This is a genomic window from Pseudomonas sp. EYE_354, assembly GCF_023148575.1.
Taxonomy (GTDB): Bacteria; Pseudomonadota; Gammaproteobacteria; order Pseudomonadales; family Pseudomonadaceae; genus Aquipseudomonas.
This window is the reverse complement of sequence record NZ_JAHXNQ010000006.1, coordinates 114797-230139: the sequence shown is the minus strand read 5'-3', so window position 1 is coordinate 230139 and position 115343 is coordinate 114797. Positions and strand designations below refer to the sequence as shown.

Annotated in this window: 98 protein-coding genes and 3 pseudogenes (2 of these 101 running past the window's edge); 44 read left to right on the top strand and 57 right to left on the bottom strand. The window is 60.6% G+C overall.

What is annotated here, in order from left to right:
• Positions 1–226 carry the final stretch of an oxaloacetate decarboxylase gene (locus KZX66_RS10830; RefSeq protein WP_248079235.1) on the top strand. The gene continues 644 nt to the left of window position 1, outside the view, so 226 of the gene's 870 nt are visible here — the last part of the coding sequence; the start codon falls outside the window, past its left edge; it ends in the stop codon at positions 224–226.
• Positions 227–281: 55 nt separating this feature from the next.
• Here KZX66_RS10830 and KZX66_RS26385 read toward each other — a convergent pair whose 3' ends face one another.
• A complete protein-coding gene (locus tag KZX66_RS26385; RefSeq protein ID WP_282445893.1) occupies positions 282–1637 on the bottom strand; it encodes a PAS domain-containing methyl-accepting chemotaxis protein in 1356 nt (451 codons plus the stop codon).
• A 181-nt stretch (positions 1638–1818) separates the two neighbouring features.
• On the opposite strand from KZX66_RS26385, the gene KZX66_RS10815 reads away from it, so the two are divergent.
• Together KZX66_RS10815 and KZX66_RS10810 are read left to right on the top strand one after the other, a co-directional pair.
• Positions 1819–2199 carry a RidA family protein gene (locus tag KZX66_RS10815; protein ID WP_248079233.1) on the top strand — a complete coding sequence of 127 codons (381 nt, stop codon included), beginning with the start codon at positions 1819–1821 and terminating at the stop codon, positions 2197–2199.
• A 70-nt stretch (positions 2200–2269) separates the two neighbouring features.
• On the top strand, positions 2270–4249 hold the full coding sequence (locus KZX66_RS10810) for a U32 family peptidase (RefSeq protein WP_248079231.1): 1980 nt from the start codon (positions 2270–2272) through the stop codon (positions 4247–4249).
• Here KZX66_RS10810 and KZX66_RS10805 read toward each other — a convergent pair.
• Complete coding sequence (locus tag KZX66_RS10805) at positions 4227–5132, bottom strand: DMT family transporter (protein WP_248079229.1); 906 nt, start codon at positions 5130–5132, stop codon at positions 4227–4229. The two genes, KZX66_RS10810 and KZX66_RS10805, sit on opposite strands and share 23 nt — an antisense overlap.
• Positions 5133–5241: 109 nt before the next feature.
• On the opposite strand from KZX66_RS10805, the gene KZX66_RS10800 reads away from it, so the two are divergent.
• Positions 5242–5685, top strand: coding sequence for an Lrp/AsnC family transcriptional regulator (locus tag KZX66_RS10800; protein ID WP_248079227.1), 444 nt, complete (start codon positions 5242–5244; stop codon positions 5683–5685).
• 117 nt (positions 5686–5802) lie between these two features.
• Here the strand turns inward: KZX66_RS10800 and xylB are convergent, their stop codons facing one another.
• From xylB to KZX66_RS10770, 6 genes are all read right to left on the bottom strand, one after another.
• Positions 5803–7263, bottom strand: coding sequence for a xylulokinase (gene xylB, locus KZX66_RS10795; protein WP_248079225.1), 1461 nt, complete (start codon positions 7261–7263; stop codon positions 5803–5805).
• Between the two features lie 16 nt (positions 7264–7279).
• Positions 7280–8272 carry a LacI family DNA-binding transcriptional regulator gene (locus KZX66_RS10790; RefSeq protein WP_248079223.1) on the bottom strand — a complete coding sequence of 331 codons (993 nt, stop codon included), beginning with the start codon at positions 8270–8272 and terminating at the stop codon, positions 7280–7282.
• A 21-nt stretch (positions 8273–8293) separates the two neighbouring features.
• Positions 8294–9226, bottom strand: a complete 933-nt coding sequence (locus KZX66_RS10785) for an ABC transporter substrate-binding protein (RefSeq protein ID WP_248079221.1) — start codon at positions 9224–9226, stop codon at positions 8294–8296.
• A gap of 34 nt (positions 9227–9260) precedes the next feature.
• Entirely contained in the window at positions 9261–10238 is a 978-nt protein-coding gene (locus KZX66_RS10780; protein ID WP_248079219.1) for a ribose ABC transporter permease, read from the bottom strand.
• Entirely contained in the window at positions 10231–11763 is a 1533-nt protein-coding gene (locus KZX66_RS10775) for a sugar ABC transporter ATP-binding protein (RefSeq protein WP_248079217.1), read from the bottom strand. The genes KZX66_RS10780 and KZX66_RS10775 overlap by 8 nt, the downstream gene beginning before the upstream one ends.
• Before the next feature lie 163 nt (positions 11764–11926).
• A complete protein-coding gene (locus tag KZX66_RS10770) occupies positions 11927–12469 on the bottom strand; it encodes a cytochrome b (RefSeq protein WP_065879092.1) in 543 nt (180 codons plus the stop codon).
• A gap of 182 nt (positions 12470–12651) precedes the next feature.
• Between KZX66_RS10770 and KZX66_RS10765 the strand changes: the two genes are divergently transcribed.
• The 7 genes from KZX66_RS10765 to KZX66_RS10735 are packed head-to-tail and all read left to right on the top strand — an operon-like array spanning position 12652 to position 18949.
• Positions 12652–13329 (top strand): thermostable hemolysin, encoded by a 678-nt coding sequence (locus tag KZX66_RS10765; protein ID WP_248079215.1) that lies wholly within the window; start codon positions 12652–12654, stop codon positions 13327–13329.
• On the top strand, positions 13319–14797 hold the full coding sequence (locus KZX66_RS10760; protein WP_248079214.1) for an AMP-binding protein: 1479 nt from the start codon (positions 13319–13321) through the stop codon (positions 14795–14797). The genes KZX66_RS10765 and KZX66_RS10760 overlap by 11 nt, the downstream gene beginning before the upstream one ends.
• The gene (locus KZX66_RS10755; protein WP_248079212.1) at positions 14794–15468 is read left to right on the top strand and encodes an iron-containing redox enzyme family protein; all 675 of its coding nucleotides are present in this window, start codon (positions 14794–14796) and stop codon (positions 15466–15468) included. The genes KZX66_RS10760 and KZX66_RS10755 overlap by 4 nt, the downstream gene beginning before the upstream one ends.
• The gene (locus KZX66_RS10750) at positions 15455–16264 is read left to right on the top strand and encodes an SDR family oxidoreductase (protein ID WP_248079210.1); all 810 of its coding nucleotides are present in this window, start codon (positions 15455–15457) and stop codon (positions 16262–16264) included. The genes KZX66_RS10755 and KZX66_RS10750 overlap by 14 nt, the downstream gene beginning before the upstream one ends.
• Positions 16261–16905: a tetratricopeptide repeat protein gene (locus tag KZX66_RS10745; protein WP_017530656.1), complete on the top strand. Its 645-nt coding sequence runs from the start codon at positions 16261–16263 to the stop codon at positions 16903–16905. The genes KZX66_RS10750 and KZX66_RS10745 overlap by 4 nt, the downstream gene beginning before the upstream one ends.
• An 11-nt stretch (positions 16906–16916) precedes the next feature.
• Positions 16917–17579, top strand: a complete 663-nt coding sequence (locus tag KZX66_RS10740; RefSeq protein WP_248079208.1) for a response regulator — start codon at positions 16917–16919, stop codon at positions 17577–17579.
• On the top strand, positions 17576–18949 hold the full coding sequence (locus KZX66_RS10735) for an ATP-binding protein (protein WP_248079206.1): 1374 nt from the start codon (positions 17576–17578) through the stop codon (positions 18947–18949). Before KZX66_RS10740 ends, KZX66_RS10735 begins: the two co-directional genes overlap by 4 nt.
• A gap of 9 nt (positions 18950–18958) precedes the next feature.
• On the opposite strand, the gene KZX66_RS10730 is transcribed toward KZX66_RS10735, so the two are convergent.
• Entirely contained in the window at positions 18959–20197 is a 1239-nt protein-coding gene (locus KZX66_RS10730) for an MgtC/SapB family protein (protein WP_017530653.1), read from the bottom strand.
• A gap of 229 nt (positions 20198–20426) precedes the next feature.
• Here KZX66_RS10730 and KZX66_RS10725 point away from each other — a divergent pair, with 229 nt between their 5' ends.
• The 4 genes from KZX66_RS10725 (at position 20427) to KZX66_RS10710 (ending at position 24496) form a co-directional block, all read left to right on the top strand.
• The gene (locus KZX66_RS10725) at positions 20427–21350 is read left to right on the top strand and encodes a universal stress protein (RefSeq protein ID WP_248079205.1); all 924 of its coding nucleotides are present in this window, start codon (positions 20427–20429) and stop codon (positions 21348–21350) included.
• Between the two features lie 213 nt (positions 21351–21563).
• The gene (locus tag KZX66_RS10720) at positions 21564–22907 is read left to right on the top strand and encodes a PAS domain-containing sensor histidine kinase (RefSeq protein WP_248079202.1); all 1344 of its coding nucleotides are present in this window, start codon (positions 21564–21566) and stop codon (positions 22905–22907) included.
• Positions 22892–23275, top strand: coding sequence for a response regulator (locus tag KZX66_RS10715; protein WP_248079199.1), 384 nt, complete (start codon positions 22892–22894; stop codon positions 23273–23275). The genes KZX66_RS10720 and KZX66_RS10715 overlap by 16 nt, the downstream gene beginning before the upstream one ends.
• 9 nt (positions 23276–23284) lie before the next feature.
• Positions 23285–24496 (top strand): EAL domain-containing response regulator, encoded by a 1212-nt coding sequence (locus tag KZX66_RS10710; RefSeq protein WP_248079196.1) that lies wholly within the window; start codon positions 23285–23287, stop codon positions 24494–24496.
• Between the two features lie 3 nt (positions 24497–24499).
• On the opposite strand, the gene KZX66_RS26380 is transcribed toward KZX66_RS10710, so the two are convergent.
• The 3 genes from KZX66_RS26380 to KZX66_RS10700 all read right to left on the bottom strand — a co-directional run bounded on the left by KZX66_RS26380 (position 24500) and on the right by KZX66_RS10700 (position 25474).
• The gene (locus KZX66_RS26380; protein ID WP_282445891.1) at positions 24500–24634 is read right to left on the bottom strand and encodes a hypothetical protein; all 135 of its coding nucleotides are present in this window, start codon (positions 24632–24634) and stop codon (positions 24500–24502) included.
• An 11-nt stretch (positions 24635–24645) separates the two neighbouring features.
• Complete coding sequence (locus KZX66_RS10705) at positions 24646–24858, bottom strand: hypothetical protein (protein WP_248079193.1); 213 nt, start codon at positions 24856–24858, stop codon at positions 24646–24648.
• 70 nt (positions 24859–24928) lie between these two features.
• Positions 24929–25474 (bottom strand): hypothetical protein, encoded by a 546-nt coding sequence (locus KZX66_RS10700; RefSeq protein WP_248079191.1) that lies wholly within the window; start codon positions 25472–25474, stop codon positions 24929–24931.
• Positions 25475–25848: 374 nt separating this feature from the next.
• On the opposite strand from KZX66_RS10700, the gene KZX66_RS10695 reads away from it, so the two are divergent.
• Both KZX66_RS10695 and KZX66_RS10690 read left to right on the top strand, forming a co-directional pair.
• Entirely contained in the window at positions 25849–27258 is a 1410-nt protein-coding gene (locus KZX66_RS10695; RefSeq protein WP_248079189.1) for a circularly permuted type 2 ATP-grasp protein, read from the top strand.
• A 3-nt stretch (positions 27259–27261) separates the two neighbouring features.
• On the top strand, positions 27262–28212 hold the full coding sequence (locus KZX66_RS10690) for an alpha-E domain-containing protein (RefSeq protein WP_248079187.1): 951 nt from the start codon (positions 27262–27264) through the stop codon (positions 28210–28212).
• Here the strand turns inward: KZX66_RS10690 and KZX66_RS10685 are convergent.
• The 3 genes from KZX66_RS10685 to KZX66_RS10675 all read right to left on the bottom strand — a co-directional run bounded on the left by KZX66_RS10685 (position 28209) and on the right by KZX66_RS10675 (position 33129).
• On the bottom strand, positions 28209–29150 hold the full coding sequence (locus KZX66_RS10685) for an alpha/beta hydrolase (RefSeq protein ID WP_248079185.1): 942 nt from the start codon (positions 29148–29150) through the stop codon (positions 28209–28211). The genes KZX66_RS10690 and KZX66_RS10685 overlap by 4 nt on opposite strands.
• A gap of 77 nt (positions 29151–29227) precedes the next feature.
• Positions 29228–31483: an ATP-dependent DNA helicase gene (locus KZX66_RS10680; RefSeq protein WP_248079182.1), complete on the bottom strand. Its 2256-nt coding sequence runs from the start codon at positions 31481–31483 to the stop codon at positions 29228–29230.
• The gene (locus KZX66_RS10675) at positions 31480–33129 is read right to left on the bottom strand and encodes a VRR-NUC domain-containing protein (protein ID WP_248079179.1); all 1650 of its coding nucleotides are present in this window, start codon (positions 33127–33129) and stop codon (positions 31480–31482) included. The genes KZX66_RS10680 and KZX66_RS10675 overlap by 4 nt, the downstream gene beginning before the upstream one ends.
• Positions 33130–33315: 186 nt before the next feature.
• Between KZX66_RS10675 and KZX66_RS10670 the strand changes: the two genes are divergently transcribed.
• A complete protein-coding gene (locus tag KZX66_RS10670; RefSeq protein WP_248079176.1) occupies positions 33316–33540 on the top strand; it encodes a YgdI/YgdR family lipoprotein in 225 nt (74 codons plus the stop codon).
• 57 nt (positions 33541–33597) lie between these two features.
• On the opposite strand, the gene KZX66_RS10665 is transcribed toward KZX66_RS10670, so the two are convergent.
• From KZX66_RS10665 to KZX66_RS10620, 10 genes are all read right to left on the bottom strand, one after another.
• Entirely contained in the window at positions 33598–35022 is a 1425-nt protein-coding gene (locus KZX66_RS10665) for a lipase (RefSeq protein ID WP_248079174.1), read from the bottom strand.
• A 41-nt stretch (positions 35023–35063) separates the two neighbouring features.
• On the bottom strand, positions 35064–36404 hold the full coding sequence (locus tag KZX66_RS10660) for a TolC family outer membrane protein (RefSeq protein ID WP_248079172.1): 1341 nt from the start codon (positions 36402–36404) through the stop codon (positions 35064–35066).
• A gap of 2 nt (positions 36405–36406) precedes the next feature.
• Positions 36407–37708 carry an HlyD family type I secretion periplasmic adaptor subunit gene (locus KZX66_RS10655; RefSeq protein WP_248079170.1) on the bottom strand — a complete coding sequence of 434 codons (1302 nt, stop codon included), beginning with the start codon at positions 37706–37708 and terminating at the stop codon, positions 36407–36409.
• Positions 37705–39456: a type I secretion system permease/ATPase gene (locus KZX66_RS10650; protein WP_248079168.1), complete on the bottom strand. Its 1752-nt coding sequence runs from the start codon at positions 39454–39456 to the stop codon at positions 37705–37707. The genes KZX66_RS10655 and KZX66_RS10650 overlap by 4 nt, the downstream gene beginning before the upstream one ends.
• Positions 39457–39559: 103 nt before the next feature.
• Complete coding sequence (locus KZX66_RS10645) at positions 39560–39928, bottom strand: protease inhibitor Inh/omp19 family protein (RefSeq protein ID WP_248079166.1); 369 nt, start codon at positions 39926–39928, stop codon at positions 39560–39562.
• A 49-nt stretch (positions 39929–39977) separates the two neighbouring features.
• Positions 39978–41411: a serralysin family metalloprotease gene (locus KZX66_RS10640; RefSeq protein WP_248079164.1), complete on the bottom strand. Its 1434-nt coding sequence runs from the start codon at positions 41409–41411 to the stop codon at positions 39978–39980.
• Positions 41412–41912: 501 nt separating this feature from the next.
• Entirely contained in the window at positions 41913–42992 is a 1080-nt protein-coding gene (locus KZX66_RS10635; RefSeq protein ID WP_248079161.1) for a polyamine ABC transporter substrate-binding protein, read from the bottom strand.
• Positions 42993–43052: 60 nt separating this feature from the next.
• Positions 43053–43394, bottom strand: a complete 342-nt coding sequence (locus tag KZX66_RS10630; protein WP_248079159.1) for a cupin domain-containing protein — start codon at positions 43392–43394, stop codon at positions 43053–43055.
• 27 nt (positions 43395–43421) lie between these two features.
• Complete coding sequence (locus KZX66_RS10625) at positions 43422–44828, bottom strand: FAD-binding oxidoreductase (RefSeq protein WP_248079156.1); 1407 nt, start codon at positions 44826–44828, stop codon at positions 43422–43424.
• A 49-nt stretch (positions 44829–44877) separates the two neighbouring features.
• Complete coding sequence (locus tag KZX66_RS10620; protein WP_248079154.1) at positions 44878–45687, bottom strand: helix-turn-helix domain-containing protein; 810 nt, start codon at positions 45685–45687, stop codon at positions 44878–44880.
• 254 nt (positions 45688–45941) lie between these two features.
• Between KZX66_RS10620 and KZX66_RS10615 the strand changes: the two genes are divergently transcribed.
• On the top strand, positions 45942–46214 hold the full coding sequence (locus tag KZX66_RS10615) for a DUF1652 domain-containing protein (protein WP_248079151.1): 273 nt from the start codon (positions 45942–45944) through the stop codon (positions 46212–46214).
• 11 nt (positions 46215–46225) lie between these two features.
• Here KZX66_RS10615 and KZX66_RS10610 read toward each other — a convergent pair whose 3' ends face one another.
• Positions 46226–48673 (bottom strand): UvrD-helicase domain-containing protein, encoded by a 2448-nt coding sequence (locus tag KZX66_RS10610; RefSeq protein ID WP_248079148.1) that lies wholly within the window; start codon positions 48671–48673, stop codon positions 46226–46228.
• A gap of 219 nt (positions 48674–48892) precedes the next feature.
• Between KZX66_RS10610 and KZX66_RS10605 the strand changes: the two genes are divergently transcribed.
• Entirely contained in the window at positions 48893–49588 is a 696-nt protein-coding gene (locus tag KZX66_RS10605) for a pirin family protein (RefSeq protein WP_248079145.1), read from the top strand.
• Positions 49589–49656: 68 nt separating this feature from the next.
• Here the strand turns inward: KZX66_RS10605 and pgm are convergent, their stop codons facing one another.
• The 4 genes from pgm to KZX66_RS10585 form a co-directional block, all read right to left on the bottom strand.
• Positions 49657–51300, bottom strand: coding sequence for a phosphoglucomutase (alpha-D-glucose-1,6-bisphosphate-dependent) (pgm, locus tag KZX66_RS10600; RefSeq protein WP_248079143.1), 1644 nt, complete (start codon positions 51298–51300; stop codon positions 49657–49659).
• Positions 51301–51395: 95 nt separating this feature from the next.
• Positions 51396–52802 carry a PLP-dependent aminotransferase family protein gene (locus tag KZX66_RS10595; RefSeq protein WP_248079141.1) on the bottom strand — a complete coding sequence of 469 codons (1407 nt, stop codon included), beginning with the start codon at positions 52800–52802 and terminating at the stop codon, positions 51396–51398.
• A complete protein-coding gene (locus KZX66_RS10590) occupies positions 52799–54208 on the bottom strand; it encodes a hypothetical protein (RefSeq protein ID WP_248079138.1) in 1410 nt (469 codons plus the stop codon). The genes KZX66_RS10595 and KZX66_RS10590 overlap by 4 nt, the downstream gene beginning before the upstream one ends.
• A 707-nt stretch (positions 54209–54915) precedes the next feature.
• Complete coding sequence (locus tag KZX66_RS10585) at positions 54916–55938, bottom strand: zinc-dependent alcohol dehydrogenase family protein (RefSeq protein WP_248079135.1); 1023 nt, start codon at positions 55936–55938, stop codon at positions 54916–54918.
• A gap of 268 nt (positions 55939–56206) precedes the next feature.
• Here KZX66_RS10585 and KZX66_RS10580 point away from each other — a divergent pair, with 268 nt between their 5' ends.
• Positions 56207–57115: a LysR family transcriptional regulator gene (locus KZX66_RS10580; protein WP_248079132.1), complete on the top strand. Its 909-nt coding sequence runs from the start codon at positions 56207–56209 to the stop codon at positions 57113–57115.
• Positions 57116–57376: 261 nt separating this feature from the next.
• Here KZX66_RS10580 and KZX66_RS10575 read toward each other — a convergent pair whose 3' ends face one another.
• From KZX66_RS10575 to hpaA, 15 genes and pseudogenes are all read right to left on the bottom strand, one after another.
• A complete protein-coding gene (locus KZX66_RS10575) occupies positions 57377–57985 on the bottom strand; it encodes a hypothetical protein (RefSeq protein WP_248079130.1) in 609 nt (202 codons plus the stop codon).
• A 50-nt stretch (positions 57986–58035) separates the two neighbouring features.
• Complete coding sequence (locus tag KZX66_RS10570) at positions 58036–58446, bottom strand: hypothetical protein (protein ID WP_248079127.1); 411 nt, start codon at positions 58444–58446, stop codon at positions 58036–58038.
• Positions 58447–59146: 700 nt separating this feature from the next.
• On the bottom strand, positions 59147–59566 hold the full coding sequence (locus KZX66_RS10565) for a hypothetical protein (protein ID WP_248079124.1): 420 nt from the start codon (positions 59564–59566) through the stop codon (positions 59147–59149).
• 25 nt (positions 59567–59591) lie between these two features.
• Positions 59592–59885, bottom strand: coding sequence for a hypothetical protein (locus KZX66_RS10560; RefSeq protein ID WP_024651179.1), 294 nt, complete (start codon positions 59883–59885; stop codon positions 59592–59594).
• Positions 59886–59892: 7 nt separating this feature from the next.
• Positions 59893–67941: a DUF637 domain-containing protein gene (locus KZX66_RS10555; protein WP_248079121.1), complete on the bottom strand. Its 8049-nt coding sequence runs from the start codon at positions 67939–67941 to the stop codon at positions 59893–59895.
• A gap of 33 nt (positions 67942–67974) precedes the next feature.
• Positions 67975–69695, bottom strand: a pseudogene (locus KZX66_RS10550) (ShlB/FhaC/HecB family hemolysin secretion/activation protein).
• A gap of 473 nt (positions 69696–70168) precedes the next feature.
• Positions 70169–70309: a hypothetical protein gene (locus tag KZX66_RS10545; protein ID WP_248079118.1), complete on the bottom strand. Its 141-nt coding sequence runs from the start codon at positions 70307–70309 to the stop codon at positions 70169–70171.
• Positions 70310–70314: 5 nt separating this feature from the next.
• Positions 70315–71775 (bottom strand): annotated as a pseudogene (locus KZX66_RS10540) (pyruvate dehydrogenase (acetyl-transferring), homodimeric type); the annotation flags it as partial.
• Positions 71711–72055: pseudogene (locus tag KZX66_RS10535) on the bottom strand (DUF637 domain-containing protein); the annotation flags it as partial. The pseudogenes KZX66_RS10535 and KZX66_RS10540, both read right to left, overlap by 65 nt.
• 97 nt (positions 72056–72152) lie before the next feature.
• Positions 72153–73607 carry an amidase family protein gene (locus KZX66_RS10530; protein WP_248079114.1) on the bottom strand — a complete coding sequence of 485 codons (1455 nt, stop codon included), beginning with the start codon at positions 73605–73607 and terminating at the stop codon, positions 72153–72155.
• Positions 73608–73623: 16 nt separating this feature from the next.
• Positions 73624–74856, bottom strand: a complete 1233-nt coding sequence (locus tag KZX66_RS10525; protein ID WP_248079111.1) for an MFS transporter — start codon at positions 74854–74856, stop codon at positions 73624–73626.
• 10 nt (positions 74857–74866) lie between these two features.
• Complete coding sequence (locus KZX66_RS10520; protein ID WP_248079108.1) at positions 74867–75799, bottom strand: transporter; 933 nt, start codon at positions 75797–75799, stop codon at positions 74867–74869.
• A gap of 68 nt (positions 75800–75867) precedes the next feature.
• The gene (locus tag KZX66_RS10515; RefSeq protein WP_248079105.1) at positions 75868–76860 is read right to left on the bottom strand and encodes a helix-turn-helix domain-containing protein; all 993 of its coding nucleotides are present in this window, start codon (positions 76858–76860) and stop codon (positions 75868–75870) included.
• A gap of 168 nt (positions 76861–77028) precedes the next feature.
• Positions 77029–77451 carry a homoprotocatechuate degradation operon regulator HpaR gene (gene hpaR, locus KZX66_RS10510; RefSeq protein WP_248079101.1) on the bottom strand — a complete coding sequence of 141 codons (423 nt, stop codon included), beginning with the start codon at positions 77449–77451 and terminating at the stop codon, positions 77029–77031.
• Between the two features lie 183 nt (positions 77452–77634).
• A complete protein-coding gene (gene hpaA / locus KZX66_RS10505) occupies positions 77635–78540 on the bottom strand; it encodes a 4-hydroxyphenylacetate catabolism regulatory protein HpaA (RefSeq protein ID WP_248079098.1) in 906 nt (301 codons plus the stop codon).
• A 179-nt stretch (positions 78541–78719) separates the two neighbouring features.
• Here hpaA and KZX66_RS10500 point away from each other — a divergent pair, with 179 nt between their 5' ends.
• From KZX66_RS10500 to hpaI, 8 genes are read left to right on the top strand one after another with little or no spacing between them, the layout of a single operon-like run.
• The gene (locus KZX66_RS10500) at positions 78720–79394 is read left to right on the top strand and encodes a fumarylacetoacetate hydrolase family protein (RefSeq protein WP_248079095.1); all 675 of its coding nucleotides are present in this window, start codon (positions 78720–78722) and stop codon (positions 79392–79394) included.
• Positions 79391–80161, top strand: coding sequence for a fumarylacetoacetate hydrolase family protein (locus KZX66_RS10495; RefSeq protein ID WP_248079091.1), 771 nt, complete (start codon positions 79391–79393; stop codon positions 80159–80161). The genes KZX66_RS10500 and KZX66_RS10495 overlap by 4 nt, the downstream gene beginning before the upstream one ends.
• Positions 80162–80166: 5 nt before the next feature.
• Complete coding sequence (hpaE, locus tag KZX66_RS10490; RefSeq protein ID WP_248079088.1) at positions 80167–81627, top strand: 5-carboxymethyl-2-hydroxymuconate semialdehyde dehydrogenase; 1461 nt, start codon at positions 80167–80169, stop codon at positions 81625–81627.
• Between the two features lie 47 nt (positions 81628–81674).
• On the top strand, positions 81675–82532 hold the full coding sequence (gene hpaD, locus KZX66_RS10485; RefSeq protein ID WP_248079085.1) for a 3,4-dihydroxyphenylacetate 2,3-dioxygenase: 858 nt from the start codon (positions 81675–81677) through the stop codon (positions 82530–82532).
• Between the two features lie 45 nt (positions 82533–82577).
• Positions 82578–82970, top strand: a complete 393-nt coding sequence (locus KZX66_RS10480) for a 5-carboxymethyl-2-hydroxymuconate Delta-isomerase (protein ID WP_248079082.1) — start codon at positions 82578–82580, stop codon at positions 82968–82970.
• Positions 82971–83021: 51 nt separating this feature from the next.
• Positions 83022–84326 carry an MFS transporter gene (locus tag KZX66_RS10475; protein ID WP_248079079.1) on the top strand — a complete coding sequence of 435 codons (1305 nt, stop codon included), beginning with the start codon at positions 83022–83024 and terminating at the stop codon, positions 84324–84326.
• A gap of 12 nt (positions 84327–84338) precedes the next feature.
• Positions 84339–85142 carry a 2-oxo-hept-4-ene-1,7-dioate hydratase gene (gene hpaH, locus KZX66_RS10470; protein WP_248079078.1) on the top strand — a complete coding sequence of 268 codons (804 nt, stop codon included), beginning with the start codon at positions 84339–84341 and terminating at the stop codon, positions 85140–85142.
• A gap of 13 nt (positions 85143–85155) precedes the next feature.
• A complete protein-coding gene (hpaI, locus tag KZX66_RS10465) occupies positions 85156–85959 on the top strand; it encodes a 4-hydroxy-2-oxoheptanedioate aldolase (protein WP_248079074.1) in 804 nt (267 codons plus the stop codon).
• Between the two features lie 95 nt (positions 85960–86054).
• Here hpaI and hpaR (KZX66_RS10460) read toward each other — a convergent pair whose 3' ends face one another.
• Positions 86055–86477, bottom strand: coding sequence for a homoprotocatechuate degradation operon regulator HpaR (gene hpaR / locus KZX66_RS10460; RefSeq protein WP_248079071.1), 423 nt, complete (start codon positions 86475–86477; stop codon positions 86055–86057).
• Between the two features lie 239 nt (positions 86478–86716).
• On the opposite strand from hpaR (KZX66_RS10460), the gene KZX66_RS10455 reads away from it, so the two are divergent.
• From KZX66_RS10455 to KZX66_RS10430, 6 genes are all read left to right on the top strand, one after another.
• Positions 86717–88015, top strand: coding sequence for an FAD-binding oxidoreductase (locus tag KZX66_RS10455; protein WP_248079068.1), 1299 nt, complete (start codon positions 86717–86719; stop codon positions 88013–88015).
• 31 nt (positions 88016–88046) lie between these two features.
• Entirely contained in the window at positions 88047–88412 is a 366-nt protein-coding gene (locus tag KZX66_RS10450; protein WP_248079065.1) for a cupin domain-containing protein, read from the top strand.
• Positions 88413–88469: 57 nt separating this feature from the next.
• On the top strand, positions 88470–89129 hold the full coding sequence (locus KZX66_RS10445; protein ID WP_248079063.1) for a LuxR C-terminal-related transcriptional regulator: 660 nt from the start codon (positions 88470–88472) through the stop codon (positions 89127–89129).
• Between the two features lie 85 nt (positions 89130–89214).
• The gene (locus KZX66_RS10440) at positions 89215–90036 is read left to right on the top strand and encodes a molybdenum cofactor biosynthesis F family protein (RefSeq protein WP_248079060.1); all 822 of its coding nucleotides are present in this window, start codon (positions 89215–89217) and stop codon (positions 90034–90036) included.
• Entirely contained in the window at positions 90029–90829 is an 801-nt protein-coding gene (locus tag KZX66_RS10435; RefSeq protein WP_248079058.1) for an SDR family oxidoreductase, read from the top strand. The genes KZX66_RS10440 and KZX66_RS10435 overlap by 8 nt, the downstream gene beginning before the upstream one ends.
• Positions 90822–91592 (top strand): SDR family oxidoreductase, encoded by a 771-nt coding sequence (locus KZX66_RS10430; RefSeq protein WP_248079055.1) that lies wholly within the window; start codon positions 90822–90824, stop codon positions 91590–91592. The genes KZX66_RS10435 and KZX66_RS10430 overlap by 8 nt, the downstream gene beginning before the upstream one ends.
• 76 nt (positions 91593–91668) lie before the next feature.
• Here KZX66_RS10430 and KZX66_RS10425 read toward each other — a convergent pair whose 3' ends face one another.
• The 4 genes from KZX66_RS10425 to KZX66_RS10410 form a co-directional block, all read right to left on the bottom strand.
• Positions 91669–92271 (bottom strand): TetR/AcrR family transcriptional regulator, encoded by a 603-nt coding sequence (locus KZX66_RS10425; protein ID WP_248079052.1) that lies wholly within the window; start codon positions 92269–92271, stop codon positions 91669–91671.
• Positions 92272–92286: 15 nt separating this feature from the next.
• Positions 92287–93249: a transcriptional regulator FeaR gene (feaR, locus tag KZX66_RS10420; protein WP_248079050.1), complete on the bottom strand. Its 963-nt coding sequence runs from the start codon at positions 93247–93249 to the stop codon at positions 92287–92289.
• Between the two features lie 116 nt (positions 93250–93365).
• Positions 93366–93986: a DUF3156 family protein gene (locus tag KZX66_RS10415; RefSeq protein ID WP_248079048.1), complete on the bottom strand. Its 621-nt coding sequence runs from the start codon at positions 93984–93986 to the stop codon at positions 93366–93368.
• Positions 93931–95430, bottom strand: coding sequence for an APC family permease (locus KZX66_RS10410; protein WP_248079046.1), 1500 nt, complete (start codon positions 95428–95430; stop codon positions 93931–93933). The genes KZX66_RS10415 and KZX66_RS10410 overlap by 56 nt, the downstream gene beginning before the upstream one ends.
• Positions 95431–95720: 290 nt before the next feature.
• Between KZX66_RS10410 and KZX66_RS10405 the strand changes: the two genes are divergently transcribed.
• Positions 95721–97049 (top strand): alginate export family protein, encoded by a 1329-nt coding sequence (locus tag KZX66_RS10405; protein WP_248079043.1) that lies wholly within the window; start codon positions 95721–95723, stop codon positions 97047–97049.
• A 33-nt stretch (positions 97050–97082) separates the two neighbouring features.
• On the opposite strand, the gene KZX66_RS26375 is transcribed toward KZX66_RS10405, so the two are convergent.
• From KZX66_RS26375 to KZX66_RS10385, 3 genes are all read right to left on the bottom strand, one after another.
• Positions 97083–98054, bottom strand: a complete 972-nt coding sequence (locus KZX66_RS26375) for a methyl-accepting chemotaxis protein (protein WP_282445890.1) — start codon at positions 98052–98054, stop codon at positions 97083–97085.
• A gap of 228 nt (positions 98055–98282) precedes the next feature.
• On the bottom strand, positions 98283–99215 hold the full coding sequence (locus KZX66_RS10390) for a p-hydroxyphenylacetate 3-hydroxylase reductase component (protein ID WP_248079041.1): 933 nt from the start codon (positions 99213–99215) through the stop codon (positions 98283–98285).
• Positions 99216–99272: 57 nt separating this feature from the next.
• Positions 99273–100442 carry a p-hydroxyphenylacetate 3-hydroxylase oxygenase component gene (locus KZX66_RS10385; RefSeq protein WP_248079038.1) on the bottom strand — a complete coding sequence of 390 codons (1170 nt, stop codon included), beginning with the start codon at positions 100440–100442 and terminating at the stop codon, positions 99273–99275.
• A 263-nt stretch (positions 100443–100705) separates the two neighbouring features.
• Here KZX66_RS10385 and KZX66_RS10380 point away from each other — a divergent pair, with 263 nt between their 5' ends.
• Complete coding sequence (locus KZX66_RS10380; RefSeq protein WP_248079035.1) at positions 100706–102193, top strand: aldehyde dehydrogenase family protein; 1488 nt, start codon at positions 100706–100708, stop codon at positions 102191–102193.
• Positions 102194–102350: 157 nt separating this feature from the next.
• Here the strand turns inward: KZX66_RS10380 and KZX66_RS10375 are convergent, their stop codons facing one another.
• From KZX66_RS10375 to KZX66_RS10360, 4 genes are all read right to left on the bottom strand, one after another.
• Positions 102351–102728, bottom strand: a complete 378-nt coding sequence (locus KZX66_RS10375) for a fe2+ zn2+ uptake regulation protein (protein WP_248079034.1) — start codon at positions 102726–102728, stop codon at positions 102351–102353.
• 68 nt (positions 102729–102796) lie between these two features.
• A complete protein-coding gene (locus KZX66_RS10370; RefSeq protein ID WP_248079031.1) occupies positions 102797–105031 on the bottom strand; it encodes a TonB-dependent siderophore receptor in 2235 nt (744 codons plus the stop codon).
• A 110-nt stretch (positions 105032–105141) separates the two neighbouring features.
• Positions 105142–105543, bottom strand: a complete 402-nt coding sequence (locus tag KZX66_RS10365) for a ParB N-terminal domain-containing protein (protein ID WP_248079028.1) — start codon at positions 105541–105543, stop codon at positions 105142–105144.
• 26 nt (positions 105544–105569) lie between these two features.
• Positions 105570–106460, bottom strand: a complete 891-nt coding sequence (locus KZX66_RS10360) for a CoA ester lyase (protein ID WP_248079025.1) — start codon at positions 106458–106460, stop codon at positions 105570–105572.
• A gap of 612 nt (positions 106461–107072) precedes the next feature.
• Between KZX66_RS10360 and KZX66_RS10355 the strand changes: the two genes are divergently transcribed.
• The 7 genes from KZX66_RS10355 to KZX66_RS10325 form a co-directional block, all read left to right on the top strand.
• Entirely contained in the window at positions 107073–108467 is a 1395-nt protein-coding gene (locus KZX66_RS10355; RefSeq protein ID WP_248079023.1) for a Y4yA family PLP-dependent enzyme, read from the top strand.
• 14 nt (positions 108468–108481) lie between these two features.
• A complete protein-coding gene (locus KZX66_RS10350) occupies positions 108482–109525 on the top strand; it encodes a cysteine synthase family protein (protein ID WP_248079020.1) in 1044 nt (347 codons plus the stop codon).
• A 28-nt stretch (positions 109526–109553) separates the two neighbouring features.
• Positions 109554–110714: an NAD/NADP-dependent octopine/nopaline dehydrogenase family protein gene (locus KZX66_RS10345; protein ID WP_248079017.1), complete on the top strand. Its 1161-nt coding sequence runs from the start codon at positions 109554–109556 to the stop codon at positions 110712–110714.
• A 35-nt stretch (positions 110715–110749) separates the two neighbouring features.
• A complete protein-coding gene (locus KZX66_RS10340) occupies positions 110750–112600 on the top strand; it encodes an IucA/IucC family protein (RefSeq protein WP_248079015.1) in 1851 nt (616 codons plus the stop codon).
• Between the two features lie 13 nt (positions 112601–112613).
• Entirely contained in the window at positions 112614–113858 is a 1245-nt protein-coding gene (locus tag KZX66_RS10335) for an MFS transporter (RefSeq protein WP_248079014.1), read from the top strand.
• A 15-nt stretch (positions 113859–113873) separates the two neighbouring features.
• A complete protein-coding gene (locus tag KZX66_RS10330) occupies positions 113874–115058 on the top strand; it encodes an aminotransferase class V-fold PLP-dependent enzyme (RefSeq protein WP_248079012.1) in 1185 nt (394 codons plus the stop codon).
• Positions 115059–115143: 85 nt separating this feature from the next.
• On the top strand, positions 115144–115343 hold the beginning of the coding sequence (locus tag KZX66_RS10325) for a sigma-70 family RNA polymerase sigma factor (protein ID WP_248079011.1). The gene runs 316 nt beyond the window's last position; only the first 200 of its 516 coding nucleotides appear in the window; the start codon lies at positions 115144–115146; its stop codon lies off the right edge, out of view.

The window sequence follows — 115343 nt, the reverse complement described above, 5'->3', positions numbered from 1 at the left end:
CAAGCTCAACGACGCTCAGCGTCTGGCCGAGTTGGGTGTGCGCGTGGTAGTGGCCGGTCATGGCGCCTACTTTGCGGCGATCAAGGCCACCTACGATAGCCTGCGCGCCCAGCGCCAGTTGACCCACAGCACTTCGAACCTCAGCGCGACCGAGTTGACCCACACCTACACGCTGCCGGAGAGCTACGTGGCATGGGCCAAGGAATTCATGGACGTGGAAGAGTAAGGCCCGCTGGGATCGTAGGGGTGCCCCTCGATCCCAACGGACGGTCAACCGCGGGCTACCCCACCCAGCCTACCGCGGTCTTGGGAATCACCTCGGATTCATCCAGCTTGGACGCAAACATACTCACCGCCTGCACCGCATCACTGGTGCTGGTGCGGATTTGCAGGATCACTGAACCGGCCTGATCCGCCAGGTTCACGCCGCGCTGCGCGCCTTCCTGAGTGGCGCTCATGCTTGCCACCGCGTCCCGCGTCTCCGACAGGATCATGCTGATCATCTCGGCAATTTCCGCCGTCGAGCGGCTGGTGCGTCCCGCCAACTGGCGCACTTCGTCGGCCACGACCGCAAACCCACGCCCTTGATCACCCGCCCGCGCCGCTTCGATGGCCGCATTGAGCGCCAGCAGGTTGGTCTGGTCGGCGATGCCGCGAATGGTGTTGACGATGGCGGTGATTTGTTCGGAACGATCACCCAACTGCCCGACCAGGCGCGCCGAAGCGCCGATGTTCTCGGCAATCCGGCGCATCTCTGTGGCGGTTTCCTGGATCACTTGGGTGCCGTGCTCGGCAAACCGTTCTGTCTCGGAAGAAATATGGTAGGCCCGCGATGCGCCGCGTGAGTCTTCCTCGAACTTCTCCACGCGTTCAGTGATGTCGCTGGCGAATTTGACGATTTTGACCAGCTTGCCGTCGCCGTCGTACACCGGGTTGTAACTGGCTTCGAGCCACACCACCCGACCGTGTTTACCAAGGCGCTTGAATTGGCCGGTAAAGAACTCGCCATTGTTCAAGCGCCGCCAGAAGTCGGCGTATTCACTGCTGTTGATCAGCGCCGGTTCACAAAACAGACGGTGGTGCTTGCCTTTGAGCTCGGCCAGCGAATAGCCCATCACGTTCTGGAAGTTGGGGTTGGCATCGAGTACCTGGCCGCTCAAATCGAACTCGATCACTGCCATCGCGCGATCCAGGGCCACGAGTTTGCTGTGGATCGCGGCTTCCTGCTCGACTTTACGGGTGATGTCCAGCGCGTATTTCACCACTTTCAGCACCTGGCCGCGCTCATCCAGCACCGGGTTGTAGCTGGCCTCCAGCCAGATGGTGCGGCCTTGTGAGTCCACGCGTTTGAAAGTACCCGACACAAACTTGCCGGATTTGAGTTCGCTCCAGAACTCGCCATAGGCCGGGCTGCTGGTCAGCGAGGGCAAGCAAAACTCGCGATGGGATTTGCCGAGCAGTTGCTCACGACTGTAACCCAGGGTTTTCAGGAAATTATCGTTGGCACGCAGTACTTTGCCGTTCAGGTCAAATTCAACCACCGCCATTGAGCGTTCGAGTGCTGAAATCAGTCCTTTATATTCGGTGGCTTCGGCCGTCCTGGCCGCCAGTTCTGTTTTGAGTGTGGTGTTGAACATGACGTACCCTCAGCCGAGCGGAGAACCTAGTGTTAACCTAGCTGTCGGCTGCGCAATGCGCGACTTTACGCGGCAAAAATAATTATTTTCTGGCGTCAAAAAATGCCATGCGTGTTTGCCCCTGCCGAAGTTTTCGTGGACCATGGCCGCCTTTGCGATCCAGCCCATTCGAGAGGCGCCCATGGCCAACCACGACCTGCACTACACCCCTGATCCGGATGCCGATTCCATCTCCTCCGATGTGATCGGTTTCAACGGCATCCTGGTCTCCACCCAGATCCCCACCCGCGCCGACGGCAGCCTGGAACTGGGCGACATCACCGCGCAAAGCGAGTGCACCCTGCAAGCGCTGAAAGTCGCCTTGGAAAAAGCTGGCAGCAGCATGGACCGGGTGATGCACCTGACCATTTATCTGACCGATATGGCTGATCGAGCGGCGTTCAACGAGGTTTACAAACGCTTCTTTGCCAAGCCGTGGCCCGTGCGTGCGGCGGTTGGCGTGGCGGCGTTGGCCGTAGAGGGGATGCGGGTGGAAGTTACCGCGATGGCCGCCCAGGCCTGAGAAGGTGCCGGTCAGGCAATTCACGGCTACAATGCGCGCCTCGAGCGTGACAAGCCTGACTAAAAAAACTATGTCCTTGCCCAAGCATCACCTGGAATTGCTCAGCCCTGCCCGCGATGTCGCCATCGCGCGCGAGGCTATCCTGCATGGCGCCGACGCCGTGTACATTGGCGGCCCAAGCTTCGGCGCGCGCCATAACGCCTGTAACGAGGTGAGCGATATCGCGCAATTGGTCGAATTCGCCCGCCGGTACCATGCGCGCGTTTTCACCACGATCAACACCATCCTGCACGACAACGAGCTGGAACCTGCGCGCAAGCTGATCCATCAGCTCTACGACGCCGGTGTCGATGCGTTGATCGTGCAAGACCTGGGCGTGATGGAGCTGGATATTCCGCCCATCGAGCTGCACGCCAGCACCCAGACCGACATTCGTACCCTGGGCCGCGCCAAGTTCCTCGACCAGGCCGGCTTCTCCCAACTGGTATTGGCCCGTGAGCTGAACCTGCAAGAGATCCGCGCCATCGCCGACGAGACCGATGCCGCCATCGAGTTCTTTATTCACGGCGCCCTGTGCGTGGCGTTCTCCGGGCAGTGCAATATCTCCCACGCGCAAAATGGCCGCAGCGCCAACCGTGGCGACTGCTCCCAGGCCTGTCGCCTGCCGTACACCTTGAAAGATGACCAGGGCCGCGTCGTGGCCTTTGAGAAACACCTGCTGTCGATGAAGGACAACAACCAGAGCGCCAACATCCGCGCCTTGGTCGAAGCCGGCGTGCGTTCATTCAAGATCGAAGGCCGCTACAAGGACATGGGCTATGTGAAAAACATCACCGCCTATTACCGCCAGCGCCTCGACGACGTCCTCGAAGACCGCCCGGACCTGGCCCGTGCGTCCAGCGGCCGTACCGCGCATTTCTTCCTGCCCGATCCGGAAAAAACCTTCCACCGGGGCAGCACCGACTACTTCGTCACCGACCGCAAGATCGACATCGGCGCCTTCGACACCCCAACGTTCACCGGTTTGCCGGTGGGTACCGTGGAAAAAGCCGGCAAGCGCGACTTGCTGGTGGTCACCCATGAGCCGCTGTCCAACGGCGATGGCCTCAATGTGCTGATCAAGCGCGAAGTCGTGGGGTTCCGCGCCAACATCGCCGAGCCCAAGGGCGAATTCGAAGAAGACGGACAGAAGCGCTACCGTTATCGCGTCGAGCCGAATGAAATGCCGGCCGGCCTGCACCAACTGCGACCGCATCACCCGCTGAACCGCAACCTGGACCATAACTGGCAACAGGCACTGCTCAAGACTTCCTCCGAGCGGCGTATTGGCCTGTCGTGGATCGCGCGCCTGCGTGAAGACCGGCTCGAAATCACCGCGACCAGCGAAGAAGGCATCAGTGCCGGCACCACCCTGCCTGGCCCGTTCGGCGTGGCCAACAAGCCGGAACAGGCGCTCGATACCTTGCGTGACCTGCTGGGCCAGTTGGGTACCACCGAGTACCACGCCACCCACATCGAGCTGGATGCACCGCAAGCGTTCTTCGTGCCTAATTCGCAGCTCAAGGCATTGCGCCGCGAAGTGATCGACGCACTGACTGCCGCCCGTGTTGCCGCGCACCCACGCGGCGGGCGCAAGGCCGAGACCACGCCGCCGCCGGTGTACCCGGACGCGCACCTGTCGTTCCTGGCCAACGTCTACAACCAGAAGGCCCGGGATTTTTACCACCGTCACGGCGTCAAGCTGATCGACGCGGCGTTCGAAGCCCATGAAGAAACCGGCGAAGTGCCGGTGATGATCACCAAGCACTGCCTGCGATTCTCCTTCAACCTTTGCCCTAAACAGGCCAAGGGTGTGACCGGGGTGAAAACCAAGGTGGCGCCGATGCAGTTGATCCACGGCGATGAAGTGCTCACGCTGAAATTCGACTGCAAACCGTGCGAAATGCACGTGGTGGGCAAGATCAAGGGGCACATCCTTGGCCTGCCGCAACCGGGCAGCGCCGTGGAGCACTTCAACCCGGAGAACATCATCTTTCAGGGCACGCACTGACGCTGCGCGGGCGGGGCCACCACCAGCCCCGCTGTAACCCTGCTGCCGCCAGCAGAATCGCCGCCACCCCCAACCATTGCAGCCAGCCCAGGCGATGCCCGAAGGCAATCCAGTCGACGAAGATCGCCGCAATCGGGTAGATAAACGACAACGCGCCGGTCAACGCCGTCGGCAGTTTCTGGATCGCGCCGTACAGCAACACATACATCAGTCCGGTATGCACCACACCCAGCGTGGCCAGCGCCGCCCAGGCGTTGGTGGTGACCGGCAAGCTATTCCAGGGCACCAGCGGCGCCAATAGCAACGCGCCTGTCGTCACTTGGATCAACGCCATCAAATGCGGCGGTACGTCCTTCAAACGCTTGATGATCAGCGCCGCAACCGCATACAAAAATGCCGCACCCAAGGCCAGCGCGATGCCCGTCAGGTAATCGTCGCCACCGCTTTGTTGCCCGCCATGGGCAGTGACGATCGCCAACATTCCAAGAAACGCCACGCTCAGCCACACCAGCTTTTGCACGGTGATCTTTTCGCCCAGAAACAGCGCCGCCAGCATCACCAGGATGAACGGCTGCACGTTGTACACCGCGGTGCTGATGGCGATGGATGCGCGTGAATAGGCTTCAAACAGCAGCAGCCAGTTACCGACAATCGCCACGCCGCTGAGCATCGCCAACCCCAGTCGGGTCCAACTGAGCAGGTCCAGGCGCAGGTAACCCAGCGCCGCGCACACCAGCAACAACGTCAGGCCGCCGATCACACAGCGCCAGAACACCACTTCGATCACTGACACGCCCGACACCCATACAAACCAGCCAATGGTGCCCGAGATCAGCATGGCGGCGATCATTTCCCACGACCCGCGACGGATGGATGTGTCCATGATTGAAACTCCTCAAGTGAGGCGCAATTATGGCAATCTGCTCGGACGCGGCTCCAGCGACTAAATAAGGCCAGAAGCGCAAACCACCTTTAGTTATTAGGCGAAAAACATGATCGACACTATCGACCAACAATTGATCGCCGCCCTGATGGACGACTCGCGCCTGTCTCTCAAGGCATTGGCGGGTATTACCGGGCTGTCTTCGCCCAGCGTGTCGGAGCGTCTGCGGCGCCTGGAAGAGCGCGGCGTGCTGACCCACTACACCGTCGATATCGACCCCAGGCATTTTGGCTACCTGTTACAAGCCATCGTGCGCATCCGCCCTCTGCCCGGCCAGTTGCAGGAGGTGGAACGTCAGATCCAGGCGATCCCTGAATTCACCGAATGCGACAAGGTCACCGGCGACGATTGCTTTATCGCGCGCCTGCATGTGCGCACCATGGACCACCTCGACAGCCTGCTGGACCGGATCAATGCGTATGCCGAAACCAACACCGCCATCGTCAAGAAAACCCCGGTGAAGCGACGCTTGCCACCGCTGACCAACGACTGAACCGTAACAAACCGATTCCTGTGACGATCGCGCCTGTTGTGGCGAGCCCGCTCGCCACAGGAAGCGGGCTTTCCACAACAAGCCTGCTCACCACAACAGGCCCCTTGCCACAGGAGCCTAGTCGTGAAGGGCCTTTGCGGCAGGCAGCAAACGCTGAAACTTGCGATAACGCGCCTCCAACACCGGCTGCTGCGTCAGGTCAGGTTTGTACAGGGCCTTGACCGGCATCCCCGCCGCCAGCAAATCGGCGCCCAGCCCCAGCGCCACAAACCCCAACTTTGCCGCGCCAATGCACGCGCTCAATTCACTGCCGTGCAAGGTGACGATTTCCCGCTGCAGGATGTTCGCCAGCAACTGCGCCCAATACGCACTGCGCGCACCGCCGCCCACCAGGGCACAGGCTCCCACGTCGGCACCGGTCGATTGCACCGCACGCAACGCATCGAGCAAACCGAAACCCACCCCTTCCATCACCGCGTAACCGAGCATCGCCGGTGTGCAGTCGTGGCCCAGGTTCATGAAGCCGCCGCGCAGTAGAGGATCGTTATGAGGGGTGCGCTCACCTGCGAGGTACGGCAAAAACAACGGCGTTTCCAAAGGTACTGGCTGGCCGATAGGCAACTGCACCTGTACCTGATTCAACAACGTCTGCTCATCCGCCATCCCCGTCAGCCGTGTGACCCAGCGCAGGCAACTGGCGCCGGCGAGCATGGCGCCCATGGTGTACCAGCGGTTGGGTAGTGCATGGCAGAAACTATGAACCGCACTGCCCGGGTTGCCGGCGGCGTGGTCGGTAATCGCGACAATCGCCGCGCTGGTGCCCAAGGTAATAAAGCCGTCACCAACGTTTATCGCGCCGATACCGACGGCCGCTACCGGGTTGTCACCGCCGCCACCGGCAATCACCACCTGCGTCGACAAACCCAGCCCGCTCGCGGTCACGCGGGCACTGGCCGCGCCGCCTTCCACCAGCCGGGGCATCTGCGCAGGCGTGAGGCCCGTGGCGTGCAGCATCGGGGTGAACCACTCACGCTGCGCCACGTCCAGCCACAGGGTGCCGGCGGCGTCCGACATGTCGCTGATACGTTCGCCACTGAGCTGCAAGCGCAGGTAGTCCTTGGGCGACAGCACGCAGTCGATCGCATTGAACACCAACGGCTCATGCTGTTTCAGCCACAGCAACTTGGGCGCGGTGAGCCCGGCCATGGGCAGGCTGCCGGTGACCTCGGCAAAGCCTGGACCGAGCTGTTCGGCCTCGGCCACCGCGCGTGAGTCGTCCCACAGGATCGCCGGGTACAACACGCGGTTGTCATCGCCCAATAACACCGCGCCGTGCATTTGCCCGGACAAGCCGATGCAGGCCACACGGGCGAACGCTTCATGGGCGCGCAGGGTTTCAAGTGCCTGCAAACAAGCTTGCCACCACTCTTGCGGCGCCTGTTCGGACCAGCCGCTATGGCGGCGAGCCACGCTCAAGCGCACCCCGGTATGGGCCAGCACGCGGCCATGGGTGTCCATCAGGATGGCTTTGAGTTCCGAGGTGCCCAGGTCAATGCCCAGGGAAACAGGACTGTTCATGCGTGTGTGATTCCAATCAATGACAGCCACAGGAGTTACGTAACTGCAGGGTCGGCGCGAGGCGCACGCTCTGGGGCGGTGCGTTGGGCGACGCCATACGTTGCAGCAACAGGTCAACCGCGCGGGCGCCGAGCGCCTTGACCGGCTGGGCGATCAGGCTCAGGCGCGGCACGAAAAAATCCGCCCAGTCAAAATCATCAAAGCCCACCAGTGCCATTTGTCTCGGCACGTCAAGCTGCGCGTCACGCAAGGCGTGCATCGCGCCGAGGGTCATGAGGTTATTGCCGGCCATGATCGCCGTGGGTGGCGAAGCCAGGCCCAGCAACTGCACCGTGGCCTGGCGCGCAGGCTCGGTGTTGGAGCCGCCGTTGACCAGCAACTGCGGATCGAAGGCGAGCCCCGCCGCGTGCAACGCCGCGCAGTAACCCGCCACCCGCTCATCCGTGGTACTGAACCCCGTGCGCCCGGCAATAAAGCCGATGCGACGGTGCCCGTGCACGACCAGGTGTTCAATCAGCGCCTGGGTGGCCTGGGCATTCTCCACTCCGACCTGATCAAACTGCTCACTCATCATCCGATCCACCAGCACCGCTGGAATCTCGTTGGCGCGCAGATACTCCAGGGCCAACGAACCGTTGGAGGGGGCCAGCACAATTCCGTCGACCCGCCGGTGATGCAGCGCCGTGACCACCCGCAGTTCCTGCTCCGGGTCGTCGTGGGTGTCGACAAACAGCATCATGTAGCCGTGTTTGGCGCACTCGGTTTCAATCGCGTGCACGGTTTCGCTGAAATAGTGGTTGGACAGCGCCGAGATCGCTACGCCGATGGTGTTGGTGCTCGAACGGGCCAGCGAGCGCGCCAGGGTGTTGGGGATGTACCCCAACGCCTGGATCGCCTGCTGTACCGCCAGCACCGTGGCCGGGCTGACTTTGCGGGTACCGTTCAACACGTGGGACACGGTCGACGTCGATACCCCCGCCCTGCTTGCCACGTCGTCCATGGTCACCACGGCGCTGTTCCTCTTTTCAGATCAGTGTTTACTCGACCAGCCGCTGTAGGTACCGACGTTGTCGCGGGTGATCAGTTTTGGCGTGAGCAGGGTAACGGCTTCGGCCGGGGCTTTGTCATTGAGAATGTCATTGCCCACATCCACTGCGGTCTGGGCCATGGACCAAGGGTCCTGGCTGGCGGAGGCCTGGATTTGTGTGTCGGTTTTCAGCGCGTTCTCGATATCCGGCGCGCCGTCCACCGAGGTGATGATGATGCCGCTGCGTTTGAGTTGCTTGGCCGCCAGGTCACTGCCGATGGCTTGCGGGTCGTTGATTGCGAACAGGCCGTCGATTTTCGGGAAGCGCGTGAGGTAACCCTGCATCACGTTCAGGCCGCCTTCGCGCGAGCCCTTGCCATCCTGATCATCGGACAGCACCTTGATATCCGGGGCGCCGGCCAGCGCGGCCTTGCAGCCTTTGACGCGGTCGGTCACGGCGGTCACCTGCGGGCCGTTCTGGATAATCACATTGCCCTTGCCCGAGAGTTTGTCCACCAGGTACTGACAGGCCAGTTTGCCGGCTTCGACATTGTCGGTCTGTACCGTGGCGTTCACGCCCTTGGCGTCCACATCCACCGCCACCACCACAATACCGGCGTCACGGGCTTTCTTGATCGCCGAGGCCATGGCGGACGGGTCGACAGCGTTGATCAGAATCAAGTCGACCTTGGACGAGATGAAGTTATCGATCTGTGAGAACTGCTTGCTCAGGTCATAGTCGGCCGACACCGACGTGACCTTGACGTTGGGGTTCAGCGCTTTGGCGCGTGCGGTGGCGCCGTCGGCCAGGGTCACGAAGTAAGGGTTGCCCAGCGAGCCCATGCTGATGCCCAGGGCTTTGAGCTCACGGGCCTCAACCGCTTGGGACATGAGGGCAGCCAGAGCGATGACGGGAACGATTCGTTTGAAGTTCATGCGGGTCTCTCTTGTGATTGTTGTAGGAGTGAACTCAGGTGCGCGCACCGGACTGGCGATACCGATCCAGCGCCACCGCGCCAATGATCACGATGCCCTTGATGATGTACTGCCAGATATCCGACACCCCCAGCAGCACCAGGCCATTGGTGAGCACCGCGATAATCAGCGCGCCGATCAGCGTGCCGCCGATGGTGCCGACGCCGCCGGTAAAACTGGTACCGCCGAGGATCACCGCGGCGATCGCATCCAGCTCATAGGATTGGCCCAGTTGCAGGCCATTGGCGGCAAACAGGCGCGAGGCGCTCATCACCGCGCCCAGCCCGGCCAAGGCACCGGACATGGCGTAGACGAACAGCAGCACCTTCCACACCTTGATCCCCGACAGCCGCGCCGCTTCCGGGTTGCCGCCCACCGAATAGATCTGCACGCCCATCACCGTGCGCCGCAGGATGAACCACGACAGCGCCACCACCGCCACGGCGATCACCACCAGCCATGGCACCCCCAGAATCGAGTCGTTGCCGATAAAGGCGAACGGCAGGTCAGGGTTGAACACGGTCTTGTCGTCGGCCAGCAGGCGCGCCAGGCCGCGCATGGCGGTCAGCGCACCGAGGGTGACGATAAACGGCGGCAGGCGCATGAAGGCGATCAGGCCGCCGTTGACCAGCCCCAGCAACAGGCCAAAGCCAATCCCGGCGGCGATCCCGAACATGCCGAACTGCGGCGACATCGACGCCTGCAACGCGACCACCGCGGACGCCGCCAGGATGGCCCCCACCGACAGGTCGATGCCCGCCGTGAGAATCACAAAGGTCATGCCCGCCGCCAGCACCACGTTGACCGAAGCCTGCTGGGTAATGATCGACAGGTTCTGCACCGTCAGGAAGTTCTCGCTGGCCAGGGCAAAGCCCACCAGCAACAACACCAACACCGGCAACATGCCCACGGTGCGCATCAGCGCCCGCGCACGCTCAGCCTTGCCCACTGTTGCAATCATCGAATCAGCCATTGGCAACCACCTGATCGCCACCGGTGGCGAGGTCAATAATACGTTCCTGGGAAATAGCGTGGCCCGAGGCCCCGCCGACTTCGGCCACCAACTGGCCTTCACGCATGATCAGCACGCGGTCGCACGTGCCGATGATCTCCGGCAGCTCGCTGGAGATCACCACGATCCCCACCCCCGCTTGCGCCAGTTGATTGATGATGCGGTAGATCTCGGACTTGGAACCGATGTCGACGCCCCGCGTGGGTTCATCGAGGATCAGCACGTGGGGCTTGACCTCCAGCAGCCGCGCCAGCAGCACCTTTTGTTGATTGCCGCCGGACAGCGCACCGACATTGACCTTGCCCGACGCGACGCGAATCGACAGTGACTTGATCGCGTCATTCGCGCGTTGCGCACCATGGCCGCGATCGAGCACGCCGCCGGCATGGGCGTCCGGCACACAGGCACAGACATTGATGTTGTCGGCGACGCTCATGTCCAGGAACAGGCCCTGAGCCTTGCGGTCTTCGGTGAGGTACACCACGCCGGCGCGAATCGCGTCCGCCGGGGTGCGCAGTTGGGTGACGGTCTTGCCCACCACTTCCAGGGTGCCGCTGGTGCGCGGGTCGGCGGCGAAGATCAGCCGCGCCAGCTCGGTGCGGCCTGCCCCCACCAGCCCGGCAATGCCCAGTACTTCACCGGCGTGCAGATCAAAGCTGCAGTGGCGCACGCGCTTGCCGTCGGCCATGTCGCGTACGCGCATCACCACCGCGCCGGGGTCATAGGCGGCGTGTTCCTTTTTGTAGAAACCGGACAGGTCGCGGCCGACCATCATTTTCACCAGCACCTCGGCCGACAGTGCGTCGCGGGTCAGTTCGCCGATGTATTGACCATCGCGCAGCACCGACACCCGGTCCGACAGCTCGTAGATCTCGGCCATGCGGTGACTGATATAGATGATCGCCAGGCCCTGGGCGCGCAGTTGCTTGATCAGCGCGAACAGGCGGTCGGTCTCGCGGGACGACAACGGTGTGGTGGGCTCGTCCATCACCAGGATTTTGGCGTGGGCATGCAAGGCGCGGGCGATTTCCACCAGTTGGCGCTCGGCAATCGACAGGCTGCTGACCTGTGTCGCCGGGGTGAATTCGGCGCCCAGGCGCTGCAGCACCTCCACGCAACCGTCCCTCATGCCTTGACGGTCGATGGTCCAGCCACGGCGTAACTCACGGCCCAGGTAGATGTTCTCGGCCACACTCAGGTTCGGGCACAGGCTCAGCTCCTGGTAGATCACGGCAATACCGAGGGCTTTGGCGGTGGCGGGGTTGAAGGTGGGAACGGTTTGACCGTCGATGCGGATTTCGCCGCCGGGGTCGGCCTGGTAGGCGCCGGAGAGGATTTTCATCAAGGTGGATTTGCCGGCACCGTTCTCCCCCATCAAGGCGTGGATTTCGCCGGGGTAGACCTTAAGGCCGACACTTTTAAGCACGCGCAACCCGTTAAAGGTTTTGCTGATGCCCTGCATCTCAAGCAAGGGTTCAAGGCTCATGGCTGAGCTCCTGGTTTTATTATTTTTGTATTCGCCCCCTTTGAAAAAGAGCCGATTGCCACCGACTCTAATCAGATACATTTGCTTACGCAAGCGCTTGCGTCGCCCGTTTGTCGCTAGAAGAAACGTTTCACCCAGCGCTATAAGCGTAACTTTCGCATTTCTAACGTTTTGGCAGCATTCGCGTCAGGGTGTTATCCCGCACCCAGTAATGGTGGAACAACCCAGCGGCCGCGTGCAGGCCAATCAGCCAGTAGCCGGTACTGCCCAGCCACTCATGCCAGTGCTTGAGTTGCTTGGCGTGGTCCGGGTCTACCGCCACCAGCGACGGCAGCGCCCATTCGAAATACGGCACCGGCTTGCCCGCGGCGTTGAGCATCAGCCACGCCAGCAACGGCGTGCCGATCATCAGTGCGTACAGCGCCAGGTGCATCAGGTGCGCCACGACGGTCTGCCAGGCCGGTGGGCGCGGCAAAATGGCCGGGCGCGGCGCGAGGCGGCCCAGCAGACGCAGCCATACCAGCGCGAAGATGCCGAGACCAAACAGCGCATGGCCGCCCAGCAACAGCCCCTTGAGCGCGTGCCCGCGAGGCAACAGGCCCTTGAGTTCGATACAGGCGTAGACGCCGACAAACAGCGCCAGCATCAGCCAGTGCAGGGTCATCGACAGACGTGTGTAGCGCTGGGTCAGCAGATGTTCGCTCATGAAAGGGCAACCTTGTGCGGAAGTAGAGGCCGTTTCCGGCCTGGGAAAGTCGGCGCCAACCTGCCTGCACAGTCTTAAGGCAGTCTGAAGATCGACAATAACGCCGACTTTTCCCACCTTCAGACTTCGTTAAGAAACGCCGCTGATACTCCTCCCAACTTCACTTGGGAGGCACACCACCCATGCCCCGGATCGATTGGAACATCCCCTTGCCGCTGCTGTTCGGCCAGCCCGACAGCACCACCCTGCAACTTGCCCGCGCCCTGCCCCATGACCGTGAACGACCGGCCTTCGAGGCGTTTATCCAGCAACGTTTTCGCCTGGCCCACGGCGCCGATATCCGGCACTTCATGCCGCAATTGTTCGGCGTCAGCCAGGTCGACGGCGAGCTGTGCGCCGTCGCCGGGGTCCGCCTGGCGGGGGCCGAACCGCTGTTTCTGGAGCGCTACCTGGATCATTCGATCGAGCCACTGATCAGCGCTGCCGCCGAACGCGCGGTGGAGCGCAGCGCCATTGCCGAAGTGGGAAATCTGGCGGCCAGCGATACCGGCAGCGCGCGCCTGAGCATCATCGCCATTACCTGGCTGCTGGCCATGGCGGGCCTGGAGTGGGTGGCGTTTACCGGCAACGTCGGTCTGGTCAATAGCTTCCACCGTCTGGGTTTGAAGCCCGTCACCCTGTGCGCCGCCGACCCGCAGCGCCTGGGCGACGAGCGCCATCACTGGGGCAGTTATTACGAGAGCCAGCCCTGGGTGCACGTCGGCAATATCCGCGCCGGCTTCGTTCATTTGCGCAACATGGGCCTGTTTTCACGCCTGGGGTTGCCCACGCTTCTAGAGGACACTAGCCATGTCGCCTGAAACCCGTCGTTTCCATGCTGTACTGCGTGGCTATGCCGAACGCAACGACGGCGCTGTCGCCCTGTGGGGCGACACGCTGAAAATCAATTACACCGCGCTGTTTGCCGAAGTTACCTACCGCCAGGAACGCCTTCGCGATGAGGGGGTAAAGGTGGTAGCCCTGGCCCTGGACAACGGCGTCGACGCCATCTTGTGGGACTTGGCGATTTTGTTTGAAGGCCTGACCTGCCTGACCTTGCCACCGTTCTTCAGCCCTGCCCAGCGTGCCCATTGCCTGGAACAAAGCCACGCCGAGCGGGTGATCGCCGAGCCTCATTTGGACGCTGAGTTGCACGCTGGCGGGTATCGCAAAACCGGCGAGTTCTGGTGCCGCGCGTTTGAAGGTCGGCCGTCAATGCCGTCTGGCACCGCCAAGCTGACCTTTACCTCCGGCACCACCGGCACGCCCAAAGGGGTGTGCCTGAGCGCCGACAGCGTGCTGCGGGTCGCGCGTGAGTTGCACCAGGCCAGTCATGCCAGTGATCCACGCCATCACCTGGCGCTGCTGCCCATCGCCATCCTCCTGGAAAACCTGGGGTGTTACGCCGCGCTGTATGCCGGTGCCACCTTGAGTGTGCCGAGTCAAAAAAGCCTGGGCATCCAGGGCGCCAGTGCGGTGGACGCTGCACAGTTGCTCGGTTGCCTGGCGCTGCGCCAGCCCCACAGCCTGATTCTGGTCCCGCAATTGCTGCTGATGCTGGTGATTGCCGCCGAACAGAAGGCGTTCAGCCCCCACGGCCTGCGCTTTGCTGCGGTTGGCGGCGCGCGGGTGTCCAAGGCGTTGCTGCACCGCGCCGGACAACTCGGCTTGCCGGTCTACGAAGGCTACGGGCTGTCGGAATGCGCCTCGGTGGTGAGCCTCAATCGTCCCGAGGCGCAGCGCCCGGGCAGCGTCGGCAAACCCTTGCCCCACGTTGAGATCTGCCTGGCCGAGGACGGTGAAGTGCTGATCAAGGGCTCAACCCTGCTCGGCTACCTGGGTCAGGCCGAAGCGCCCGGAGAGTGGTGGCCCAGCGGCGACCTCGGCGCCTTTGATGCCGATGGGTTTCTTTACCTCAAGGGCCGCAAAAAGCATCAATTCGTCACCAGTTACGGGCGCAACGTCAACCCGGACTGGATCGAAGCCGAACTGACCCAGAGCGGCGTGATTGCCCAGGCCTTTGTCTACGGCGAGGCCCAGCCGCACAACCACGCCCTGCTTTGGCCACTGCGCGCCGATTGCACCGAGGCACAGCTGCAGGCGGCCGTGGACGCGGCCAACAGCGGCCTGCCCGACTACGCGCACGTGCACCGGTGGACGCGTCTGGATCAACCCTTCAGCGCCGCCAACGGCTTGCTCACCGCCAATGGCCGCCCACGGCGCGACGCCATCGTCGCCCGCTACCAAACCCTGCTTGCCCCTGCCTTGAACGAGGAAATGTCATCGTGAACTTTTTCGATACGCTCCAAGATGCCACCCAGCACGAACGCCAGGCCCTGTTCAGCCTGCCCATCATCCGCGATGCGCTGGAGGGCAAGGTCAGCCTGGAAAGCTACCGCGCCTTCCTGGCCCAGGCCTATTACCACGTTCGCCATACCGTGCCCCTGATGATGGCCTGCGGCGCTCGCCTGCCGTCGCGCCTGGAGTGGCTGCGCAAGGCGGTCTGCGAATACATTGAGGAGGAGTACGGCCACGAGCAGTGGGTGCTCAATGACATTGCCGCCTGCGGTGGCGACGCCCACGCGGTGCGTGAGGGCCGCCCCGCTTTGCCCATCGAGCTGATGGTCAGCTACCTGTATGACCTGATCTCCCGCGACAACCCGGTCGGTCTGTTCGGCATGGTCAATGTGCTGGAAGGCACCAGCATCGCCCTGGCCACCCATGCGGCCGGTAGCATTCGCGAGCGCCTGCATCTGCCGGAAACGGCGTTCAGCTACCTCAGCTCCCACGGTTCGCTGGACATTGGCCATATGCAGACCTACCGCGGCTTGATGAACCGCCTGGATGACCCGGCCGACCAGGCCGCCGTGATCCACGCGTCAAGGGTGGTCTATGCGCTCTACACCGACATGTTCCGCACCCTGCCGCGCATCACGGAGACGCAACATGCGCCTGTCTGATGCGCGCGTGGTGCTGACCGGCGCCAGTGGCGGGATCGGCCTGGCGATTGCCGCCGTGCTGTGTGCCAGTGGCGCCCAGGTGCTGGCGGTGGCACGTCATCGCGCCCCGTTGGAGGTGTTGCTCGCGCAGTATCCGCAGCAGCTGTGCTGGGTGAGTGCCGACCTGACCTTCCTCGCCGACCGGCGCAAGGTGCTGGCGGCGGCCGATGCCATCGGTGGCGTCAACCTGCTGATCAACACCGCCGGGATCAACCACTTCGCGATGCTTGAGCAACTGGACGACAGCGAAATCAGCGGCATGCTGGCGTTGAACATCACCGCGCCGATCTGCCTGACCAAGCTGTTGCTGCCGCAACTCAAGCTCGCGCCGAGCGCCATGGTGGTCAATGTGGGCTCCACCTACGGCTCCATCGGTTACCCCGGCTACGCCACCTACTGCGCCACCAAGTTTGCACTGCGCGGGTTTTCCGAAGCCCTGCGCCGCGAGCTGGCCGACACCCGCGTGGGCGTGTTGTACGTAGCGCCACGGGCAACGCGTACGCACATGAACAGCCCGGCGGCGCAGGCATTGAACGACGCGCTCAAGTCCAACGTCGACGACCCGCACACCGTCGCCTCGGCGGTGATCCAGGCCATCCTCAAGGATCGTCGCGACCTCTACCTGGGCTGGCCGGAGCGCTTCTTTGTGCGCCTCAACAGCCTGCTGCCAAACCTGGTGGACCGTAGTTTGAGCAAACAACTGCCACTGATTCGGCGCTTGAGTCACACACCTATCGATAAGGACCCCATCCCATGAAACGACTTTTTGCCGCCCTGCTGTTCACCCTGTTGAGCCCTCTGACCTGGGCAATGGACGCCGCCGACCAGCAACGCCTGACCGAAATCCAGACCCGTTGGGCACACATCCAATACAACCTGCCTGAGGAACAACGTTCCAAAGCCTTCGAACAGCTCGCCAGCCAGACCACGGCGCTTACCACGCAGCGCCCCCAGGCCGCCGAAGCGTGGATCTGGTCCGGTATCGTCACCAGCAGTTGGGCCGGCGCCCAGGGCGGGCTTGGGGCATTGAGCAAGGTCAAGGCGGCCAAGGCCGACCTCGAAACAGCGCTGGCCCTGGATCCCAAGGCCCTGCAGGGTTCGGCGTATACCAGCCTGGCGGCGCTGTACGACCGCGTGCCCGGCTGGCCCATCGGCTTTGGCGATGCGGACAAGGCCGATGCGTTGCTCAAACAGGCCTTGCAACTCAACCCGACGGGCATTGATAGTCTGTACTTCTGGGGCGATCACCTGTACCGGCAAAAGCGCTACGCCGAAGCGCGTGACGCCCTGCAAAAGGCCCTGCTCGCCGCACCACGGCCGGGGCGCGAAACTGCCGATGCCGGGCGCCGCAAAGAGATCACCGACCTGTTGGCCCAGGTCAATCAAAAACTCAACTGACAGGAGTCCATGTGCGCCTATTACTGATCGAGGATGATGTGGCGCTGGGGGAAGGCATCCAGCAGGCGCTGGTGCGTGAGGGCTACACCGTCGACTGGCTGCAGGACGGCAGCAGTGCCTTGCACGCCTTGCTCAGCGAAACCTTCGATGTGGTGGTGCTCGACCTGGGCCTGCCACGCATGGACGGACTGGAGGTATTGCGCCGCCTGCGCGACAGCGGCGCCGTTGTGCCGGTGTTGATCCTCACTGCACGGGACGCCACCGAAGACCGCATCGCCGGGCTGGATGCCGGCGCCGACGATTACCTGATCAAACCCTTCGACCTGTCGGAACTCAAAGCCCGCCTGCGCGCGCTGCTGCGGCGCAGCGCCGGGCGCGCGCGGGTGCTGATCGAACACGCCGGCATCTGCCTGGACCCCAGCACGCAACAGGTCACCTACCACAACCAACCCGTGGTGCTGACCCCTAAGGAATACCAGTTGCTGCACGAACTGCTCTCCCCGCCCGGCCGCGTGATGACCCGCGATCAGTTGATGCAGTTGCTTTACGGCTGGAACGAAGAGGCGGAAAGCAACACCCTGGAGGTGCATATTCACCACCTGCGCAAGAAATTTTCCAGCGAGTTGATCCGCACCGTGCGCGGGGTGGGCTACCTGGTGGAGGAGCGTGGATGACCTCGATCCGGCGGCGCACCCTGACCCTGATCATCGGCCTGATGCTGACCGGCCTGCTGGTGATCAGTTGGCTCAACCTGCACGACAGCAACCACGAAATCGCCGAAGTCTACGACGCGCAATTGGCGCAGAACGCGCGGCTGTTGCAGGGCGTGATGAGCATGCCGCTGGGCGGCAAAGACCAGGCCGAGCTGTATCGCGCGTTTAACAAGGCCTTGGGCAACGCCGTGCCTAAGCTGGACGGGCATCCTTACGAAAGCAAAATTGCCTTCCAGGTATGGAACCCCCAGGGCGAGCGCCTGGTGTTTACCAGCAGCGCGCCAGCGCTTGCGGCGCCTCCCGAGACTGCCGGGTTCGGCAACGTCGAGGATGTCAGCGGTCGCCAATGGCGCGGTTTCGTGCTCAAGGACAAGGACAATGGCCTGCGTATCTGGGTGGGTGAACGTGACGACGTGCGCTCTGATCTGGTGGGCCGCATCGTGCGCCATACCCTGTGGCCCAACGTGTTGGGCAGCCTGATCCTGGCCGCATTGGTGTGGCTGGCCATCGGCTGGGGCCTCAAGCCTCTGGCCGATATGGCCGCCACCCTGCGCGCCCGCCACTCCGGCTCGCTGGAGCCGATGCAACTCACGCCCCTGCCCACGGAGCTGGAGCCGATGCAGGCGGCGTTGAACCGCATGCTGGCGCAAATCCAGGACATGGTCGGCCGTGAACGGCGCTTTATCGCCGACGCCGCCCATGAAATGCGCACGCCCCTGGCGGTGCTGCGGGTGCATGCGCAAAACCTGCTGGAAGCCGGTACCGAGACCGAACGGCGTGAATCCCTGGCCTTTTTGATCAGCGGCGTCGACCGCACCAGCCGCCTGGTCAATCAGTTGCTGACCATGGCGCGCCTGGAGCCCAGCGACGAGCATCTGCCTGTGCAGGCCATCGACCTGGCGGCGGCAGTGCGCGAAACGCTGATTCAACTGACACCCTGGCTGCTGAGCAAAGGCCTTGAACTGGTGTTCGACGTGGACGACGCCGCCTATGCCGTGAGTACCGATGCGGTGGCGATCAATATCGCCCTGACTAACCTTGTGACCAACGCGGCCAACTTTTCACCGGAGCACGGCGTAATCACGGTGGGCTTGCGCAAACACGCCAACCGCTTCGCGCTGACCGTGGACGACCAGGGCCCCGGCATTGACGAGAACGAGCGCGACCGGCTGTTCGAACGGTTCTACAGCCGCGGCAATGCCCAGGGCGCCGGCCTGGGCCTGACCATCGTGCAAACCATCGCCCAACGTCTGGGGGGCCGGATACACCTGGAAAATCAGGCATCCGGAGGCTGCAGGGCCACCCTGGATATCCCCGGTGATGCGCCGTAGGCGCAGCCGTCACGCGGCCACGGTTCCCAGCCACATCGCCCCGGTCAGCAGCAACTGTCCAGGGATCACGTAGGCCGCAAAACGCCGGCCGCCGGTGACCCAGGCCACCAAGCATTTGCTCAACGCGTTGCAACTGATGGCCAGCAACACGGGGGTGGACGCGGCAACCAGCGTCAACTGGCCGCTGCTGGCCAGCGCTGCAATCGAGGCGGTCGAGGCATGGGCATCGGCGAAGCCAGCCAGGGTGGCGCTGACAATGACCCCCATTTGGCCGAAGTGATAGAGCATCACCGACGACACAACGCCAATGCCCGTCAGTGTCAACACCATGATCAAGGCCAACTTGAGGTCGAACGCGCCGCCAACCTGAACCGGCTGGCCGGTGGGCGCGGTGCGCGCTCGCAGCATCACACCCAGCGCATACAGTGCGGTGGCAGCCAGGCCCGCCAGCAGCGGCCAGGCCAATTGGCGCAGTAATGCAGGCTCCACGGCGCCCAGAATCAAAGCGGCCTGGGTCATCGTTGCCAGGTTCGACAGAATGGCGGCTGCCGCCAGGGTTCGCAGGTGGTCCGGCTCTTTGAGCGCCCTATGCCCCATGGCGGCGATGGTCACGGTACTGGACGCAAACCCCGAAGCGATGGCCCCGATGGCATACCCGTAACGGGGGCCCAGAATGCGTTCCGCCACGTGCCCCACCGCGCCTACTGCCATCAACATCACCGTCAACGTGCAGATGGTGCGCGGGTTCACCGCCTCGTAAGGGCCGATAAATCGATCCGGTGCCAATGGCAGCACCACCAACGCCACAACCAGCAGCAACAGGCCGTCGCGCATTTCTGCATCGGTCAATTGGCTGCGGGCGAAATCGTGCAGTTTCTGGCGGTAGACCAGCAAACCGGCCATCACCACGCCAATCGCCGTCGCCAGCGCAGGCGACGCGGCACACAGAGCGCCCAGCACCAGGACAGTCAACAAGGCGACTTCACTGGTGATGCCTGGGTCTTTGTCCTGACGCTTCCAGTAAGCCGTACTCACCAGCACGGCCAGGCACAGCGCGATCAGCCCAAGCAACAGCGCACCGCCGACTTGTTGGGTGACATAGCCCAGCAAACCGGTGATGGAATAGGTACGCAAACCGGCAAACGCGCGGTGTTCGCCCTCGCCTTTATGGCGCTCACGCTCCAGCCCCACCAGCATGCCGATGCCCAGCGCCGCGGCGGCGCCGGCAATGCCCAGGGTTTGCGTCATGCTGTGCCCCTATTACGCGCAAGTGTGCGGTGGGTTACCAGACTGCACCGCAACGGCGCGATACGTGTTGATCATGGTCAACGACGCGCCGCACCGCTCGACCGACCGTCGCCCGGCGGCTCCCCCCCCGCGCGCCCCTTGATGCAGGTCAATTCCGGCAAGGCGCCTGGGGCGATGATCAACCAGAGGCGTCACGGCCCAAACCCCTTCGTCGCCACGGGAGATCAGCATGTCTGCTCAAGCACGTTTCCTTTTATTGGTTTCACCGTTGATGGAACACAGCCCCGCCCTGGAAAGAGCCGCCGCCCTGGCGAAAGCCGAAGGCGCCGCGCTGCATATCCTGGCCTTCGACTACCTCGATGGCCTGGCAACCGCGGGCCTGGTGAACGAGCAGGCATTGGAGCAGATGCGCCTGGGGTACGTGGAGCGCCACCACCAATGGCTGGAGGACCAGGCCAGGCCGTTGCGCAAGCTCGGGCTGACGGTCACCACCGAAGTCGCGTGGGTCGAACACCCGCTCAAGGAGTTGCTGCTGCGCCTCAAGGAAGAACCCATGGACCTGGTGATCAAGGCCCTGGAGCAGGAATCGTGGCTGTCGCGCCTGGTATTTACGCCGCTGGACGTGCACCTGTTGCGCGAATGCCCGGTGCCGCTGCATTTTGTGCGTCAGGTCAAACATGCGTTGCCGCGCAAAATCGTCGCGGCGGTCGACCCGTTTCATCGCGACGGCCGCTACGAGGGGTTGAACGACCGTATCCTGCATGAAGCGACAAAACTGGCCATCGCGTGCGATGCCGAAGTAGAAGTGGTGTATGCCCACGACTTGTCCGACCTGAGCGCCAAGGAGTATGGCTTAGGCAGTGGTGCGGGGTTTTTCTCTTCACAGGCCGCCAAGCTGCTGTTCGACGAGCAAGGCAAGACTTTCGACGACCTCGCGGCGCGCAACGGCATCCCGCCCGAACAGCGTCACATGATCCTCGGCAGCCCGGCCCGTGTGCTGTCCAGCTATGCCGATGCTTACAACGTCGACGTTATCGTCATGGGCCGCGTCGGCCATCACGGCCTCGAGCGCATGCTGGGCAGCACCGCCGAATCGCTGCTGTACAAGATGCCGTGCAGCGTCTGGATGGTCTCCCCCGAAGTTATCGATTGAGTACCTGACGCACCTGTCAAGGGCGGCGCTCTGCCGCCCTGTTGAATTTCTGCCCATCCAATTGAGTGCAGCGACACCGCACCGTGCGTGGTATCTGCTATTGTCAGGGCACTTCATGTCCTCCCCGTCGCCTTCGAGCGACTTTGTGTGAGCATGCTCTGCGCCCTCGCCTGACGACGACGGCGGGCCTGAACCCCATGGAACGCACAAGCGATGGACACTCCCCCGCCCTTACTGCCGCAGTCACGCGCGGAAAAAATCGTCGAGTTCAAACGCCAGAAAACCCTGCTCAAGACCGGTGCGCTGCAAGACGCCATCTTTAACAGTGCGTACTTTTCCAGCATTGCCACCGACGAAAAAGGCGTGATTCAGATCTTCAATGTCGGCGCCGAACGCATGCTTGGTTACGCCGCCGCCGACGTGGTCAACCGCATCACGCCCGCCGACATTTCCGACCCCGCCGAGCTGATCACCCGCGCCGCCGCCCTCAGCCAGGAACTCGACACCCCCATCACCCCCGGTTTCGAAGCGCTGGTATTCAAAGCCTCGCGCGGGATCGAAGACATCTACGAGCTGACCTACATCCGTAAGGACGGCAGTCGCCTGTCGGCCATGGTCTCGGTGACTGCGCTGCGCAACCGCAATGACACCATCATCGGCTACCTGCTGATCGGCACCGACAACACCGCACGCAAGCAGGAAGAGGCCGAACGCAAAGGCTTCGAGCGAGCCCTGGAAGAAAAAAACCTGGAGCTCGAACACGCCAACCATATGAAGTCCGAGTTCCTCGCCACCATGTCCCACGAACTGCGCACACCACTGAATGCAGTGATCGGCTTTTCCGAGGCATTGAAAGACGGGCTGGTGGGCGACATGAGCGACACTCAGCGCGAATACATCGGTGACATCTTCACCAGCGGCCAGCACCTGCTGTCGCTGATCAACGACATCCTTGACCTGTCCAAGGTCGAGGCCGGGATGATGGACCTGGAGCTGGAACCCGTGGAACTGGCCGGGTTATTGGCCAACAGCCTGCTGATCGTGCGCGAAAAAGCGGCCCTGCAGCGCATCCAGCTCAAGCTGGACAGCCCGGTCGACCTGGGGACGCTGGTGCTGGATCTGCGCAAGACCAAGCAGATCGTCTACAACCTGCTGGCCAACGCGGTGAAGTTCAGCGAGCACGGCAGCGACGTCAGCCTGGCGGTGCGCGAGGTCGGCCGCGATCAGGTCGGCCAGATCGCCGGTGACTGGCCGGTGCATCGCTTTGTCCTGCAACCCAGCGCGCACCAGCAATTTCTTGAACTGAGCGTCAGCGACACCGGCATCGGGATTGCCCCGGATGACATGGGCAAGCTGTTCAAGGCCTTCAGCCAGATCGACAGCAGCCTGGCACGCAAATTCGAAGGCACCGGCCTGGGCCTGGCGATGGTCAAGCAGCTTGTCGACCTGCACGGCGGCAGTGTTGCCGTGGCGAGTCGCGAAGGACTGGGCGCGCGTTTTGTGGTGTGGTTACCCCTGCATCGCGCGAATGTGGAGGCCCCATGGCCAACATCCTGATCGTCGAAGACAACGAAGCGAACATGCGCCTGGCGCGCCTGCTGCTGGTCAACGCCGGCCACAGCGTGGTCTGGGCGGCGGATGCCGAAAGCGGCCTGACCCTGGCCCGTGAACAGCAGCCGGCGTTGATCCTGATGGATATCCAATTGCCAGGCATGGACGGCCTGGCTGCCACCCGCCTGCTCAAGCAAGACCCGCACACCGCGCAGATCCCGGTGATTGCCCTCACCGCCATGGCCATGAAGGAGGACCGGGAAAAAGCCCGGCTCGCCGGGTGCGACGCGTATGTGAGCAAACCCCTGCGCTACAAAGAGTTGTACCAGGTGATCGATACCCTGCTGAACCCGCCCAACACACCTCTATCATGAGTCCTCTCCATGGCCAGCCCACCCGCAACGCTATTGATCGTTGATGACGAACCCCAGGTTCGCAAGCTGTTGGAAACCCTGTTGCAGCACGAGGGCTACCTGACCCTGAGCGCCGGCTGCGGTGAAGAGGCCTTGCGGTTGGTGGCCGAGCAACCGCCGGACCTGATCCTGCTGGACATCATGATGCCCGGCATGGACGGCTATGAAGTGGCCAGCCAGCTCAAGGGCAATCCGGTCACGGCGAGCATTCCGATCATCATGCTTTCAGCATTGAGCGAGCCGACCGCGCGGGTCAGCGGCCTGGAAACCGGCGCCGAAGAGTTCATCAGCAAACCGGTGGAGCGGGTTGAATTATGGCTGCGGGTGCGCAACCTGCTGCGGCTCAAGGCCCATGGCGATCAGTTGAAAAAGCCCAGCGACAATCCTCAATTGACGGTGCACGACCTGGCCCGCCTCGACTTGGAGAACGACCTGCGCGACGCCATTAAACACCAGGCATTCACCCTGCATTACCAGCCCAAGGTCGAAGTGGCCAACGGCAAGGTATGTGCTGTGGAAGCCCTGTTGCGCTGGGACCGACCCGGTTATGGCGCGGTCTCGCCCGCGGTGTTCGTGCCGGTGTTGGAAAACCTGGGGTTGATCGTGCCCGTGGGGCGCTGGGTCATCGAGCGGGTTTGCCAGCAAATCGCCGCCTGGCAGCGCAGTGATGTCGGTGCAGTGGAGGTGGCGGTCAACGTCTCCGGCCAGCAACTGATCGAGGGCGACTTGATTGCCGATATTGCGCGCATCCTCGCCAAAACCGGGGTCGAGGCGCATTGGCTGGAGGTGGAGCTGACCGAAGGCTCACTGATGGACAACACCCAGCGCACCATTGCCAGCCTGCAACGCCTGCGGGCCATGGGCGTGAAGATCGCCATCGACGACTTTGGCACGGGCTATTCAAGCCTGGCCTACCTGCGCCGCTTTCCCCTGGATACGCTGAAAATCGATATCGCGTTTATCCGCGAAGTCACCACCAACCCTCAGGATGCGGCGATCACCCGCACAATCATTGAGCTGGCCCATAGCTTGAAGTTGCGAGCGGTGGCCGAGGGCGTCGAAACGCAGGCGCAACTGGCCTTTCTGAAAGAGGCCGGCTGCGACCAGATGCAAGGGTATCTGTTCAGCCGGCCGTTGCCCGTGGCGAACCTGGAGCGATTGCTGACCGCGCAGCCACGCTGAAGATCAGTCTTGTTTGTCGGTGTGACCGACGTCTGCCGCTTCATCAGCATCGTTGAGCGGCACTTGCGCATCGTCCATCAACGAGCCGGGGTCTTCGTTGCCCGGATCGTTGAGTTCTTCCTCCATTTCTTTTGACATGAGCGTCTCCTCTAACCGCCTTGGGTGTCGATATCGGCATCGGTGTCAGGCTTGGGCTCGCGCTCAGGCTTGAAGTCTGGACTGTAGTCGTTTTCCGACGCCTTGGGATCACTGCCGGCCTTGGGGTCTTTTGGCGCATCGGCACCGGTGGCCGGTGCTGAATTGCCGTCGTCGATCGCCGGATCGTTGCGGTCACTGACTTGCGGATCGCTTGGGGTGCTCATGGCGCTTACCTCTGCTTGGCCTCAGTCCTGTTTTGGCGCTGGCGAACGCCTTGAAGTTCCGCCTGATCGATCATCGGATTGGATTGTCGACCTGGATATAGAACGCATAAATGCCCAGCAGCAGCCAGAAGACCATGAACAGCCACGGCGCGCGCATCGAGAACAGCAGCGACTTGCGATAGCCCTTGTGGGTGGATTCCATTTCGGAAAACAACGGTGACTCGTCATAGGCCATGCCCATCACCGGTTCGCTGCGCAGCAGTTCGCTCTGCTTGTAGTGCCAGTGATCAATGATCTCGTACGCGGCACGGATGCCCGGCCAGGCGTTAAGGGAGCTGAGAATGCCCAGTGCCACCAGAAACACCGGCACTACCAGGGTGAACAGCTTGCCCCATTCCGGGTTGAGGTTGCCCATGCCCGACACGAAGGCAATCACCAGGAATGACTGCGCAGTGAGGTAGGCATCGGTGCGGTTGGCGAGGATCGTGGTTTCGTACTGGATCTCGCGGCGGTAGAAGTCGAGGCGGTCTTTGGGCGAGCCGAAAATCTTCGCGTTGTGTTCGCTGTGGTCGGTGGCGGCCGCTTCCGGGGTGTGAGGGGTGATGATTCTGGGCACGGCGGTGCTCCATAAGGTTACGAACCTCGTTAGAAGAATCGGGCACGGGTGAAGTTCAAGTTTGTTGACGCACCAATCCAGTGCAAGCGGTGCACCGTTCTCGTATCAATAGGACGCCGATTCTCTGTGGCGGGCGGGATCAGGGCTCGCCAGCGGTTACCGGTCTGCCAATAACGGGTTTCGGCACAGGCATTGCTTAACCCATTCATCTGCCCGAATACAGGAACATTCGTTACCCCCCGACCCAGAGCCGACCCTCATAAGAAAGTAAGGACCAGGCCTGCTGGCACCCTCAGCCACAGGCTCATAAAAACATGCGTTTTTTTAAGCGGCAGTGCCACCCAAGCAACCCTGGGCACTGACAAGGTACTGGAATGGCTCGATCTTTCTTTGATGAAATGAATGACGCAAACGGCGTGTGCCGTGCGCACTATCAGGACTTCTCCCGCTGGCTGGCCAACACGCCACCGGAACTGCTGGCCCAGCGTCGCCGCGAAGCCGATTTGCTGTTTCACCGTGCCGGGATCACCTTCACCCTCTATGGCGACGAGCAGGACACCGAGCGTCTGATCCCCTTCGACATCATCCCGCGCAGCATCCCCGCCAGTGAATGGAGCGTGATCGAACGCGGCTGTATCCAGCGGGTCAATGCGTTGAACATGTTCCTCGCCGACATTTACCACGACCAGCGCATCATCAAGGCAGGGATCATTCCCGCCGACCAGGTGCTGGGCAACGAGGGTTATCAGAAGGCCATGGTCGGCCTGGACCTGCACCGCGATATCTATTCGCACATATCCGGCGTCGACCTGGTACGCGACGGCGACGGCACCTACTACGTGCTCGAAGACAACCTGCGCACTCCCAGCGGCGTGAGCTACATGCTCGAAGACCGCAAGATGATGATGCGCCTGTTCCCGGAAGTGTTCGCCAGGCAGCGCATCGCGCCGGTGGACCACTACCCCAACCTGCTGCTCAAGACCCTGAAAAGCTCAAGCCGCCTGGACAACCCCAATGTGGTGGTGCTGACGCCGGGGCGCTTTAACAGTGCATTCTTCGAACACGCGTTCCTCGCCCGGGAAATGGGCGTGGAACTGGTGGAAGGCGCCGACCTGTTCGTGCACGACCTCAAGGTCTTCATGCGCACCACCGACGGGCCCAAGGCCGTCGACGTGATCTACCGCCGCATCGACGACGCCTTCCTCGACCCGCAGGCCTTCAACCCCGACTCGATGCTCGGCGTGCCCGGCCTGGTGGCCGCCTATTGCGCCGGCAACGTGGTGTTGGCCAATGCCATCGGCACCGGCGTGGCCGACGACAAGTCGATCTACCCTTACGTGCCGGAAATGATCCGTTTCTACCTGGACGAAGAGCCGGTGCTGCAAAACGTGCCGACCTTCCAGTGCCGCAAGCCCGATGAGCTGTCCCATGTGCTGGCCCACTTGCCCGAACTGGTGGTCAAGGAAACCCAGGGCTCCGGCGGCTACGGCATGCTGGTGGGCCCGGCCTCGACGGCGGCCGAAATCGAGGACTTCCGTCAACGCATCAAGGCGCGTCCTCACGCCTACATTGCCCAACCGACCCTGAGCCTGTCCACCTGCCCCACCTTCGTTGAAAACGGCATCGCCCCAAGGCATATCGATCTGCGCCCCTTCGTGCTCTCGGGCAAAGAAACCCGTCTGGTGCCCGGCGGCCTCACGCGTGTGGCCTTGCGTGAAGGCTCGTTGATCGTCAACTCGTCGCAAGGCGGTGGAACCAAAGACACCTGGGTGGTGGAGGGCTGAATCATGTTGAGTAGAACCGCCGCAGATCTGTACTGGATGTCCCGCTACCTGGAGCGCGCAGAAAACCTGGCGCGCATGCTGGAAGTCAGTTATTCGCTGTCGCTGATGCCCCAGGCGGGTCACACCGACGGCCTCGACGAACTGGCCATGTCGTTGCTCAGCAGCGGCACCCTGGACAGTTACCTTGAACGCCACCAGACCCTGGACGCCGAACGCATGCTGCACTTCTTCGCCCTCGACGAAGAAAACCCGGCCAGCATCTACAACTGCCTGCGCGCAGCGCGAGGCAATGCCCACGCGGTACGCGGGCGCATCACCGCCGATATGTGGGAAAACCTCAACGCTACCTGGCTGGAAATGCGCAGCATCGCCGCCGGCGGCCTGGCGCGGCATGGCATCAGCCACTTCTGTGACTGGGTCAAGCAGCGTTCGCATCTGTTCCGTGGCGCCACCTCGGGCACCATCATGCGCAATGACGCCTACCGGTTTATCCGTCTGGGGACCTTTGTCGAGCGCGCGGACAACACCCTGCGCCTGCTGGACGCCCGCTATGAAATGTTCGGCGAAGAGTCCGAAGAAGTCAGCGACCTGTCGGCCCGCGGGTATTACCAGTGGAGCGCCCTGCTGCGTGCGTTGTCGTCGTTCGAGGCCTACACCGAGCTGTACCCCAACGCGCTGAATGCGCGCTCGGTGTCGGAATTGCTGCTGTTGCGCAGCGACGTGCCGCGCTCGCTGCATGCGTGTATCGAAGAGTTGAGCCATATCCTCGCCGACTTGCCTGGCAGTTATGGACGTTCAGCGCAGCGCCTGGCCGCCGAGTTCGAAGCGCGGCTGCGCTACACCGGCATCGATGAGATTCTGGAGGATGGGCTGCATGCCCGCCTGACGGAGTTCATCGACAACGTGCGCGAGTTGGCGCGGGCGATTCAAAGCTCCTATCTGGAGATGGTCTAAGGTCGCTTCAGAAACTCGAGCAGCCGCTCGTTCACCTGTGCGGCCTGCTCGTTCTGGATCCAGTGGCCGCAGTTGGCCAGGACGTGTTGTTCTAGGTCAGGCACTGACTCCGGCATGCGCTTGAGCGTGTGGGCTTCAAACACCCCGACCGGGTCGCGGTCGCCAATCAGGAACAGCGTCGGCTGCAGCACCTGGCGCCCGGCCAGGTGCTCGGTGCGTTGCCAGTTGCGTTCGAAGTTGCGATACCAGTTCAGCGGCCCGCGAAAGCCGTGTTCGGCGAAGGTCTGCACGTACACGTCCAGGTCCTCCTGGCGGCACCAGTGCGGCAATGCGCCGGGGCTGCCAACACCGTCGAGCAACCGCGCATCGGCGGGCTTATGTTGCAGGAACACGTCCTGGTCCTGCATGAACAGCCGTAGCGTGCGTTCGATATCGGCGTTCAATTCCTGCTCGGCCACACCGGGCGTCTGGAAATACAGGATGTAGTTGAAGCGGTCGGCGTACAGCTCACGCATGATGTCGATCACCGGCCGGCGGGCCCGCCCGGCGAACGGCACAGACATGGTCACCAAGCGGCTGACGCGCTCGGGCTCGAGCAACGCCAGGTGCCAGGCCACCACTGCCCCCCAGTCATGCCCGACCATCACCACCTGCGTGTGACCAAAATGGTCCATGGCCTTCTGGATATCGCCGCACAGGGTCAACAGGTCGTAATCGCTGATATCCGCCGGCGCGCCTGATGCGCCATAACCGCGCATTTGCGGGGCAAACACCCGGAACCCGGCCGTGGCCAGGGCGGGCATCTGCTCACGCCAGGAGTACCAGCACTCGGGAAAACCATGCAGCAGCCAGATTGGCTGACCGTGCTCGGGGCCGCAGCTGTGAACGTTCAGGTGAATACCGTTGACGGCGATTGTCTGTTCGGTCAGGGAAGTCATGGGCTTGGCCTGTGTGCTGTTTCGGCCAGGGTGCAAGATTGTGCTTCACGCGGCCAGCAATATTGATGCGGCAAATATCAGCCAACGGCCCACCAGCGTGGCAGCAACTGACGGACCCGTGCCTCGCCAAAGCGGTCATCGATCAACATCACCACGCCCTGATCCTGCTGGCTGCGAATCACCCTGCCCGCCGCCTGCACGACTTTTTGCAGGCCGGGATACAAATAGGTGTAGTCATACCCGGCGCCGAAGATCGCCGCCATGCGCTGCTTCATCTGCTCGTTGACCGGGTTCAGTTGCGGCAGGCCCAACGTGGCGATGAACGCACCGATCAAGCGGGCACCGGGCAGGTCGATGCCTTCGCCGAATGCACCGCCGAGCACGGCAAAGCCGATGCCCTGGCTGTGCTCGGTAAACTGATCGAGAAAAGCCTGGCGCTCGGCCTCGGCCATGCCCCGCGATTGCTGCCACAGCGGCAGGTGCGGATGCCGCTCGGCCAGCAGTTGCGCCACTTGTTGCAAGTAATCGAAACTCGAAAAAAACGCCAGGTAGTTGCCCGGTTGCCGGCTGAACTGCGCGGCAATCAGCTCGACGATCGGCCCCAGCGACGCGTGACGATGCACGTAGCGGGTGGAGATCTCATCAACGATACGCACCTGCAATTGCTCGGCCTTGAACGGCGACTCGACGTCGATCCACGCAGTGTCCGCGGGCAGGCCAAGCAGGTCGGCGTAATAGTGCCGGGGGCTCAATGTGGCGGAAAACAACACGCTGCTGCGGGCGGCAGTCAGCCTGGGACGGATGAACTCGGCGGGCACCACGTTGCGCAGGCACAGGCTGGAACTGCTGCGTTTGCCACTGAGCTGGCGTTTGGTGATGTCGAAAATGAACTGCTCGTTGAACAGCTCGGCCACCTTGGCAAAGTGCAGGGCCTCGAAGTAGAAGGCTTGCAGGTCGCCCGCCAGGGCCTCGGGGCGGTCGTTGAAGTAGTCGCCCATGGCGCTGCTGCACAGGCTCAGGGCCTGCAACAGTTTGTCGGGCCTGCCGGCATAGGCTTGGTACGGCGCGACCTGCTCTTTGTGCAGCGCATTCCACTCACGGTTCAGGCGCTGCAAAGGTTTCTTCAACGGTTCGGGGGCCATGTCGCGCAGGGTTTTGAGGCTGTACTGGTCGAGGCTGGCGCTGTACATCGAGCGTGCGCGCTCGACCAGATTATGGGCTTCGTCCACCAATACGGCGGCGCGCCATTGGTTGAGTTGGGCCAGGCCAAAGAGCATGGCGCCAAAGTCGAAATAGTAGTTGTAGTCGGCAACCACCAGGTCGGCCCAGCGCGCCATTTCCTGGCTCAGGTAGTACGGGCAGACATCATGGGCCAGGGCCACGTCGCGCAGGTTGCGCTGATCAAGCAAGCGAATGTCAGACGCGGCGATCCGCGCGGCGGGCAGACGGTCGTAGAAACCTTTGGCCAAAGGGCAGGAATCGCCGTGACAGGCTTTGTCAGGGTGCTCGCAGGCTTTGTCCCTTGCCACCAATTCCAGCACGCGCAACGGCAGATCGGGGGTGCTGGTCTGCAACACCTGCGCGGCATCCAGCGCGAGCTTTCGGCCAGGCGTCTTGGCGGTAAGGAAAAACACCTTGTCCAGTTGTTGGGGCGCCAGCGCCTTGAGCAACGGGAAGATCGTGCCGATGGTCTTGCCGATACCCGTCGGCGCCTGGGCCATCAGGCAACGCCCGGTGCTCACGGCCTTGTACACCGACTCGGCCAGCGAGCGCTGCCCGGGACGAAAGTCGGCATGGGGGAAGCTCAAGGCTTGCGCCGCCCCGTCGCGGGCTTCGCGGTGCTGCATCTCTTGCCGGGCCCACCCGAGGAACAGCTCACACTGGCGATTGAAGAACGCTTGCAGCTCATCGGCCTGCAAGCGTTGGTTAAGCACGGTCTCACCCTCGCCGACGATATCGAAGTACACCAATGCCAGTTCGATCTCGGCCAGCCCCAGCTTCTGGCACATCAACCAGCCGTACACTTTGACCTGCGCCCAGTGCAGCTGGCGGTGGTTGGCCGGCTGGGCGTCGAGGTCGCCACGGTAGGTTTTGACTTCTTCCAGGCGGTTGGCGTCCGGGTCGTAGCCATCCGCCCTGCCCCGTACGCTGAGCTGCTGGTATTGGCCTTCGAGCGCCACTTCGTGCTGGTAGTGCGCGTTGCGCCGTGACGCCACGGTGCGGTGCCCGACCATGCCTTCCTGGGCGCTGGGCGATGGGGTAAAGCGCAGGTCCAGGTCGCCGACCTTGGCCGTGAACTCACACAGTGCCCGCACGGCCACGCGGTAGCTCAAGCCGCTTGCTCCGCCCAGCGCACGTAGCAGACGGTGACCGGCATCTGGTTTTCACCGCAGAACGCCAGCCAACGCAATTGGTTGTCTTGCAGGCGGTCGCCGGGGCCTTTGACTTCGATCATGCGGTAGCGCTTTTGCGCCGGCCAGAACTGGATCAGGTCGGGCATACCGGTCCGGTTGGCACGGATATCCAGCAACAGTCGCTCAAACCAGTAGCGCAGATGCTCGGCGGGCAAACAGTCCAACGCCTGTTCCAACAGCGCTTCACTCAGCAGGTTCCAGAATACGAACGGCGACTGGATCCCCCATTTCTCTGCATAGCGTTGGCGGATGACCGCTTTGTAGCGGTCATCGCGCAGTTGCTCGAAACACGCGGCGAACAGCGGCGCGCGGCGTTGATGGAAGTCCTCGCTGTGCAGGTCTGCCGGCCCGCGCTGGAACGGGTGAAAGAACGCGCCGGGCAGTGGCGCGAAGATTACGTCCCAGCACAACAGGCCGAAGAGTGAGTTGATCAGGCCGTTTTCGACGTAATGCACCGGCCCATCCGGCTCACTCAGGTGCGCCAGCACGCAATGCTCCACCGACATCAGCGGCTGTGGCAGTACCAGTTCAAGGTCCAGCCGCGTGACTTCACGGGGCTTGAGCGCAGGCAGCCTGGGTTCACCAAGCTTGCGTCGCAGACGCGGGATCACCCGCAGCAGGTGTTGCGCCTCGGCAGCACTTTCCGGCGCCTGTTGTGCCGCGCTTGCCAGCGCCATGGCCTGTGCGTAGTCCTCCTGACGCTCCAGCACGCGGATCAGCCGGGCGCGGGCGCCTGGGTAGGCGCAGGTGCGGTAGATCTGCTCGGCCAGGGCCAGTTCGGCGCTGCGCTCACAGTACTGCCCGATCTGGAACAGCAATTTTGCGCGGCGTTTTTCCAGCCACGGGTTGTCGGTGTGCAGTGCGGCGACCTGCGCCAGCACCTCTTCAAGGGCCGCGCCGCTTTCGAAGGCTTGCTGGCACTGGTGCAGGAACAGATAACCCTGCACGTCGGCACGCGTGCGCAAACCGCGGGATTCGCTGCAAATGTCGACTTTTTCGTAGGTGTAGATGCCCAGATCCGCCAGCACGAACTCTGACCAGTCCTGATGCAGGTTGCCGAAGAACATCAGGCGCAGGCGGTCGCACAGGTCCATCACGGTAAGGCTGTACAGCGTGTCGCTCAGGTCCGGGCACCAGCTGGCAAAACTGCGCGGCTCACTGAACTGCGCGGCCAACCCTTCGAGCCAGTCGGCCTTCTTGCCTTTGGGTTGGCTGATCCAGGGTGTGAACGCGGCGAGCAGTTCGCCTTTTTGCAGCAAGGCGAACAGTTCTTCAAACGCCAATGGGCACTGCCCATCGACCCAGCCCAAGGCGCGCAACGGCACAGTGGCGGCGTGAGGACAGCCGATTTCCAGGTAATTGAGTTTGGACGCGCGAAAATGCATGCCTTTGCGCATGACCATTCGCACCAATAACGCCTGGGAGGCCTGGGGCAAGCTGTCAAATTGCTGAATGAACTGCGTTTCGTCGGGTGCGAGCAGGTCGGCATAACGTTGCCCCAGCCAATGCAGGACTTGGCGGAAGTTATGCAGGTAATAGAGCGGATCTTCGAGGGTGCTGGCCATGGAGGGGGTCAATCAAATACTGGTTATGCATACAGAGTGCCGTCGTCAGCAGCGTGTTGCAATCGGTAATAGATAAATGGCGCACGCAACTTTTTGTATAAAAGTGATCAGATGGGGGAGTCGATGACGTAACATTTACGGCCCGCAGCCCTGGCGCGGGACTTTTCAAGGTTAAAGGTAAGGGTTATGAACATGAAGAATTTGGGTCTTCCGATGGTTGCACTCACTTTTCTGCTACTGGGCGGTTGCGCGACGCAAACCGTGGTGACGCTGCAAAATGGCACGCAATATTTGACCAAAGACACGCCCAACGCCAAAACCGCCGATGGCTTCTATGAATTCACCGATATTGCCGGCAAGCGCATACGCGTCAAGGCCGATGATGTGGCGACGGTGCGCAAGGAAGACTGATCTTCAAACGTCAACGCCGATCAAAAGTGCGAGGGAGCATGCTCCCTCGCCACCGCGTTAGCTGATCACAATCCCCTCCCCCGACACACCGCTCACCCCCACCAACGTCACCGAATCCCCACCGAAGCTGATCACCGTGTCCGCGCCCACCCTCTGAATGTGATCACGGATGTCCGCACTGCCTGACACCTGGGTGAACACCAGCTTATCCGTGGGCTGGCAGCCAATGATCCGGTCCTGACCAAACTGCCCGCTGAACACAAAGGTGTTGTGCCCGCTGTTATCACGGATCGTGTCATTGCCCTTGCCGCCCTCGATAAAGTCCGCGCCCTTGCCGCCCTGGATCAGGTCATTGCCGTCGCTGCCAATGATGAAGGTGTTGCCCTGGTGCGGCTCGGCGTTGCGGTTGAGGTCCTGTACCCAGGTGGTGGCGCGGGCCGGGTCGGACAGGTTGGCGACGATGATCGTCGAATCGCGTGTCATCTGCTCATAGAAACCGGATTGCAGGATACGCGTCATGCCGTCGCCATACGCCGTGGGCAAATGGGACACCCACGTCGGCAGTTGGGTGATGGAGAACGGCAGCACATTCCACAGCGTCGAGGCGTAATGGTCGTTGAAGCTGACGATATTGTCGGTGGTCGAGCCATGGGGTTTGTCATGCACGCCCAATGACGACCAGTTGAAGGAGGAGCCGTCCAGTGCGCGAAACACCGGATCGTTTTCGTAGCCGATATTAAGCACGTTGTCGCTGCTGCTCTGGGTCGGCGAAGCATAGGCGATGTAATTGGCATCCCGGCAGAACCCGGCCCATTTGCCGCTGCTCAGGTCCGCCAGGCTGTTGACCGCCAACCCGCCCAGGCTATGGCCGCTGACCAGCACATCCTGGCCGCTCAGGCCGCGGGCACTGGCGTAATCGGCGACGTGTTTGAGCAAGGTGCCAAAGGCTTCGCCTGCGTAGTTTTTTGCGTAGTCCCTGGGGCCCAGGGCCGCGAGTACGTCGCTGACCAGGTCGCCAATCGAATCGCTGATCAGGCTTTCCCTGGGGCCCGAGGTGCCGCGAAATCCGATGCCGATTTGCAACAGCTTGCCGGCGTCGTCGTATTTGCCGAGCACCTCAACCTGCGCCGTGGTGTAGCCGGGCTTCTCGCCGAAGAACGTGCCCCTGGCGTCGACCTTGCCGGCATAGCCCAGGGTACTGGCGCTGATGGGCGTCCAACCGGCCTGTTGTACGGCGTCCAGCGCGGCTTTTTCCGCGTCCGGGTTCCAAGGGATGCCGGGAATCACACCCTGAGAGTCGCTGCTGCCGAGCACTGCCCCGACCAACGTGGCCGGCAAGCCCAAGCCCAAGCCGTTGAGCTGGTAGCCCACGGCAAAACCGTTATCCAGGTTGTGATAGGTATACAGCGTGATCGCCATGGCATCGGCGAACAGCGCCTTGGAGCCCTCGGTGCCGAGGTTTTTGTAGTCGAACACACCCATGGTATTGCCTCTCTTTTTGTTGGCGTTATCGAGAAAGCGCTTTAATGCGGTGTCGGACCGAAGGCCTCGTCCACTTTGGCCAGGTCGGTGTCGCGCAGGTTACCGGCGTAGTAATGCAGCTTGGTCCAGGCCATCAGGTAGTCGTAACGGGCCTGGGCCAGGTCGCGACGGGTGCTGTAGAGCTGCTGTTCGGCGTTCAGCGCATCCAGGTTGACCCGCTCGCCGCCGAGAATGCTCTGCCGGGTCGAGACCACCAGCGCTTCGGCCGAGGCGAGGGCCTTCTGGTACGCACGCAGCTTGCTCACGCCGGACAGGCAGGCGCTGAACTGGCGGCGCAGTTCAATCAGGGTTTCGCGGGTCTTGCCTTCCAGTTCGTACTCGGCCTGCTCCATGGCGCGGCTGGCCTGGCGGGTGGACGCCGAGATGCCGCCGCCGGCATACAGCGGCAGGCTCACTTCTACGCCGATGGTGTTGGTGTCGTAGCGCTGGTTGTAGGTATTGCCACTGTCAGACTCCTGCTGGCGCGAGCTGGCGTAGGCCGTGACTTTGGGCAGATGCCCGGCGCGGTTGCGCTCCACTTCATAGCGCGCCACTTCCAGGGCCTGGCGCTGGGACGCGAGCGTCGGGTTGCTGCTGATTGCCAGCGCATGCCAGGCGTCGTAGTTGGCCGGGGCCAGGGCGAACGCAGCAAACGCCTGGTTAAGCGGCGCAAGATCCTGAATGTTGACGCTCTGCACGCCAATCAGCGCACCCAACTCCCTTAGCGAGGCGTCCTGTTCGTCCAGCGCTTCGATCTCTTCGGCGCTGGCCAGCTCATAGCGGGATTCGGCCTCGAGAATATCGGTACGCGTGCCCTCGCCCTGCTGGAACAGGTGCCGGTTTTGCTGGAATTGCCGCTCGAAGGCCTTCTTCTTGGCGCGCGCGATGTCGATCTGGTCCTGGGCAAACAACGCCTGGGTGTAATAAGTGAGCACGCGCACCAGCAGCGCCTGGCTCTTGTCGCGAAAGCTCTCATCGGCAAACAACGCCTGGGCCACGCCCTTGCGGTAGTTGGCGTAGGCCTCGTAGTCGAACAGCGGCTGTTGCAGGCTGAAGGTAGAACCGTAACTGTTGTAGTTGCGGTCGTCGTGGTAATTGCCACCACGGCCGTCGGGCAAGGTGGCCTGTGAGTTGTTACGGCCCTTGTTGTAGTTGTACGACAGCTTAGGCAGCAGGCCGGCCCGACCGATGGTGCGGTTTTCAAGGCCCGCGTCGCGCTCCTTGATGGCGCCGAGGAACACCGGGTCGTTGCGCAAGGCTTGCTCGTACACATCGAACGGGCCCATGGCGGCCTCGACGCTGCTGCAGCTCAACAATAAGCAGGCGATAAACACCGGTTTCATGTTCATTCCTCGGTCAACGCGGAGCCGGCGCGGTCGAGCAGCGGCTTGAACAGGTAGTTGAGCAGCGAGCGCTCACCGGTGCGCACGAACATCTCGGCGGGCATGCCGGGTTTGATCACCAGGCCGTGAAGTTTTTCCAGGGCAGCTTCACTCACGGTGGTGCGCAACACGTAGTAAGGCGCGCCGGTTTTTTCATCGAGCATCTGGTCGGCGGAAATCAGGCTGACCTCTCCCGGCACTCGTGGCGTGCGGCTCTGGTTGAACGCGGTGAAGAGAATATCCACCGGTAACTGTGTACCGATCTTGTCCACCAGGTGCACCGGCAAGTGCCCTTCCACCTCCAGGCGAGTGCCTTGGGGCACGATTTCCAGCAGGGTCTCACCGGCGCGTACCACGGCGCCTTCGGTGTGCACGCCGAGGTTGACCGCAATGCCATCCGCCGGCGCGTTGATTTCGCTGTGCTGCAGGTCGAACCCGGCCGAGGTGAGTTGCTGCTCAAGGGTCAGGCTGCGCAACTGCGCATCGGCCAATTGGCTGCGCACTTCTTTCTGGTATTCCTCGCTGTGCTGCTGCAACTTGAGGCGCGATTCGAGGATGCCCTGCTCCACCCGGCCGCTTTCGCCGCTGTTCTGCGCCAGGTCCTGTTGCACCTGGGACAACTGGCGTTGATATTCCATCAGGCGATTACGCGGAATATAGCCGTTGTCGGCCAAGGGTTGCAGGTTGCTCAACTGGTCACGCAGCGATTGCGCCTGGGCGGTCAAATCGCTGCGGGCGCGGCGCATGCCGTTGAGCTGCGCGGAGGCGCCTTCGATGTTCGCGCGAATACCGGCCTGCTCTCGGGCAAAGGCTTCGCGACGGCTGCTGAACAGTTGGCGCTGGCCTTCCAGCACCAGCGCCAACGCAGGATCGGAGTGGTTGCTCAGTTCAGCGGGAAACGTGATGCTGGCGCGGTTATCCCGCTCGCTCTGCCAGCGTGCCACGCTGGCCCAGGCCATGCGGTATTGGGCTTGCAGCGAGTGCACATCGGCCTGACTCTGGGTCTGGTCGAGCCGGAACAGCGGCTGGCCCTGTTTTACCGACTCGCCTTCACGCACCAGAATGCGGCTGACCACACCAGGACTGAGGGTTTGCACGGCCTTGCGCTTGCCCGACACCACCACCGTGCCCTGCACTGCAATGCCCTGATCCAACGGCGCCAGGCTGGCCCACAGGAAAAACCCACCAGCTCCGACCACTGTCAGCAGCCAGCCCATGCGCACAAAAAAAACGGCGTCGCGTCGTTCGACAGTAAGGCTGCTCATACACCCGGATTCCTTGCGGTTTGATACTGGCGACTGAAACTGACGCCGGGTTTGTCCTTCGGTGCATCCTGCTGACCGGACAGTGCGCGCAGCACCTCCTGGCTCGGCCCGAACGCCTGCAGGCGCCCTTCATTGAGCACCAGCAATTTGTCGGCCTGGGCCAGCGCCGAGGAGCGATGGGTCACCAGCACCACGCTGCTGCCCTGGGCCTTCATTTGCACGATGGCGCCGGCCAGCGCCGCTTCACCCACGGTGTCGAGGTTGGAATTGGGCTCATCGAGCACGATCAAACGCGGCCCGCCGTACAGCGCACGGGCCAGGGCTACTCGCTGTTTCTGCCCACCGGACAGACCGGTGCCGTTGTCCCCCAGTACGGTGTCATAGCCCTGAGGCAGCCGCAGGATCAGTTCATGCACCCCGGCCTGTTGCGCAGCCTTGACCACCCACGCAGGGTCCGCTTGGCGAAAACGCGCGATGTTGTCGGCGATGCTGCCGCTGAACAGTTCAATGTCCTGGGGCAAATAGCCGATATGCGGGCCCAGGTCGTCACGGTCCCAGCGATGAATATCCGCAGCGTCCAGGCGCACGGTGCCCGCCAGCGTCGGCCATACACCCACCAGCACGCGGGCCAGGGTCGACTTGCCCGAACCCGAGGCTCCCAGCACGCCAAGCACTTCGCCGGCGCCCAGGCTGAAGCTGACCTGATGCAGGGTCGCCATACGCCGCCCCGGCGGGCCTGCACTGACGGTTTCGAAACTCACCTGGCCTTTGGGCGCCGGCAACGCCATCGGCTCGACCTGCGGCGGGAACTCGCGCAATAAGTTATCCAGGCGCTGATAGGCCAGCTTGGCCGAACTCCATTGCTTCCACACGGCGATCAACTGGTCGATCGGACTGAGCACCCGGCCCATCAGGATGGAGCCGGCGATCATCATCCCTGCGGTCATATCGCCGCGAATCACCAGCAGCGCGCCCAGGCCCAGGACCAACGATTGCAGGCATAAACGCAGTGACTTGCTCAAGGAGGTGATCACTGAACCGGTGTCACTGGCGCTGTTCTGCAAGCGCAAAAACTGCGAATGCACGGCAAACCAGCGCTCGCGCAACGCGCCCAGCATGCCCATGGCCTGGATGGTTTCGGCGTTATGCAGATGGCTGGTGGCCAGTTGGGTCGACTGCTGGGAAAACACACCGGCCTCGCCCAGCGGCTTTTTGGTCAGGTATTCGTTGAGGCATGCGAGGCCGATCAGCAGCACAGCGCCCGCAGTGGCCAGCACGCCAAGCCATACATTGAACAGAAAAATCACGAACAGGTAGATCGGAAACCACGGCGCATCAAAAAACGCGAACAGCGCAGGCCCGGTGATGAATTGACGGATATGGGTCAGGTCCCCCAACGATTGCCCGGCATGCCCCTGGCCGCGCTGCAGGTTGCGTTCAAACGCTGCTTTGTACACGCGTAAGTTGAAACGCCGCTCCAACTGGCTGCCGATTCGGATCACGATAAAACTGCGGATCACTTCCAGCAGGCCGATAAAAGCAAAGAAACCGACGACCATCAGCGTCAACATTACCAGGGTGGTTTCGTTCTGGGACGACAACACGCGGTCATACACTTGCAGCATGTAAATCGACGGCACCAGCATCAGCAGGTTAATCAATGCCGTGAAGCAGCCAACACTGATCAAGATGCGCCTGTATTCACCCAGCGCCTTAAATAAAGGCGCGACGACATGGGGCTTGGCCATATGTTTTTATCTTCCTTGAAGCACATTTCGCGCAACAGTTGCCCGCCCTCCTTTATAGAGGTCAGCCAACTAATAAATTTGAGTTATAGGCTTATAGCGATAACTAAGGCATTCGTTTCAATTCAATCACGGCGCCTGACTTAGTGCGGGCCTGATAGCCGCCGTCCTTCTGACGATTCAAGTGGGCGATGCCGCTGCCCTCAGCGTTGAACAGCCAAATGCCGTCGGGTGTCGGCGACCAGCTCATTGGCCTGTCTCCCAGCCATTGTTCGGCACAGGCGACATCGCCGCCCAGGGCGTTGGCCTGTTCCAGCAGGTCGAGGGCGCACACGTGGTCCTGCTGGTGCAACTGCCAGTGCCCGGCCAATTGGGCGCTGCTGGGTAATACAAGACTGCTCGCCATTGCGTGGGCTCCTGCCGACACGAACATCACCTGCATGACGCAGGCGATCAAATTGAAAAAACGCTGCATCTTTATGCTCGATCCCTGAGGCGCGGCGCCGAAACGCCGCGCCGGTGTATCAGGCCACGATGTCGCTGACGGCCGCCTGGCCGACGGTGGTGACGAGGAAGTCCGCCGCGCCGTGCCCGGAGAAGTCCACCGCCAAAGTGCCCAGGTTGGTGCCTGCCGCGTAACTCAATACCGCGTCGCCGGCATGCCCGGTGAATGCATTGACGAAGGTCAGGCCGGTCCCTTGGGTGATGCCGCTGAGGTCGATCTTGTCCGAACCGGAGGTAAAGTCAAAGATCTTGTCCGCCGCCCCTGGCTTGGAGTCGGAGCTGGCACCGAACACAAAGGTGTCGCGGCCCGCGCCGCCCCACAGTTGATCAGCACCGCCGCCGCCATAGATCAGGTCGTTACCGGCCCCACCCTTGATGACGTTGGCGGCATTGTTGCCGATGATCAGGTCGTTGCCCGCGCCGCCGAATGCGTTCTCGACCGTCACGCCCTTGGCGATGGACACGTTGCCCACCAGGCCACCCACGTCGGAGAACGCCGTCTCGTTGAGGTTGATCTTCTGGTTTTGGGTGAAGCCGGAGAAGTCCAGGGTGTCGTTGCCGCCACCGTCCCACACCGAGAACACCAGTTTGTCGGCGTTGGAGCTGGCGCTGAGAAAATCACGCCCGGTGTTGGAGTTGAACCCGTAAGTGGTGTCGCCGGCGCGGGTGTTGTAGTTGGCGCCGTAGAGCTTCTGAATCGCGGCGATATCGTCGATCAGCGGGCCGGACGCATAGGCTTCGACCCCGCCTTTGCTGAAGTTCTGGTTGGTGTTGCTCTCACTCCAGTAACTCATGAGGCTGTAGCCGCGCGTGTCCTGTCCATAGGTCGCGTCGTTGTAGTTGGGCGCGCCTTCGCCGGCGTTGTAGTCGCCGGGGTGAGCCAGACCCAGGGTGTGGCCGATTTCGTGGGTCAGGGTCTGCCGGCCATAATTGTTCAGGTCCGGGGTCTTGTTCGGCGTGTAGCTGTTGTTGGTCAGGTACCACGAGGTGCCGTCGTAGCCCGCGCCGGTGCCGGGCAGGTAGGCGAAGGCCGCTGCGCCGTCCTGGCCGCTGCTGTAATTGCCGAAGGTCATATGGCCGTCACCGCCGGTGGCTTTCTCGGTGAAGGTGACCTTGGCCACGTCCGCCCAAGACTGCATGGCCAGTACGGCCTGTGCCTTCTGCTGCGCGCTGAACTGGCTGAAGCCCGAAATGCCATGTTTGTTCAGGGTGCTCGAGGACGCCGAGGTCAGGAACGTGTAGGTCAGGTCGATCTTGCCGTTGCCGTCAAAGTCCCGGTACGCGGCGCCATCGCGCAGCAGTTGGGTGGCTGCCTGGTCGACGGTGTAGGAGGGTTTGCCATTGATCGTGAGGTTGCCGCCACGGTCATACAGATGGCTGAAGCTATCGATTTGCGAGTAAGCGGTGCTGGCTTGCGCCGCCGACACGATAGCCTTGTCTTTTACTTTTGACATAAACGTACTTCCTTGTTTGCAAGTGCATCAGTCTTTATTCGATAGGAACCCCGCGGGCGAGATCGTCCTATCACTCGCCTCTTTTGAAGGCGTAAGAAAACTGACACAACTTGAAATCTTTCGTCCACCTCTATTTCCAGCATAGAAAACACCGCTTCGGTAAGCAGTGTAAGTTTGCGCCGTATTCATTGGCCGGCTTTGAGTTTGTCCGACAAAAAACCATCGCCACGTATTTAAATATTAAATAGCACTAACGCCACTCAACTTAGGTGCCGCCACTAATAAATGGATCCAATATATTGACAGGGTGTCAATCGCAACATTAAACAGCCATTACTTCAACTAACGGTTAGCGCTGCATTATTGACTCAGTGGACATGGTCTGGAAAACCCCTGAGCACCCTGCGTGTTTTGTGAAGGCGCAAATGTGTGGTGAGCGAGTTTGCCCGGTCACCACGGAAAACCACCCTCCCATGCCCACATGCGCGCTTTGCGCCCAGGTCAGCGGCCCATGCGAATGGTGTTCCAGATCCGCGTGCGAATCCGGTCGATGCTCAGGGGCATCGCTTCCAAGGCGAACAATTTGCCCATCATGGCCTCGCTTGGGTAGATCTTGGTGTCCGACTTGATCTGGGGCTCGACCAGGCTATCGGCCGCGCTGTTGCCGTTGGCGTAGTGCACGGCGTTGGTGATGTCCGCCATCACTTGGGGCTCGAGCAAATAGTTCATGAACGCATAACCGGCCTTTTCATCCGGGGCGTCGGCGGGCATGGCGACCATGTCGAACCAGATAGCGGCGCCTTCCTTGGGAATCTGATAACCAATCTTCACGCCATTGTTGGCTTCCTTGGCGCGGCTTTCGGCTTGCAGCACGTCGCCGGAGAAGCCGACGGCCACGCAGATATCGCCATTGGCCAGGTCGCCCGTGTATTTCGACGAATGGAAGTACGCCACATACGGCCGCACTTTCATCAGCAGCGCCTCGGCTTTTTTGTAGTCCTCCGGGTTTTTACTGTGGGGCGGCAAGCCCAGGTAATTAAGGGCGATCGGCAGCAGCTCCGGGCCGTTGTCGAGGATGGCCACCCCACATTTGCTGAGTTTTTCCATGTACTCGGGCTTGAAGATCAGGTCCCAGGAGTCCACCGGGGCGTTGTCCCCCAGCACGGCCTTGACCTTGTCGATGTTGTAGCCGATGCCGGTACTGCCCCACAGGTACGGAAAGCCGTGGGCGTTGCCCGGATCGTTGTTTTCCAGGGCCTTGAGCAGTACCGGGTTGAGGTTCTTCCAGTTAGGTAACTGGCGTTTGTCGAGCTTCTTCAACGCGCCGCCCTGGATCTGCCGGGCCATGAAATGGTTGGACGGAAACACCACGTCGTACCCGGAGTTGCCGGTCATCAGCTTGCCATCGAGGGTTTCGTTGCTGTCATACACGTCGTAGCTGAAGCCGATCCCGGTCTGCTTCTGGAAGTTCTTCGTGGTATCGGGCGCAATGTAGCTGGACCAGTTGTAGATTTTCACCGTCTCGGCGGCCTGGCTGATAGAGGCCAACAACATCAAGGGCAACAGGGCAATGGCTTTCATGGTTCGATTTCCTGGCGGTTTTAGGGCTGTTTTTATGGCAGGCGATCAAGGATCAAAGCGTTACAGAATCAGGACATAGGTCTTGCGCACGGTTTCCTGGATATCCCAGATGCCCGTGCTGTTGGCCGGCAACATCAGTGCATCGCCGGCTTGTATGTGAATGACTTCACCGTTGTCGGGGGTGAAGGTGCAGCGGCCCTGGATAAAGTGGCAAAACTCCTGGGATTTAATCTGTCGACGCCAGCGGCCTGGGGTGCAGGCCCAGATGCCGGTCTCGACGCCGTCGCTGCGTTCGACGCTGAAGGTCGAGGCCACGGCGATCGGCTCGCCCAGGGGCACGGCCACTGGCGACGCGTCGGGTAAATCGGTGTTCAGCGTGTCTTTGAAGTGCGTAATGCTCATGGGCGATTCCCGTGTGAATGAAGCAGTTCAGTGCATGAAACCTTCCATGAATCCGGCCACCCCGGTCGCCAGTTTGCGGCGCCAGGGCGCGGTGTTGGGGTTGGCTAATACCTGGTCTTCATGGACGAAGCTGCGAATGATCGCGTTGTAGCCCAGCCAGCGGCAGGGTTCGGGTTCCCAGGTTTTGAGCGCGTCCAGGCCTCTGTCGCGAATGACCCAGGGCTGCCGAGTCAGCGGCGTATCACGCCCCAGGATCAGGTCGGCCAGGGTGCGGCCACCGAGGTTGGTAGCCCCCACGCCCTCCCCGCCATAGCCTCCGGACAACGCGATGCCGTTATTGCGGTCGCAAAGCATGTGCGGTCGGAAATGGCGTGACATGCCGAGGTTGCCGCCCCACGAATGGGTAATCCGCACGTTCTTCAGCTGTGGGAACAGTTCACCGAACAGGTAGCGACGCAGCTCCACTTCGCTGTCGGTCAAATCGAAGTTATGGCGCAATTTGCCGGCGAACTGATACCCGCCGCGGGCACCGAACACCAGGCGGTTATCCGCCGTGCGCTGGCCATAGGTGACCTGGCGACTGCTTTCGCCAAAAGCCTGGCCATTGCGCAGGCCGATCTCGTCCCAGATGCCGGCTGGCAGCGGCTCGGTGGCGACGATCAGGCTTTGCACCGGCAACTGGTAACGGCCCAGGGGCGGCAAGGTGTTGGCGTAGCCTTCGACCGCTGGCACAACCCATGACGCGCGCACGCTGGCTTTCGCCGTGCGCAGACTGCCGGATTGCCACTGCGTGACGGGGCTGTTCTCATAAATCTTCACGCTCATGCGCTCCACCAACCGCGCCAGGCCGCGCACCAGCTTGGCCGGGTGGATCGTGGCAACGTGGGATGCATAGATACCGCCATAGGGCCGGGCGATGCGGATCTGTTCGGCCAATTGCTGCGGGCTCAGCCAGCGGTAGTCGGCTTCGGTGAGGCCTTGAGCGTAGAGTTTGTGCAGGTAGCCGCGCAGGCCGGTTTCCTGCTCGGGGTAGCGCGCGGCGCAGTACAGCGCACCGCCCTTGCGGTAGTCGCAATCGATGCCTTCACGGGCCAGCACCTGTGCCACTTCATCAGGAATGCCGTGGAGTAAATCGAATGAGGCGCGGCGCTGTTCAGGGGCCAGGCCGGCCAACAGACGGTCTTCGCCCAGCAGGTTGCCCATCAGCCAGCCGCCGTTGCGACCGGATGCGCCGAACCCCGCGGTTTGCGCTTCGATGATTGCGACAGTCAGTTCGGGCGCCTGGCGCTTGAGGTAGTAAGCCGTCCACAGCCCGGTGTACCCGGCGCCGATGATGGCCACGTTGACGTCCAGGTCATGCTCAAGGGATGGCCGCGCCAGCAGCGGGTCGTCCAGTTGGTCCATCCATAAACTGATGTTGCGCCATGCCGGCATGCCAAGCTCCCCTACCTCGTGTGGATAGGGCTGATGCTAGGGCTTGGGGTCAGGGGCTGTCTTGCGCGCGTGCACGCAGGGAAATTTGTTTGACGTAGGCCTTGGGCGACTGGCCGGTGTGCTGGCGGAACGCGCTGTAGAACGCCGACAACGAATTGAAGCCGGCCGCGAAGGCCAAGTCGTCGACTTTGATCGGCGGCGTGGCGTGCTCCAGTGCGGCCAATAAATGCTGGAGTCGCGCCTGGTTGACGTAACGGTAGAAGCTTTGTCCCAGCACTTGGTTGAGCAGGTAAGAAATCTGATTGCGGCTGTAGCCGCATTCCCTGGCGACCCGCTGCAGGTCCAGCTCAGGGTCCAGGTAGGGTTGTTTGTGGACAAAGTACTGTTGCAGGTCATTGGCCATATGCCCCAATTGCTGGGGCGACAGGCCCAGGCGGCTGACCGTTGGGCGCAGCGCCTGGGTGGCTTGTTCATGGACCAGCGAGGCGTATTCATTGACCCGCCAGATCAGCCCGTCGCGCACGGTGATGGCTTCGCTGGTGCGAAACGACACCAACCCGCGGCCGCCCCGCAAGGTGATGCGGTACTGGATAAACGCCGTGTCACCATCGGCACGAATGCGGTCAGTGTGCTCAATCGCTTCGTCGGCCTCGCGGGGCATGCTCGCTTGCAGGTATTCGCGCAGTTCGGCGTAACCGATGACACGGTTCTGGAAAAAGTCGTGATATTGGATATCCGGGTGGTAGTAAGCCATTACTCCGTCCAGATCGCGGTGGCGCCAACACAGGTGGTGGCGCAACACCAGCTCGCCCGTGGCGTGGGTGTGCTGGCGGTCCTCGTTTGGGGCGATGTCGGGCATGTAAGGCTCGGCTGCAAGTAAACCGTGGAGACTGCCGAAATTCAGCGTTGCCTTCAATGGTGGTGCACATCTTCGGACTAGTGGCGATTTGCCCAGTTATCGGTAGGACGTGACCCACATCAATCTAATGGAAAACAACCGCTGAACGGACCGAAAAAACCCACCTCGCGCTTGCGAACGAATGCTATTTTAAAATTCGTCGGCCATGACCAGTGACGGTAATGGCCCCTGCCGCGAGCTAAAGGAAGCGCTCAATGAACAAGGTGGGCAACATGAACAAAGTGACGTTCCCCAACGCCTGCCAGCTGATGCGCTGGCATTTTCATCCGATGGGCTTCGAGGCCAGCATGGACGCGCCGGGCAGTATGATCGCCCGCCTGTTCGACCGGGCCAGCGGCGAAACCCTGATTGCCATTGCCGGGATCCCCTGTGCCACCGTGATGAACGCCACCGACGTGGAGCGCATCATCGAAGCGGTGGAGGATGAGCTGGCGTCCTTTGTGCCGCCGCTGTCATTGCGCGCCTGACGCCTGCGCCCTTAGCCGCGCTGGTCGTCAAAGAACGCCTTCTTGCCGTCGACCCGCTCTGAGGCTTTCGGCACATTCACCGCCTGGCCCTCGGGCTTTTCCACATACCAATAGCAATGGCTGACGGCCCGGGTGATCCCGACATAGGCCAGGCGCAGCACCTCATCCTTTTGCGCGCAGTCATACGGTTCACTGTCGCCTTCCTTGCCCAGACCTGCCATGCGGTAAACCTGGTTCTTGTAGGGCGAGCTGGTCACGTGCTGGCAGTCCCCCAGTAGAAAGACCGCATCGGCCTGCAGCCCCTTGGCACTGTGATAAGTGAGTTGCCGAAGCCTGCGCGCGGCAGGCGCCAAGCTGGAATCAGCATTAATTGCGGCCTGAATATGCTCTTGAATCAATAGCTTATCGCTGCTTTTTCGATACAGCATTAACACCGAATCACCCTTTTGATAATGCGCCAGCAATTGGCGCCCCAGAGCGGCGTCGTCGCGCTCAAGCACCTTGACGGGCTCCAGCGCCTTGGGCGTGCCACAGGCCTTGGCTTTTTTGCCGGGGATCGCCGGCGCGGCGCGCACGATATGTTCGGCCGCGTCGATGATGTGCTGGTGACTGCGGTAGTTCTCGCCCAGCATCACGCGGGTGGTACTCGGCGATGGGAACTCCTGATTGAACGCCATGAAGTATTTGGGCGAACTGCCCCGCCAGCCGTAGATCGATTGCCAGTCGTCACCTACGCACAGCAGCGATGAGCGCTGTGCGCCGCGCCCGACGTGCATCGCCGGGCCACGGCTGCGGATTTCACGCAGGCTGGCGCGGATCCACGAAACGATCTGCGGCGACACGTCCTGGAACTCATCGATCATCAAGTGCGACAACGGTCGCAGTAATGAATCGCTGAGCAGCTTGAGGTTTTCCGGGGTGTTTTCGCCAAACAGCGAGAACATGCGGTTGTAGGTCATGATCGGCGGCGACTGGTCGAGCAAGTGGTCTTCCAGGGCCTTCCAGAAAATGCTCAGGGCCTCGAAGAAGTACCGGTCGGGATCGTCCTTGGCAAAGCTCATTCGGCTGACAGCGCTGGGCACATCCAGCCCGAGATTTTCGATAAAACCGGCCGCAGTGACAAAACTGTCCAGCAGCGGCGCGCCAGCCAGCTCACCTTTGACCTTGTAATCAAACCCGGGCCCGGCACTGGCATCGCCAGCCAAGCTGCTCAGGACGCGTTTTGATGATTCATAATTATCCAGCCATATCAGCGGTTTGCGACAGAAAGCTTGAAACAGGGTGCGCTTTACCGCCCATTCGGCGCGCACCGACAGTTTCGCATTTGGCCGGCTCAGTTGCGGGTTTTCCTGCGGATCGAAGCCCAGCACCACCCATGCGTCCAGCGCAGCTATATAGCCGTGGCAGTGAAACAGCGCGCCATTGATCTCCACCGTCTGGCGGTTGGGCTCAATGCCTTTGATCGGCCAGGCCCCAGCACGAAACCACAGGTCCTCGATCACATCGCACAGCTCTTCATCGCGCTTGGCCGCCAGCTCAGTGACCGCCACGCGCTTTTGCACGTCCGGGTGGTCGCGCTCCAGTTCTTTGAGCTGCAGGCCATGGCGCGCCAGCGGCGTGATCAGCTCACGAAAGCGTGCGTGCCGGCCATGCAGCCGGTGATAACAGGCATTCAGGTGCTGGCGCTGGGCGTCGTTGATGCGCAAGTCGAAGGGATTGCTGTCGGCCTCCTCGAACCCTGAACTCAGGTTCTCGAACGCCTGCAGACGCTCAAAGCCCGGCAGGCTGCGCACCATCGGCAAAATGCGTGAATGGAAGGTACGCACGATGGCCTGGGCTTCTTTGATGCCAATGGGTTGGCCCCACAGGCTGAGGATTTGCATAAGCTTGCTGATGAAATCTTTACGTGACTCACGGGTGAAGGTCACCACGGTCATCGAGCTCAACTCAAAGCCCAGGTAATGGGTGAGCAGCAAAATACGCAGAACCAGAGAGGTGGATTTACCAGCCCCGGCCCCGGCAATAACCGAGGTCGATGGCGTATCGCTGAAGATCATCTTCCATTGCGCGGCACTGGGCTGCGCGTGGGCCGGCAGTAAGCGCGCCACATCAGCCTTCATGCGTTTTTTCAGATCGGCGGTCAGAGGCAGCCGCCAATCGTCGAACAGGCTGTCGTCGACACCGGGTGCAGGATGCTCATCGGGACGAAAGTCGCGAATCAACAGGACCTGGCGACCCTCTTCCAGGCCATCGGCCTTGCCTTCACGGTAACCGTACTCCACGCCCGCCTCGTGGCCGCTGCGAAAACCGTCGGCCTGACCGTGCAACCAGGAAAACCGATGCTGCGCACGCAGACGGGTCAGGCCGTGGCCGAACAGGCGGGCGGCGAGTCGTTTCAACAGCGGCATGTCGGCGAGCGGGCGCAGTTCGGGGGGCAGATCAGGCTTGTGTTGCGGCACGCGGACTCCTGCGATGGGCTGAGTTTTGACAAGTGCGCCATGGTCGCCGGAATCGCGGCTCAGTTCCAGCCAATTGCTGTAGCGTCATGCAGTTAGGCGATGAAGTGAAAGTCAAAACGCCGCTAAACAATCTATTTAGCTGATAGGAATCAGGCATTTTTTACGCTTTTTATCGATGAAGTGCTGGTGGAAGATGAACGCTATCAACAGGAGGCAATCATGCTTGAACTTCGACCTTTCACCGGCTTGGGCGGCGCCCATCATGGCTGGCTTGACGCTCATCACCATTTCTCGTTCGCCGAGTACCACGACCCCAAGCGCATGCACTGGGGCAACCTGCGGGTGTGGAACGACGACATCATTGCGCCGGGCACCGGCTTTCCACAGCACTCACACCGCGATATGGAAATCATCACCTACGTGCGCGAAGGCGCCATCAGCCATGCCGACAACCTTGGCAACAAGGGGCGGACTGAAGCGGGTGATGTGCAGGTCATGAGCGCAGGCACCGGGATCGCCCACAGCGAATACAACCTGGAAGCCACGCCGACCAAGATTTTCCAGATCTGGATTATCCCGAACGAAGCCGGGCTGCCGCCTTCATGGGGCGCCAAGCCGTTTCCCAAGGGCGAGCGCGAGGGGTTCGTGACGCTGGCCAGCGGCAAAAACGGTGACCGCGAGAGCCTGCGCATCCGTGCCGATGCACGCTTGGTGGCGGCCAACTTGAAAGCCGGAGAAAGCGCTGAATACCGCCTGGACGGCGGGCGCCGCGCGTATCTGGTGCCGGCCACGGGGCTGATTGAAGTCAATGGTTTGCGCGCGCAGGCGCGGGATGGTGTTGCGGTTGAGGATGAGCAGGTGTTGCGGGTGACTGCGATCGAGGACAGCGAAATCGTACTGGTCGATCTGGCCTGATCAGATGCCAGGTGGACCCTCACGAAGGTGGCGGGTGTGTCCGCCACCTTCGTTTCAAGCGCGGGCTGTCAGTTGGAGATTGCGCCATCTACCAGCACTTGGGCTTCTTCCACGAGCTTTTTGAGATGATCTTCGCCAATAAAGCTCTCTGCGTAGATTTTGTAGATATCCTCGGTGCCCGATGGCCGTGCGGCAAACCAGCCGTTTTCGGTCATCACTTTCAAGCCGCCAATCGCCTGGTTATTGCCCGGCGCGTGGCTGAGGATCTGCTGGATGCTTTCGCCGGCCAGTTCGGTGGAAGTCACCTGCTCGGGCGACAGTTTGCCCAGCAAGGCTTTCTGCGCCGGCGTGGCTTTGGCGTCGACCCGAATGGCGAACGGCTCACCCAGCGCGTCGGTCAGGCCACGGTAGATCTGGCTTGGGTCCTGGCCTTTGCGCGAGGTCATCTCGGCGGCCAGCAACGCGGGAATCAGGCCGTCCTTGTCGGTGCTCCAGACGCTGCCGTCCTTGCGCAGGAATGACGCCCCGGCGCTTTCTTCGCCGCCAAACCCCAGCGAACCGTCGAACAAGCCATCGGCAAACCACTTGAAGCCCACCGGCACTTCATACAAACGACGCCCGATACGCGCGGCCACACGATCGATCAAACCGCTGCTGACCACGGTTTTGCCCACCGCCGCATCGGCGCGCCAGTCAGGACGGTTCTGGAACAGGTAGTCGATGGACACCGCCAGGTAGTTGTTCGGCGCCAACAGCCCGCCGGACGGGGTGACGATGCCGTGGCGATCGTGGTCCGGGTCGCAGGCGAAGGCGACGTCAAAACGCTCTTTCAACCCGATCAAGCCCTGCATGGCGTAGCTGGAGGATGGGTCCATGCGGATCTGGCCGTCCCAGTCGACACTCATAAAGCGGAACGTGGAATCGACTTCGGTGTTGACCACGTCCAGGTTCAGGCGGTAGTGCTCGGCGATCGCCGACCAATAGCGCACCCCTGCTCCGCCCAAAGGATCGACGCCCAGGCGCAGATCGGCGCTGCGGATCGCGTCCATGTCGATCACATTGATCAGGTCGGCCACGTAGCTGTTGAGGTAGTCGTGGCGATGGGTGGTCTCGGCCTTGAGGGCCTTGGCGTGGGTGATGCGCTTGACCCCTGCCAGCTTGTTCGCGAGCAGCTCGTTGGCCTTGGCTTCGATCCACTTGGTCACGTGGGTATCGGCCGGTCCACCGTTGGGCGGGTTGTACTTGTAGCCGCCACTCTGCGGCGGGTTGTGAGACGGCGTGATCACGATGCCGTCAGCCAGACCGCTGGTACGGCCGCGGTTGTAGCAAATGATGGCGTGGGAAATCGCCGGCGTCGGCGTGTACTCATCGCCTTCTGCCAGCATCACGTGCACGCCGTTGGCGGCCAGGACTTCCAGGGCGCTGGCACCGGCGGGCGTCGACAGCGCGTGGGTGTCGAGGCCGACGAACAGCGGTCCGTTGATGCCTTGGGCTTCACGGTACAGGCAGATCGCCTGGCTGATGGCGAGCACATGCCATTCGTTGAAGCTCAGCTCGAACGAGCTGCCACGGTGGCCGGAGGTACCAAAGGCCACGCGCTGGGTGGAGATCGCTGCATCAGGCTGGCCGGTGTAATAGGCCGTGACCAGTCGCGGGATATCCACCAGCAACTGGGCCGGCGCCGGTTTGCCCGCAAAAGGACTGATTGTCATGCATAAACCTCGAAAAGAAGGATTTGGAAAAGGGCAGTTTACTGAGAGTTGGACTACTGCGCGACGTTATCGATCCTACAACAATGACAGAAATTTCAGCTCGTCTGCGCCTTGTGCAGTGCATCACTCAGCGCCGTCAGAGCAATGTCCAGATTAGGCTGCCCATGAAAGGTGTGGCTAAAGCGCAGGTTCTGGTGGTGCAGGCCACTGACGCTGAACAACTCCCCCGGCGCAATCACCACCTGCTGCGCCAGCAAGCGCTGAAACACTTGGCGCATGTCCACCGCACGCGTGGAGGCCAGCCAGAACGCTGCCCCTGCTGCCGGCATGTGATAGGCCACCTGGTCGCCCAACTGCTGATCCAGACGTCGGCTCATCTGCGCGGCTTGTTCACACAGTTGTTGGCGCAGTGAACCCAGGTGCTGGTCGATTCGCCCGCTTTGATACAGACGCGCGATGGCACGCTGGCGAATCGACGACACGCGAAATGCACGCTGCAGGAACTGGCGCTGCAACTCAGTGCTCAGGTGCCGCGACAGCAGATAACCATAGGGCGCTTCGGAGCCGAGTAATTTATCGAACGAGGAAAATACGATCAGTCGCTCGGGGTTCACCAGTTCGCGCAGTGGCGTGTGCGTGCTATCGAAGCTCAGCGCGCCGAAGGTGTCGTTCTCCAGTAACCAGCAGCCGTGCTGTCCCAGCAATCGCGCCGTCTCCTGGCGCTCGCAGCGCGACATCGTGACGCCGGAAGGCAGGCTGACCTTAGATGAGAGCATCACCAGGTGCACCGTTTCGTCACGCAGCAGTTGCTCCAGGGTCGCGCGGTCCAGACCGCCCGCGGGGGTCCACGGCAATTCGAGGATCCGCACCCCGGCATCCTGCAACAGGCGCAAGACCTGCCAGTCACAGGGCGATTCCACAATCACCGTGGTACCGCGCAGGCCCAACACGTCGATCAGGATGTCCAGCACACCGCGCAGGTCGGCACCAATGTACACATCATCGGCATTCCAGCAGTGGGTGGGCGATGAGGTGTACCGCGCGGCCAGCACAGCGCGTAACTCCCACACCCCATAAGGTTGCGACCACGGCTGCAAGTGTTGCGGATACTGGCGCACCAACTCGCGTTCCAGGCGCAACAGGGCCGCGTCCAGGGAGGCGAGCAGCGCCGGTTCATCGCCACTGAACACCACCATCCCGGGGCGCCGGGCCGCCGCGTAGAGACGGTCGAGCAAATCGCCGCCCGCCCACGCCGGCGGGTGTTTGGACATGGGCCAGGCGTAGTATCCGGACTTGGCCACCGAATAAATCCGGCCCTCCTTCTCCAGCAGCGCATAGGCGTACTGGATCGTCGAGATCGACACGTTCAGGCGCCCGGCCAGTTGCCGCAGTGACGGCAGCTTTACCGGGGTGTCGCTGCTGACTTCGTTGATCAGGTTGATCAGATAACGGTAGACCGCCTGATAGGCGAAATCCGCCTGACGCTCGCCACGCAGGGTCATCGCCCGGACAATTGCGCGGCCTGCGCCGGGCCATGAGCGGCACGGGTACGCCGCACACCCACGGACGGCCGTTTACGATACAGGTGCTGTAACAACGGCAAGGGCAAACCGCTGGTGTCGGTGAGCCACTGCTGCAGCATGTCGGCCGACGGCTTGCCCTGAAGCACCTTATGCAACTCCGGCAGCGCCACCAGCATGCCCGGATGACATTGACGCAAATAGCCTTCGAGGCGCTCGCCGTGATGGATGAAGGGTGAGAACAACAGGCAAATCAATTGCGTTTCATCCACGCCAAAAAACGCCTCGGCATAGGTACTTGCCAGCATCCGCCCTTCAGCGGTCCCCGCCTGGGCCAGCCATTCTTCGGGCACGTGCAGACGACGCAGGTAGGACGCTGCTTGCTGCATGAACCCTTCGACCCCCTCTTCATAGTCCAACTCACGCAGGCATTCGGCCTGCAACCCTTGCAAGTGGACCATCAACAGCGGATTCGAGCAGGCCGGATGGCTGAAGTGAAAACCCAGCGGGTCGGGGGTAAAGGCCATGAATTCGGTCAGCAACGACGATGAGTCCAGGTCAACGTCTTCCAGCAGGTCTGCGATGCCGATGTAGCTCAGGTGGCGGTGGCTGCCTTCGCTGGGTGTTTCAGGGAGCTCATGGTGCTCGCCGAACACGTCATGGTAGTAGCCGGCACTCCACGCCTCCATCCGCGCGAACACCGCATTGAGGGAACGCGCCCGCCCTTTGGTTATCGGCATGCCGGCGGCTTGGGCGGCTTTTTTGAGCCAAGCGAGGAACTGGCCTTGCTTACGCGCAGAATCGCCGCTGACCAACGCGTGGACGCCGCCATTACAGGTGGTGACACGCTGATAGAAGTCACCAAGGGCCAGGTAGGTGTCGTTGCACAATGTTGCGCGACTGTCTCCGGCACTCATGTGCCCGATCATCAACCTCGCGCGCTGGGTGATCTCTCGCCCTGCCGCCGAGGCTGGACGCTGATGATTGAAGGGCTGAATCTCCTGGTTTTCCACCATCAGCAGTTCGACACGCGGGTCATCGTGAAGGAACAAACGGCCGTAGCCCCGGTTGAGCGTATCGAACTGGGCGTCGGTAATTCCTGCGTGCCGTAACGTTGCAACCCGCAACTGAAAGGTGCGCGGCGCCCGCCCCGCAATGGTCAACTGAGCGGCACGCAACAACGCGAGGGTGTAACTGCTGACTTCACCGCCGCCGTGAGCCAACAGCACTTTAAAGTCCCCTACCTGTTCCATCCCCCCCGCCGCAACGATTATTCGTTGGACTAACAGTTGGAGTGCCGTGCGTCCTGCGCGGCTCAAATGCCCGATCAAGCGTTGCAGAACTTGTTGATAAACATGGTTCATTGCCTGCTCGTGAATAGTGCTCATAGTTCTACTACCTGAGTTGGAAGATCAGTTTCAAGCAACGACTGACAGTGTTTGCTCGACCTATTGCATGGGTAGGAAAATTGCGCGACACCTTGTGCGTCGATGAATAAACCCTAGCACTTTGCAACACACCAACAGGGGCGCGCCTGGGCGCACATCCCCACCCTAAAATGACGCAAGTCTTTGATTTAAATTAGCTATGTTGAAAGTTGTTGAACGCCTTAAGACGCTTCCGACAGCTTCCTACAGAGTTTTAACCATGACTTTAGAGAAGCGTCCGACAGGTCGGCTCGAAAGCATTTTTCCATGGGTTCAATAGCAACCTCTGCATGAAATACCCACGCCGTGCACGCACAGGAGATAAACACTTAGTTGGAGTAACGGTGGATAACCGCGCCATAAAATCAATCATTGCTCAATCCTTGAGATGACACTGAAGGCGTAATTATCAGCGCTGGAATAATGATTAATAGATACAGAACCTGGCCGAAAACCAGTGCAGATGAACAGGCGCTGACACCTTGAGGAGGCACACACAAGGACGCCGCCCTGGGATTCAGGGCGGCGTCAGGGAGAAAACGCAGGATTTGCGGGCCTAAGGTGCCAGGGTGGCGCGTCAGGGGGTGCGCAGGTTAAGCCCTGACAAATGGCGCATTTGCCCCATCCGATCAGACGTCGGCGCATTCATTTGCGAATACTCCTACAGCTCAAACAGCTTCAACCTGCAATGCCACTCGCTCTCGGCATGGACATTCGTCCATGTAACGGTGCGCTTCGACGAACTGCTTGAACGGAAACACCGTGGTTTTCAGTGGGACGAGCACCCGGTCGGCAGTCAACTGGTTGATATCGCGCAGCGCACGTTGCAATGCAACGTGGTCCTGGATGATCCCCAGTTCCGGTTTGCCGGTAAAGTTGCCGATGCAGTGCACAAAGAACTGAATGTTCTTTTGGAACGCCGCACAGGCGGGAAACGGCGTCTGGTTGCCACCCTGCAAGCCGTACAGCACCAGGCTGCCACGGGGCGCCAGGACATCGCCAAGCAGGGACATCTGTGGCCCCCCCAGACCATCGAATACCACGTCAACGCCGCGGTTGTCGGTGAACTTGTTGATCTGCATGAGCAGATCCTGCTCTTCGGTGACAATGACCTTTTCGGCGCCGAGCGACAGCAGGTATTCGCGCTCTGCGCTGTCCTTGGTCGCAGCAATCACCCGCACACCCAGGGCCTTGCCCAGTTGCACAAATGACGGCCCGGCGCAGTGGCTGGCGTCGGTTACCAGGGCGAATTGGCCCGGTTTGACCCGTGCCAAATCCACGTAGGCAAAATAGGCAATCAACAGCGGCGTGTAGTGCACGCTCGCTTCGATAGGGCTCAAGACGTCCGGGTAGCGGGTCAGGGCCGAACGGGGCATCACAATCTGTTCGCCATACACCGGGTAATCATTAGGGCTCTCGGCCGGAAAACTGGCCACTTTATCGCCCACCGCCAGATCATCGACTCCGTCGCCCAGGGCAACCACAACCCCGGCCATTTCATGACCAAGGCCCGAGGGAAGACGTGCATGGGAAGACGCCAGGTTCTGACGCCATAAAATGTCATACCAACTGACGCCGATCGCTTCGACACGCACCTGCACTTCGCCCGGTGCGGGCTGCGCGGCTGCATGCTCTTCGCATTTGAGCACCTCGGCCGGACCAAACTTGTGAAAACGGATCGTGCGGGACATCGCAAACCTCGTCAAAGTAACCTCTAATGCCATGAACTCTATCTGGGCTTTCCCGGTAAAACCACAGGTCGCTATTAATAGTCGACATGCCTGTCATTGATTCCGCCTGTAAGGAACAGACCTCAGCAGTCGCGGAAAAACTCAATTGGATCGTAGGAAAACTCAATTAGCCGGTGCAGAGTACCAGCCTTTGCCCGTAAGATTCATGCCGGGCATTGTTCTTACGTGACCGCTCTCGTCAAGTTCGCTGACTCTTCCAGGACACAAGATGAACCGTAACGACCTGCGTCGTGTCGACCTTAACCTCTTGATCGTATTCGAAACCTTGATGCATGAGCGCAGCGTGACCCGCGCCGCCGAGAAACTGTTTCTCGGCCAGCCGGCCATCAGCGCGGCATTGTCACGCCTGCGCGGCCTGTTTGATGACCCACTGTTTGTGCGCACCGGCCGCAGCATGGAACCGTCGGCCCGTGCGGTGGAGATCTTCGCCCTGCTCTCCCCGGCGCTGGACTCGATCTCCACCGCCGTCAGCCGCGCCGCCGAATTCGACCCGGCGACCAGCACAGCGGTGTTCCGTATCGGCCTGTCCGACGATGTTGAATTTGCCCTGCTGCCTCCATTGCTCAAACGCCTGCGTGCCGAAGCTCCCGGCATCGTGCTGGTGGTGCGCCGCGTCAACTACATCCTGATGCCCGGGCTGTTGGCTTCCGGCGAAATTTCCATCGGCGTCAGCTACACCGCCGATCTGCCGGCCAACGCCAAACGCAAAGTCCTGCGCCGCAGCATGCCGAAACTGCTGCGCGCCGACAGCGTACCGGGCTCCCTGAGCCTGGACGACTTCTGCGCCCGCCCCCATGCCCTGGTGTCGTTCGCCGGCGATTTGAGCGGGTTCATTGATGAAGAACTGGAAAAGCTCGGCCGCAAACGTCACGTGGTACTGGCCGTACCGCAATTCAACGGCCTGGGCACCTTGCTTGCGGGCACCGACATCCTCGCGACCGTCCCGGACTATGCGGCGCAGGCACTGACCTCAGCGGGCGGCTTGCGCGCCGAAGACCCACCGCTGCCGGTGCGTAGTTTTGAACTGCATATGGCTTGGCGAGGCTCGCAGGACAATGATCCGGGGGAGCGTTGGTTGCGGTCGCGGATTCAGATGTTTTTTGGCGATGGCTCGTAACGCGATTCAAATGGACCGGAAGATTTATTGATAGTGCTCACCAAGTTACTGTCCTGTTCGATTCCGGGTGCGGATGGGAAATTAATTTGAAGACCGGATGCACCAGACGGTGCATGAGGCCAATACGCTGAGCTCATTGGTTGCTGAGCAAGAAGCTATCGGGGCAGCGAAAAAGAAATTCAGGTTCATGGACGTGCTACCTGTCAAAACAATGTGAGTGAATTCAGTCGTCCAAGGCGAAAACGGACGAACGTAGTCACTTCAATCGCCGGGAATTTCCAAATAGGCAATAACTTTCCCGAATGGCGCACTCGCCATGCCTACCGGAACGGTCATTCCGGTGTATCCCGGTACGGGGGCGTTCACAGTCAGCACCGTCGCGCCTGGCTTATCATTATCCGCAGCGATAATCAGAAAATATCTGCCGTCCGCAGGTGCAACACCGGACCATTCAATTGCCAGGGGATTCTGCCCCTCCAGATGGTCAGCAACGAGATTACCCTGCGCATCGACTAAGGTTACGCGTGGTTTCAGTATTGTTTTCGAAAAACCAAAACACATGTTATTGCACATCGAAATGACGTTGATGACGTAGGTTTGGCCCTTGCGCAGTTTGAAGTCGAACACCCGGTAGTTACCGGGCGCCTGACCAACCTCGAGTCGTGGGTCAGTTGCGCCGATCTCCCAGCGTTCTGGAAATAGACCACGATCAACCGGCAACGGCGTTGCGGAAGCCAACTGGATGGCTTGCTCGAATGAATGTGCAATAGGTGTAGTGGACGAGCTGACGGCCTCTTGATTGATCGCTGAGTGGTTTGTACAGCCCGTTAGAAATGAAATGACAATGACAGACAGCAGGGACTTCAACATTGATATTCCTTTGAAAAGTAGGCAGTTATTCTCAACCGTGTCGCCGCTATTTAGGACATACCACTATAGGGGTCTGATACGGAGTCACCAAACTCAGATAGCGCGAGTGAAATCTCATTAAAAACTTCCGGAGACACGTCGTTAGGCGAGCGAGAGGCCAGGAAGGTATTTATCGTCTCAAGCCCCAAGCTCGCCATAATGCTAATAACCTCCTCAGCCTGTTCCAGATCATGACCATTCCATAAGAACAACAAGCAACGTTCAATTCGTTCTCTGAGACCGTTCTCTAACAAGCTATAGGTATGCCACTGCCTATCACTCAACTGCACCAATGACGATACAAACTCCGCGCTACCGATTTTTTTAGATTCGAATTCATCCAACAACTCGGAAAACGCCGTTTCAAGCTCTTCGCTGGTCATGAAATCTGGCAGCGCTGCGTAATATGCAAAATTTTTCATATCTAGAAATCCACAGGTATATGCGTTGTATTCGAAGCTCTTCGGTAAAGTACGCCGTCTTGACCCAGCAGTTTATTTCCTATTTTTATTTGCGCGGTCCATCCAGACCCCGAGTTCGAACCCACATGATTTGTGGCAGCATTCGCATCTGGAGCATGCCACTTTATCTCGACCTGCTGGCCATTCAACGTGTACTGAAACTTGCTACCGTCAGTGATAGTAGCTGAAGGTTTGAATAGATCTGGCGTGCCAGGCGGAACCAACTTTTGTAAATCTGCGGCGTTAATTCTACCATTATTAATAAAACTCTTAGCTGAAGCGTGAGCATCAAAAAAGGCCGCTGGTTTACTTGGCCCCGGCTGGTTTAAGTAGCCAAAGTCACCATCTGCTTGCGACGCAGGGGAACCCGGTTTTGAGGTCGGCGGAGCAGCGGCCTCACTCCTGTCAACTGTAGTACTACCGGTGCCTTTTGCACCAACTTATTCGTGAGAAGCTAAATTCTTAGTCGCCTGATGCAAAGCCGTCATAAGGTCCTCAAGTTTGAAATTCCATTTACCTCCCTCAACAGGGGGATAAATTTCTATTTCAATTGGTCTTCCTGGCTCATGTGATACCTCAGCCAACTGACTCGCCCCCGCCCAAATCTCGAATACACAATTCTCCCGATCTGGGGGGCTTGTTATCACAGTAGATAAAATATTCATGGCTTCGGCGGCTCCAATAAACCAATAAATTTTCCATTCGAATCGTAGCGAAGCCCGCGGCCATCGGGGGCAATCACATCCATGACCTTCCCAAATCTACCGGTGTCTTTATAGGTTACGGTGGTCGCCGGATTGCTCAAGATCTCGTCAGCTATTTTTTGACCTTGGGCGTTGATTTCAGAAGGGCTTCCTTTAACGCTAGGAAACGCACTGCCTTCGCGACTACCGTGTTTTTGGAGTGCTCGACCAGCTAATGAAAGTTGTCCTGATTTATCGGCCGGATCAAGTAGTTTTCCTGCATTCGACAAATCAGCAATGTTTTTCCCAGCGAACGCACTACCTTTTGGACCATCGAAGCTCGCGTCGTTGACAGCAGCTTTTCCGTTACCTACAACACCTGTTTCTCCAGAAACCAAGCCAGATGCAGCGTCTTTTGCACCATCAGCCTTTTATGCGCTCTAAGAACTCGACCATTGCTAGTGGATCACGCTCCACAAGTTCTTCAATCAAATCTTCCGCTGCCCAATGCAGAATCATGTCCCCTCCCCCCCCATCCTTGCAGAGGATGAGATCACTTGACAAAGAAGAGTCAACAACATTGACTTCTCTATCGCTGAGTGCCATCAGGCCACCGTAGCCATCATAAGGAATGACCCAGTAAAAACGCTCGTTTTCTATCCAGTAAATCCCAAACACCTGTACAGGCTCTTCTCGCCCAATTTCTCGAATAATCATATCCACATCACTCAATAGTTCTACCGGGCTGCAGCACAGGGGGCAGCTGTTGCGGCGTAGTAATTTTCATATCGTATGCTTTATCGGTTACGGAGTTGTACTGGTAGTGGATGGTTATATTTTCTCCGCTAGGTAGACGGTGACTTACTTCCATTTTTCTCCATCCCTCACTCCGCGGGAAGTCTTTATCGCCCGCTAGTTTTGTATCACGACCCGCAGAGGGATTTTCTGTCACTCTGTTCCACAAAGTCTGCTCGTTCAGATCTCTTGGCGCCGTTGACTGATAGCTCTTTGCTGTTGAATGAGTTGCATAGTCTGGAAGACCAGCAGAAAACTCATCGGCAGCATTTTCCCGACCATAATAATCTCTATTTACGCTAGACCTTTCAGTAACAGCATTCGGGCTGTATGGATCATCAACGATAGTTGGTTTACCGCCACTGAAACCACTAGAACCGCCACCTTTTGCACCATCGAAGCTCGCGTCGTTGGCAGCAGCTTTTCCGTTACCTACAACACCTGTTTCTCCAGAAACCAAGCCAGATGCAGTGTCTTTTGCACCCATACCGCTTTTTGCAGCATTCATAGCCGCAACTGTCACCACAACACCAGCGACAAACGCTGCTGCACGCTCCGGCGTGATGCCAAATTTCTGCACCAGAACATCAGCAACCGCTTCCGCCGAGTGCCCTGCAGTTACACCTGCCAACTCATTCTGAAAGCCATAATTTTCCGCGATCAGTAGATTAAGCGCTTTCGCCACGGCAGGAGAGGCACCGTCGGCAATAGCCTTGAATCGAGCTGAATCTGCCTCGGCTTCCGCGACGAGCATTGAAACCGTGCCACACATTTTTGGATTGTTGCCGCAGTCAATAAAAGCCTGAGCAGTCTGCTTCATGCTTAGATCGTGATATTTCGCATAAGCATTTTCCACACATATGGTATCGCTACCGCAGCCAAGAAGCTCCTTGGATGCTCGCTCTAGATCCGAATGGCTCAGATAGTTGTACTGAGTGGCGTTGGCCGCGATGTTGGCCGCGATTTCCGGATCGCCTCCCGTCACTACAGCCGCCAGAACACCCAACAGCTGAGACATCGCCATCAAGTTGACTTGAGCCTGCTGACTGCCCGGTAGATTGGGGTTGTAGTTATCCGGCAGAACCAGGCCTGCGAGGTATTGCACCATTGCTTCGTTGGCACCACCTGCCAAGGCGCCTGTCTGGAAGTCGCCCCCCATGGCCATCGACTTCAAGCCACCAAGCAAAGCGTGGGCCGCAATTTTGGTGGGGCTGCCGTCGACTTGATCAATTCCACCGATCTCATTGGCGGCCACGGCACCGGCGATATTGATTACAGCACCCAACAAATTGTTGGCAAAATTATCGCCCAAACTGCCGCCGTTGATCGCAGTCTGGACCAACGTATCTGCCCCGGTTTTGAGAACGACCTGGCCTGCGCTGTTCCAATCGAAACCCAACTTTGTCGGGTCATATCCAAGGGTGCCAGCGATCCCGCCCATAAGGCCGGAGACGACGTACCCTTTCATTGCGTCTTTGCTGGTGATGTCTTTGAACGTGCTGGAAAGATTACCTTTGTTACTGATCATGCTATTGGCAGCGTTGTTCATCACGGCGGCCAAAACGGTGTTTGCGAATCCAGCAGTAAACGTGCCTGCTGATGCCCCTACCAACCCGGCGCCCAGGCCTGCGCCACCTGTAACAACCGCCAGTGCAATCGCCAAGATAACTTGAGCCGCAGGCCCAAGGCCGGAATGGGAATATTTGAAGCTGGTATGGATTTCTTCGACCCGGCGCCAATCCACATCCCCACGCTTCTCCGCCTCCGCCAGCCATGCCAATTGCGGGTCGGCGGCGACCATGGTTTCGATAACCTGGTGGACGGTCTGCTGGTTGACCTGTTTGATATCGATTTTCAAGCCATCAACAGCTTTGATGACCAACTCGCCTTGAGCAATCATCTGAGTTTGACGCACGGTCTCGTCGGTATGCCCCTTACCCGACATTGAGGTCCAGGCCATGCTGTTGTTCGATTTCTCGTGCGTCTCTTGATGCAGGTCCTTCACTGCTTCAAAGGTTATCGAGCAGCCACTGTCCAGGGTCAAGTCCTTGCCACTGTTGAGCTTGGCAACCTGGTACCGCTGATCCCCAACGCTGACCAACGACAGATCGCCCCCGGTCGTGATCTCACTCCCAATGTTCTTCACATCAGTCACTTCATCACGCTGGGTCTTCTTGCTGCCCCAACTGCCCTTCTTTTTCTCATCAAACAGCGAGTAGTCGCTGTTCTGCGCAGCCAGCAACTGAAGTTTATCCCCCGCAGCCAAGTAGGCTTCGTCACCCGCGGCGATGCGACTGGCAATCATCGTCAGATTTTTACCCGCGTTTAGATCAACATTGCCACCCGCGGTAATTTCAGCCTTGACCTGACTAACATGATCTTCCTGAATCGTGAGTTTCTTACTCTTGTACAAGAAGTGCTCTTCATTCGCCGCAGAACTGATGGTGACGTTCTCGGCCGCATCCATCTTGATGTCGCGCTTGGCATCGATCTGGCTGGCGACGACGTTGAGATCACCTCCAGCTTTTACCGATATGTCCCGCCCGGAGCTGATGCTTGCGCTGTATTGAGTGGTAGTGCTGCTATTGCGATTAATGCCGCGATCCAAGCTATTGGTGGTCTGCGCGGAGACTATGTTGACGTCACGACCGGCGTTTAGAACTACGTCACGACCGCCCTGAAATGCGCCGCCGATGTTATTGATGTCGCGCCCCGCCGAAATATTCAGGTCGTTGGCCGACTCGACGCGAGCAGCGCTGTCGACGTAGTCGTTGCGTACCAGGTCTTCCCCATAAGCAATCTGCGACGAAGTCACCGTGCGCTCGTTTGTGACATCGCCGGTGAGCGCCGTTAACGCCACATCCTTACCGGCAATAACGCCGCCCGCCTTGTTGGTGAGGTCCTTGCTGGCCAACAGATCAAGTCGCCCGCCAGCCTGCACCAGCCCGTTGCTAACCAGATCCTGGCCAGCAACGGCAGACAGGTTATTGGTGGCTTTCAACGTACCGGCATTGGTCAGGTTCTTGCCGGCGATCATCGTCAAATCAGTGCCTTGAATCAGCGCCCCATTAGGCGCCAGTCGATTATTGGCCTGCGCCATATACAACACCGGCACCAGCACCTTCTCGCCATTCACTTCATGCTCTTCAAGCCAAACGATGTCGTGAGTCAGCGCCGCGACCTGTTGCGACGTCAGGGTCACGCCAACTGCGAGATTGAGTTCATTCTTGCTCGCGATGGCATTGTTCATCAGGTACTTGAACTGATCCTCATTGGAGGTCTGCCCATTGATAAAGGCTTGGCCGGTTCGAGCGACCACAGCTTGCTGTACCAAGCGTTGTTCGTAGAGCCCGTCACCAAGGCGCTTGGCGCTGGTATCGGGGTCGTAGCCAAGGTGTGTGAGCAAGTAGTCCGAACTCATGAATTGCTTGAGGTCGGTGAGTGCGGGGTTGGTTTCGATCAGGTACTTCGGCGGCTTGACCGCCGTCACGCTGTTGGGGAAGCCTTGCACGCCCACTATGTGGCTGACGGCCGCCCCCGAGGTGTCCTGGGCGTTAAGTCGGAACAAGCCGTTTTGACCCGTCGGCAGGCTGAAACCCGGCAATGCAGTTGGGTCAACTTGTAGTTGTGCCAGGTCCGGCGGCAACTGGCGGTTAAGCAAGACGGTTGAAGGTTGGGTCACGCTGAAAACGCTGGTGTTCGCTGACCGCTCCTCAACGGCAGTCGTGGTTTTCTGAACCACCAGATTGCTGATGTCGTTACTTGCTGAGACTTTGGAGGCGCCGCCGGCCTGGATGATGGCCGGTGCAGCCGCTTTGCCATCGGCCTGTACCGTCACAGGGTCGTTGATGCCATAAAACAAGGAAGGATCAAACTTCGCGACCAGTTGGCCAAACGCCACGGGATCAAACGGACCCGAACTCGGATGCTGGTTGTTGTAGGTGCGTACATCGCTCATCAACCGGTAAAAGTCACTCCCCGAAACCCAGTTACCGGCGCCCACCTCGTGACCGGATGTGCCCGACGCGGAAAGAGCCGCCTGGTTGGTGATGTTGGTGCTGGTGATGGATAGGTCGTTTGCCGCCGACAGCAGGCTGTATTGGTTGAGGACGCTTGTGCTGTTAACCGTGAGGTTGTGCCCCGACACAAATGTGGCCATGGGTGAGTCAACGCTCACGGTGCTTTCAACTGTTTTGTAAATGAATACCGGGCCGCGCACACGTAGGCTTTGAGGGCCGTCACAGTGCTGTACGCAGGACATGGTCATGAAGCCGCCTACGACCACCTGCTCCATGCTGAATTTGTCGCGCTGGTTAGCGAAGTTTGCGGCGTCGACGTTGATGTCGCCGCCGGCTTCGATGCTGCCGGAGCGGTTTTCCAGGCGTTGCGCTGAGCTGCCTGGCGCTCTGCCTGTGACGATAAGATTGCCAATGCTGTAGATGTCGGCGTAGCGGTTTTTGATGCTGCTCGCCTGGAGGCTCATATTCCGACCGCTGAATATGAAGCCTCGGCTGCCGTCTTCGGCCTGATCGTTGAGGAGTGTCTCAGCGTTGATCACCAGGTCTTGCGAGGCCGCCAGGGCCCCGTAGTTGGCGAGGCCCGTGGCGGTCACGGTCATATCGCTGCCAGAGGTCAATCGGCCGTAGTTATTCAACTGGCCGATGACATTGATATCGGTTTTACCGCCGCCCGTGATACTGGCGGTAGCGCCGAGGTCCAGCTGAGAGGCAGCCACTTTCAGCTCGGCCAGGCTGCTCATCCGGCCGCTGCCCGAGTAGCCACCGGTCAACTTCAGGCCCAGCGTCCCGTCGCTGCCGATCACGCCGTCATTGACCCAGGTGTCGCCTGTACCGAGAAACGCCGTCGACGCCAACAATTGCCCGGTAGCGGCTTGTGTGAAGTTCTTAATGTTGACGTTGAGCGTGCCGGCCTGAATGACCCCGCTGTTGGTCCAGCTTTCGGCGTCCAGAGTCAGGTCACCGCCCGTGGTGAAGCTGCCGCCGGCGTTCATTACATCGCTGCTGGCCACACCAAAGTTGCCTTTGCCGGCATGCACGATGCTACCGCCAGTGTTCAGCAAACTGCCGGTCGTGAGGCTGATATCGTTGTTTGCCGTCTCCAGCATGCCGCTCTGGTTATTCAGCCACCCACCAATCTGGAAGTGGGTGATGCCACTGTTGCCGAGTGCGCGCAGTTTGCCGGTCTGGTTGTCGATGCTGGCCGCTGTGATCGTTAGGGTACTGTCGCTTTCGATAATGCCGAGTCGGTTGTTCAAATCACCGTCGAGGGTCAGGTCGATTATCTGGCCGGAGATTTGGCCACCTTTATCGCCGCTGTTGTCGAAATTGTTGCCGGTGACGATCACGCCCTGCTTTGCATAGAGCCCACCCTTGCGGTTATCGAAGTCAGCAGTTCGGGTGTCGATCAGCGCGTCGCCATCTTGTGCAGCGATGCGTCCGCCGTTGTTGTTGATACCTGCCAGCGCGCGCAAATCAAGCGCGCTCGCCTGGACCGTGCCGCCTTTGCCGTCGAGGTCGTAACCGTTCTTGAGTACGCCAACAACGCGTGCGGTGAAGGCGTTTTTCAGGCTGGACAGCGTGCCGCCACGGTTATCCACGTTGTCGGCGGTAACGCTCAGTTCGCCGTCCTGGGCGATGATCTTGCCGTCGAGGTTGTTGATATCACCTTTGGTTTCAAGCACCAGCGCCGTTTGGCTTTGCAGCGTGCCGTTGCTGTTCTCCACGCTGGCGACATGCAGGTTGAGGTTTGCGTTCTTGCTATAGATCAGACCGTCGTTGTCATTCTGCACCTTGCCGGTGGCCGTCAACAGAAGCTGACCGTTGGCGGCGACTGTGCCGCCGTTACGGTTGTCCAGGCCACCGATAAGCAGCGTCATCATGCTCTGGCTGGCGAGCTGACCGCCCTGGTTATCGACCTGACTGGCTCGCTTGAGCAGCAGGTCTCCCACACTGGCGACTGTGCCCTTGGTGTTGGTCAGGGTGCCCAGCAGATCAAGGGTGGCCTCTGCGTTGGTCGCGATGCTGCCGGCAGTGTTGTCCACATCGGTACCGGTGACAGTCAGGCCGAGTTGGGAGCTGATGGCGCCGCTGACGTTGCGCAGCGTCATGGCGGCTACAACCAGCGTCTCTGCGCTATCGATCTGGCCCTTGTCGCTGTTATCCAACACACCGTTGACGGTGAGCGTCTGTCCTGCTCCGCTGGAAAGGCTACCCTGCCGGTTATCGATGTTGTCCGCACTGACCGTCAGCGCTTTTTGGCTAACCAGCGCGCCTGCGTTGCTGTTGTCCAGGTCGCCGCTGAGCTTGACGCTGACTTCGCCGTTGAGGCTGGAGAGCTTACCGTGGTTGCTGTTGTCGAGCTTGCCGCCTTTGACTTCAAGGCCCTGCAACCCAGAGATCAGGCCCAGTTGGTTAAGCACCTGATCGGCTTTGATGGTGAGCGTTTGCTCGCCGATCAAGCTGCCGTTGTCGCTGTTGTTGAGTCTGCCGCCAGTCAGCCAGATACTTGCCTTGCTGGCGATTTCACCGCTGCGGTTATCCAGGTCTGCGCTGACAATGCGCAAGTCGCCCTGGCTATAAATTTTGCCTTGGGCATTGAGGAGATTATCTGCGTTGATGCGGGCCTTATCAGCGCTGAGCACCTTGCCGCCATTGCGGTTATCCAGCGTACCTGCGGTAATTTTCGCGAGACGTTGCGCGCTGACAATACCGCCGGTGTTATCCAGGGCTTGATCCACCGAAACACGCACGTCACGGCTGGAAACTACACTGCCGTTGTTACGCATGTCCTGGGCACGGATCTTGATATGGCCCGTGGTATTGCGGGTGTTGTCGTCGTTGACGCCCGATTCGATGATCGCGTTGTTGGTCAACTGCCCCTGGGTGCGAAGTTCGATCTGGTCACGAGCCGCGATGTTTTGCTGGATACTCAGCGCATCGCGGGCCTGCAAGTTCACGCTACTGCCGTAAACCGTTCCCTGCATATCGGTACTGGCAGCTTTGACGGTCACTGCATCAGTGGCAGCGAGCTGCGCAACGGTCAGATCGCCGTTGGCGTCGATCTGAATATCGCCGCCGCTGGCAGCCATTTTTCCGTCGAGTTTTACCCCAACACCGGCTTCACTGCTGACCAGCTTGATCGCACCGGCATACATGCCACCCAATGCCGAGGAATCGATGGCCAATTGGGGCTTGGTTGCAGGATCGGTGGCGCGTGCGGTGGCTTTGAGGGTCTTGGCATCGACATCATTGGCACCTGCAATAATCGTCAGATTCTTGGCCTGGATCTCAGCGTTGATCTTGGCCGAGCGGGTGATGATTTCGAACTGGTCGATGTTGGTCGCGTTCAGGCCATAGCCTTCGATGGCGACGCTACCCTGATCAACTTGGTAGCGAGTGATCTGGCCGTTTTCGATCACAGCCTTGCCGGTGGTCAACGTGGCCTGCGGCGTGTTGATAAAACCGCAACCGTTGCAGGTGACACCATACGGGTTGGCGACAATCACATGGGCCGCCTGCCCAGCCACTTCAGTAAACCCTAGCAACTGGCTGGGGCTGCCGCCGTTGACCTCGTTGAGGATCACACGCGCAGCATTGCCGTTGAGGTTCTGGTTACCCAGGATGATCCCACCCAACTGCGTGGACTGGGTCCGACCGGTCGCGTTGTTGAGGATCACCCCCTGCTGGCCGACGTTGTAGTCTTGGAACTGGTTATGGGACAACCCACTGCCATTGGGCGCCGCGATATTGACGATGGGTACGCCGTTACCCGCCTGGCCCAGCGTAGTCCCCGGCGCGCTGACCACAATCCCGTCCGCCTGGGCCAGCAACGGTTGCCAGAACATCGCGTTGGCCAGCACCAACGCCAAGCCACGCTTGGGCAACCCCAAGAAAGTGGAGCGTGTTTTCAAGGCTGCAGAAGGTTGGCGCGCGAGGAAGGCGAACTGGCGAACGTCCATGTCATATCTCGAAGCCCAAGGGGCGGTAAAAAATTAAAGGAAGAAATCCAGGCGGAAGTAGACCGGCGCTTCACGTTCAGTGATCGGCCCCGGGCGTTCCAAAGAGTGTGCAAAGGTCACCGTGGCGGCGACGTTCTGGCTGCGTGCAAACAGCTCCAGCGAATTGCTGGTCATGCGCCCGTGCTGTTCGGCGTTATAGCGGCCAGGCTTATCACGCCCTGGTCGTAGCCGAGGCTGGTGCCGTACTCGCTGAAGGCAGGCTGCATCCAGGCCCAGGTCACCGGGCGACTCCAGCGCAGGTCGTTGCGCCAGTAGCCGCCACTGTCGCCGGCCAGGCTTTGATCCTTGTAACCGCGAATCGACGACTGCCCGCCCAGGCTCATACGCTGAGGGCTGAACAGCACGTCTTCGCTGCGCTGGCCGGTCATCAGGCTGCTGAAACTGAACGACTCGCCCCACAGCTTGAACGGGTACAGGTAGCTCACGGTCCCGGTGTATTTGCGGTAGCGCGCATCGGCCTGACCCGGCCGTGGGTTGTGATTGGCCTGGGCGTCGAACGCGCCAATGCCGTCCTGCATGCCCAGATCGATGTTGAGGAATGAGCCGCCGATACGTCGACCATGGTTGATGCCGAACTGGGCTTCGCTGAGGCGGTTACTGCTCAACGCGAGCTTGCTGTCTTCGATAAAGTTGTTGGTGCGCAGGTAGGCTACGCCGGTACTGAGAGAGGTTTTGCTCAGGGCGTCGCGGTAGATCACGCGCTCTAGGCGCAACTGGTGATTTTGGCTGTCGCCCGATTGCTTGAAATTGAACCCGCTGGCCTGGGCCAGCGAGCGGTATTCGGTTTCGCTATAGCTGTAATTGAGGTTCCACCAGCCGAATGGCAGGCTGTAATTGAGCATCGAATTGCGTGAAGTTTTCTGATGGTCGCTGACCGCATCGTGGCCGCCACGTAGCGACAATTGGTCCGCCAGACCCAGCGGGTTATCCCAATCCAGGCTGGCGCCCCACTGCTGTTCGCCGGTGGCCCGTTGCCCGCCATTGTGGCGCGACAGGCCAACGCGCCAGGATTTCTGCGGGGTGTTTTTGACCAGCACGTCGCTGCCGCCCACTTCTTTGCCGGGGGCCAATTCCATCTGCGCCTGGTTGGATGGCAGGCGGTTCAGTTGGTCGACCATCTGCTCGATCTCGCGTAGGTTGAGCAGGTCGCCTGGTTTGCCTGGGAAGCTCATAAACAACTGACGGTCGGTGATGCCGCTGCCTTCGGCGCCTTTCAGCCCTTCCAGGCGACCTTCCACCACCTGCACTTTGAGATTGCCGCTGGAGAGGTTCTGTTGCGGCAGGTAGGCGCGGCTGGTGACCAGGCCTTTGGCCAGGTAGTGATCGGTGATGACCTTGAGCAGATCATTGAGTTGCGGCACGCCGAGACATTGGCCGATATAGGCCTTGAGCAGGCGATCACGCTCGCCTTCGGACAGGGCGTCGGCGCCGGTGAGTTCGATGGTTTTGATCGCAAAGCAGCGGGTGTCAGCGGGCGCTGCCGGCTTGGCGGGAGCGGCGGCTTTGCCGGGCAAGTCCTTGAGCTCTTCGAGGCGGCGTTGTTGCTCTTCGAGCAGGCGATCCTGACGATCGCGGATCAGGTCGGTGACGCCCGGCGTGTTCTGCGGGGTAGCGCCTTGAACTGTCCCAGCAAAGCCCAGGCAAAAAAAAGCGGACAACAAGCTGAGCCTGGTCCGATGTACCGAACGCCACATTTCTAGATCCCTCTACACGGCCTAGTGCCACTAATCGGCGGGGATCATATGGTGGCGTTTTAATGGCGTCAATTAAATGTACGAATTTGTTTCAGCGTTGAAATGTTGATATCAGACGGTGAAAGATTTTGCCTTTTGCATCAACCACCTAATTGATAAATGGATAAAATTCGATTAGGGCTAAGCATCAAGCCATTTAAGTCGCAAGACACGGGAGAGATCGGATTCACCGCGCAACCTTATCCCTCCGGGAGTCAATCCGGGCACCCGGACTCTCAAGACCGCCGAATGTCCCCCGCGAACAGCCATCGCTGATCAATAGAGGATGTTCGCTGTGGGGGCAAAAATGGGGGCATCGAAAAGTTTTTCGGACCTTAAAAGACCGTTCCAGAGCCTAGTCAAAATGTTTTTTGGCGATCCTGAGAGTCTTTGATTCAAGCCGTCGCACACTTAAACGCTAGATGACCGGGCACTCACAACGGCCCGCAAAAGAGCTGCAGGCACTGCTGCTGAGCCAGATGGTTGGCGACCAGCAAGGTACGCCAACCCTCAAGATCATATGACAGCACCTGCCACACCAGCCACAGCCACAGGTAGCTGAGTTGGAACACCACCTAGGTCAATCCTTATCCGTACCGTCCATGACACGGCGGGCTTTGGCGACCGTGTCTGCGCCCAGGCGTCCTTGCTCCACCAGTGCATGGAGAGCCGTCAGGCAGATCGCCTGGCTATCCACCTCGAAGTAACGCCGCAGGGCGCGCCGGGTGTCTGAACAGCCGAAGCCATCCGTGCCCAGCACCTTGAACGGCGCACTGACATAGGGAGCGATGAGTTGCGCATAGGCCCTGACATAGTCCGTCGCCGCCACGACCGGCGCGGACCCGCCCAGGCATTGCTCGACATGTCCCAGTGTCGTCTGCGCACCCGCCAGACGCGCGTGTTGGGCAGTCCTGGCATCGCGTTCAAGCTCGCTGAAACTGGTGACACTCCAGACCTGCACCGTCACGCCCCATTGCTCGCGCAGCCGGTTCGCCGCCGCCAGCACTTCAATGAGGATCGCGCCGCTTCCAAGCAGGCGCACCAACGGCGCGTCCGACCCGGCGTCCAGTGTGTCGAGCAGGTACATGCCCTTGATCACATCCGCCTCGGCACCATCCGGCAGCGACCGTTGCAGGTAATTTTCATTGGTCACGGTGAGGTAGTAAAAGACGTCCTCCTGGGCGGTCAGCATGCACTTGAGCCCATGGTCCACAATCACTGCCAATTCACCGGCAAACGCCGGGTCGTAGGCTCGGCAGTTGGCTACGGTCGCCGCGACAACATGGCTTGAACCGTCTTGATGCTGCAACCCCTCCCCGGCCAGGGTCGTGCGCCCTGACGTCGCCCCGATCAGAAAGCCGCGGGTGCGCTGGTCAGCCGCGGCCCAGATCAAGTCGGCAACACGCTGGAAGCCGAACATGGAATAGAAAATGTACACCGGCAGCATCGCTATGCCGTGGGTGCTGTAGGCGGTACCTGCTGCGATCCATGAAGACATCGCCCCAGCCTCGGTGATGCCTTCCTCAAGGATCTGACCATCGCGAGCCTCGCGGTACGACACGATAGAATCCTTGTCCTCGGGTATATAAAGTTGGCCTTGGGGCGAATAGATACCGTACTTGTGGAAGAGATTGGCCATGCCGAACGTGCGTGCTTCGTCGGCCACAATCGGCACGATGCGCTCGTCTAACACCGGAGCCTTGAGCAATGTGCCCAACATGCGCACGAACGCCAGGGTGGTTGACATCGGTTTGCTTTCCCCCGCCGACGCAAAGCCTGCGAATTCACTGGCCGCCGGCGTTTCCAAAGGCGCTGCAACGCTGCTGCGGCTCGGCAGGTAACCGTGGAGGGCCTGACGACGACTGTGCAGGTAGCGCATCACAGGGCTGTCGGCTTCAGGCTTGAACAACCGCGCAGCATGAACATCCTCGTCGCTCAGGGGCAGCGCGAAGCGGTCGCGGAACGCCAACAGCGCCTCATCGTCGAGCTGTTTCTGCTGGTGCGCGATCATCTTGCCTTGCCCCCAGCGGCCCATGCCATGGGCCACACAGGTCGATCAGTTGCGAGGTCATCGCCAGCAGTTGATCGTGCATGTCGCCCCACAAAGATCTTGTCGCCGACCGAAGCGACGAAGGCCTCATTCGCACAGGCCGCAAGGGCACCGGTACGGAAGCTGCCTCCGCGATCAGGCCACCGACAATCGCGTGTGCGCCGACCTTGGCCGGAATCCCGGTGAATTCCAACTGGGTACCTAACCGGTTATAGATGGAGGCCGAGAGGACATCCGCAGCCGCACTGATACTGGCCTGGGCCAGATTGTTCTTGAAGCTGGTCCGAGGACCAGCAACAAAACGCTTGGGCGCTCGTTAAAGAACATGCACCACGGCATCGCTCGATAGGTAGCCGTGAACTATCGATTTAGCGACGGGAAACGCAGGCATTGACCGGCGGTATCCGACCGCGCCAGGGTTGGGCCCGCTCCAACTGCGCCGCGAGGGCAAACAGGGTACTTTCTTCGCCAAAGCGAGCGGCGAAGTGGGCGCCCATCGGCAAGCCGGCAGCGCTCCAGTACAACGGCACTGACATTGCCGGTTGCCCGCTGGCATTGAACAGTGCCGTGAACGGCGAGTAGCTGTGAAACTGTTCAATCAGCTCCTCCAGGCTCAGGCGGTCGTCTTGCAGGTGCAGCTCACCGATCGGCACCGGCTCGCGTGCCAGGGTCGGTGTGAGGATCAGGTCGTAATCCTGCATGAACACCGCCAACTGCCGACCTAAGGCATGAATCCACTCCACCGCCCCCGCGTACTGCGCCCCACTGACATCCCCCTTGCTGCGCAAAATAATGCGGGTGCGGGCTTCCAGCTCCTCAGGCTGCACAGCGAAACCGCGCATCTGCCCCAACACATCGACATAGTGGCGAGTGCTTGCACCGATGATGGTGAAGACCTGATCGAGAAACGCCGGCAGCGCCACCGGCAAGCTGACCAGTTCAACGCGGTGGCCCAGGGATTCGCACAACCTGGCGGCCTGGCGCACGGCTTCCACACTTTCGCTGGAGGTCGGCCAAGGCCCGAGTTGCTCAACGAGGGCAATACGCAGCGACCGGGGGTCACGCTGCAGCGCGGTAACATAGGGCTGCGCTTGCAGCGGCGCGGCATAAGGTGCGCCCAGGTCCATCCCGGCCGTGGCATCCAGCAGCGCGGCGCTGTCACGCACCGACAAAGTAATCGCATGGGGGGTGCCCATGCCGGCCCAGCCCTCGCCGACCATCGGCCCGGACGGCAACAGCCCACGGCTGGGCTTGAGGCCGAACACCCCACAGCAGGACGCCGGCACACGCAAGGAACCGCCGCCGTCGTTGCCATGGGCAAACGGTACGACACGCGCCGCCACCAAAGCGGCCGCGCCGCCGCTGGAACCGCCAGCGCTGTGGCCGATATTCCAGGGGTTGCGTGTGGCGCCAAAGCGCTTGGATTCGGTGGAGTACGACGTGCCGAACTCGGGTGAGGTGCTGGTGCCGAGAATCACACACCCGGCACGGCGGATACGGCTTACGTGTTCAGCTTCAAAGTCCGCGCGAAAGCCTCCCAGCGCTTGCGAGCCATTGGTCATCGCCGCGCCGTTGACCGGCGAAAACAGGTCCTTGATCAAGGTCGGTACCCCGGCGAACACGCCGTGACCCGGCCGCGATGCGAGTGCCGCCGTACGGGCGGCATCATAAAGCCGCTCGGCGACCGCATTGAGCTGAGGTTCGACCCGTTCAATACGATCAATCACCGCCTCCAGCAGCTCGCCAGGTTGCACGTCGCCGCGCCTGACCCATTCGGCCAGGCCGGTGGCGTCTTCGATGTCCAGCAGGTTCTGGATGTCCATTTTTATCTCCTTTTAATTACGAATGACTTGAGCCGAATGCCGGCGCGTGTGCTTTGCGCCACGCTTGCAGACCTGCCAGCGCCCAGACCAGGGCAGAGGCGAAACTGACGATCGCCAACCATTGGATGGAGTGGCGCAGGTCGCCCGAGTAAGCACTGAGGACGGCCACCACCAGCGGGCTGACAAACTGGCCGAAGTACAGAAACGCGGTGAACCCACCCAGACCGCGCCCTCGGTTTCCGGCACTCAGGGCATTCATTACCGGCGTCATCGCGTTAGGTACCAGCAGACCGGCGCCCAGGCCGTGAATCAGCACCGCCACCAACACCGTGTTGTAGCTTTGCCCGCGCATCAGCAGCCATAACCCCAGGCCCAGCAGGGTCAGCAACAATGCATTGCACCCGAGGATGCCTATGCGGCGGCGCAGCAGCGGCCAGGACAATGAACCGACCAGGGTCGCCAGCAACCCCAGGCCTGCCGACAGCCCGATCATCGTGCTCGACGTGACACCCAGGCTGACCAGCAGAATCGGCGCCTGGATCGGCACGATAAAACTCAGGACCATACCGCTGAGGATCAGCAGATAACCGAGCACCAAGGGTACGATCGCCACCCTGCCCTGGCCGGGCGTCGCGACGGTGTGCCGGGGCGCTGTGGGTTCCCATAGCACCTTCATCATCACCGGCACCAGCAGCAGTGGCAGCAGGTACAACAAAAACGGCAGGCGCCAGGAGTGTTCGCCCAACGCTCCGCCCACCACAAAGAACAGCGCGCCGACCAGGCCGATGGTGACCACCTGCCGATTGATGTAGCGCAGCCGTTCCTCGCCGTGCCAATAGTCGGCAATCAGTGTGGCGCAACAGGTCATCACCGCGGCCTCCGCCGCACCGAACAACAGGCGTACGCCAACGATGGCGGGCAAGTTATCCAGCAGCGCCGGAATGGCCCCGAGCACGGCATACAAAAGGGTGGCGATCACCAGCAACGCTTTACGCCCTACCCGGTCGGCCAACCAGCCAACCAGGGGCGCGCACAGTGCAATCGCCAGCGCAGGGCCGGTCACCGCCAACGGCACCAATAGATCCGCACGCGGTTCCAGCGGGCCGAACTCGGCGCCGAGCTTGGGCAGGATCGGCGCGACCATGACCGCGCCCATGATGGTCAGGCTGCTGCCCAGCATCAGCACCAGCCCTTCACGGCGTCCGGTGGCTTGCCGTGGTGATGGAGAATCGGAATAGGATGAGTTCATGGCCAGCCCCTTAGAAACTTTGAGAAATGCGCAGCGCCACGGTGTAGCCCTCGGCACGGTTGCGGGCATCGGTTTCCTTATAGACATGCAGCCACACGGGCGGCAGGCCCGGCTTGAAGTAACTCACGGCAGGACCTACAGCCAGCACCCGCGCGCGGTTGCCTGATTGCAGGCCGGGCGCATCGTCATCGCTGAACTGGCGGTAGTAGTAGCCGCCCAGGCCCAGTGTCCACGGCCCCACATGTTGGCCCACGGCAAACTCGTGCCGGTACTCGACACCGCTTTTGTAATCGGTCGCGGGGTTACGGGTATTGACGTCGACTTCAAAGCTTGACGAAACCTCAAAGCCACTGTCGGTGATGTAAGTGGCGTTGACGATCGGTGAGAACGTCCAGTGATTGAGCCCTGGGGAGATCAACCGGTTCTTGTCGTAATCCCCCGTGGGCGTCTGGATCTGCAACTGCGTGTTGATAAACAGATTCGGCGAGAGGCTCCACTGCAGGATCACCGGCAACAGTTGCACGTCGGCCATTCGAAACGGATCGGCTTCCAGGCTCAGCGGCCCCACCGGCGTCTGTACCTTGATGGAAGCGTCCATCTTGAAAAACGGCACCACGGCGCCGAAACCATAGGTGGCACCCAATACGGTGTAATCGGTCATGCGCATATAGGCGAGTCCGATGGACAACACATCCAGTGAGAAGTGGTTGTCGACAGGGCGCCCTTGGCGATTCTTCTGCACGTTGGCCGAATAGAACGCCGTGCGCAGCCCCAGTGTCCCGAAAGGCGTGGCCGGCGGCATCATCCCCGCGCCGAAATCGTACACACCGACGGCGGTGGTCGGCGCGCCGCTCTCGGTGGCCTGGACACTGGCGCAGCAACCCAGCAGCCCCAGGGTGAACAGCGTCATACGTGCGGCGCTTGCGTTATTGTTATGAATCATCGAATGCCCCTCCCATCAAGTGGTGTGGGCCATCCTAGTAACGCGCAACGTGAGCCGGTTATCCGTTTTCAGCAGAGTTGAGTGCGGCGCAGGGTTTGCGAAGGACTTTCGCCAAACATGGTGCGGTAATCGCTGGAGAACCGGCTCAAATGCCAGAACCCCCAGCGCGCCGCCACTTCCTGTACACCGTGGGCTTGGGTGCTGGTTCGCAGTTCGCGACGCACCGCATTGAGGCGCAGCGCACGCAGATAGGCCACCGGGTTGATGCCCAGGGTTTCCTGAAAACAGTATTGGAGTTTGCGTCGGCTGGCGCCGATGTGGTTGCACAGGTCGAGGATCGACAGCGGTTCGTCGAGGTGACTCAACGCGTATTCGCGAGCGCGGTCGACCATCCTTTTACGCGCCGTGGGGTTGAGGGGGGGCGCGTGGTCCGGCGCGATCAACTCCAGCACATGCAACATCACCGCATCGCGTATGCCGCGCCGGATCGAATCATGCCCCAGCATGGCATGACGGCCCTGATCGCAGCCCGCCAGTTCATCGAACAACGCCGCGAGGTCACGTTGCACGGATGATTGGCCCAGGCGGTAACACTTGGGAAGATCGGTAATTCGAAACTGACTGCGTTGACGCTTCAACAGATGTTCCAGTGCGCGCTCGTCAATGGCCACCCCGAGCAGGTCCAGGTGCTGTGGGGTATGCAGCTCGGGAAGGTTATCACCGTGGGCAACCAACAGGCTGGGCTCGTGGATCGGATGCCCCGAGCAATACACTGGACCGCTGGCACTCAAGGGAAGGCTGAAGGTGATTGCGCCTTTCCAGGCAGAGCCATGTTTGACCATGGCCTGATTAGAGCGGTCGCGCACCAGTTGCATCCAGTCAGAACGGAACGCCACCAACTCACCGGTAAAGGTGCCGGGGGATAACTGATCGTAGCGAACCTGCCAGCCGTCCATATTGCGCGCATGTTCATCGATGTCGCTGGTCAGAAAACGCTGGAGGGGTAACGTCGGTGCAGGCACCAACGAGGCCGCAGGCATCAGCACATTATTATTGTTCATTGACCCAACCTTTTTTCAGTTGCAAGGCTTACAGGTCATAGCGCACGCAAGTTCCATTCCGAACCCAAGGCAGATCGTGCATTTGTGCCGAAAACGGATAGTGAGGATTCAGGCCCGCGACGTTGTCAGTGGGCAAAGACGTTCATCTATTAATTAAATGTTAGCCCTTCAAGGCTTGATGTTTTTCAGCTCATTGAGCAAGCCCAGCAACTGCTCCATTTTCTCGGTGCCAAACTGCGCTTCGATTTTCTGGTAGTTGCTTTCCATGCCTTCGCTCATGGAAACGAAGCATTGCTGGCCGCGCTCGGTGAGGCCCACGAACACCCGGCGTTGATCCTGGCTGGACTTCTGCCGACGCACCAGGCCGTCGCGCTCCAGGCGCGTCAACACTCCGGTCATGCTCGGTTTGAGGATGCAGGCCTGCTGGGCGAGCTGGTGGCTTTCGAGTTCGCCCTGCTGGCGCAGGATCCGAATGACCCGCCACTGTTGCTCAGTCAGTTCATGCTTGTTCAGGGCCGGACGGAAGAACGCCATTGCGGCTTCACGGGCTTGCAGCAGGGTCAATGTCAGCGAAAGTCTGGGGTTGGCCATGACGGCACCACTTAAATGGGCGAGTCGGCAGCTTAGTGTCGCCGGCCAGCGGCCGCAAGCGGCGCTGGCGCTGTGAAAAGTACAATCGGTTCCGCGTAAAAGCCATTCTGTCGCACGGCGGCGATGCGCATGATGATCCGTACAAGATCAACAAAACCAAGGCGCTACGCCCCTATGCCTGGCTCAACGCAACCCCGATTGGCGCTGGCGGTACTCCCCGGGAGTGAGCTGTGCGTAACGCTGGAAAAAACGACTGAAATAGGCCGGGTCCTTGAACCCCAGCTGATAGCAGATCTCGTTGGCCGAGCTGCCGGTAAACAGCAGCAGGCGCTTGGCTTCCTGCATCAGGCGCTCCAGGATCAGGCGCTTGGACGGCAGGTCGGCAATGCGTCGGCACACATCGTTGAGCCGCGCCTCTGTCACCCCGATGCCCTGGGCATACCGCGACAAGGGCCAGTGTTGCTGGTAATGCACTTCGATCAGCTCATTGAAGCGGTGGAAGATTTTCAAGTCTTCGTGCCTGGCGGGCGTGGCTTTCAACGAGTGGGAGCACAGCCGCAACAGGCTGATCATGATCAACCGCGTCAAGCTGTCCAGGGCTGCGCTGCGCCCGGAACGCTGGGCTTTCACTTCTTCGCTCAGTTCCTCGAACAGATAATCCAACCGGCGGATATCGCCCGCATATTGCGGCTCCAACTGCGCCAGGGCGACACACGCGGCCGACAATTGCGCACCGGCCGGTGCCAGGCTGGCGTCGGCTTCGATCAGCTGCCACACCAGTTGCTGACGCACCGTCAGCACGTGCCCGTCACTGTCGGCCTCGGTCACAAACGAGTGCGGGATCGTAGGTGGCGTGAGGAAGAACATCGGCCCGGACTCGACGTATTGCTGGTCGTCCAGATACACGCGCACGGTGCCGCTTTTTACGTAGTGAACCTGGAAGAACCGGTCATGCCGGTGAACGGGCATGTTGCGCCCGAAGAAATCCGCCAGGTTCGCCAGTTTGTCGTAGTGGACTTCGGCGTCGCTGTAGCGCTGGTCGTATACCTGGCCAATGTTGATGTTCGGAATGGGTTGACGGTCGCTCATCGCACGCTACTCGTTTTTATTGTGATGGCTGCAGTGCAGCGGCTCTCATCCTGCACCGATTTGGGCGGCACAACCACCGCACAAACAGTCTGCCACCCTTGACGATAGTTAACATCTTAATTATAACTGTTAACACATTAACTAAATGCAGGGCCGCCATGGCTCTGCCAGGAGAAAGCATGAGCCGCGCCTTGCATGACGTCGCGACTGGCACCCTTTTCGGTGTCGCGCTGAACTACCAGGGGCTGCTCAAGCAGCGCCTCGCCGAGTTCGAACAGCCGCCATATCAGAAACCGCCGGTCAAACCGGTGCTGTTCATCAAGACCCCCAACACGCGCAACCAGCACGGCGCCGAGGTGGTGCATCCAGGTCAGGGCGAACGCTTGCAGCCTGGGCCGGCATTGGGCGTGGTGATGGGCAAGAGCGCCAGCCGCGTCAGCCCGGCCGACGCACTCGATTACGTCGCTGGATTCACCATCGTCAATGAGTTCAGCCTGCCGGAAGACAGCTACTACCGCCCTGCCGTCAAAGCCAAATGCCGCGATGGTTTCTGCGCCATCGGGCCCAAGCTGATACCCACGGCGCAGGTCTCGAACCCGCACAATCTCGCGATCACGCTGTACGTCAACGGCGAGATTCGCCAGCAAAACACCACGGCCAACTTCGTGCGCAACATTCCATTGCTGATCGCCGAGATCAGCGAATTCATGACCCTGCACGCAGGCGATGTGCTGATCACCGGCACACCGGAAGGTCGCGTCGATGTACAACCGGGTGACACCGTCGAAGTTGAGATCAGCGGTCTGGGCCGCCTCGTAAACCCCATCGTGGCCGCGTCACAGGAGCTCGCATGAAACACGCCCGTATAGCATTTGAAGGCGAAATCCACCTCGCCCACGTCGAAGACAACAACGCGGTACGCCTGGCTGACGGCCGCCTGCTGGCCGAAGACCAGGTGCAATGGCTGCCACCGGCGACCGGCAGCATGTTCGCCCTGGGCCTGAACTATGCCGACCACGCTGCTGAACTGGCTTTCAAACCGCCGACCGAACCGCTGGCCTTCATCAAGTCCGTGGGCACGTACACCGGCCACAATCAGGTGACCTGGCGCCCGGATAACGTCGCTTACATGCACTACGAGTGCGAGCTGGTGGCCGTCATCGGCAAGCCGGCGCGCAACGTCAAGCGCGAAGATGCCCTGGATTACCTGGCGGGCTACACCGTGTGCAACGACTACGCCATTCGCGACTACCTGGAAAACTACTACCGGCCCAACCTGCGCGTGAAAAACCGCGACGCCACCACGCCTGTCGGCCCATGGATCGTCGATGTGGCCGATGTGCCAGACCCTGGCAACCTGACGCTGCGCACCTGGATCAACGGCGAGCTGCGCCAGGAAGGCAGCACCCGGGACATGATTTTCGACATTCCATACCTGATCGAATACCTGTCCAGTTTCATGACCTTGCAACCCGGCGACATGATCGCCACGGGCACGCCCGAAGGCCTGGCGAACGTCGTGCCTGGCGATGAAGTGATTGTGGAAGTCGAAGGCGTAGGCCGCCTGGTTAACCGCATTGTCAGCGAAGCGGCGTTCTTCAGCGCCCGTAAAGAGGCTTGAGCAGCATGATCAAACATTGGATCAACGGCCGTGAGGTCGAAAGCAAAGACGTGTTCGTCAACTACAACCCGGCCACAGGCGAAGCCATCGGCGAAGTGGCCAGCGGTGGCGCGGAGGAAGTCGCGCAAGCCGTGGCCGCCGCCAAGGAAGCCTTCCCGAAATGGGCGGGCACCCCGGCCAAGGAACGTGCGCGCTTGATGCGCAAGCTGGGTGAACTGATCGAACAGAACGTGCCGCACCTGGCCGAGCTGGAAACCCTCGACACCGGCCTGCCGATTCACCAGACCAAAAACGTGTTGATTCCAAGGGCCTCGCACAACTTCGATTTTTTCGCCGAAGTCTGCACGCGCATGGACGGTCACAGCTACCCGGTCGATGACCAAATGCTCAACTACACCCTGTACCAGCCGGTGGGTGTCTGCGCGCTGGTCTCACCGTGGAACGTGCCGTTCATGACGGCTACCTGGAAGACCGCGCCGTGCCTGGCCCTGGGCAATACCGCCGTGCTGAAAATGTCCGAGCTGTCACCGCTGACCGCCAACGAACTGGGGCGCCTGGCTGTGGAGGCCGGCATTCCAAAAGGCGTGCTCAACGTCATCCAAGGTTACGGCGCGACTGCCGGTGACGCCCTGGTGCGCCACCCCGATGTACGCGCGATTTCCTTCACCGGCGGCACCGCCACCGGCAAGAAAATCATGCAGACCGCCGGGCTGAAAAAGTACTCCATGGAACTGGGCGGCAAGTCGCCGGTGCTGATTTTCGAAGACGCCGACCTGGAACGCGCCCTCGACGCCGCGCTGTTCACCATCTTCTCGCTCAACGGCGAACGCTGCACCGCCGGCAGCCGGATCTTTATCCAGGAAAGCGTGTACCCGCAGTTCGTCGCCGAGTTCGCCGCGCGCGCCAAACGCCTGATCGTCGGCGACCCGCAAGACCCGAAGACCCAGGTCGGCTCGATGATCACCCAGACCCACTACGACAAGGTCACCGGCTACATCAAGATCGGTCTCGAAGAAGGCGCCACCCTCCTCGCCGGAGGCCTGGAGCGCCCGGCCAACCTGGCAGCGCACTTGAGCAAAGGTCAGTTCATCCAGCCCACGGTGTTCGCTGACGTGAACAACAATATGCGTATCGCCCAGGAAGAGATCTTCGGCCCGGTGGTGTGCCTGATTCCGTTCAAGGACGAGGCCGAAGCACTGCAACTGGCCAACGCCACCGAGTACGGCCTGGCGTCCTACATCTGGACCCAGGACATCGGCAAGGCGCATCGTCTGGCCTATGGCATCGAAGCGGGCATGGTGTTCATCAACAGCCAGAACGTGCGCGACCTGCGCCAGCCGTTCGGCGGCGTGAAGGGCTCCGGCACCGGCCGTGAAGGCGGCCAATACAGCTTTGAGGTGTTCGCTGAGATCAAGAACGTGTGCATCTCGATGGGCAGCCATCACATTCCACGCTGGGGCGTCTGAGCACCACCCGAAGCCCCTAAGACAAAAACAATTTCAGGAGAATCATCATGGGCGAAGTCGTCCTGGCGGCGAAAATCTGCCACGTTCCCTCAATGTACCTGTCGGAGCTGCCTGGCAAGCACCACGGCTGCCGCGAAGCGGCGATTGCCGGGCACAAGGAGATCGGTCGGCGCGCCCGCGAGCTGGGCGCCGATACCGCCGTGGTGTTCGACGTGCACTGGCTGGTCAACAGCGCCTATCACGTCAACAGCGGCGAGCACTTCAAGGGCATCTACACCAGTAACGAACTGCCGCACTTCATCAAGAACATGGCGTACGAATACCCCGGCTGCCCGGAGCTGGGCGAGCTGATCGCCGCCGAGGCCAACGCCGCCGACGTGCGCACCCTGGCGCACAACATCCCGAGCCTGGAGCTGGAATACGGCACCCTGGTGCCGATGCGCTACATGCATATGGGCGTACCGGGCGAGCAGACATTCAACGTCGTTTCGATTGCCGCCTGGTGTGCCTGGCATCGCCTGCAAGACAGCTTCACCTTCGGCGCCGCCGTGCGCCGGGCCATCGAGAAGAGCGACCGCAAAGTCGTGGTGCTGGCCTCGGGGTCGCTGTCGCACCGTTTCTCCGACGACCGCAATGCCGAAGCCAATATCCATAACTGGACGCGCGAGTTCGACAAACAGGTCGACCTGCATGTGGTGGAACTGTGGCGCCAGGGCCGCTGGAAAGAGTTCTGCGCCATGCTCCCGGACTACGCCGAGCATTGCTTTGGCGAAGGCAAGATGCACGACACCGCCATGCTCCTGGGTCTGCTCGGCGGGCCGGACTACGACAAGCCGGCCGAGATCATCACCGCGCCTTTCGGCAGCTCGGGCACCGGGCAGATCAACGCCATTTTCCCTGTTTGACCGCATGGCCGCGCGGCATCCCCGCGCGGCCTGAAGGAGCCGTTCATGCCTCACTTCATTGCTGAATACACCGACAACATCGAACAGCAGGCAGACCTGCCGGGCCTGTTTGAAAAAGTCCACGCCAGCCTGGGCGCCAGCGGCGTGTTTCCCCTGGGTGGCATCCGCAGCCGTGGCGTGCGCCTGGACACCTGGCGCATGGCCGACGGCAAGCATGACTACGCGTTCGTGCACATGACGTTGAAGGTCGGCCATGGCCGCGACCTGGCCACACGGCAGCACATCGCCGAGCGCCTGTTCGAGGTCATCACCCAGCACTTCACCGAGCTTCAGGCCCAGCGCCTGCTGGCCTTGTCGTTTGAAATGATCGAACTGCACGAGCAGCTCAACTTCAAGCAGAACAACGTGCATGCGTTCCTCAAGGCGCAGGTCGGTTAAGGCGCCCTGCCCGTTCACACCCTCGGCCTCTCAGATAAAAAGTATAAAACCATGAGCACAGCCCATACCGCCGACAACCTCGGCCAGGTCGTACGCGACCGTACTCACAGCACCATCACCTGGCGGCTGATGCCGTTGTTGCTGATCTGCTACCTCTTCGCCCATCTTGACCGCATCAACATCGGCTTCGCCAAGATGCAGATGAGCGCGGACTTGAATTTCAGCGACACCGTCTATGGCTTCGGCGCCGGCCTGTTCTTCGTGGCCTACGCGCTGTTCGGCGTGCCCAGCAACATGGCCCTGGACCGAGTGGGCCCCAGGCGTTGGATTGCCACGCTGATGGTGGTGTGGGGCGTGCTGTCGACCTGCATGTTCCTGATCGACAGCGCCATGGGCTTCTACGTGCTGCGCTTTTTGCTGGGCGTGGCCGAGGCCGGTTTCTTCCCGGGCATCCTGGTGTTTCTGAACCGCTGGTACCCGGCCGGTCGCCGCGCGCAGGTCACCGCCTTGTTTGCCATCGCGGTGCCAATGGCCGGGGTGATCGGCGGCCCGCTTTCCGGCGGGATCCTTGAACACTTTCACGACCTGGGCGGACTGCGCGGCTGGCAATGGATGTTCGTCATCGAAGGCGCCCCCGTGATTTTGCTCGGGCTGGTGGTGCTCAAGTGCTTGCCGGACAGCTTCGAGACGGTCAAGTGGCTGGCGCCGGAACAGAAGCAACACCTGCGCGAGCAACTGCACCGGGAAGAACATCGCAAATCGATCACCTCGTTCTCCGCCATTCTCAGCAACCCGCAGGTGTGGCTGCTGGTGGCGGTGTACTTCGCGGTGATGCTGGCAGTCAACACCCTGGCGTTCTGGATGCCGACGCTGATTCACGGCGCCGGCATCGGCAGCGACGGCAAGGTCGGCCTGCTCAGTGCGGTACCGTACCTGGCCGGGTGTTTTTTCATGATCGGCTGTGGGCGCTCGTCCGACCGCCACCGTGAACGCCGCTGGCACCTGTGCGTGCCCTTGCTGATGTCGGCCGCCGGCATTGCCATCGCCGGGCTCGCCCCCGCCAACCCGGCCGTGGTGCTGGGCGGCTTGACTCTCGCCGGCATGGGCGCCAGCGCGGCGTTGCCGATGTTCTGGCAACTGCCTCCCGCGTTCCTCTCCAATAACACCCAGGCCGCCGGGATCGCCCTGATCAGCTCGTTCGGCAGCATCGCGTCATTCTTCGCGCCCTACCTGATCGGCTGGATGCGCGACACCACCCAAAGCGCCAGCCTGGCCCTGTACGTCCTGGCGTTGCTGATTGCTCTTGGCGGCTTGCTGGTGCTGCGCACCCGGGCGGCCATCGTCAACCCTCAATAAGAGACTCTTGCCATGCTTGATCAATCGCTCATTTTGCAAGCCGCCGCGCGCCTCGACCAGGCCGAACGTTCACGCGAGCAGGTGCGTCAGTTTTCCCTCGAACACCCGGCGATCACCCTCGACGACGCCTATGCCATCCAGCGCGCCTGGGTCGCGCAAAAAATCAAGGACGGGCGCAAGCTGGTCGGCCACAAGATCGGCCTGACCTCACGGGCCATGCAGGTCTCGTCCAACATCACCGAGCCGGATTACGGCGCGTTGCTGGACGATATGTTCTTCGATGAAGGCACCGACATCCCCTTCGAGCGCTTTATCGTGCCGCGCGTCGAGGTGGAACTGGCATTTATCCTGGGCAAACCGCTCAAGGGTCCGAACGTGACGGTGTTCGATGTGCTCGACGCCACCGAATGGGTGATCCCGGCGCTGGAGATCATCGATGCGCGCATCCAGCAGGTCGACCCGCACACCAAGGCGACCCGCAAGGTGTTCGACACCATTTCCGACAACGCCGCCAACGCCGGCGTGGTCATGGGTGGGCGGGCCGTACGCCCCACCGAGATCGACTTGCGCAAGGTACCGGCGGTGCTCTACCGCAATGGCGTGATCGAAGAGTCCGGCGTCTCCGCCGCCGTGCTCAATCACCCGGCCAAGGGCGTGGCCTGGCTCGCCAATAAACTGGCCGCCTATGACGTCACCCTGCAACCTGGACAAATCATCCTGGGTGGCTCCTTCACCCGTCCGGTGGCGGCCAACCCTGGCGATACCTTCCATGTCGATTACGACATGCTGGGGTCGATCGCCTGCCGATTCGTTTAACGGGAGAGCACTCATGGACATGCCTATCAACACCTTCAAACGTCGCCTGCGCAGCGGTGAAACCCAGATCGGCCTGTGGCTGGGCCTGGCCGATGCCTATTGCGCGGAACTGGCTGCCAATGCCGGCTTCGATTGGCTGCTGATCGACGGCGAACATGCACCCAACAGCCTGCGCGGCATGCTCGGCCAGCTCCAGGCCGTGGCGCCCTACCCCAGCCATCCAATAATTCGCCCGGTAATCGGCGACACCGCGTTGATCAAGCAAGTGCTCGACATTGGCGTACAGACCTTACTAGTGCCCATGGTGGAAAGCGCAGAACAGGCGCGGGAACTGGTGAAAGCCATCCACTATCCGCCCAAGGGCGTGCGTGGTGTCGGTAGTGCGCTGGCCAGGGCTTCACGCTGGAACAGCATTGCCGGTTATCTCGACAAAGCCGACGAGCAAATGTGCCTGCTGGTGCAGATCGAAAGCCGCGAGGGCTTGGCCAACCTGGATGCGATTGCGGCGGTGGAAGGCGTCGACGGGGTGTTTATCGGGCCGGCGGACCTGAGCGCCTCGATGGGCCATCGCGGCAACCCCGGCCACCCTGAGGTGCAGGCGGCAATCGAAGACGCCATCGCGCGCATCCGCAATGCCGGCAAAGCCGCCGGCATTCTCAGCGCAGACCAGGCACTGGCGCGGCGCTACATCGAACTGGGCGCGGTATTCGTGGCGGTGGGCGTTGACACCACGGTGCTGATGCGCGGGCTGCAAAGCCTGGCGGCGGCCTTCAAGGATTCACCGGCACCTGCCAGCGCGGCCGGCGCTATCTATTAGTGCGAACGAAAAGTGAACTGTAGAGACGGAGCCCTCCTGTGCCGGGGACTCCTCGTCACAGGCTTATGACCGGCATTGCAGCCGGTACCCATGGTTCAGCGCTTGAGGGTTTTCAGCTCATTGAGCAAGGTCAGCAACGTCTGCAACTTCTCCTCGCCAAACTCCGCCTGCAAGCGCTGGTAATTGGCTTCCATGCTCTGGCTCATCGAGTCGAAACAGGCTTGACCCTTCTCGGCCAGCCGCACCAGCACGCGGCGTTGATCCTGCTGCGCTTTGCGCCGTTCAACCATGCCCGCAGCTTCCATGCGTACCAGCACCCCGGTCATGCTCGGCTTGAGGATGCACGCCAGCTCGGCCAGGCGGTTGATCTCAAGCTCATCGTGCTGGCTCAGGATACGAATGACCCGCCATTGCTGCTCGGTCAGTCCGTGTTGATTGAGCGAAGGACGAAAAAAACCCATGGCGGCTTCACGCGCATGGAGCAAAGTGAGGGTCAGGGATTGGCGCGGTTTAGACATGGGCGGCTGCGTCGTAATTAGTTAACAGATTAACAACATTCTAGCATTGGCAATTGTTCCCCGTGTGCGGCTTTACCGCGCGGCCGGATTCGGGACTGAGTATTGGCAGCCACGGTCAAGCGCGGCGGCACACAGAATCAAGACACCTACCGCTCGGAAGGCACCTAATGTGTCGCAACAGGCACAGAGCTTCTTGTCGGCTCTGCAGTGAGTTTCCCTTCACTTTTCCAGGCTGCGCCATGATCAATATCGAAACGCCGACCTACTACTCGGCAACCAAGAAATACAATCTCAGCTTCCCCACCCTCGAACAGGACGTGGAAGCCGATGTCGTGGTGATTGGCGGCGGTTTCTCCGGCATCAACACCGCACTGGAACTCGCCGAAAAAGGCATCACCAATATTGTGGTGCTCGAAGCGCGCTACCTGGGCTTCGGTGGCACGGGCCGCAATGGCGGCCAGATCATGGCAGGGATCGGCCACGACCTGGAAAAGATCAAGCAACAAGTGGGCGACGAAGGCCTGCGCCAGATTTTCGAAATCAGTGAGCTGGGCGCCGGCATCATCAAGGATCGCATCGCCAAGTACTCGATCGACGCCGATTTCTGCCACGGCTACGGCTATATGGGCTTCAACGCCCGCCAGGAAAAAACCCTGCGCGCCTGGGAGAAGGACTTCAAGTCGATCAACACCCAGGACGAAATCCGCTTTATGGCGGGGTCCGAGGTCAAGCAGATCATTGGTTCCGACGCCTATACCAGCGCGCTGCTGCACATGGGCGGCGGGCACGTGCACTCGCTGAACCTGTTGCTGGGCGAAGCCAAGGCCCTGGCTGGCCACGGTGTGCGCATCTTTGAGCACAGCCCGGCGCTGGAAGTCAGTTATGGCGAACGTATCACCGTGCGCACCGGCCGAGGCTCGGTCAAAGCCTCCAAGTTGCTGTGGGCCTGCGACAGTTTCCTCAACAAGCTGGAACCGGAACTGCACAAGACCACAGTCAATACCTATGCCTTCCAGTTGATGACCGAGCCGTTGCCAGAGGAGATGATCAACCGCATCAGCCCGATACGCGGCGCCTACAGCGATATCCGGCCGGTGATCGACTACTACCGGGTCACCAACGAAAACCGCTTGCTGTTCGGTGCCGCCACGCCTTTCGTCGAACACATCCCGGCGGACCTCAAAGCCTGGAACCGCAGCCTGATGCTGAAGATTTTCCCGTACCTCAAAGACGTCAAGATCGACCTGGCGTGGGGCGGGCCGATGGCGACCGGGGCCAACCTGTTCCCGCAGATCGGCACGCTCAGCGGTCGCCCGAACGCCTTTTATGTCCAGGGCTACGCAGGCTTCGGGGTCACGCCCAGCCACATCATCTGCAAGGTCCTGGCCGAAGGCATGAGCGAAGGCTCGTCGCGCTACGACCTGATCAGCGCGGTCAAACATGCGCAGATCCTCGGCAAGGACCATATCCGCCCGCTGCTGCTCACGGCCGGCAAAAGCCTTCATCAACTTTCGGGCTACTTCAACGGTCGCCGTTGAGCCCAGCTGTTTCATTCACAGGAGAACTGTCATGTCCGTTACCACCCTGAAGAAAGACATCCAATTATCGGACCTCGATACCTGGGGAACCGTTGCCGACCTCGGCTCCGAGATCCTCGAAGGTGAAGTCAAAGCCTTTGGCAAAATGACCTTCGGAGCACCGACCGACGCCGTCAGCAGCGCTTATTTCGGCACCACCCAGGGCAAGTTCCGGATGGTCTACCCGTTCGCCGAACACGCCACGGTCGTCACCGGCGAAGTGCAATTGACGGACGAAAGCACCGGCCAGAGCGCCCGCTACAAGGCCGGCGATAGCTGGTTCGTGACCAAGGGCACACCGGTGTTGTGGGAGGTGGTGAGCGAAAGTTTTGTGAAGCACTATTTCGCGGTAGTCTGATTACTCCCCTCTGCCGGCTTCGGCCGGCAGCGTTTGTTCCGGCGCAGGTGACTGACCATGCACGCCATCCCCACTCAGGAAGTCGCCGGCCATTGCCTGCAGGCTTTCACTCAATTGGTGCCTGCCAGCAAGGCAGCATTCTATTGCGTCGACCGCCAGCTGCAAGCGCGTGATTTCAGGCTGCAAGGCATGAGCAGTGAGATGCACCGCGACTACCTGGACAACTACCGCCAATTCGACCCATTGCAACCGCGCAATTGCCTGTCCAGCGGGCTGGCGGTGGTGCCCCTGGGTTTCGCCATGGCCCGCCAGTCCATGCGTGACAGCCGCCGCTATCAAGACTTCCTGCAGCGCTACGGTGTGGTCGATGTGGTGGAGATCGTCGCCCATCGCGCCGACCAGCCCCAGGCGGCTATCTCCTTGCTGCGCACGACGGAACAAGGGGTGTTTACCCCAGACCAACTGGCTCAGCTCAATGCCTTGCAGGCGTTGCTGCAAATGGCGGTGGTCAATATGCAGCCTTGCGACGATGCACTGGCCGGTCTCACGCCCAAAGAGCGTCAGATTGCCTGGTTATTACGTCAGGGCGCGAGCAACAAGCAACTGGCCCAGGAACTGGATGTCGGCCTGCCCACCATCAAGACCCACCTGATCCACCTGTTTCGCAAAACCGGTGTGACCAGCCGTACCGAACTGGTCGCCGCGCTGTTTCTTTAAGCTGCCTCAACCCTTTGGTTGATAGGCGCGCCAGGTCGCCAACCGCATGATCCGGGGTGTCCATTCCCTCAACCGGAGCCATGCAATGACTACCTCATCCGACTGGATCACCGTAGGCGCCCTCGCCGATGGTTTTGCCCCCGACGCGTTTATCCTGCCCAACCTTGCCGACCTCAACGGCAAGGCCTTCACCCTGCACTTCGCCAACGGCTGGCAGATCGAGCATCGCTTCGACACCGAACAGTTGCACTGGCACGCCGCCGACGGCCGCTCCAGCGGCTCGGCCGTCTACCGCGCCACCTCGGTACGCCCGGGCCTGTACCTGGTTGATTTCATCAAGCATGAAGCCGGCCAGGCCTGGTCGATCAGCCTGGTGCTGGACACCACCACGTCGTCGTTCACCGCCGTGATCGGGCGCATGCCGGACCGCGAACATACCGAGCAAGGACTCTACAGCCGCGCCCTGGCCGGCAAGGCCCTGACCTCGGTAGAAGTAGATTTCCTGCACGGCAGCCTCGATCAAGCCTGGCAGCCCGGCCTATGCCCGCACGCGCCCACCCAGGAACTGACCGGCCTGCGCAACCTGTATCGCTACAGCCCCAGCGAAGTCTACGAGCACATCTACCTGAACGATCAGTTCTATGCATGGCAGTGCCTCAAAGGCGTGGAGCAGGGCCTGTGCGATACCGATCGCTGCCACTACTACAAGATCGCCGATCAGCTGTACCTGTTTGTCTGGCGCGAAAAGATCATCCCGACCCTAGGCCTGGTGCTGATCGACCTGCAACAGCACCGCAGCGACGGCAAGATCTTCGGCTATGCCGGTGCGTCGTTCGATGAGCTGTCGAACTTTCCGGTCAGTTCCTACTGCCAAGTGCTCAACCGCACGGAGTATCCCGATGCCTGATCCACGCACCGTTGTCATCACCGGTGCCGGCACGGGCATCGGTGCCGCCTGTGCGCGATTGTACGCGGCCGAAGGCGCCAACCTGGTGCTGATCGGCCGGCGACGCGAGCCGCTGGAGCAGGTTGCGCAGGACAGCGGCGGCCTGGTGCTGGTGGGCGATGCGGCCTGCCCGGCCACCTGGGAGGGTTTCGTCGCGCAGATTGGTCAACGCTACGGCCGCCTCGATGTGCTGCTGGCCTGCGCCGGTGGGCATGGCGTGGGCAACGCCACCCAGACCAGCCCACACACTTGGGAGGCGGCCTTGCGCAGCAATCTGGACAGCGCGTTCTACAGCGCTCGCGCCTGCCTGCCGCTACTGATCGAAAGCGCTGGCAATATCGTGCTGCTCGGCTCCATCGCCTCGCTGGCCGCCGGACCCGAAGTATGCGGCTACACCACCGCCAAGCATGCGCTGCTCGGGCTCAGTCGCTCGCTGGCGCGGGATTACGGCCCACGCGGCGTTCGGGTGAACGCGGTGTGCCCGGGGTGGGTTACTACGCCGATGGCCGACCAGGAAATGCAGCCGTTGATGAGTTTCCATGGCGATACTCTGCAGCAAGCCTATGCCCGCGTGTGCGCCGACGTTCCGTTGCGGCGTCCCGCCAGCGCCGAAGAAATCGCCAAGGTGTGCCGCTTCCTGGCCAGCCCGGATGCCGCGATCATCACCGGGGCCAGCGTGGTCGCCGATGGTGGCTCGAGCATCGTCGACGTGCCCACACTGGCTTACGCCCATATGGAGCGTGCACATGCCTGAAGACTTGGATTTCAGCGGCAAAAGCGTGCTGGTCACCGGCGGCGCGCAAGGCATTGGCCGAGCCATCGTCGAAGCGTTTGCGCTGCGTGGCGCACGCGTGATGGTCGTTGACCTTCTCCGACCGCAGGCCCGGGCGTTGGCCGAGGAATTATCGGGACGTGGGTGTCAGGTCGAAGCCATCGAGCTTGATCTGGCCGATGCGACGGCAGTATTCGACGCGATCAAGGGCATCGAACGAGACTGGGGGCGCCTGGATATCCTGGTGCACAACGCCGGTTATTTCCCGCTGACTGCATTCGAGCAGATCACCCCCGCTGTGCTGGAGCGCACGCTGGCAGTCAATCTCTGCGCGCTGTTCTGGCTGACCCAGGCCGCGTTGCCGATGTTTCAGCGTCAAGGTGGCGGCTGTGTGTTGGTCACCTCCTCGGTCACCGGGCCACGGGTCGCTTATCCGGGGCTCAGCCATTACGCGGCGTCAAAGGCAGGGGTCAACGGGTTTGTCCGCAATGCCGCATTGGAGCTGGCCACTTACCAGGTGCGCGTCAACGGCGTCGAGCCGGGGATGATTGCCACGCCTGCCATGGATAACCTGGGCGACAGCCAGGTCAATGCCGACATCGCCAGCCGCGTGCCGCTGGGACGGCTGGGTGCCGCTCAGGATATTGCCGGGGCGATGCTGTTTCTGGCGTCGGATCTGGCAGCTTATATCACCGGGCAGACCATCGTGGTGGATGGCGGCTCGACGTTGCCTGAGGTGAAATGACCTCTGTCGGCATGTAAACCGGATCAACTGTGGGAGGGCGCTTGCCCCTCCCACATATTGATCGTGGTGCATCCGTTCAATAGCGCTCGACTCCTTCAAGCAGCGACAGTGAATCACTGAACACCCGCAACAAGGCCGCAAGTCGTTTGACGTAGCCATGGGGCGTTGAATAGATCAGCTCCACATGCAAGCTGTCGACGATGCCCAGGTAGGCGTCGCCAAATACTTCAAGTGCGTCGGGTGGTACCGTCCTGTACCGCCCTTGCGCGGCGCGCTGAAAGTCTTGGCGAATGCTGGCCAGATAAGCCTCGAATCCTGCCGTAATGACGCTGCGAATTTGCGCCGGCGGAAAGTACGCTGTGCGCAACAGGAAGCGCAAGTGCGCCGACCCTTCATAGCGCCCACTCAATCGCTCAAGGTGCAATTGCCCCGGCACACGGGTGTGGGCGGTTTCGTCCTTGAAGCACTGCGCGATGTACTGGTGTTCATGGGCCAGGGCAATCTCGAAAACCCTCTGAAACAGCGCGTTCTTGCTTACAAAATGCGCATACAGCGACGCTTTGCGCATGCCCGCCCCGACCGCGATTTCGTGCAGCGATGAGGCGTCGTAGCCATGGGCGGCAAAGTGTTCGACCGCGACTGCGCAAATGTTATGGGCCGACAGCGTTAGCGGTTTCATTGACAGACAGACACCCTACACAGCACCGACCGCTTGCTGCAGATGAGTGGAACGAAAATCCTTGGGCGACAGCTCGAATTGCTTTTTGAATGAACGGCTGAAGTGCGCAGAATCGGTGAAGCCCCACTTGTAGGCAATCGAGGTGATCGACTCGCTCTTGAGGAAGGGGTTGGTCAGGTCGTCCGCGCTGCGTTTGAGCCGCGCACGCTGAATGTAGCGACAGACGCTGTCGTCCTGCTCTTCAAACAAACGGTACAAATGCCGCACTGAAATGTTCAAACGACTGGCCAGGCCCACCGGACTCAGACCGGGTTGGGTCAGGGACTCGTCGATGATTTTTTGCACATAGCTGCGCAGGTTACTACCCTGCAAGGATGCAGTGCCGTCGCCCGTGGCGTCATGCAGTTCAAAGGCTGAACCGAGCAGGGAAATAAACGCCGCTTGCAGCGCCTCGGCCTCTTCAATCGAATCCTGCCCTTCCAGGCCCTCGCGGCACAGCTGATCCATTAACACGTGGAGCATGCGCCCACAGGCCTTGCTCGAAGAGATCTTGCCGAAGGTTTTCGAGGCGCTGCCCAGCTGCTTGCACACTTGATTGCGCGAGAGTGACAAAGAGGCATGTTCGATAAGGCCGAAGGGGCTGATCTCGATCGAACCCGTGGAATCCATCAGTAACATCTCGCCGGGGGCCAGCTGAATGACCTGGCCATTCTGGGTGATCTGGCAATAGCCGCTGCGCTGGCTGACGAGGAAGCAATGCTGGTCCATATCGTGATCGGCATTGGGTCGCTCGCGCTTGATCAGGCCGGCATTGGTACGCAGGTTGGCCAGTGACAGGTCGCCGCGGGAGTGCTTGGAAACCTCACCGATGAACAGTGAACGGTTGAAGGCCAGTTCCGTGTCGAAATGACCGCACGCCGCTCGCAGATCCTGAGTCCAGGTTTCCAACCCACAGTGCGCAGACTGATAAGTGCTCATGGCATCTCCACAATGGTTTCTTGTTTTTGTCGGCCAATAGTTAACATGTTATCTATATAGGCGCAACAAGTGCGTGATACCGACTGTAGAAGCACTAATGATGCCAATTCCTCAACTCAAAGGGCGCCCAATACCCGCTGTAAACCTGCGAGGACCGTCAGCAACCCGGCTCGCTGCGCGCCGCTCAAGGGGATGTAGCGCCGGAACGCCGGCATGCGGTTGACCACCTCGCTACCGCCCATGTGTTCAAGCCGCACGTGCCATTGCTGCCCGCTCAAATCGAGGTGCAGGCGCTTGAAGTCCAACCCCATCAAGGCTTGATGCAGGCTGGGATCGTCGTTCAAGGCAGCCTGGAGCCTGGCCAGCAAAACCGGCGCTCCTGCCCGTTGCCGACAGGCCAGCCCCGTGCGTCGAATCGACCCGCTGTGGTGCAGTTCAAAGCGCGCACTGCCCCGCTCTGAGGCGGGCACCGTGAACATGAATTCGGTCATGACCAGGTGCATCAGCAATTGCGCTTCGGTGCGCTCGGCAACATCGACCTGAAGACCGATGTCCTCCAGGCAAAACCTTGCCTGGGCGCGCCCCGTCGAGGCGAAACTCGCCAGCCCAAGATTACGCCGTACGTACTCAAGCGTGACCCCCGGCCGGTAACCGGCCGGGGCCCGTTGGGCGCTGAACAGCTCAGACAGCTTTTGCAGCCTGCTCGAGATAACGGTTGTGAGGGTTGCCAGGCTCATGGGAGAACTCCTTGGCCAGCACTTCTTCTACCGAAGCCGGCTTGAATGGATTGACCTTCTGTACCACCAGTGTCCAGAACAGCGCGTATGAAGCCGTGATTCCGAGCATCACCCCGAACGGCACATAAATGTCCGCTGGATTCATGCCCGGCGGGGTAATGAACCACATGCCCAGCAAGATACCGACGCTGGAAAGAATCTGTGGCAACGGGAAAAACGGCGAACGATAGGCCCGTGGCAGATCCGGACGACGAATGCGCAGGATCACCACCGACAGCGTCACCAGCAGGTATGAGAAGCTCCACGCGCACACCGCCGCCAGCACCAGGTGCATGATGTTGTCGGTGTTGCCGCCTAACCACAGGGCATACAGACACGGAATCAGCATCGCCACCAGGATGCACAGCAGCGGCGTCTTGAAGCGCGGGTGCAAATAAGTGAAGACCCTGGGCAACGCACCGTCCACCGCCATGCCGTAGAGAATCCTCGGCACGCCCGCCATGAGCGTGTTAATGGTGGCGGCACCGGCAAACAGGAAACCGATCCCCAGCCACAGCGGGCCAATATCCCCCATGACCTGCTGGGCAAAGCGTGGGATTGCCATGGGTGTGTCGAGCAGGTGCACGCCGGTCGCGGCATCCAGCACCACGTTTTCCACCTGGCGCTTCATCGCGGCGCCGTAGATAAACATGCAGGCGGCCACGCTCAACAAGCCGAAAATCATGGCCTTGGGCATGACCTTGGCCGAATTGCGCAAGTCCGGGGCCAACGGCGTGACGAACTCGCACCCGACGAACATGAACATGGCCATGCCCACCAGCGACAGAATGGTGATCAGGTCGGTGCCCACCAGCGACACGCCGAACCAGCCCTCCAGTTGCACCGCCGGTGCCGCGATCAGGCCGAGCACGCCGAACACCATCAGGGTCGTCCACATGCCAAAGGTCAGGATGATCTCGGCCCTGCCGAAGGCGCTGACGCCAAAGGCATTAAGAATGCCGAACACCACGACGAACCCTACCCCCAGCAACCATGAACCGCCGGCAGACTCCGCCAAGGTATTGAGGTGCTCAAAGTTCACCAGCGCCATGACCCCGGACAGAATCGTCTCGGCGGTACCGGCGAACACATGCACGATCAGGTACGCCGACAACGTGCCGGTGATCGCAAAGAAACGGCCCATGCCGCAATTGATGTAGTCGTAGACCGAGCCGGTGGTCGGCAGGATCGAGGCGGCTTCGGCGAAGGTGGTCGCCTGGGCCAACATCATCACCACTGCAATCAGCATGGCCACCGCGAAGGCGCTGCCGCCGATACCGAAGCCCATGGTTGCGGTGAGAATCACCGGGCTGGCCATGATCAGGCCAATAGTGCTGGCCAGCGCGGTCGGAAACCCGACGCTGCCCCGTTTCAAATGCTGTGTGAGCCGGTCATTGATCGACATGGTGCGGATCCTCGAAAGCGGATTTCTGATTGGATGCATCGAGCCGTACAAGGAGCTGGCGATAATGCCCTCCCCAGCCAGTCCCTGATCGAAACGGCATCGTGCGCAAATCACTGTGCACCTCCCGAGCGCCGATCGTCTTGCCCATGTCTGCCGTGGCTTTTGTTGCTGCCTGCCAAGGCATACGGGTTGGCGGGCAGGATCAATTGCGTGGCACGCAGATGAAAGACTTCCCACGCCTGCGGTCATCTTAATGCGCCCTGGACCTAACCATGCTGGGGAATATAACAATGGAACACACACTGAAACCACGCACGCTGTCCTTAGCCGTCGGGCTGGGAATCGCGTTGTTGATCGGCCATTCGTCGGCCCAGGCCTATGCGTTGTATGCCGACGAGGACACCCACCTGAATGCGGACTTCCTGGCGGTATACGGCCTGTTCAACAGCCGCCACAACTACGACGGCACAGCGGGTGGCTCGACCTGGCGCGAAGGGTTCATCAAGTATGGGGTAAGCGGCGACCAGGGCCTGGCCGGGTACGGCACCGCATATGGCGCGCTCAATTGGGTCAGCTCCGGTACCTGGGGCGATGGCGACGCGGCGGGCAACACCGATGGCAGCGAACGCACCACCAAAATCGAAGACGCGTACCTCGGATGGCGATCGGCCGACCTGTTCCCGGCGCTGGGCAAGGACGGTGTGGATTTTTCCGTCGGTCGCCAAGTGGTCAAGATCGGCCGGGGGTTCCTGATCAACGACGACGGCCCCAACCTGGGCAAAGGCCCGGCTGACGGCGCGCTGAACCGAGGCGGCGCCTATTACCTGGCGGCACGCCACGCCTTCGACCGCACGGCGGTGCTGCGTCTGGGCGGGCAAGAAGGCCTGCACGGTTCGGTGCTGTGGCTCAAATCGGACAACCGCGCCCAGGCTGAAACCGAACTGGCGGCGGGCACCCTCGACTACACGGCCGCAGCCGGCACGCTGGGCTTGACCTGGGTTCACGGCATGAACGTCACCGACCAGTGGGCCAGCGACTTCCAGAAACAGCGCGAGGGGCTGGACACTTACAGCCTGCGCGGCGAAGGCAGCGCCGGTATCGACAACGCCAGCTTCGCCTTCGAATACGCCTGGCAGGACAAGGACGCAGGGCCGGAAAAAGCCTGGTACGCCGAGGCCGGCTACACCTTCGCCGATGTCAGTTGGTCGCCCAAATTGACTTACCGCTACACGCGCTATTCGCAAAAATGGGACCCGCTGTTCACCGGACTCAGCACCGGCTACGGCACCTGGTTCCAGGGTGAAGTCGCCTCCAACTATGCCGGCCCGTTCAACAGCAACACCGGTATCCATCACGTCGGCCTCAAGGCGACGCCCCTGGAGAACCTGACAGTCGGCGCGCTGTACTTCGACTTCAATACCCTGCGCAAAAACGATGCGTTGAACCTCGACGCCCGGGAACTGGACCTTTACGCCGAATGGGCGGTCAACAGCCACCTGATCATCAGCCCGCTGGTGGGCATTTACCAACCCAAAAAGGATGCCGACAGCGGCGGTAACCAGGTGGGTGGCAACGGCACCAACCTTTACAGCCAATTGACCGTGGCTGTGCCCTTCTGACCGGTTTGAGGAGCTGCGCGGCGCAGCTCCGTCCTAGCGTTCGTGCTGATGCAGCATCGTCTGGATCTGATGAGTCGCCTGGCGGGTGTTTTCCGCCAGCTTGCGCACCTCATCGGCGACCACCGAAAACCCACGTCCAACCTCGCCGGCTCTGGCCGCTTCAATGGCGGCATTCAAGGCCAGCAAGTTGGTCTGGTCAGCGATGCCCTTGATCACACTCACCACCGTGGCGATTTGGCCGTAGGTGGCCTGATTGTGTTCGAGCAACTGCTGATGAGTGGTCTTCGCCGACTGCTCATCGCTGATGTCCCGTACCGCGCCGAGCACCCGCGTCAGACAGCCCTGGGCATCACGCACTGCCCGCCCCCGCTCGCGACACCAGATGTAATCCCGGGTCTTGTGGCGCATCCGGTATTCAACCACGTACTCACCGCTGCCTTGGGGCGCAAGGATTTCCCGGTCGAAGATCGCCATGATCTTCGGCAGGTCATCGGGGTGGGTAATGCTGACCTGCGCGTCCCAGCCGTCGGGCAACTCATCGGGCGCGTAGCCCAGGAGCAGGCGGAACTGATTGAAAATCCGCATGCGACTGGCGGGGTCTTGCACGTTACCGTTGACCACGGTGATGTCCCAACAGCCCTCAGTCATGGTGCAGAGCAGCAGCTCCCAGATCTGCGTCTCGTGTTGATGCGCAAGGGCGCGCTGCACATGCTCACGCAACTCGGCTTCCAGCGCCTGTTCACGCTGCCCGGCCTGCTGCAGTTGCTGGCGAAGCACGGCAAGTGCCTGTTCGCTGCGCGCCCCTTGGGCAGCCTGGTCGCGGGCTGACTGCTCGGCCAACAGCAACTGCCGCACAGCTTGCGCACGTTGTGTGGCGAGTTGCTCCAGGTCGGCCTGCAGCGGCGGATAAGCTTGCAGCGCGTGAGTTTGCAACACCTCACCAGCCAGCAGCTGCTTGAGGACGGCGGCAAGCTCCTGCATCGGCTGTTTTTTCTTGAAGAACATCGGCGTGGCCCTTCTGATCGAGTCGAAACCGCGGATCTAATCGCAAACCGAGCGCGCTTGATTGTACGAGCCTGCAATGCGCTTGCGCGTGGCTGCCACAAGCGAAAAGTCATATGTGGCGAGTGAGATTGCTCCCGTTGGAGTGCGCAACAGCCCCATTGTTTTTAGGGCCGCTACGCGGGCCAGCTGGAGCAAGCTCCCTCGCCACAGGGATATTGACGCAGGCAATCAGCAGTGGCTGATCAGCTGCTTCAACACCGTCTTGAAGGTTTCGATCTGGTCCTGGCTGAACGCGGCGAACACCTTATCCTGCTGCTCGCGAGCGATAGCCCAGAGGGCTTCAGTCTTTTCGATACCCGCAGCGGTCAGGCGCACGCCGTGTTCATCATCGTCGACCAGCCCCTTGCGCTTGAGGTTGGCCACGGCGTCATCGATTTCCCGCACCGGCATCGCCACTTCCCGCAACAGGTCACTGGCGCTCAGGCGGGCGTCGTTCTCCAGCACCATCAGCATCCGTGCTTCGTTGGTACGTAGGCCGGTGGACAGTTGCCGGGGCTGGTAGCTGGACTGGTAGGCGCGCACCGCCTGGGTCATCAGGTAATAGAGGTTGTGGCTCAGGCGGCCCTGGAAGTGGCTGCTCGGCGGTTGGCTTTCGTCACGCTTGGTCATGCGCGTATGGGGCAAGACCATGGAGTAGGCGCCCTGATGGTAGAGCAACGGCGAGCGGCCGAAATCATCGAAGGCCACCACCTTGCCGATCATGATCCAGTGATCGCCGCCGTCGACCTGCTGATATTTTTCACAGTGAAAACGTGCCGAACAATCGGCGAACACCGGCGCCCCGCCCTCCCCCGGTTCATAGGCTATCTCGGCGAAGCGGTCGTCCCTGGGCCGGGCAAAATTGTTCGAGAGGTCGATCTGGTCGGCCGCCAGTACGTTGACCGCGAAATGGCTGGCCTCCTCGAATACGCCGTGGCTGCTGGAACGTTTGTCGATGCTCCACAGCACCAGCGGTGGGTCCAGGGACACCGAGTTGAAACTGTTGGCGGTAACACCCACTTTGCGGCCGGAGCCGTCGGCGGCGGTGACCACGGTCACGCCCGTGGCAAAGTTGCCCAGAGCCCGACGAAAGGCGCGTGGGTCGAAAGTCGATTCAGACATACAAGACTCCTGGGCTGCGTCAGGCGCAGCCCTGATTGTTGTTTTAAAAAAGCGCGTTCAGATCATGCTCGGATCGGGCTCCAGGCCCATCAACTCGCGGCCGAGGATCTGTGCACAGACGTCGTAGTCGGTGTAGGCGTGTGCACCGGTCATGTGCGAGTCGCGGAACAAGCGCTGCATCTCGTTGTGCTCGAACCAGGCATTGCCGCCGGCGGCTTCGAAGAGACGGTCCACCGCCTGGATGCACATTTTGGTCGCGTAGGCCTGGTTGGTGCGCCAGAACGCCAGGGTTTCGCGACTGGGGTAACGCTGCTGTTCACTGTGTTCGGCGTGTTCGTTCCAGGTTTTTTCGAGAAAGGCGCGCGCGGCGGCCACCTGGTGGGTGGACTCGGCCAGGCGCATCAACGCCGGGGTCGCGGCACCGACTGCCGCCCCGGTATAGGCGCGCACGCGGGTCTTGGTTTTTTCGCGGAACACCTCGATCATTCGCTCGGCGATGCCCAGGCTGACGGTGGAAAAACCGCTGGCAAAGTAAGGCCGGTACGGCGAATAGAAGATCTTGCTGTCGGGGTACAGCCCAAAGCCTGCGGACTTGCCTTCCATCATGTCCTTGGCTTTCTGAATGCGGTGCTCCGGCACCCAGGCCTTGTCGATGATCAACGTCTTGGTGCCGCTGCCTTTCATGCCGGCGGCAAACCAGTCATCACGGATCCGGTAGTCGCTGCGCGGCAGCACCGCGAAGCAGTAGTCCTGGGTGCCTTGGGCGTTGTTGCGGCGAAACCCGACGATCGCCCACTCAGCGTGATCACAGCCGCTGCTCCAGCCCATTTCACCGCTGAACAACACGCCGCCCTCAACTTCCTCGGTGCGCCCGAACGGCGCGATACTGCTGCTCGCAGTGGCATTCGGGTCAGCGCCCCAGACTTCCTGCTGCAGTTGGGCCGAAAACAGCGCCAATTGATGGCTGTGGGTACACAGCAGGCTCATGGCCCAGGCCGTGCTGGCGCAGGCCCCTGCGAGCAAGGCGATGCAGTCGGCAAACTGCGGCAGCGACAACTCCATGCCGCCGAACACTTTCGGCTGAAACACACGGTGCATGCCGATGCTCTTGAGCAGCGCAATATTCTCGGCCGGCACCTTGCGGTCCTGCTCGGCCACACCGGCATTAGCGGCGATGGTCGGCAGGATGAACTTGAGGTCTTCGAGGAGCGGGTTTGGCTTTTTCATGGATGGCCCTGCTTATTATTGGATGTCCGGGCACCGCTATAAATCGAGGCATGGCGCCGGATGCAGGGCCAGTATGGAGCGCGCCTTGCTGCCAGAACATGCACCTTCCAGAGTCAAGATTGTACTTTTCAAAGGCTCAGGCGGGTCCTCCATGCACCGGCGCTGGCAGCCACAGACATGCCGCTCGGCAGCCACAGTCAAGCCCGTTCCGGCCACGGGGATTAACCTCAGGCTTTTAAATGTCTGCCACCAGGATCCTCCCCATGAGCGATATCCCACTGCTGCCCCAGGTTGAAGCCTTCCTCCGTCGACACCACGCATTGTTCATCGACGGTGGCTACGTCGAGAGCCATTCCGGCCAGCGCTTGGAGGTGATCAACCCGGCGACCGGCCAGGTCATCGCCGGCGTCGCCGACGCTGACCCGGCCGACATCGACGCGGCCGTGGCGTCTGCGAGCCGCGGCTTCAAACAGTGGTCGCAGGTCGCACCGGCGGTGCGCGGCAACGTACTGCTCAAGCTGGCCGACCTGCTGGAGCAACACCGCGAAGAACTGGCGCAGATCGAAACCTGCCAGTCGGGCAAGATCATCCAGATTTCCCGCGCCTTCGAAGTCGACCAGGCCGCGCACTTCCTGCGTTACTACGCCGGCTGGGCCACCAAAATCAGCGGCCAGACCATCACCCCCTCGCTGCCCTCCTTCGCTGGCGAGCGCTACACCGCGTTCACCCTGCGCGAGCCGGTCGGGGTGGTGGTCGGCATCGTGCCGTGGAATTTCTCGACAATGATCGCCATCTGGAAACTCGCTTCGGCGCTGGTGACCGGTTGCAGCATCATCATCAAGCCCAGCGAGTTCACGCCACTGACCATCCTGCGCATCGCCGAACTGGCGATTGACGCCGGCCTTCCCGCCGGTGCGCTGAACGTCTTGACCGGCGGCGGCAGCGTCGGCAAAGGCCTGATCGAACACCCCGGCACCGACAAGGTGTCGTTCACCGGCTCCGTGCCGACCGGCATTGCGGTGGGCCAGAGTGCCATGGGCGCCGGGCTGACCCGAGCCACCCTTGAGCTGGGCGGGAAAAACGCGGCCGGGTTCCTGCGCGATGTGGACCTGGACAAGGCCGTCAACGGCATCATCGAAGCGGGCTTTTTACACTCCGGGCAAATCTGCGCCGCTGCCGAACGCTTCTTCGTGCATCGTTCGCAGATCGCGGCGGTCATGGACAAACTGGCCCAGCGCCTGAGCACGCTGAACATCGGCTCGCCCCTGGATGAGCGCACCGAATTCGGCCCGGTCACCAACCGCCAGCACCAACTCAAACTCGGCGAGTTTTTCTCCAAGGCCCGCGCTGAAAACAACACCATCATTCACGGTGGCAACCTGATCGACCGTCCCGGCTGCTACGTCGAGCCGACGATCATCCTCGCCAACAGTGTCAACGACACCCTGCTCAACGAAGAGACCTTCGGCCCCATTGCCACGTTTTTGCCGTATGACAGCGAAGAAGAACTGCTGGCCTTGATGAACAACACACCCTTCGGCTTGAGCGCCAGTCTCTGGACCAACGACCTGGGCAAGGCCCTGCGCATGGTGTCCGCCATCGAGGCTGGCACGGTGTGGGTGAACATGCACACGATGCTGGACCCGGCGGTGCCGTTTGGCGGCAAAAAAAGCTCGGGGGTAGGCCGCGAGTTCGGCAGTGCCTTCATTGATGATTACACCGAGCTGAAGTCGGTGATGATTCGCTACTGATGCCAGGGGTGGCCTGCCGATGCGTACGCTATCGGTTTCCAGAAGACGGATCTAATGCTGAAATTAAACGGCACTTTTTCTGACGAGTACGGGAATAGCGCAGCACTCATGTCGACAGGCCTCTTCGGACAAAGAGGCCAATACTCAAAAACACCTTTCAGCCCTCCATCGGTTGCTTCAGCTTCGCCCAGGCTTCATCGGTGATCCGGTAGCCCTTACCGGCCTGAAGCAGGATCACTCCCTCCTCGCCCAGGCGTTTTAGTACTTCGCGTACGCTGACGAACGTCATTCCGGCCGACAGCGATACCAGACAGGCATGCACCTCACTGGCGTAAACGCCACGCCCGTCCAGCCTGGCGGCGACCAGTGCACTGAGGACTTTGAAACGCAGCAGACTGGCACGCAACCCATATAAATGCAGCAATCGACGGATGCTTTGATTGGGGCTGCGATCACCTATGAACGCCAACTGATCGGTCGCCGTCAGTAACGGTGACGGTGCGTTTGCGGCCGCTGAGCCTGAGTTGTTCAACATGCGAATACCCCCTTCGAACTATTCAGGTGGGGTCGCTACATCGGCTGTAGCAACCCCTCCTGTCGTCATCAGAAGTCGACGCTGGCCGACAACTGCAAGGTCCGTGGGGAGCCAGGAGAGAATGCGCCGTACGAAGCAACGCCCGACCAGTACTCACGATCAAACACGTTCTGCACGGTGGCGCGGAATGTGGTCGGCCGGCCTTCGATCTTGGTGGCGTAACGCGCGCCGGCATCGAAGCGGGTCCAGGAATCCAGCGACTGCGTATTGGCCTGATTGACGTATTGGCTGTCGGTGTAAATGGCGCCACCGGTCAGGGTGAAGCCTTCGAGCCATGGGGTATCCCATTCGGCCCAGAGGTTGGCTTGCACGTCCGGCACACCCACCGGTTTGTTGCCACGGTTGGCCGCCGTTGCCGAATCGGTCAACTTGCCGTCGAGCAGGGTCACGCCACCCATCAAGCGCGTACCCGGCGCGACTTCGCCGAACATGCTCAACTCAACGCCCCGGTTGCGTTGTTCGGCCTGCACCGAGAAGATGTTTCCGGCGCCGGTTTCACCGCTTGGCTTCTCGATCTGGAACAACGCCAGCGTGGTCATGAACGTACCGTGTTCATATTTAACGCCCAGTTCATGCTGCTTCGATTCGTACGGGGAAAACGTCTCGCCGGCGTTGGCCGCCGTGCCTGGCGCGGTGTCACCTTTGCTCAAGCCTTCTACATAGTTGTAATAGAGCGAGACATCTTCCCAAGGCTTGACCACCACGCCGACCAGTGGAGTCGTGGCACTGGCGTTGTATTTCGAGCTGACCGATCCTGCGGCGTTGTAGTTGCGTGACTCAATGTCCTGGCGACGGATACCGAGGGTCAACTGAAAGCGGTCATCCAGCATGGATAAGGTGTCAGTCAGCGCGACACCGGACAGGTCGGATTCGGAAATGCGCAGCACCTTCGGCGAATTGATGGATTGCTTGGGCGCATCGACCGGGTGATAGATGTTCGAAAGAACTTCAGTGCCGTTGTTGATGCCTCGGGACAGTTCATCCTGGTACTGGGTCGCCATCAGCGTGGTCGTGTGGGTGATCGGCCCTGTCGCGAACACGCCGCGCATGCCGACATCCGCTGTCGAGCGATCGACGTTGAATTTGTAGTAACCCGGTGTGTTGCTGGTATCACCAGCCGCATTGAGGATTTTGGGCACTTGATCGGACATGCGCTTGACGTCCGATTTGCCGCCGCCGGCATGGGCAAATACCGTGACCGTGTCAGTCAGATCATATTCGCCCCCAAGCAAGGCAGACTGCTCCTTGGTGTCGGACCAGCCCCAGTCCTGCGGCAGGTTGGTGCGTCCATTCGGTGCGGACGGCACCTCTACACCCGGCGCGACGGTGAATGGTCGCGACGCTGCGTCGAAGCTTTCTTTCTGACTGATGTAATCCAGGTTCAAGCGTAAGCGTTCGCCGCGATAATCGAGGGCAATCGCACCGATACCCAGGTCTCGATGTTGATCATCAATGGCGGTATCGCCGCCCTGCAAGTTACCGTTGAAGCGCACGCCAAACTGATTTTCCTCGCCGAAGCGCCGACTCAGATCCAAATGGCCGCCGACCTGAGAGTCCGAGGCGTAACTGCCGGTAAAGCGGGTCAGGTCTTCATCCAGAGGGCGTTTGGGAACGATGTTGATGACGCCCCCGACGCCACTGTTGGGCGAAATGCCGTACATCAACGCGCCCGGCCCCTTGAGCACTTCAACACGTTCGGCGTACTCGGTGAACACCCGGTAGTTCGGGGCAACGCCATACACGCCATCGAACGCCAGTTCGCCGAGGTTGCCTTCACCGATCGGGAAGCCTCGGATGAAAAACGAGTCGACGATCCCGCCCGTCTGGCCGGTGGAGCGCACCGAAGGATCACGCTGCAGCGCGTCGGCTACGGTCACGGTTTGCAGGTCGGCAAGGGTCTTGGCGGTGTAACTGGTGACACTGAACGGCGTGTCCATCACATCCTTGTTGCCCATCATGCCCAGCCGTGCGCCACGTGCTACCTGGCCGCCGGCGAAGGTTTCCGGCAATGCCGTCGGGCCGTTGTAACGGGCGTTGACGGTGGTCGTGTCGAGGGTCAGCGCATCCGTGCTGTCACCGGTCTGCGGTGTGGCCGCAGTGTTCGAGGTCTCGTCGGCAGCAACGCTGCCTTGCTCTGGGGCGGCGGCCCAGGCGCTCCCCGCGACCAGAACGAAATTCAACATGGCGGCGCGAATGGCGAGTGTTAACACGCGCTCACCGCAAGGACGAGTGACAACAGGCATGACGTGAGGATCCTTTTCATAAAGGGAAAATGGTAATCACTCCTATTGCCAGTCGACCCGCAAAAAAGTATCACTCGCTGAACAGTATTTTTACTCCTGTGCGGCCCAGGCTAGGCATACAAGTCTGCCAGCGGTATCGCGACCACCGGCAACGCTGGGTCAAAAGCGTGTCGGGTGGTCTTGTACGCAAACATCTCGCCGCGAGCGATCGTGGTGAAAATTCGCGCCACTTCAAAAGCTTGTCCAGTCCGCCAATGCCGCACACACACCCGTGGGTCGGTGTAGTCGAGCTGGATACACGGCACTCGCTTCAAGCCCAACTGCAACGCCGCGTTGAGTCGGTGATTGCCGTCCATCACGATGCCTCGCGAGCGCTCGACGATGATCGGCTCCAGCCATTGCCCCGCCCGGATAATCGACTCACGCAGCATCGTCACGTTAGCCGGGTCGACCTGCTCCGACTGCAGCACTTCGCAAAGCGGCCGCAGCGCAATCTGATAACCGTTTTCCATGGTTGATCTCCTGATTTGGCGGTGATTCAGCAGGCATCTGCGCGGACAATCGGTGCGTAACGGCTGGCTGCATCGAGCAAACGCTGGGCGTGCTCGATCAGCGGCAAGTCGACCATCTCGCCATCCACTTGCACCGCATGACTGCCCGTCGCCACCGCACTCATCACCCGTTCGGCCCAGGCCAATTGGCGCGAATCCGGCAGGAACGCGCGCTGCACCGAGACCAGTTGCGAGGGGTGGATGCACAGCTTGGCGCCGAAGCCCAGCGAGCGTGCGTAATGCGAGTCTTTGACGACGGTCGCCAGATCGCTGATTGCCGGTGTAACCCCGTCGATGGGAGACGGCAAATCCGCCGTGCGCGAAGCCAGCACAATGCGGTTGCGGGCAAAGAGAAAGGCCTCGGGAGTCTGGCTGCAGTTGATATCGAGCGAGAAATCCAATGAGCCGAACGCCAGCCGGGCCAGGCCCTGAATCGACGCAATCGAATCGACCTGTTGCAGGCCCTTGGCAGTCTCGATGATGGCAACGATCTTCAGTTCCGGCTGCCACTGCAGCAGGCGCTCGACCACCCGTGCCAGCGCTTCGGGGCACTCGGCCTTGGGCAGGAAAATCCCGTTGCAGCGCTCTGGGTAGCGCATGTCGCTGAGCCAGGTCAGGTCCTGGCGAAACAGCGAACTGCTCGCGCTGTTCAGGCGAATGTAACGCTCGCAGGCGGCGCTTGGCGTCGCCTCTTGCCAGGCCCAAATGGCAGCGCGCGCGGCGGCTTTGCTGTCCGGATGAACGGCGTCTTCGAGATCGAGGATGACCGCGTCGGGCCCTGCTTCGACGGCTTTGGAAAAACGCTCGGGACGGTTGCCCGGCACGAACAGGTAGCTGATCGCGTGGCGGATGTGGCTGCTGAGTCGATCGGATTGCATGGGCTTGCTCCTTGGTGTGAACCAGTCGTGGTTTCTGAAAGTTTTCAGGGCCTTTCAGCGGCAGATCTGCACGCTGCTACGGGTTTTTCGAAACAGCCTCTAACGCCTTATTGTTCAACGAATTAAGGCAGTTTTTTATCTCGGGGCGAACGCGTCCTTGAGCGTGTTAATACACGTTCATGTGTTCGCCTTGAGCAGGTCGTTATTCAAAAATATTTCAAAACCTTACTTGATAATCGTTCCTGTTCGCAATATTGTTCACGCCGCCAAGAGGAACTATTCTCGGTTCAAAGCACGTCATCCGGACTTCGGGAAGTACCTGCCAATGATGTCATTTGAATGTCAGTTACGCGTATTTAATCGGGATAGGCCATCAACTAGTGGCCAATTAATACATCCGTAAAAACCATTAAGGAATGGGGTTCTCATGCACGTCTTTTGTGAACCATTTATTACGACCAGCATTTCGCAGCTTTACCCGGTTTTCTGCTGGCATCCACCGCCAAAATATTTAAATCCTCATGATTGAGGCGCAATAAAACGGCCTGAAGCGATAACGCTTAGTTATTAAAACATCAAGGGTGACGTCATTTACGGCGCCAGAGGTTAACTATGCCTTCAACAAACACAGCGCCTGCCGAACAACGGAATAAAGTTCATCATCCGCAGATGTTAAAGCCGCTGATTGATCCCCTTATTTCCACCTTCATCAATGACTTTCCGGACACTCTTCAAGCGTTGGTCAAACAGCACGGCTCGCCCTTGAACCTGGTCTGGCCCCATGCGTTTGAATTAAATACAGCGGCCTTGCTGGCGGTATTGAAACAGCACCGCGTGGCGCATGCGCTCTTCTACGGAGCCAAGGCTAATAAGTCCCAAAGCCTGCTCAGTGCAGCGGCAAGTTCGGGGATCGGCGTTGACGTGTCGAGCATCCACGAGCTGCATGCAGCGCTGCGAGCCGGCACGCCGGCAGAAAAAATCTGTGCCACGGGACCGGCCAAAACGGCCGCATTTCATCAAGCACTGATCAGCGCCGCTTCGTTGATTTGCGTGGACTCGCTGGAAGAGCTTGATCACCTAAAAAGCGTGGTCGACGCACAATCAAACCTTGCCAAAGCCAGAGTTTTACTGCGCTACAGACCGAGGTGCAGTCCAAGAAGCCGCTTCGGAATGGGCGCAGAGGACATGCTCGAAGGCCTACAACGGTTGACGAAATACACGAAGTCTTTTCACTTCGAGGGTTTCCATTTTCACCTCGGCGGTTATGGATTCGAATCCCGTGCACAGGCCTTTCGTGAGGTCGTCGGGTTCGTCGAGGCCGCCAGGGAAATGGGCTTGAATCCGCAGATGATCGATATTGGCGGTGGCCTGCCGATTCGTTATGTCGAGCCTCGGGACTATGCCCGCTTTCTGCAAGACGACAATAACCCGAGTCATTATTACAACTTGAAAATTCCCGCTGCTTATTATCCTTATGGCAGCGACCTGACCGCGCCACAATGGCTGTCATTATTACTCGAGGCCGAGCACTCATCTGGCCTTTCCATCGCTGATTATCTGAACCGACAGCCTATAACACTGGCACTGGAACCCGGCCGAAGCCTGGTGGACCAAGCGGCCATTTCAATATTCCGCATCACCCGTACAAAACAATTGGCCGACAATAAAACCGTCATTTTTGTCGAAGGCAGCAGTTTCAGCGCCTGCGAGACCTGGTTTGCGTCTGAATACTTGATTGATCCGATACTGATCAGCACAAGCAAACTGCCCAACACACCAACCCACGCGTATATAGCGGGCCATAGCTGCCTGGACGATGACGTGATCACGCATCGGCTGATCAACTTTGCGACGACGCCTCAAGCCGGCGACTTATTGATTTACGTTAATACCGCCGGTTATCAGATGGACTTGCTGGAAAATGAGTTTCATCGCCATCCCCTGCCCCGTCGGTTGACGGCAACCTGTTGTACGGAAGGTAACTATGCGTTTTCACCTGACTACTAAAGGGAACAATTGAAATGATCTTGACTAAAGTATCTGACCTCATTGGCAATACCCCGATGTTGGGCATTGATATTCCGGACACCCACACCCGCTTGTTGTTGAAGATTGAAAAAAACAATCCCGGCGGCAGCATCAAAGATCGTATGGCGCGCAATATGGTCCTCGCAGCGCTGAAGTCCGGTCGATTGAAACACGGCGGCGTGGTCGTCGAGTCGTCCTCCGGCAACACCGGGATTGGCCTGGCCATGGCAGCGGTCGAGTTCGGCCTGCACTTTATCGCCGTGGTCGACCATCATGCAGCGCAAGACAAAATCGCCGTGATGAAGGCGTTGGGCGCCGACATTCGTTTCGTCAAGGGGACGTATCGCGAGGATGAAGTGGCGGTGGTCGAACGCCAGCGGATGGCCGCCGAACTGGCGGCCGAGATCCCCGGGGCTGTGTTCATGAACCAATCCGACAACGCCGCCAACGCGGGCGGCTACAGTGATTTCGTCCGCGAAACCATCGCTCAGGCTGAAGGTTTTATCGGCGCTTACGTTGGCTGTGTCGGCACCGGTGGTTCGATGACCGGCATAGCTCGCGGCCTGAAAGTGCACAACCCGGACACGCTGACCGTTGCGGTGGAGCCCGCCGGTTCGATTGTGTTCGGCCTCCCCGGCTACCCCTACTACCAATCCGGCACCGGTACGCCGGCCGGCGACACCGTCGGCCTGGTGCTCGACTACAGTTGCATCGATCTGGGTGTGCAGGTCACCGATTCTCAGGCGTTCGAAACGGCCCGCTACATGGCGCGCAACTTTGCCTTGCTGGTGGGCGGCTCGACCGGCGGTGCGATTTTCAAGGCGCTGGAGCTGATCCACAAAGGCGTATTGAGCGGCAATGTGGTTGTGCCGATTGCCGACGGCGGCGAGAAATACCTGCACACCGTGTTCGACGACAAATGGCTTCAGGAGCGCGACCTGATCGACCCGAGCATCGCACCGCAACTCGATGCATGGCTGGGCAAGACCCAATGGCTGGAAGGCGTTTGCGCACCGCTGCAATTGAGCGTCGCATGACTTACCCATCACACAGGAACGCCTCTCGATGAATTTATTGAAAGTCGCCATCTGTGGTGGCGGCAGGACCGGTCACCTCAACGCCGTCCTGTTCAAGCAACTGCCGGATGTTCAGGTTTCGATGCACACCCATAATCCGGAAGTCATCGAACAGCACGCCCGCCATACGCCGCTGCAGGCCTTGTTGCCCGATGGCTCAACCCTGAGTGCCCGGCTGGATCGGGTAACCAGCGATGCAAAAGCAGCGGTCGAGGACGCCGACATCGTCATCATCACCGTGCCCGCCCATGCCCGACCGCAAACGCTTAAGGCCATTGCACCGCATCTGAGCACGGGCAAACCGGTTTACGTGGGCGCGATTCCGGGATTTTGTGGTTTCGATTGGTTGGCTGAAACCACCCTGCCCGATCGGCCGAATGTCGTGATCTGGGGCATGAAGGATGTTCCGCATACTGCGTTCGAGCTGATACCGGGGCGATCGATCAAAATGGGCGGCGGTAAAAGCCAGTTGTATGTGGCGACCCATGCCCGCGAGTCGCAGGCGTGCAGTCAGCAACTGCAGGACATTTTGACGCGGTTGTACGGCCCGTGCGTGACGATGCTCGACCACTATCTGGAAATCACCCTGACGCCGGGTAACCCGATCATGCACAGCTCGGTGATCTACGGCCTCATTGGGCCGTACGGCCAGTGGCATCGCAAGATATTCCCGCAACGCATGTGCTGGTGGACCGAGTGTCCCGAACTGGGCGCTTACTTCCTCGAACGCATGGATCAGGAAAGTCAGGCGTTGTGCGCGGTGATCAGCCAGCGACTGGGTATCGACCTGTCCTCGGTGAAATCCCTGAAAGAGGAAATCGTCGAGGCCTACGGCGAGCAGATCCGCGACCAGAGCAGCATGTTGTCGATCCTGCGCACCAATCAGGCCTACAACGACATCCTCGCGCCGATGGTGCCGGCCGACGGCAACCGCGCCGGTTACGTGATCGAGCGCGAGAGCCGCGCCTTCAATGAAGACGTCGCCTACGGCCTGGTGCTGCTGGTGGAAATGGCCAAACGTTTCGAGCTCAAGGTGCCGTACATCGAGGAAGTCCTTCAGTGGAGCGTGGCTTACATGCACGGCCTGCGTGACTCGGCGCTCGATTACTTCCCGGACCATTGGCCACAAACGACCAACGCCGCCGCTTGATCTCTTTACTCAATTTCGACGAGCAGACCGCTGATATGAATGACTTGCAGACACTGATCGCCTACTCCCGCAAAAACGCCATGCGCCGCCTGCTGCGTTGCCTTTTTGCGGAAAACATCCTCGACCGCTCGGCCCTGAGCTTTTCCCACGAGGGCAACCAGGCCACTTTCCCGCTCAAGGGCGGCCGCGCCCACCTGGTGTTTTCGGATATCGCCAAAGGCCCCGCTGACACGGTGGTCAATGACGGTGACGTGGTGCTGGTGACCGACGAAGGAGTGCGTCACACCATCACCAGCCATCAGGACATGCTGGATGTGCTGCGCGACAGCTTCGATTTCGAACCGACTGACGAAGGCGTGGCAGGGCTCAAATCCGACATGGAAAACAGCCTGACCAACGACGCGCACGCCCGTCAGCATCGCCAACAGTGGAATGCCCTACTGCAACAGGCCGCCAAGGACCAGGGACTCAACAGCTTCACTGACTACCTGCGCCAACACGCCAAGACCAAGGACGCCGCAATCCTGCTCGACCAGTGGGGTTCACTGGAAGGCCATCCGTACTATCCGACGTGGAAAGCCCGGCCGGGGCTGAGCGATGAGGAAGTGGAGCAACTTTCGCCCGAGTTCAACGCGCAGGTGCCGCTGCGCATCGCCGCCTTGCGCGCCGACAATGCAAAAAGTGAAAGCATGCCTCACGTGACCAATTACCACGACTGGTTTGCCGGCAACTTTGCGCGCCAATGGGAACAATGGAAAGCCTCACTCAACCGCAAGGGCCTGGACGAAACAGAGTGGCTGCCGCTGCCGATTCACGCCTGGCACTTGCAGGCCTATGTGTTGAAAACCTTCGCGGCGGAAATCGAAGAAGGCATCCTGATCACCGACGGCCCGGACATTCCAACCCTGCCGACCATGTCCTACCGCACGATGATGCCGATGCTGGACGAATGTGCGCCGCTGATCAAATTACCCATCGCCGTATGGATGACCAGCGAGCTGCGAAGCCTGCAGGCCAAGTCGATACACATGGGCCCGCGCATCAGCACACTGATCAGCAAGATTCTCGAGGCAGAGAACGGTTTTGATCGACGCCTGGAAATATTCCCGGAAGAAATCGGCGTGCGTTACAAAAACGCCGTTACCCAGGACGATCATCCGGGCCGTCATTTATCCGTGGTCTATCGCGCCAGTGCGCCAGCGTTCGAACGCAATGACGACTGCCTGCCGATTACCGTGGCCTCGCTGTTCACGCGTTTGCCCGGTAGCGGGCGACCGTTGTTCACCGACCTGATCGAGCGCGATGGCGTGCGCGCCACTGCCGTGCAGGTCGAGGACTGGTTCCGCGAGTACGCCAAAGTGGTCACCCACCCGGTGGTGGCGATCTATTTGATGTACGGCATCGGCCTGGAAGCCCATCAGCAAAACACCATGGTGCTGTTCTCCCCCGACGGCAAAGCACGTAGTCTGCTGATCCGCGATTTCGGCGATGGCCGTACCTACGCGCCATGGCTGGAACAACGTGGCTACAGCCTGCAGCCGCATGTCCAGCCGGGTATCCTGCCGACGGTGTTCTGCGGTGATATTGAACCGGTGCGTATGTTTTTGCTGGACGCGGCGTTTCTCACGCATCTGCATGAGATCGCGCTGTGGCTGACCCGGGAGTACGGCATGAACAACACGCGGCTGTGGCGAATCTTGCGCGAGGAAACCGATCTCGCCTTCGAGGCCGTGCGCGATCGTGTTTCGCCAGCCGTATGGGAAACCGAGCACAAGGCGTTCGTCGAAGCCCCATGGCCGACCCGTTCGTTGTTGCGCATGCACTTGATGCAGTACAGCAATTATCGTTTGCAACACACCCTGTCCAACCCGCTCGCCAGCGTTTAACCGAGGCTGACTCATGTCCCATGCAGGTGTCATCCAGGGTTCAAGAGTACGAATCCTGATTTATCTTCTATTTGCGATCCAGTTGGTGTCGATGGGCGCGATGGAAATGAGCGGGCCGTTCTGGCCTGTCCACCTGCGTGGGCTGACGACTTCGGAGTCGGTTTTCAGCTTCGCGAGCATCGCCGTGTACGTCGGGCCGATGCTGGGCATTATTCTGACCAGTGCATTCTGGGGCCGTATCGGTGATCGCTATGGCCATAAGTTGATGATGATCCGCGCGCTCGCCGGCTTGTCGTTGACCCAGCTTGGGCTGGCCCTCTTCACTGATATCTGGGTCATCCTGATCCTGCGTTTCCTGCAAGGCGCGTTCGCCGGGTACATCGCTCCGGCGCAGGCGTATGGCGTGAGCATTGAAGCGCCGTCGCGACGGGCACGATTATTCGCCATCCTGCAAATCTCGACCAACGTGGGCTCACTGCTGGGTGCGGTCGTCGGTGGTTTGATCCTCGATTACGCGACGTTCTTCTGGATCAACCTCATTGCCTCGGCGCTGTGTGCGGTGTGCACCGTGATCGCCGCCGTGACCTTGCCGGATGTGCCCCCGGCGAAAAAACCGGCAACCGCAGACAAACCCGCGCCGGCCAGCCGTTCCGGCCGTCTCTGGCAAGGTTCGCCGTTGCTGTCGCTGCTGGGCGTGATGGGCATTCTGTTGCTGGCGCGGATGCTGCCGCAGACCTCATTCTCGCTGTACGTCAGCTCGGTGTTCGAGGTCAGCAATTCGGTGGTCGGCCTGTGCTACGGCCTGCTGGCGCTGGGCTTCATTCTTTCGGCCACGGCATGGTCGCGTTATTTCGAACACCGTGGTCAGCAAGACACCTTGCAGCGCATGACGTACGTCGTCATCGGCTGCATCGTCCTCACCGCCGTGGCGGGCGCCACGCGTAATCCGATGGTGTTCGTCATCGCCTACTTTATCTGGGGCGTATTACTGGGGGCGACCACGCCGGTGTTGATGGCGCTGATCTCGAAAACCGCCGACAGCTCGCAGCAGGGCCATGTGCTCGGAATCGCTCAGGGCACCGCGCAGTTTGCCTCGATCGCGGGGATCTCTGCCGGTGGCCTGCTCAGCCAGGTCTACGGTTTGCAGTACACCTACCTGTTCGTTTGCCTGGCCTACGTGCTGGCGCTGGTTCCCATTGTTGCGCTGCGTTACTGGCCTGCGGTGATGCAACCGAGTGCAGCCCCGCCCGGGGATTGACCAAGGAGTTAGCTTTTGAACGTTGAACAACTGCGTGCCGACACACCCGCCGTCGCGCAACTGATCCACTTCAACAACGCCGGTGCGGCACTGATGCCCGCGCCGGTGATCGACGCCATGACCCGCCACATTCAACTTGAAGCGAATCTTGGCGGGTATGAAGCGACCGGGCAGCAATCGGCCCAAGTAGATACCGTCTATGGCGCCATCGCACGCCTGATCAACGCGCAACCCGAAGAAATCGCGGTGATCGAAAACGCAACGCGTGCCTGGGACATGGCGTTCTACTCATTGCCGCTGAAACCTGGCCAGGTGGTGTTGACGTCGACTACCGAGTACGCCGGAAACTACATTCCTTACCTGCAACTGAAGCAGCAACGCGGCATCGAGATTCGTGTCATCCCCAACGATGAGCACGGCCAGGTCTCGTTGTCGGCGCTTAAGGGAATGCTCGACGATGATCGCGTTGCACTGATCTCCCTGCCCGTCATCGCCACCAACGGCGGGCCGGTGCAGCCCATCGAACAGATCGGCGCCCTCGCCCGTGCGGCCGGTGTGCTGTTTTTGCTCGATGCTTGCCAGGGCGTCGGGCAGATGCCGATCGACGTGCAGAAGATCGGCTGCCATATGCTCACCGCGACCAGCCGCAAATACTTGCGTGGGCCGCGCGGAATGGGTTTCTTGTATGTCGAAAGATCGTTGTGCCAGCAGCTGGAACCCGTGTTTCTCGACCTGCATGCGGCGTCTTTGCAAACCGCGCACGCCTTCACAATCCGCCCCGACGCACGGCGCTTCGAAAACTGGGAATGTAATGTCGCCGCGAAACTGGGCCTCGGGGCCGCGGTGGAATACGCACTGGCCCAAGGTATCGAACCGATGTGGCGGCGAATTCAGCATCTGGCGGATTATCTGCGCCAGCGACTGGCCGATATCCCGGGCGTGACGCCGCAAGACCTGGGGACGGTCAAATCCGGCATCGTCACCTTCACTCATTGCGGTGGCAGCGTCGCGCAGGTTCAGCAGTGGCTGGCCAGTCAGGACAAGCGAATCAACGTCTCGACCTCGACGTTCCGCTCAACACTGCTCGATATGCAGCACAGGGACTTGCTGGAGGTCAGCCGCGCGTCGCTGCATGCTTACAACACCGAGGCGGAGATCGACACGATGATTGCTGCGCTGCGCCGTCTGCCGCAGCAGTGACCAGCAGATCAATCGGCGCTTGCGTCGCAGCAGGGTTGTAAACTAGCATTGGGAATACTTCTCAATTGCATGAATATTTGCAGCCATGAGCGAAACCCTTCCCGCGAATAATGACAACCACCTGCGCGCGATCGAAGCCCTGTACAGCGGCCATCACGGTTGGCTGTATGCGACGCTGAGAAAAAAACTGGGTAACGCCATGGATGCGGCGGATCTGGCGCAGGATACGTTCACCCGCATCCTCGCCTCCCAGGTCACCGTTATCGAGCAACCCCGTGCGTACCT

Excerpts from the sequence above, each read along its gene's own strand:
- KZX66_RS26385 (WP_282445893.1), bottom strand. The coding sequence starts at position 1,637 with ATGTTCAACACCACACTCAAAACAGAACTGGCGGCCAGGACGGCCGAA.
- KZX66_RS10815 (WP_248079233.1), top strand. The coding sequence starts at position 1,819 with ATGGCCAACCACGACCTGCACTACACCCCTGATCCGGATGCCGATTCC.
- KZX66_RS10810 (WP_248079231.1), top strand. The coding sequence starts at position 2,270 with ATGTCCTTGCCCAAGCATCACCTGGAATTGCTCAGCCCTGCCCGCGAT.
- KZX66_RS10805 (WP_248079229.1), bottom strand. The coding sequence starts at position 5,132 with ATGGACACATCCATCCGTCGCGGGTCGTGGGAAATGATCGCCGCCATG.
- KZX66_RS10800 (WP_248079227.1), top strand. The coding sequence starts at position 5,242 with ATGATCGACACTATCGACCAACAATTGATCGCCGCCCTGATGGACGAC.
- xylB (WP_248079225.1), bottom strand. The coding sequence starts at position 7,263 with ATGAACAGTCCTGTTTCCCTGGGCATTGACCTGGGCACCTCGGAACTC.
- KZX66_RS10785 (WP_248079221.1), bottom strand. The coding sequence starts at position 9,226 with ATGAACTTCAAACGAATCGTTCCCGTCATCGCTCTGGCTGCCCTCATG.
- KZX66_RS10780 (WP_248079219.1), bottom strand. The coding sequence starts at position 10,238 with ATGGCTGATTCGATGATTGCAACAGTGGGCAAGGCTGAGCGTGCGCGG.
- KZX66_RS10775 (WP_248079217.1), bottom strand. The coding sequence starts at position 11,763 with ATGAGCCTTGAACCCTTGCTTGAGATGCAGGGCATCAGCAAAACCTTT.
- KZX66_RS10770 (WP_065879092.1), bottom strand. The coding sequence starts at position 12,469 with ATGAGCGAACATCTGCTGACCCAGCGCTACACACGTCTGTCGATGACC.
- KZX66_RS10765 (WP_248079215.1), top strand. The coding sequence starts at position 12,652 with ATGCCCCGGATCGATTGGAACATCCCCTTGCCGCTGCTGTTCGGCCAG.
- KZX66_RS10760 (WP_248079214.1), top strand. The coding sequence starts at position 13,319 with ATGTCGCCTGAAACCCGTCGTTTCCATGCTGTACTGCGTGGCTATGCC.
- KZX66_RS10750 (WP_248079210.1), top strand. The coding sequence starts at position 15,455 with ATGCGCCTGTCTGATGCGCGCGTGGTGCTGACCGGCGCCAGTGGCGGG.
- KZX66_RS10745 (WP_017530656.1), top strand. The coding sequence starts at position 16,261 with ATGAAACGACTTTTTGCCGCCCTGCTGTTCACCCTGTTGAGCCCTCTG.
- KZX66_RS10735 (WP_248079206.1), top strand. The coding sequence starts at position 17,576 with ATGACCTCGATCCGGCGGCGCACCCTGACCCTGATCATCGGCCTGATG.
- KZX66_RS10730 (WP_017530653.1), bottom strand. The coding sequence starts at position 20,197 with ATGACGCAAACCCTGGGCATTGCCGGCGCCGCCGCGGCGCTGGGCATC.
- KZX66_RS10725 (WP_248079205.1), top strand. The coding sequence starts at position 20,427 with ATGTCTGCTCAAGCACGTTTCCTTTTATTGGTTTCACCGTTGATGGAA.
- KZX66_RS10720 (WP_248079202.1), top strand. The coding sequence starts at position 21,564 with ATGGACACTCCCCCGCCCTTACTGCCGCAGTCACGCGCGGAAAAAATC.
- KZX66_RS10715 (WP_248079199.1), top strand. The coding sequence starts at position 22,892 with ATGGCCAACATCCTGATCGTCGAAGACAACGAAGCGAACATGCGCCTG.
- KZX66_RS10710 (WP_248079196.1), top strand. The coding sequence starts at position 23,285 with ATGGCCAGCCCACCCGCAACGCTATTGATCGTTGATGACGAACCCCAG.
- KZX66_RS26380 (WP_282445891.1), bottom strand. The coding sequence starts at position 24,634 with ATGTCAAAAGAAATGGAGGAAGAACTCAACGATCCGGGCAACGAAGAC.
- KZX66_RS10705 (WP_248079193.1), bottom strand. The coding sequence starts at position 24,858 with ATGAGCACCCCAAGCGATCCGCAAGTCAGTGACCGCAACGATCCGGCG.
- KZX66_RS10695 (WP_248079189.1), top strand. The coding sequence starts at position 25,849 with ATGGCTCGATCTTTCTTTGATGAAATGAATGACGCAAACGGCGTGTGC.
- KZX66_RS10690 (WP_248079187.1), top strand. The coding sequence starts at position 27,262 with ATGTTGAGTAGAACCGCCGCAGATCTGTACTGGATGTCCCGCTACCTG.
- KZX66_RS10685 (WP_248079185.1), bottom strand. The coding sequence starts at position 29,150 with ATGACTTCCCTGACCGAACAGACAATCGCCGTCAACGGTATTCACCTG.
- KZX66_RS10675 (WP_248079179.1), bottom strand. The coding sequence starts at position 33,129 with ATGGCCAGCACCCTCGAAGATCCGCTCTATTACCTGCATAACTTCCGC.
- KZX66_RS10670 (WP_248079176.1), top strand. The coding sequence starts at position 33,316 with ATGAACATGAAGAATTTGGGTCTTCCGATGGTTGCACTCACTTTTCTG.
- KZX66_RS10665 (WP_248079174.1), bottom strand. The coding sequence starts at position 35,022 with ATGGGTGTGTTCGACTACAAAAACCTCGGCACCGAGGGCTCCAAGGCG.
- KZX66_RS10660 (WP_248079172.1), bottom strand. The coding sequence starts at position 36,404 with ATGAAACCGGTGTTTATCGCCTGCTTATTGTTGAGCTGCAGCAGCGTC.
- KZX66_RS10655 (WP_248079170.1), bottom strand. The coding sequence starts at position 37,708 with ATGAGCAGCCTTACTGTCGAACGACGCGACGCCGTTTTTTTTGTGCGC.
- KZX66_RS10650 (WP_248079168.1), bottom strand. The coding sequence starts at position 39,456 with ATGGCCAAGCCCCATGTCGTCGCGCCTTTATTTAAGGCGCTGGGTGAA.
- KZX66_RS10645 (WP_248079166.1), bottom strand. The coding sequence starts at position 39,928 with ATGCAGCGTTTTTTCAATTTGATCGCCTGCGTCATGCAGGTGATGTTC.
- KZX66_RS10640 (WP_248079164.1), bottom strand. The coding sequence starts at position 41,411 with ATGTCAAAAGTAAAAGACAAGGCTATCGTGTCGGCGGCGCAAGCCAGC.
- KZX66_RS10635 (WP_248079161.1), bottom strand. The coding sequence starts at position 42,992 with ATGAAAGCCATTGCCCTGTTGCCCTTGATGTTGTTGGCCTCTATCAGC.
- KZX66_RS10630 (WP_248079159.1), bottom strand. The coding sequence starts at position 43,394 with ATGAGCATTACGCACTTCAAAGACACGCTGAACACCGATTTACCCGAC.
- KZX66_RS10625 (WP_248079156.1), bottom strand. The coding sequence starts at position 44,828 with ATGCCGGCATGGCGCAACATCAGTTTATGGATGGACCAACTGGACGAC.
- KZX66_RS10620 (WP_248079154.1), bottom strand. The coding sequence starts at position 45,687 with ATGCCCGACATCGCCCCAAACGAGGACCGCCAGCACACCCACGCCACG.
- KZX66_RS10615 (WP_248079151.1), top strand. The coding sequence starts at position 45,942 with ATGAACAAGGTGGGCAACATGAACAAAGTGACGTTCCCCAACGCCTGC.
- KZX66_RS10605 (WP_248079145.1), top strand. The coding sequence starts at position 48,893 with ATGCTTGAACTTCGACCTTTCACCGGCTTGGGCGGCGCCCATCATGGC.
- pgm (WP_248079143.1), bottom strand. The coding sequence starts at position 51,300 with ATGACAATCAGTCCTTTTGCGGGCAAACCGGCGCCGGCCCAGTTGCTG.
- KZX66_RS10595 (WP_248079141.1), bottom strand. The coding sequence starts at position 52,802 with ATGACCCTGCGTGGCGAGCGTCAGGCGGATTTCGCCTATCAGGCGGTC.
- KZX66_RS10590 (WP_248079138.1), bottom strand. The coding sequence starts at position 54,208 with ATGAGCACTATTCACGAGCAGGCAATGAACCATGTTTATCAACAAGTT.
- KZX66_RS10585 (WP_248079135.1), bottom strand. The coding sequence starts at position 55,938 with ATGTCCCGCACGATCCGTTTTCACAAGTTTGGTCCGGCCGAGGTGCTC.
- KZX66_RS10580 (WP_248079132.1), top strand. The coding sequence starts at position 56,207 with ATGAACCGTAACGACCTGCGTCGTGTCGACCTTAACCTCTTGATCGTA.
- KZX66_RS10575 (WP_248079130.1), bottom strand. The coding sequence starts at position 57,985 with ATGTTGAAGTCCCTGCTGTCTGTCATTGTCATTTCATTTCTAACGGGC.
- KZX66_RS10570 (WP_248079127.1), bottom strand. The coding sequence starts at position 58,446 with ATGAAAAATTTTGCATATTACGCAGCGCTGCCAGATTTCATGACCAGC.
- KZX66_RS10560 (WP_024651179.1), bottom strand. The coding sequence starts at position 59,885 with ATGATTATTCGAGAAATTGGGCGAGAAGAGCCTGTACAGGTGTTTGGG.
- KZX66_RS10555 (WP_248079121.1), bottom strand. The coding sequence starts at position 67,941 with ATGGACGTTCGCCAGTTCGCCTTCCTCGCGCGCCAACCTTCTGCAGCC.
- KZX66_RS10530 (WP_248079114.1), bottom strand. The coding sequence starts at position 73,607 with ATGGACATCCAGAACCTGCTGGACATCGAAGACGCCACCGGCCTGGCC.
- KZX66_RS10525 (WP_248079111.1), bottom strand. The coding sequence starts at position 74,856 with ATGAACTCATCCTATTCCGATTCTCCATCACCACGGCAAGCCACCGGA.
- KZX66_RS10520 (WP_248079108.1), bottom strand. The coding sequence starts at position 75,799 with ATGATTCATAACAATAACGCAAGCGCCGCACGTATGACGCTGTTCACC.
- KZX66_RS10515 (WP_248079105.1), bottom strand. The coding sequence starts at position 76,860 with ATGAACAATAATAATGTGCTGATGCCTGCGGCCTCGTTGGTGCCTGCA.
- hpaR (WP_248079101.1), bottom strand. The coding sequence starts at position 77,451 with ATGGCCAACCCCAGACTTTCGCTGACATTGACCCTGCTGCAAGCCCGT.
- hpaA (WP_248079098.1), bottom strand. The coding sequence starts at position 78,540 with ATGAGCGACCGTCAACCCATTCCGAACATCAACATTGGCCAGGTATAC.
- KZX66_RS10500 (WP_248079095.1), top strand. The coding sequence starts at position 78,720 with ATGAGCCGCGCCTTGCATGACGTCGCGACTGGCACCCTTTTCGGTGTC.
- KZX66_RS10495 (WP_248079091.1), top strand. The coding sequence starts at position 79,391 with ATGAAACACGCCCGTATAGCATTTGAAGGCGAAATCCACCTCGCCCAC.
- hpaE (WP_248079088.1), top strand. The coding sequence starts at position 80,167 with ATGATCAAACATTGGATCAACGGCCGTGAGGTCGAAAGCAAAGACGTG.
- hpaD (WP_248079085.1), top strand. The coding sequence starts at position 81,675 with ATGGGCGAAGTCGTCCTGGCGGCGAAAATCTGCCACGTTCCCTCAATG.
- KZX66_RS10480 (WP_248079082.1), top strand. The coding sequence starts at position 82,578 with ATGCCTCACTTCATTGCTGAATACACCGACAACATCGAACAGCAGGCA.
- KZX66_RS10475 (WP_248079079.1), top strand. The coding sequence starts at position 83,022 with ATGAGCACAGCCCATACCGCCGACAACCTCGGCCAGGTCGTACGCGAC.
- hpaH (WP_248079078.1), top strand. The coding sequence starts at position 84,339 with ATGCTTGATCAATCGCTCATTTTGCAAGCCGCCGCGCGCCTCGACCAG.
- hpaI (WP_248079074.1), top strand. The coding sequence starts at position 85,156 with ATGGACATGCCTATCAACACCTTCAAACGTCGCCTGCGCAGCGGTGAA.
- hpaR (WP_248079071.1), bottom strand. The coding sequence starts at position 86,477 with ATGTCTAAACCGCGCCAATCCCTGACCCTCACTTTGCTCCATGCGCGT.
- KZX66_RS10455 (WP_248079068.1), top strand. The coding sequence starts at position 86,717 with ATGATCAATATCGAAACGCCGACCTACTACTCGGCAACCAAGAAATAC.
- KZX66_RS10450 (WP_248079065.1), top strand. The coding sequence starts at position 88,047 with ATGTCCGTTACCACCCTGAAGAAAGACATCCAATTATCGGACCTCGAT.
- KZX66_RS10445 (WP_248079063.1), top strand. The coding sequence starts at position 88,470 with ATGCACGCCATCCCCACTCAGGAAGTCGCCGGCCATTGCCTGCAGGCT.
- KZX66_RS10440 (WP_248079060.1), top strand. The coding sequence starts at position 89,215 with ATGACTACCTCATCCGACTGGATCACCGTAGGCGCCCTCGCCGATGGT.
- KZX66_RS10435 (WP_248079058.1), top strand. The coding sequence starts at position 90,029 with ATGCCTGATCCACGCACCGTTGTCATCACCGGTGCCGGCACGGGCATC.
- KZX66_RS10430 (WP_248079055.1), top strand. The coding sequence starts at position 90,822 with ATGCCTGAAGACTTGGATTTCAGCGGCAAAAGCGTGCTGGTCACCGGC.
- KZX66_RS10425 (WP_248079052.1), bottom strand. The coding sequence starts at position 92,271 with ATGAAACCGCTAACGCTGTCGGCCCATAACATTTGCGCAGTCGCGGTC.
- feaR (WP_248079050.1), bottom strand. The coding sequence starts at position 93,249 with ATGAGCACTTATCAGTCTGCGCACTGTGGGTTGGAAACCTGGACTCAG.
- KZX66_RS10415 (WP_248079048.1), bottom strand. The coding sequence starts at position 93,986 with ATGAGCCTGGCAACCCTCACAACCGTTATCTCGAGCAGGCTGCAAAAG.
- KZX66_RS10410 (WP_248079046.1), bottom strand. The coding sequence starts at position 95,430 with ATGTCGATCAATGACCGGCTCACACAGCATTTGAAACGGGGCAGCGTC.
- KZX66_RS10405 (WP_248079043.1), top strand. The coding sequence starts at position 95,721 with ATGGAACACACACTGAAACCACGCACGCTGTCCTTAGCCGTCGGGCTG.
- KZX66_RS26375 (WP_282445890.1), bottom strand. The coding sequence starts at position 98,054 with ATGTTCTTCAAGAAAAAACAGCCGATGCAGGAGCTTGCCGCCGTCCTC.
- KZX66_RS10390 (WP_248079041.1), bottom strand. The coding sequence starts at position 99,215 with ATGTCTGAATCGACTTTCGACCCACGCGCCTTTCGTCGGGCTCTGGGC.
- KZX66_RS10385 (WP_248079038.1), bottom strand. The coding sequence starts at position 100,442 with ATGAAAAAGCCAAACCCGCTCCTCGAAGACCTCAAGTTCATCCTGCCG.
- KZX66_RS10380 (WP_248079035.1), top strand. The coding sequence starts at position 100,706 with ATGAGCGATATCCCACTGCTGCCCCAGGTTGAAGCCTTCCTCCGTCGA.
- KZX66_RS10375 (WP_248079034.1), bottom strand. The coding sequence starts at position 102,728 with ATGTTGAACAACTCAGGCTCAGCGGCCGCAAACGCACCGTCACCGTTA.
- KZX66_RS10370 (WP_248079031.1), bottom strand. The coding sequence starts at position 105,031 with ATGCCTGTTGTCACTCGTCCTTGCGGTGAGCGCGTGTTAACACTCGCC.
- KZX66_RS10365 (WP_248079028.1), bottom strand. The coding sequence starts at position 105,543 with ATGGAAAACGGTTATCAGATTGCGCTGCGGCCGCTTTGCGAAGTGCTG.
- KZX66_RS10360 (WP_248079025.1), bottom strand. The coding sequence starts at position 106,460 with ATGCAATCCGATCGACTCAGCAGCCACATCCGCCACGCGATCAGCTAC.
- KZX66_RS10355 (WP_248079023.1), top strand. The coding sequence starts at position 107,073 with ATGCCTTCAACAAACACAGCGCCTGCCGAACAACGGAATAAAGTTCAT.
- KZX66_RS10350 (WP_248079020.1), top strand. The coding sequence starts at position 108,482 with ATGATCTTGACTAAAGTATCTGACCTCATTGGCAATACCCCGATGTTG.
- KZX66_RS10345 (WP_248079017.1), top strand. The coding sequence starts at position 109,554 with ATGAATTTATTGAAAGTCGCCATCTGTGGTGGCGGCAGGACCGGTCAC.
- KZX66_RS10340 (WP_248079015.1), top strand. The coding sequence starts at position 110,750 with ATGAATGACTTGCAGACACTGATCGCCTACTCCCGCAAAAACGCCATG.
- KZX66_RS10335 (WP_248079014.1), top strand. The coding sequence starts at position 112,614 with ATGTCCCATGCAGGTGTCATCCAGGGTTCAAGAGTACGAATCCTGATT.